101 protein-coding genes, 3 tRNA genes and 3 pseudogenes (1 of these 107 running past the window's edge) are annotated in these 115,343 nt (G+C 40.7%); 47 read left to right on the top strand and 60 right to left on the bottom strand.

What is annotated here, in order from left to right; all coding sequences use genetic code 11:
• Positions 1–512, top strand: partial view of a zinc ABC transporter permease subunit ZnuB gene (gene znuB, locus FTU16_RS10825; protein WP_078191483.1) — the 3' portion only. It extends 289 nt beyond the left edge of the window; the window shows 512 of its 801 coding nt (coding positions 290–801); its start codon lies off the left edge, out of view; the stop codon is at positions 510–512.
• A gap of 105 nt (positions 513–617) precedes the next feature.
• Here znuB and FTU16_RS10820 read toward each other — a convergent pair whose 3' ends face one another.
• Positions 618–1,238 carry a LysE family transporter gene (locus FTU16_RS10820; protein ID WP_180163232.1) on the bottom strand — a complete coding sequence of 207 codons (621 nt, stop codon included), beginning with the start codon at positions 1,236–1,238 and terminating at the stop codon, positions 618–620.
• A 159-nt stretch (positions 1,239–1,397) separates the two neighbouring features.
• Between FTU16_RS10820 and FTU16_RS10815 the strand changes: the two genes are divergently transcribed.
• Positions 1,398–2,318, top strand: a complete 921-nt coding sequence (locus tag FTU16_RS10815) for a Dyp-type peroxidase (protein ID WP_180163231.1) — start codon at positions 1,398–1,400, stop codon at positions 2,316–2,318.
• A 43-nt stretch (positions 2,319–2,361) separates the two neighbouring features.
• On the opposite strand, the gene FTU16_RS10810 is transcribed toward FTU16_RS10815, so the two are convergent.
• From FTU16_RS10810 to FTU16_RS10795, 4 genes are read right to left on the bottom strand one after another with little or no spacing between them, the layout of a single operon-like run.
• On the bottom strand, positions 2,362–2,895 hold the full coding sequence (locus tag FTU16_RS10810) for a hypothetical protein (protein ID WP_180009574.1): 534 nt from the start codon (positions 2,893–2,895) through the stop codon (positions 2,362–2,364).
• On the bottom strand, positions 2,895–5,324 hold the full coding sequence (locus FTU16_RS10805) for a hypothetical protein (RefSeq protein ID WP_180163230.1): 2,430 nt from the start codon (positions 5,322–5,324) through the stop codon (positions 2,895–2,897). The genes FTU16_RS10810 and FTU16_RS10805 overlap by 1 nt, the downstream gene beginning before the upstream one ends.
• 5 nt (positions 5,325–5,329) lie before the next feature.
• Positions 5,330–5,842: a hypothetical protein gene (locus FTU16_RS10800; RefSeq protein WP_171262675.1), complete on the bottom strand. Its 513-nt coding sequence runs from the start codon at positions 5,840–5,842 to the stop codon at positions 5,330–5,332.
• A gap of 10 nt (positions 5,843–5,852) precedes the next feature.
• Complete coding sequence (locus FTU16_RS10795) at positions 5,853–9,215, bottom strand: type VI secretion system Vgr family protein (protein ID WP_180163229.1); 3,363 nt, start codon at positions 9,213–9,215, stop codon at positions 5,853–5,855.
• A gap of 229 nt (positions 9,216–9,444) precedes the next feature.
• Between FTU16_RS10795 and FTU16_RS10790 the strand changes: the two genes are divergently transcribed.
• The 4 genes from FTU16_RS10790 to FTU16_RS10775 all read left to right on the top strand — a co-directional run bounded on the left by FTU16_RS10790 (position 9,445) and on the right by FTU16_RS10775 (position 15,455).
• On the top strand, positions 9,445–10,599 hold the full coding sequence (locus FTU16_RS10790; RefSeq protein ID WP_180163228.1) for a methionine aminotransferase: 1,155 nt from the start codon (positions 9,445–9,447) through the stop codon (positions 10,597–10,599).
• A gap of 147 nt (positions 10,600–10,746) precedes the next feature.
• Complete coding sequence (locus tag FTU16_RS10785; RefSeq protein ID WP_180003516.1) at positions 10,747–12,114, top strand: MATE family efflux transporter; 1,368 nt, start codon at positions 10,747–10,749, stop codon at positions 12,112–12,114.
• A gap of 254 nt (positions 12,115–12,368) precedes the next feature.
• Entirely contained in the window at positions 12,369–13,730 is a 1,362-nt protein-coding gene (locus FTU16_RS10780; RefSeq protein ID WP_180163227.1) for an LLM class flavin-dependent oxidoreductase, read from the top strand.
• Between the two features lie 297 nt (positions 13,731–14,027).
• Entirely contained in the window at positions 14,028–15,455 is a 1,428-nt protein-coding gene (locus tag FTU16_RS10775; protein ID WP_180163226.1) for an LLM class flavin-dependent oxidoreductase, read from the top strand.
• 104 nt (positions 15,456–15,559) lie between these two features.
• Here FTU16_RS10775 and FTU16_RS10770 read toward each other — a convergent pair whose 3' ends face one another.
• Complete coding sequence (locus FTU16_RS10770; protein WP_180163225.1) at positions 15,560–16,384, bottom strand: ABC transporter ATP-binding protein; 825 nt, start codon at positions 16,382–16,384, stop codon at positions 15,560–15,562.
• 45 nt (positions 16,385–16,429) lie between these two features.
• On the bottom strand, positions 16,430–16,645 hold the full coding sequence (locus tag FTU16_RS10765) for a molybdopterin-binding protein (protein ID WP_067765474.1): 216 nt from the start codon (positions 16,643–16,645) through the stop codon (positions 16,430–16,432).
• 230 nt (positions 16,646–16,875) lie between these two features.
• Between FTU16_RS10765 and FTU16_RS10760 the strand changes: the two genes are divergently transcribed.
• On the top strand, positions 16,876–17,970 hold the full coding sequence (locus FTU16_RS10760; protein WP_180163224.1) for a sigma-54-dependent Fis family transcriptional regulator: 1,095 nt from the start codon (positions 16,876–16,878) through the stop codon (positions 17,968–17,970).
• A 172-nt stretch (positions 17,971–18,142) separates the two neighbouring features.
• Here the strand turns inward: FTU16_RS10760 and FTU16_RS10755 are convergent, their stop codons facing one another.
• The 10 genes from FTU16_RS10755 to FTU16_RS10715 all read right to left on the bottom strand — a co-directional run bounded on the left by FTU16_RS10755 (position 18,143) and on the right by FTU16_RS10715 (position 28,077).
• Positions 18,143–18,973 (bottom strand): ABC transporter permease, encoded by an 831-nt coding sequence (locus FTU16_RS10755; protein WP_168378818.1) that lies wholly within the window; start codon positions 18,971–18,973, stop codon positions 18,143–18,145.
• 20 nt (positions 18,974–18,993) lie between these two features.
• Positions 18,994–19,827 (bottom strand): ABC transporter ATP-binding protein, encoded by an 834-nt coding sequence (locus FTU16_RS10750; RefSeq protein ID WP_078191496.1) that lies wholly within the window; start codon positions 19,825–19,827, stop codon positions 18,994–18,996.
• Positions 19,828–19,829: 2 nt separating this feature from the next.
• Positions 19,830–20,885: an ABC transporter substrate-binding protein gene (locus FTU16_RS10745; RefSeq protein WP_257227116.1), complete on the bottom strand. Its 1,056-nt coding sequence runs from the start codon at positions 20,883–20,885 to the stop codon at positions 19,830–19,832.
• 12 nt (positions 20,886–20,897) lie between these two features.
• A complete protein-coding gene (locus FTU16_RS10740; protein WP_180105969.1) occupies positions 20,898–21,692 on the bottom strand; it encodes an ABC transporter permease in 795 nt (264 codons plus the stop codon).
• Entirely contained in the window at positions 21,689–21,976 is a 288-nt protein-coding gene (locus FTU16_RS16535; RefSeq protein ID WP_257227115.1) for an ABC transporter permease, read from the bottom strand. Before FTU16_RS16535 ends, FTU16_RS10740 begins: the two co-directional genes overlap by 4 nt.
• A complete protein-coding gene (locus FTU16_RS10735) occupies positions 21,955–22,536 on the bottom strand; it encodes an ABC transporter permease (RefSeq protein WP_257227114.1) in 582 nt (193 codons plus the stop codon). Before FTU16_RS10735 ends, FTU16_RS16535 begins: the two co-directional genes overlap by 22 nt.
• Positions 22,533–23,786 (bottom strand): MFS transporter, encoded by a 1,254-nt coding sequence (locus FTU16_RS10730; RefSeq protein WP_180113243.1) that lies wholly within the window; start codon positions 23,784–23,786, stop codon positions 22,533–22,535. The genes FTU16_RS10735 and FTU16_RS10730 overlap by 4 nt, the downstream gene beginning before the upstream one ends.
• A gap of 9 nt (positions 23,787–23,795) precedes the next feature.
• Positions 23,796–24,851 carry an ABC transporter substrate-binding protein gene (locus tag FTU16_RS10725; RefSeq protein ID WP_180163223.1) on the bottom strand — a complete coding sequence of 352 codons (1,056 nt, stop codon included), beginning with the start codon at positions 24,849–24,851 and terminating at the stop codon, positions 23,796–23,798.
• A gap of 33 nt (positions 24,852–24,884) precedes the next feature.
• On the bottom strand, positions 24,885–26,366 hold the full coding sequence (locus tag FTU16_RS10720; RefSeq protein ID WP_180163222.1) for a carbohydrate porin: 1,482 nt from the start codon (positions 26,364–26,366) through the stop codon (positions 24,885–24,887).
• Positions 26,367–27,246: 880 nt separating this feature from the next.
• A complete protein-coding gene (locus FTU16_RS10715) occupies positions 27,247–28,077 on the bottom strand; it encodes an SDR family oxidoreductase (RefSeq protein ID WP_180163221.1) in 831 nt (276 codons plus the stop codon).
• A 224-nt stretch (positions 28,078–28,301) separates the two neighbouring features.
• Here FTU16_RS10715 and FTU16_RS10710 point away from each other — a divergent pair, with 224 nt between their 5' ends.
• The 3 genes from FTU16_RS10710 to phoR all read left to right on the top strand — a co-directional run bounded on the left by FTU16_RS10710 (position 28,302) and on the right by phoR (position 31,306).
• Positions 28,302–28,985, top strand: coding sequence for a TetR/AcrR family transcriptional regulator (locus FTU16_RS10710; RefSeq protein ID WP_180007972.1), 684 nt, complete (start codon positions 28,302–28,304; stop codon positions 28,983–28,985).
• Positions 28,986–29,213: 228 nt separating this feature from the next.
• Positions 29,214–29,924, top strand: a complete 711-nt coding sequence (gene phoB / locus FTU16_RS10705; protein WP_078194048.1) for a phosphate regulon transcriptional regulator PhoB — start codon at positions 29,214–29,216, stop codon at positions 29,922–29,924.
• Positions 29,925–29,947: 23 nt separating this feature from the next.
• Complete coding sequence (gene phoR, locus FTU16_RS10700; protein ID WP_078191505.1) at positions 29,948–31,306, top strand: phosphate regulon sensor histidine kinase PhoR; 1,359 nt, start codon at positions 29,948–29,950, stop codon at positions 31,304–31,306.
• Here phoR and FTU16_RS10695 read toward each other — a convergent pair.
• The 3 genes from FTU16_RS10695 to FTU16_RS10685 all read right to left on the bottom strand — a co-directional run bounded on the left by FTU16_RS10695 (position 31,303) and on the right by FTU16_RS10685 (position 33,546).
• Positions 31,303–31,980 carry a glutathione S-transferase gene (locus tag FTU16_RS10695; protein ID WP_180163220.1) on the bottom strand — a complete coding sequence of 226 codons (678 nt, stop codon included), beginning with the start codon at positions 31,978–31,980 and terminating at the stop codon, positions 31,303–31,305. The two genes, phoR and FTU16_RS10695, sit on opposite strands and share 4 nt — an antisense overlap.
• Positions 31,981–32,131: 151 nt before the next feature.
• Positions 32,132–32,530 (bottom strand): OsmC family protein, encoded by a 399-nt coding sequence (locus tag FTU16_RS10690; protein WP_180118177.1) that lies wholly within the window; start codon positions 32,528–32,530, stop codon positions 32,132–32,134.
• A 68-nt stretch (positions 32,531–32,598) separates the two neighbouring features.
• A complete protein-coding gene (locus tag FTU16_RS10685) occupies positions 32,599–33,546 on the bottom strand; it encodes a pirin family protein (RefSeq protein ID WP_180039790.1) in 948 nt (315 codons plus the stop codon).
• Positions 33,547–33,938: 392 nt separating this feature from the next.
• Here FTU16_RS10685 and FTU16_RS10680 point away from each other — a divergent pair, with 392 nt between their 5' ends.
• Positions 33,939–35,114, top strand: coding sequence for a diguanylate cyclase (locus tag FTU16_RS10680; RefSeq protein WP_180163219.1), 1,176 nt, complete (start codon positions 33,939–33,941; stop codon positions 35,112–35,114).
• 144 nt (positions 35,115–35,258) lie between these two features.
• Positions 35,259–36,593, top strand: a complete 1,335-nt coding sequence (locus FTU16_RS10675) for a GGDEF domain-containing protein (protein ID WP_180026233.1) — start codon at positions 35,259–35,261, stop codon at positions 36,591–36,593.
• Between the two features lie 47 nt (positions 36,594–36,640).
• Here the strand turns inward: FTU16_RS10675 and FTU16_RS10670 are convergent, their stop codons facing one another.
• The 3 genes from FTU16_RS10670 to FTU16_RS10660 form a co-directional block, all read right to left on the bottom strand.
• Entirely contained in the window at positions 36,641–37,576 is a 936-nt protein-coding gene (locus FTU16_RS10670; protein ID WP_180007975.1) for a restriction endonuclease, read from the bottom strand.
• Between the two features lie 226 nt (positions 37,577–37,802).
• A complete protein-coding gene (gene guaA / locus FTU16_RS10665) occupies positions 37,803–39,371 on the bottom strand; it encodes a glutamine-hydrolyzing GMP synthase (RefSeq protein ID WP_180085648.1) in 1,569 nt (522 codons plus the stop codon).
• A 212-nt stretch (positions 39,372–39,583) separates the two neighbouring features.
• Positions 39,584–40,006 carry a DoxX family protein gene (locus tag FTU16_RS10660; RefSeq protein WP_180163218.1) on the bottom strand — a complete coding sequence of 141 codons (423 nt, stop codon included), beginning with the start codon at positions 40,004–40,006 and terminating at the stop codon, positions 39,584–39,586.
• Positions 40,007–40,200: 194 nt separating this feature from the next.
• On the opposite strand from FTU16_RS10660, the gene FTU16_RS10655 reads away from it, so the two are divergent.
• Positions 40,201–40,827: a DedA family protein gene (locus FTU16_RS10655; RefSeq protein WP_180003550.1), complete on the top strand. Its 627-nt coding sequence runs from the start codon at positions 40,201–40,203 to the stop codon at positions 40,825–40,827.
• Between the two features lie 19 nt (positions 40,828–40,846).
• Here the strand turns inward: FTU16_RS10655 and FTU16_RS10650 are convergent, their stop codons facing one another.
• The 5 genes from FTU16_RS10650 to FTU16_RS10630 form a co-directional block, all read right to left on the bottom strand.
• Positions 40,847–41,440 (bottom strand): LysE family translocator, encoded by a 594-nt coding sequence (locus FTU16_RS10650; protein WP_168378830.1) that lies wholly within the window; start codon positions 41,438–41,440, stop codon positions 40,847–40,849.
• A gap of 307 nt (positions 41,441–41,747) precedes the next feature.
• Positions 41,748–42,152: a hypothetical protein gene (locus tag FTU16_RS10645; protein WP_180163217.1), complete on the bottom strand. Its 405-nt coding sequence runs from the start codon at positions 42,150–42,152 to the stop codon at positions 41,748–41,750.
• A gap of 13 nt (positions 42,153–42,165) precedes the next feature.
• A complete protein-coding gene (locus tag FTU16_RS10640; RefSeq protein ID WP_180003554.1) occupies positions 42,166–43,002 on the bottom strand; it encodes a ParA family protein in 837 nt (278 codons plus the stop codon).
• A gap of 63 nt (positions 43,003–43,065) precedes the next feature.
• Positions 43,066–43,458 carry a SirB2 family protein gene (locus FTU16_RS10635; protein WP_180163216.1) on the bottom strand — a complete coding sequence of 131 codons (393 nt, stop codon included), beginning with the start codon at positions 43,456–43,458 and terminating at the stop codon, positions 43,066–43,068.
• Positions 43,459–43,466: 8 nt separating this feature from the next.
• Complete coding sequence (locus tag FTU16_RS10630; protein WP_078191519.1) at positions 43,467–43,778, bottom strand: BolA family transcriptional regulator; 312 nt, start codon at positions 43,776–43,778, stop codon at positions 43,467–43,469.
• Positions 43,779–44,020: 242 nt separating this feature from the next.
• On the opposite strand from FTU16_RS10630, the gene FTU16_RS10625 reads away from it, so the two are divergent.
• The 3 genes from FTU16_RS10625 to FTU16_RS10615 all read left to right on the top strand — a co-directional run bounded on the left by FTU16_RS10625 (position 44,021) and on the right by FTU16_RS10615 (position 44,338).
• A tRNA-Gly gene (locus FTU16_RS10625) sits at positions 44,021–44,093 on the top strand.
• A 47-nt stretch (positions 44,094–44,140) separates the two neighbouring features.
• Positions 44,141–44,216, top strand: a tRNA-Gly gene (locus FTU16_RS10620).
• A 46-nt stretch (positions 44,217–44,262) separates the two neighbouring features.
• A tRNA-Gly gene (locus FTU16_RS10615) sits at positions 44,263–44,338 on the top strand.
• Between the two features lie 138 nt (positions 44,339–44,476).
• On the opposite strand, the gene FTU16_RS10610 is transcribed toward FTU16_RS10615, so the two are convergent.
• On the bottom strand, positions 44,477–46,177 hold the full coding sequence (locus FTU16_RS10610) for an NAD-dependent malic enzyme (RefSeq protein WP_180109293.1): 1,701 nt from the start codon (positions 46,175–46,177) through the stop codon (positions 44,477–44,479).
• A gap of 422 nt (positions 46,178–46,599) precedes the next feature.
• Between FTU16_RS10610 and FTU16_RS10605 the strand changes: the two genes are divergently transcribed.
• On the top strand, positions 46,600–47,811 hold the full coding sequence (locus FTU16_RS10605) for an iron-containing alcohol dehydrogenase (protein ID WP_078191526.1): 1,212 nt from the start codon (positions 46,600–46,602) through the stop codon (positions 47,809–47,811).
• A gap of 246 nt (positions 47,812–48,057) precedes the next feature.
• Positions 48,058–49,020, top strand: a complete 963-nt coding sequence (locus tag FTU16_RS10600) for an alpha/beta hydrolase (RefSeq protein WP_180163215.1) — start codon at positions 48,058–48,060, stop codon at positions 49,018–49,020.
• A 21-nt stretch (positions 49,021–49,041) separates the two neighbouring features.
• On the opposite strand, the gene FTU16_RS10595 is transcribed toward FTU16_RS10600, so the two are convergent.
• Positions 49,042–50,223: a transcriptional regulator gene (locus FTU16_RS10595; RefSeq protein ID WP_180041639.1), complete on the bottom strand. Its 1,182-nt coding sequence runs from the start codon at positions 50,221–50,223 to the stop codon at positions 49,042–49,044.
• A 221-nt stretch (positions 50,224–50,444) separates the two neighbouring features.
• Between FTU16_RS10595 and FTU16_RS10590 the strand changes: the two genes are divergently transcribed.
• Together FTU16_RS10590 and FTU16_RS10585 are read left to right on the top strand one after the other, a co-directional pair.
• Positions 50,445–51,956, top strand: coding sequence for an aldehyde dehydrogenase family protein (locus FTU16_RS10590; protein WP_078194071.1), 1,512 nt, complete (start codon positions 50,445–50,447; stop codon positions 51,954–51,956).
• A gap of 158 nt (positions 51,957–52,114) precedes the next feature.
• Positions 52,115–52,690 (top strand): hypothetical protein, encoded by a 576-nt coding sequence (locus FTU16_RS10585; protein ID WP_180022197.1) that lies wholly within the window; start codon positions 52,115–52,117, stop codon positions 52,688–52,690.
• A gap of 191 nt (positions 52,691–52,881) precedes the next feature.
• Here the strand turns inward: FTU16_RS10585 and FTU16_RS10580 are convergent, their stop codons facing one another.
• Together FTU16_RS10580 and FTU16_RS10575 are read right to left on the bottom strand one after the other, a co-directional pair.
• Positions 52,882–53,487, bottom strand: coding sequence for a 2-hydroxychromene-2-carboxylate isomerase (locus FTU16_RS10580; protein ID WP_180055693.1), 606 nt, complete (start codon positions 53,485–53,487; stop codon positions 52,882–52,884).
• Between the two features lie 314 nt (positions 53,488–53,801).
• Positions 53,802–54,545 carry an SDR family oxidoreductase gene (locus FTU16_RS10575; protein ID WP_180163214.1) on the bottom strand — a complete coding sequence of 248 codons (744 nt, stop codon included), beginning with the start codon at positions 54,543–54,545 and terminating at the stop codon, positions 53,802–53,804.
• A 153-nt stretch (positions 54,546–54,698) separates the two neighbouring features.
• On the opposite strand from FTU16_RS10575, the gene FTU16_RS10570 reads away from it, so the two are divergent.
• The 9 genes and pseudogenes from FTU16_RS10570 to FTU16_RS10530 all read left to right on the top strand — a co-directional run bounded on the left by FTU16_RS10570 (position 54,699) and on the right by FTU16_RS10530 (position 63,745).
• On the top strand, positions 54,699–55,277 hold the full coding sequence (locus tag FTU16_RS10570) for a TetR/AcrR family transcriptional regulator (RefSeq protein WP_180163213.1): 579 nt from the start codon (positions 54,699–54,701) through the stop codon (positions 55,275–55,277).
• Positions 55,278–55,586: 309 nt separating this feature from the next.
• A complete protein-coding gene (ribBA, locus tag FTU16_RS10565; protein WP_078191533.1) occupies positions 55,587–56,708 on the top strand; it encodes a bifunctional 3,4-dihydroxy-2-butanone-4-phosphate synthase/GTP cyclohydrolase II in 1,122 nt (373 codons plus the stop codon).
• A gap of 11 nt (positions 56,709–56,719) precedes the next feature.
• A complete protein-coding gene (gene ribE, locus FTU16_RS10560) occupies positions 56,720–57,190 on the top strand; it encodes a 6,7-dimethyl-8-ribityllumazine synthase (protein WP_067765591.1) in 471 nt (156 codons plus the stop codon).
• 4 nt (positions 57,191–57,194) lie between these two features.
• Entirely contained in the window at positions 57,195–57,644 is a 450-nt protein-coding gene (gene nusB, locus FTU16_RS10555; protein WP_078191534.1) for a transcription antitermination factor NusB, read from the top strand.
• A 20-nt stretch (positions 57,645–57,664) separates the two neighbouring features.
• On the top strand, positions 57,665–58,582 hold the full coding sequence (gene thiL, locus FTU16_RS10550) for a thiamine-phosphate kinase (protein WP_168378858.1): 918 nt from the start codon (positions 57,665–57,667) through the stop codon (positions 58,580–58,582).
• Positions 58,583–58,604: 22 nt separating this feature from the next.
• Positions 58,605–59,081 (top strand): phosphatidylglycerophosphatase A, encoded by a 477-nt coding sequence (locus FTU16_RS10545; protein ID WP_180003656.1) that lies wholly within the window; start codon positions 58,605–58,607, stop codon positions 59,079–59,081.
• 21 nt (positions 59,082–59,102) lie between these two features.
• Positions 59,103–60,467 carry a bifunctional UDP-N-acetylglucosamine diphosphorylase/glucosamine-1-phosphate N-acetyltransferase GlmU gene (glmU, locus tag FTU16_RS10540; protein ID WP_180163212.1) on the top strand — a complete coding sequence of 455 codons (1,365 nt, stop codon included), beginning with the start codon at positions 59,103–59,105 and terminating at the stop codon, positions 60,465–60,467.
• A 12-nt stretch (positions 60,468–60,479) separates the two neighbouring features.
• A complete protein-coding gene (gene glmS / locus FTU16_RS10535; protein ID WP_180163211.1) occupies positions 60,480–62,318 on the top strand; it encodes a glutamine--fructose-6-phosphate transaminase (isomerizing) in 1,839 nt (612 codons plus the stop codon).
• Between the two features lie 56 nt (positions 62,319–62,374).
• Positions 62,375–63,745, top strand: a pseudogene (locus FTU16_RS10530) (phosphomannomutase CpsG).
• Positions 63,746–63,850: 105 nt separating this feature from the next.
• Here the strand turns inward: FTU16_RS10530 and FTU16_RS10525 are convergent.
• From FTU16_RS10525 to tviB, 16 genes and pseudogenes are all read right to left on the bottom strand, one after another.
• Positions 63,851–65,293 carry a capsule assembly Wzi family protein gene (locus FTU16_RS10525; protein ID WP_180157293.1) on the bottom strand — a complete coding sequence of 481 codons (1,443 nt, stop codon included), beginning with the start codon at positions 65,291–65,293 and terminating at the stop codon, positions 63,851–63,853.
• 295 nt (positions 65,294–65,588) lie between these two features.
• A complete protein-coding gene (gene galE / locus FTU16_RS10520; protein WP_180157296.1) occupies positions 65,589–66,605 on the bottom strand; it encodes a UDP-glucose 4-epimerase GalE in 1,017 nt (338 codons plus the stop codon).
• Positions 66,598–66,981 (bottom strand): annotated as a pseudogene (locus FTU16_RS10515) (glucose-6-phosphate isomerase); the annotation flags it as partial. The pseudogene FTU16_RS10515 and the gene galE, both read right to left, overlap by 8 nt.
• Before the next feature lie 445 nt (positions 66,982–67,426).
• Positions 67,427–68,307: pseudogene (locus FTU16_RS10510) on the bottom strand (UTP--glucose-1-phosphate uridylyltransferase).
• 156 nt (positions 68,308–68,463) lie between these two features.
• Positions 68,464–70,338, bottom strand: coding sequence for a nucleoside-diphosphate sugar epimerase/dehydratase (locus tag FTU16_RS10505; protein ID WP_180157298.1), 1,875 nt, complete (start codon positions 70,336–70,338; stop codon positions 68,464–68,466).
• A 45-nt stretch (positions 70,339–70,383) separates the two neighbouring features.
• Positions 70,384–70,911: an acetyltransferase gene (locus FTU16_RS10500; RefSeq protein ID WP_180157300.1), complete on the bottom strand. Its 528-nt coding sequence runs from the start codon at positions 70,909–70,911 to the stop codon at positions 70,384–70,386.
• Positions 70,904–71,917 carry a glycosyltransferase family 4 protein gene (locus tag FTU16_RS10495; protein WP_180107684.1) on the bottom strand — a complete coding sequence of 338 codons (1,014 nt, stop codon included), beginning with the start codon at positions 71,915–71,917 and terminating at the stop codon, positions 70,904–70,906. The genes FTU16_RS10500 and FTU16_RS10495 overlap by 8 nt, the downstream gene beginning before the upstream one ends.
• Positions 71,918–71,924: 7 nt before the next feature.
• Complete coding sequence (locus FTU16_RS10490) at positions 71,925–72,863, bottom strand: NAD-dependent epimerase/dehydratase family protein (protein ID WP_180157304.1); 939 nt, start codon at positions 72,861–72,863, stop codon at positions 71,925–71,927.
• Positions 72,863–73,984: a glycosyltransferase family 4 protein gene (locus FTU16_RS10485; protein ID WP_180157306.1), complete on the bottom strand. Its 1,122-nt coding sequence runs from the start codon at positions 73,982–73,984 to the stop codon at positions 72,863–72,865. Before FTU16_RS10485 ends, FTU16_RS10490 begins: the two co-directional genes overlap by 1 nt.
• Positions 73,985–73,997: 13 nt before the next feature.
• Complete coding sequence (locus FTU16_RS10480; protein WP_180157309.1) at positions 73,998–74,852, bottom strand: glycosyltransferase family 2 protein; 855 nt, start codon at positions 74,850–74,852, stop codon at positions 73,998–74,000.
• A gap of 1 nt (position 74,853) precedes the next feature.
• Positions 74,854–76,014 (bottom strand): glycosyltransferase family 4 protein, encoded by a 1,161-nt coding sequence (locus tag FTU16_RS10475; RefSeq protein WP_180157311.1) that lies wholly within the window; start codon positions 76,012–76,014, stop codon positions 74,854–74,856.
• Between the two features lie 5 nt (positions 76,015–76,019).
• Positions 76,020–77,375, bottom strand: coding sequence for an O-antigen polymerase (locus FTU16_RS10470; RefSeq protein WP_180157313.1), 1,356 nt, complete (start codon positions 77,373–77,375; stop codon positions 76,020–76,022).
• Positions 77,376–77,423: 48 nt separating this feature from the next.
• Complete coding sequence (locus FTU16_RS10465) at positions 77,424–78,437, bottom strand: RimK family alpha-L-glutamate ligase (protein ID WP_180157315.1); 1,014 nt, start codon at positions 78,435–78,437, stop codon at positions 77,424–77,426.
• Positions 78,434–79,705 (bottom strand): flippase, encoded by a 1,272-nt coding sequence (locus FTU16_RS10460; protein WP_257227113.1) that lies wholly within the window; start codon positions 79,703–79,705, stop codon positions 78,434–78,436. Before FTU16_RS10460 ends, FTU16_RS10465 begins: the two co-directional genes overlap by 4 nt.
• Positions 79,706–80,728 carry an NAD-dependent epimerase/dehydratase family protein gene (locus FTU16_RS10455; RefSeq protein WP_180163210.1) on the bottom strand — a complete coding sequence of 341 codons (1,023 nt, stop codon included), beginning with the start codon at positions 80,726–80,728 and terminating at the stop codon, positions 79,706–79,708.
• Between the two features lie 17 nt (positions 80,729–80,745).
• The gene (gene tviB, locus FTU16_RS10450; RefSeq protein WP_180163209.1) at positions 80,746–82,023 is read right to left on the bottom strand and encodes a Vi polysaccharide biosynthesis UDP-N-acetylglucosamine C-6 dehydrogenase TviB; all 1,278 of its coding nucleotides are present in this window, start codon (positions 82,021–82,023) and stop codon (positions 80,746–80,748) included.
• 415 nt (positions 82,024–82,438) lie between these two features.
• On the opposite strand from tviB, the gene FTU16_RS10445 reads away from it, so the two are divergent.
• The 12 genes from FTU16_RS10445 (at position 82,439) to FTU16_RS10390 (ending at position 92,876) form a co-directional block, all read left to right on the top strand.
• The gene (locus FTU16_RS10445; protein WP_180157354.1) at positions 82,439–83,494 is read left to right on the top strand and encodes a polysaccharide biosynthesis/export family protein; all 1,056 of its coding nucleotides are present in this window, start codon (positions 82,439–82,441) and stop codon (positions 83,492–83,494) included.
• Entirely contained in the window at positions 83,494–83,922 is a 429-nt protein-coding gene (locus FTU16_RS10440; RefSeq protein WP_180107694.1) for a low molecular weight protein-tyrosine-phosphatase, read from the top strand. The genes FTU16_RS10445 and FTU16_RS10440 overlap by 1 nt, the downstream gene beginning before the upstream one ends.
• A gap of 16 nt (positions 83,923–83,938) precedes the next feature.
• Positions 83,939–86,131: a polysaccharide biosynthesis tyrosine autokinase gene (locus FTU16_RS10435; protein WP_180163208.1), complete on the top strand. Its 2,193-nt coding sequence runs from the start codon at positions 83,939–83,941 to the stop codon at positions 86,129–86,131.
• 246 nt (positions 86,132–86,377) lie between these two features.
• Positions 86,378–87,091 carry an FKBP-type peptidyl-prolyl cis-trans isomerase gene (locus tag FTU16_RS10430; RefSeq protein ID WP_180163207.1) on the top strand — a complete coding sequence of 238 codons (714 nt, stop codon included), beginning with the start codon at positions 86,378–86,380 and terminating at the stop codon, positions 87,089–87,091.
• Positions 87,092–87,145: 54 nt separating this feature from the next.
• A complete protein-coding gene (locus FTU16_RS10425; RefSeq protein WP_180063337.1) occupies positions 87,146–87,838 on the top strand; it encodes an FKBP-type peptidyl-prolyl cis-trans isomerase in 693 nt (230 codons plus the stop codon).
• A 193-nt stretch (positions 87,839–88,031) separates the two neighbouring features.
• Entirely contained in the window at positions 88,032–88,772 is a 741-nt protein-coding gene (locus tag FTU16_RS10420; RefSeq protein WP_180157322.1) for a dienelactone hydrolase family protein, read from the top strand.
• 51 nt (positions 88,773–88,823) lie between these two features.
• Complete coding sequence (locus FTU16_RS10415) at positions 88,824–89,183, top strand: HIT family protein (RefSeq protein WP_078191628.1); 360 nt, start codon at positions 88,824–88,826, stop codon at positions 89,181–89,183.
• A gap of 153 nt (positions 89,184–89,336) precedes the next feature.
• A complete protein-coding gene (gene mutY, locus FTU16_RS10410) occupies positions 89,337–90,383 on the top strand; it encodes an A/G-specific adenine glycosylase (RefSeq protein WP_180042050.1) in 1,047 nt (348 codons plus the stop codon).
• A gap of 67 nt (positions 90,384–90,450) precedes the next feature.
• The gene (locus tag FTU16_RS10405; protein WP_218955638.1) at positions 90,451–90,978 is read left to right on the top strand and encodes a M23 family metallopeptidase; all 528 of its coding nucleotides are present in this window, start codon (positions 90,451–90,453) and stop codon (positions 90,976–90,978) included.
• Positions 90,979–90,993: 15 nt separating this feature from the next.
• Entirely contained in the window at positions 90,994–91,239 is a 246-nt protein-coding gene (locus FTU16_RS10400; RefSeq protein ID WP_180003637.1) for a hypothetical protein, read from the top strand.
• Positions 91,240–91,259: 20 nt separating this feature from the next.
• Positions 91,260–91,829 carry a DNA-3-methyladenine glycosylase I gene (locus FTU16_RS10395; protein ID WP_180157326.1) on the top strand — a complete coding sequence of 190 codons (570 nt, stop codon included), beginning with the start codon at positions 91,260–91,262 and terminating at the stop codon, positions 91,827–91,829.
• 24 nt (positions 91,830–91,853) lie between these two features.
• Positions 91,854–92,876 (top strand): NAD(P)-dependent alcohol dehydrogenase, encoded by a 1,023-nt coding sequence (locus FTU16_RS10390; RefSeq protein ID WP_180022938.1) that lies wholly within the window; start codon positions 91,854–91,856, stop codon positions 92,874–92,876.
• Between the two features lie 71 nt (positions 92,877–92,947).
• Here FTU16_RS10390 and FTU16_RS10385 read toward each other — a convergent pair whose 3' ends face one another.
• Positions 92,948–94,384: a PLP-dependent aminotransferase family protein gene (locus FTU16_RS10385; protein WP_180163206.1), complete on the bottom strand. Its 1,437-nt coding sequence runs from the start codon at positions 94,382–94,384 to the stop codon at positions 92,948–92,950.
• A 107-nt stretch (positions 94,385–94,491) separates the two neighbouring features.
• Between FTU16_RS10385 and FTU16_RS10380 the strand changes: the two genes are divergently transcribed.
• Positions 94,492–94,908 (top strand): hypothetical protein, encoded by a 417-nt coding sequence (locus FTU16_RS10380; protein WP_257227112.1) that lies wholly within the window; start codon positions 94,492–94,494, stop codon positions 94,906–94,908.
• A 44-nt stretch (positions 94,909–94,952) separates the two neighbouring features.
• Here the strand turns inward: FTU16_RS10380 and FTU16_RS10375 are convergent, their stop codons facing one another.
• Both FTU16_RS10375 and dapB read right to left on the bottom strand, forming a co-directional pair.
• Positions 94,953–95,597 (bottom strand): START domain-containing protein, encoded by a 645-nt coding sequence (locus FTU16_RS10375; protein WP_180042057.1) that lies wholly within the window; start codon positions 95,595–95,597, stop codon positions 94,953–94,955.
• Positions 95,598–95,655: 58 nt separating this feature from the next.
• Entirely contained in the window at positions 95,656–96,477 is an 822-nt protein-coding gene (gene dapB / locus FTU16_RS10370; RefSeq protein ID WP_078194102.1) for a 4-hydroxy-tetrahydrodipicolinate reductase, read from the bottom strand.
• 198 nt (positions 96,478–96,675) lie between these two features.
• On the opposite strand from dapB, the gene FTU16_RS10365 reads away from it, so the two are divergent.
• Positions 96,676–98,319: a PglL family O-oligosaccharyltransferase gene (locus FTU16_RS10365; protein WP_180163205.1), complete on the top strand. Its 1,644-nt coding sequence runs from the start codon at positions 96,676–96,678 to the stop codon at positions 98,317–98,319.
• A gap of 84 nt (positions 98,320–98,403) precedes the next feature.
• Here the strand turns inward: FTU16_RS10365 and dnaJ are convergent, their stop codons facing one another.
• The 4 genes from dnaJ to FTU16_RS10345 form a co-directional block, all read right to left on the bottom strand.
• Positions 98,404–99,522: a molecular chaperone DnaJ gene (dnaJ, locus tag FTU16_RS10360; RefSeq protein ID WP_111885156.1), complete on the bottom strand. Its 1,119-nt coding sequence runs from the start codon at positions 99,520–99,522 to the stop codon at positions 98,404–98,406.
• A gap of 106 nt (positions 99,523–99,628) precedes the next feature.
• Complete coding sequence (locus FTU16_RS10355) at positions 99,629–100,006, bottom strand: hypothetical protein (protein ID WP_180163204.1); 378 nt, start codon at positions 100,004–100,006, stop codon at positions 99,629–99,631.
• A gap of 133 nt (positions 100,007–100,139) precedes the next feature.
• A complete protein-coding gene (locus tag FTU16_RS10350; RefSeq protein ID WP_180163203.1) occupies positions 100,140–103,277 on the bottom strand; it encodes an efflux RND transporter permease subunit in 3,138 nt (1,045 codons plus the stop codon).
• Positions 103,277–104,383, bottom strand: coding sequence for an efflux RND transporter periplasmic adaptor subunit (locus FTU16_RS10345; RefSeq protein WP_180163202.1), 1,107 nt, complete (start codon positions 104,381–104,383; stop codon positions 103,277–103,279). Before FTU16_RS10345 ends, FTU16_RS10350 begins: the two co-directional genes overlap by 1 nt.
• A 151-nt stretch (positions 104,384–104,534) precedes the next feature.
• Here FTU16_RS10345 and FTU16_RS10340 point away from each other — a divergent pair, with 151 nt between their 5' ends.
• The 4 genes from FTU16_RS10340 to FTU16_RS10325 all read left to right on the top strand — a co-directional run bounded on the left by FTU16_RS10340 (position 104,535) and on the right by FTU16_RS10325 (position 110,622).
• A complete protein-coding gene (locus tag FTU16_RS10340; protein ID WP_111885152.1) occupies positions 104,535–105,158 on the top strand; it encodes a TetR/AcrR family transcriptional regulator in 624 nt (207 codons plus the stop codon).
• A gap of 152 nt (positions 105,159–105,310) precedes the next feature.
• Entirely contained in the window at positions 105,311–107,995 is a 2,685-nt protein-coding gene (ppc, locus tag FTU16_RS10335; RefSeq protein ID WP_180163201.1) for a phosphoenolpyruvate carboxylase, read from the top strand.
• Positions 107,996–108,292: 297 nt separating this feature from the next.
• Positions 108,293–109,597 carry a solute carrier family 23 protein gene (locus FTU16_RS10330; protein ID WP_180090300.1) on the top strand — a complete coding sequence of 435 codons (1,305 nt, stop codon included), beginning with the start codon at positions 108,293–108,295 and terminating at the stop codon, positions 109,595–109,597.
• 116 nt (positions 109,598–109,713) lie between these two features.
• Positions 109,714–110,622, top strand: coding sequence for a LysR substrate-binding domain-containing protein (locus tag FTU16_RS10325; protein WP_180060171.1), 909 nt, complete (start codon positions 109,714–109,716; stop codon positions 110,620–110,622).
• A gap of 3 nt (positions 110,623–110,625) precedes the next feature.
• Here the strand turns inward: FTU16_RS10325 and FTU16_RS10320 are convergent, their stop codons facing one another.
• The 5 genes from FTU16_RS10320 to FTU16_RS10300 form a co-directional block, all read right to left on the bottom strand.
• Positions 110,626–111,363: a sulfite exporter TauE/SafE family protein gene (locus FTU16_RS10320; protein WP_180009544.1), complete on the bottom strand. Its 738-nt coding sequence runs from the start codon at positions 111,361–111,363 to the stop codon at positions 110,626–110,628.
• Between the two features lie 619 nt (positions 111,364–111,982).
• Positions 111,983–113,044, bottom strand: a complete 1,062-nt coding sequence (locus tag FTU16_RS10315; RefSeq protein WP_020846547.1) for an ArsO family NAD(P)H-dependent flavin-containing monooxygenase — start codon at positions 113,042–113,044, stop codon at positions 111,983–111,985.
• Between the two features lie 86 nt (positions 113,045–113,130).
• The gene (locus FTU16_RS10310) at positions 113,131–113,370 is read right to left on the bottom strand and encodes a thioredoxin family protein (RefSeq protein ID WP_180056121.1); all 240 of its coding nucleotides are present in this window, start codon (positions 113,368–113,370) and stop codon (positions 113,131–113,133) included.
• A gap of 24 nt (positions 113,371–113,394) precedes the next feature.
• Entirely contained in the window at positions 113,395–114,414 is a 1,020-nt protein-coding gene (locus FTU16_RS10305; protein WP_180056120.1) for a permease, read from the bottom strand.
• A gap of 10 nt (positions 114,415–114,424) precedes the next feature.
• Positions 114,425–114,703 carry a metalloregulator ArsR/SmtB family transcription factor gene (locus FTU16_RS10300; protein ID WP_004871185.1) on the bottom strand — a complete coding sequence of 93 codons (279 nt, stop codon included), beginning with the start codon at positions 114,701–114,703 and terminating at the stop codon, positions 114,425–114,427.
• Between the last annotated feature and the right edge of the window lie 640 nt (positions 114,704–115,343).

The following is a 115,343-nucleotide window of genomic DNA, read 5'->3' as shown; positions in this document are numbered from 1 at the left end:
GCTCAGGCTTACTCTTCATACAACATTTGCCAAGCTTAAGACCTGAATTACTCAGCTATTTATTTGGTGATTTACTCACCATTTCTTGGTCAGATTTGCCTGTCTTTGCAGTGGTGATCATTGTGGCACTGACCGTGCTGTATAAAAGTTGGCAATCTCAGATTCAGATTGCCATTGACCCCGATATTGCGGTCAGTGAAGGTGTCAGCGCTAAATGGCAACGTCTGATTTTTATGTTATTACTGGCATTATTTACTGTATTGGCTTTACGTGCTGTCGGCTCATTGCTGATGGGTGCATTGTTAGTGATTCCTGCATTAACCGCTCGTTTATTGGCAAATTCCCCGAAGCAAATGGTACTGTGGTCTTTCATCATTGCCCAAGTCGGTGTAACTGTAGGTTTATGGTCAAGTGCTGGTTTAAACACCTCTACAGGACTGACCATTGTATTAACTATGGCGCTGCTCTTTGCCCTAATTTTTATTATGCAAAAATTTAAGAAAGTGGCTTAAGTAGCAACGTTCATTGTTCAATTCGCGACATATCAAAAAAAAGCCATGCAGTTGCATGGCTTTTTTTGCACGTCAAATACGATACTCAGAATCATCTAACTGGATTTATTGATGCACCAAACTCAATAAGCTCGCCGCACAAGCAAATAATACCGCAAAAGCTCGATTCAAATATTTTTGTTGTTTGGGTGATTTTAATAACCGCAGCACTTTTGCAGCGAGACCGGTATACCCCGCCATGACAATCAAATCGATGCTAATCATTGTTGCAGCCATGATGACATATTGAATCCATTGGGGTTTGGATAAATCTAAAAACTGCGGCAAAACTGCCAACAAAAATACAATCGCTTTAGGATTGCTCATATTGACCAAAAAGCCATGTAAAATTAATTTTGAACGTGATTTATTGGGCAAATCTTGTTGGATTTCAATTGACTCTGTTGGCGCTGTCCACTGTAAATAAGCCAAATACAATAAATAGCCCACACCAAACCATTTCACGATCAGAAAAGCCCATGGTGTCGTCGCAAATAAGACCACTGCCCCAGCTGCAACAATGGCGATCTGAACCAAAAGTGCCAATTGCAGGCCGATTGCATTCCAATACCCATGCTTAAACCCATAATTCAAACCACTCGACATAGACGCAATTGCACCTGCACCTGGGGAAACACTAATCACCCAACATGCCAACATATATGCAATCCAGATTTGATAGGACATCATTAGCTCAAGTTTGAAATGGGTCTGTATTATATGACATTTACTCTATTTTCATGACAATAATGCACGCTAAAAGGCCAAATGAAGGCTACACTCTCAGCGCTGCTTAAGGCACAATACACACAGCCACTCAGAAATTATAATTTTTAGGAGCCATGAATGTCTGCTCAATCTGTAATTTTGCCATTACCCTCAGATCATGCTCGTTTTATTGTTTTACGTTTAAAAGATTTAACGATTAGCGAATTAAAAGAACAACTTGAAGACTTATTTAACACTCGTGATCGTCTGATTACCCAACATCCTAATGCACAGATTAAAACGGCTGTGGCTTTTGGACCAGAACTTTGGGCGCAACTTTACAGTCAAGCTCCGGCAGGCTTTAAACAACTTGATCCAATTCAAGGTTCATTTAACATGCCTGTAGTGCCAGCAGATGTGCTGATTCACATTGCGGCACAGCGTACAGATATTTGCTTTGCTTTAAGCCAAGCTTTCTTTGATGGCATTCAAGATAAAGTTGAGGTTTTAGATGAGCGTGTTTGCTTCCGTAATTTCGATGGCCGTGACTTAACTGGTTTTATTGATGGTACTGAAAACCCTCAATTTCCAGATGACCGTGCTGAAACAGCATTATTAGCAGAAGATGCGGGTATTTTTGCTGATGGTTCTTTTGTCTTTGCACAGCGTTATGCACATAACTTAGATAAATGGAAAAAGTTAAAGGTAGATGCTCAGGAACATGTCATTGGGCGCACCAAACTTGAGTCAATTGAGTTGGATGAAGACGAACAACCTGAAAACTCACATGTATCACGTACCGTTGTTGAAAATGGCGAAGGTGAAGAACTAGCAATTTTGCGTCATTCATTGCCTTATGGCGATGGCCGCGGTGACCAAGGTTTGTTTTTTATTGCTTATACCAAAGATCTCAGCATTATCGACAGCATGCTGGTTCGCATGTTCGGTACTAGCGGTGACGGCATTCACGACCGCTTACTTCACTTTGTTACGCCAATGGACGGAGCGTATTACTTTGCACCGAGTGAAGAGTTATTGGAAGAAGTGCTGGAAGATTGAATAAATAAAGCCGACGAGAGTCGGCTTTATTTTTTAAAAATGCTTAAGCACAACCTTCCATTAAAGTTAGGTTAGTATCACCTACTTTTATACCTATAATTTTTTTGCTTTCGATATCATACCGTGTACCCTTTGTTTTATCATGATTCCAAATAATAATTGAATAATCATTTTGAGATTCACCATATGGATTTATTTTTTTATCAATCACTGAATTCTTATATTTTTCATAAATTTTACTTTCTTCATCCCCTACTTTAATTCCTAGATTCGTAGAAACTCCGAGTTGATTTGAAGAAATTACAGAAATTTTATTATTAAAAACTTGAAAATCCACATCGGATTTTATTTTTCTATTTTTAGCAAAAAAACAATTATCTACTCTACTATTTTCAATTTCAATAAATTCATCGTTAATTCTTTGATTTACTTCAACTCCACCAAAACCATTTTCTGTAAATATAGCATTTACATTATCATTTCGTATAACTTCAACTTCACTCTTTGATTGTTCTGTGCATGCTATTAATAAAAAGTATATTAAAAAACTAATAGTAAAAACTGATTTCTTTTTCATTATAAATCTTCCACTTTTGGAGAAAAGTTATGTAGATGAATATGATGATTATGATCTTTCCATGACTGCGAATGAGGCAATAATGCATTTTTTTTAATTTTCACTGGATGTGAGCCAAACAATTTATAGCCAAATTTAAATAACTCTTCAACAAAAGCGACATTTTTATTCCAATCAAAATGATCATGAGAAGTATATGTTACTTCTGTCATATGTCTATTATTAATAGCTATATATCTAAAATCACCATTTATACCATTCAAATGACTTACACTTTCACCTGGGGAACCATCCCTACAACTAAATCCAGATCCAATATATTCGGCATAACCCAAATTACACATAGCACCAAGAACTGCAGACATTGATAATCCTGATAAATAATACCGACCATCACCACTAATAATATTCCACTTATAACCTAAAGATCCACTTTTGTAATATTTATGTTTACGTTGATCAATCAAATATGTATTACCACCTGCCTTAACACCTTTTGATTGCCATTTATCAGCCACTACAAATTGAGACTTACCTAAATTATAAAATCTTCCCGCCGAATCATAGTAAATAAATTCTGCATAACCAGTAGCAGCCTTATTTTCACGCTTAATCTTACCATCATGGTAAATATGATAACGTGTTGTATCACTTGTAGGTGGAGATTGATTACTAACAGTTGTTAGTGGCTCACCGCCATTTTCCGTGTATGTATTATCTTGAATAGGCTGATTTTTTTCAGCCTCTGATTTTGCTCTTTCTGCCTGTTCTTTTGCTTCTTTTTCCTGAGCTTCTAGTTGCTTTTTTCGCTGCATTTGGTCAGATTTTTTCTTGAGTTCATCTGCTTCCTTACGCTTTTGATCGGCAATTTCATATAGCTTTGAAGCTTTTACAAATCCCTCATTAACTTTAAAATGCCTAATTGGTATTCCTTTCAGAACACGGACCTTCTCCAGCTCTTTATTTTTTATTCCAAAGCCAAAAACAAAACCCAATAGCATTTTAACACTAATATCTCCATTACTATCTGTTCTTTTCGCAATTTGCTTATTTCTATAAAAAATACTTACTAGAGTATTTGTTACATTTTCATTATTTTCTTTAACATTAATTTTAAAAAAACATACAGGTAATTTAATTTTAACAGTCTGATTAGATAAAGACTGTTCAACTTTAAAATGATGTATCTTTTGACGTTGTCCAGCTCCAGATACTGAAACCTCGATATCTTCGCCTACTTCAGCCACTACACCTTTTTTAGTCCCTGATGAATCTGCTGTATGCTTTTTTATATTCCCTTTATAAGTTAAGTAAAAACCCATATTAGAAATAGCTTTCTTTGTATCCTCTTCTATAATTTGAATATTAAAACTCACATCTTTTATATTACCAGTAACTACTTCTTTTTTTTCTTCAGATGTATTCTGTTCATTTCTTACTTCTTGAGGTGTTTTATTAGACTGAGGCTTTGATTGAGGCGTATTATTTTCTTCTAAATTCGCTTGAAATATTGAAACATCAAAATCTTTTAAGGTTGCAATTTGTTTTTGATCAGCTTTTTGAATAATAGGATTAGATTCTTTACCATCAGCTACAATTTTAATCTCAGTTGATGGGTGTCTAACAATGACAGGGAGACTGCCATTTTCATCACTTTTAACCCGAACCTTCGTCTCTGCAGAAAAGGATTTTCCTGAATATATTGAAACAACTGTAACTTCTTTATTTATTAATGCCTTTTCATTTTTATCTTTTAGATTTATATATATTTTTCGATTACAACACTGCTCTAAATCAAATCCACCAAAGTCTTGAATATATTTTTTAATATGTGTTCCATTACCATCTGTTTGTTTATGACTAGAAAATTTTGAAACACCTAGAAAAGCCCCCAAACCTCCTATACCAACCAAATGCATGCCAGCGATAACGCCAGACTCATTAATCTCTACACCTTGAATCACCCGACCAAAATGCTCATTTAAATTATTATTTCTAATCTGCTTACATAAATAATTAATCCATTCTTTTATTACTTCATATTGAATTTGAGGATTATTCAAAAATTCAAATTTCGAATTTATATTTTTTTTACCTGACCAATGTCCTGACCAATTATTAGAGTCAAATTGATTCTTCCAATTTTCATGCAAAGCAGATCCTTTCTTTGCCTTTTTAATATCTTCATAAGAGATCCCTTTATCACCTAAATAATATCCTAACTCATAAAGTGCAGACTCCCCCCATTGAAATAAACCCAAATATCCAGCATCATTAATTTTTTTTGCACACCATAGATTTATTGGATGATTTAATGACAAAGATAAATCTGATGAGGATTCTTTAAAGCTAACCGCTTCAATAAAACCCGATAAATTAGTTTCAAAATTTCTAGTAGTACCATCCTTAAAAGTGATTGTTTTTTTCATTATTATTACTCTTTGTACCAATCATTAGCTTTATATTTTTCCATACTTACAGATGTATTATTTTTTAAATAGCTGTTAAGTATAAATTTTAATTCTTGATCCTTACCAACCTGATTGCAACTTAAAACTACTGACTGATCTTTACTATTTATTTTTCTAAAATATGCAAAAGCATTTTTTTCATCATAAATTAACCAAACATTGTGCCCATATTCTTTGTATTCGGCATTATAAATATTATATATTTTTTTATTATATGATATTTTTTGACACTGTCCTGTTGATAACCATTGTGATTTATTTGTTTTTAAATTCAAATCATTAATTACTTGCAAGCGATTTAAGCTACTTTTATCTCTACCAAAATTCCAAATATGTTCACATTCAACTTCCTCAAGCACCTGTATCTTTTTAATTGGCTGATTCCAATAACTCATACAGTCTTTCGAACTTTCTGCATATAACGTTGAGCTATTTAAAAATACAACTATAGCTATTATTTCTTTTAATTTTTTCATAAACTCACCCTTAAATTCCAAAACTCTTAAAATCATCTTCTAAATTATTATCGTCATCAATTTCCTCAGCATCGTGATTATGATCATCTTCATGACTGCCACAGCATGCTTCACCTAAATTATCCTGAGAAACATCTTCCTCCATAAGAAATAATTTATCCGAATCAATCTCAGATTTGCCTAACAGTCTTATTTCTACATTGTCAGGATTATCACTAAAGATTCTTTGAGTACGTGCATCTTTGTCAAGCAGGCCTATAAATTCCGTATTTTTATTTTTATTTATAACTTTATATTTAAATCCATCTTCCAATAATTCTTTAGAAATTAGATCTTTAAATTCAAATCTCCGACTAAAAACCCCACTCTCAGGCAGCTTAGGCAATTGTGCATTTACAGTCGCTCCTCCCACAAAACTATGCTGCCCTGCCTTACTCTCAAACTTGCCACCTGTCGTGGTAAATATTCCACTGCCATTAATTTTCAGCTGTGAACCTCCTGCAGTCAGCACAATTTCTTTAGGACTGGTAATTTCAATTTTATCTTCTGTTGAAATGAGCTTAATCACCTTTCGTGCAATTGCTTCAATAGCATCATCTTGGGCTTGTAATTCAACTTTCCCTTTTGCGGCATAAGCACTCAGGCCCTTTTGAGCCGCAAACAGACTGATTTTGTCTTGTGCATGACCGACAATATTCTTTTGAGCACTGAAATTAATCGAACCTTGCGCACTTTCTGCAATATCCTGCGAGGCTTGTAAAACAATATCTTCCGGTGTGGTGAGTGCAATACCATTAGGTGATGCAAGCAACATCAACGCTTGGCGGAATAATTTGCCTTGTTCTTGTTTTGCCGCTGTATTGGATTTTTCTAAACCTTGCGCATAGCCTTCCATAAAGCCTTGTACTTTTTCTAATGCTTTTATGGGTGTCATCGCTGGTGGCAAACCAAAACCACCATTATTCAACAAATCATCAGGGTTAAATTTGATGTCTTCGATCAATTTACCCACATCTTTTAATGCTTTTAATGGATCTTCTTTGAGGTTACTTTTCAGACTTGCAACCCGCCCTTGAATCACATCCTTACCATTTTCTTCAATATGATCTATGACAGACTTTAAGTTATCAAAGGCATCTTCGGCATCATTAAAGAATGCTTTAAATTCTTTTACTGTACTTTTGACATCATGTGCGATTGAACCCATTTCTTTGACAAAACTTTTGCAGTTTTTTAACGCTGCCAATGGGTCTCGACTTAGCTCCTCCTTGAACAAATTTAAAGTCGCTTTGACACCTTCGGCAGTACTTTTGATTTCTAAAGAGTTTATTAACTTCGGCAAACGATTAATCACATTTAATGCATCGGTCTGCTGCTTTACGGCTAAATCGCTCAGCATATTCATGCTCTGATGCCCTTGATTTAAAAGAGACTGAGCTTCAGCAGCAGCAAGATGATCGGCAACGGCTTTATCCTGCGCATAGGTACTAATAAGTAAACCTTTACCTGCACGCATTGCCCCCCAAGCATCCGTTCGCAGCTCAAAACCCTCTCCTCGACCATGGCTACTGTCTTGTTCTTTAGGATGGCTGAGATTACCTAAATTCAGCTGTGTCGCTGCATGACTACTTTGTAATTGGGTACTGATCTGCCCCGTCGTGTCATCAAAGCGCAGTTGGTTAAAGCCTGCTCCCGCAACTTCTTGCGAGCGGATACCACTGAGTTTTTTGGTTTCAGGAAGCTGACCTTTGAGGTCAAACATTGTCTGAGATCGTTCAGCTTCATGTATTCGTCCTACTACAAAGGGACGATCGACATCTCCCTCAAAAAAGTCGATAACCACAATCTCGCCAATACGAGGATGAAAACGTGCGCCATAACCTTCACCTGCCCATGGGGTCAGCACATCAACCCAAGCTGAGTCACTGTCATTATCATTACTCCCTGCTCCACCATCATGACTATGGTCATCGCTGCGGGTGAACGTAAACCGAACTTTGATACGCCCCCAAGCATCGACATAAATACTTTCACCTTCTGGACCGACCACTTTAGCCCGCTGTGGAAACGCAGGTGGCCGGTGTAATAAAGGATCATATTCAGGAACAACAGAAATTTGCCGACGGACCACATACAGCTCGTTGGCCTGCCGTTCATCCCCTAAAGATAGCCAACGGCTTACGGCAAGTAACTTTTCTAATTGAACCAAAATATCTTTGGGTAAATTATTTTGGTTATAAAATGCTTTGCCCAATATGAGAAATTCACGATCTGTCGTTTGATGTTGATCGATTTCAGGATGATTTTCTAATTCAAACCAATACCCAACTTGTGCATCCCTTACGCTACTGCTGGCGGTAAAATATTTGGCTTGTAATTCCTGATATTGATTGAGTTGCCGATTCAACTGATCCAATTGCTGTGTATTTGAAGTGGTCGCCTGATCTGCACCTTTAAGGTCAGTTGTCCAAGCCGAACTTACGGTCCAAGCCTGCTCTAAACTTAAGGTTTCATTGTGCTGTTGCTCACTCTGTGCATGGGCGCTTAAGAGCGGATTACTTTGGTCTTGTGCCAAATGTTGAGCTTGCCAACGCTGCGTTTGAATGGTGGTCGATTGTAAAAAGCGTTCTGCCACAAAACTGGTGATCGTGTCTAAACGTTCCGTGGCATGACTCCGATGAAAGCGAATCTTTTTCCGCTCTAAAGCACTATAAGCCTGATTGGTATCAATTAAACGCAGCTGCTGTGCTTGCATCGGTGCAGCCGAAAATGCGACAAATAACTCAGCTTCATCAATTAACCAATTGATCCCTTCACTGCGCCAAAGGCGAGTCAAAAATGCATAATCACTTTCATTCGCCTGCATGGTGAATGGACGTACATCATAAGTACGTGCCAGCCCCTCTAAGTTCAAGCTTAAACTGGCAGCAAACAACGCACTTTTTTTCTGCCATTCACTAAAAATAATCTCGGTCATCTCCCCTACCGACTTATTCATAAAGACACGGCTATTACGACGCTTATGCCAGAGTGCTGTGGCATCCTCAATCACCAGTTTATAAACGGTCAATGCACCATCACTTTGACCTTGGCTTGCACCTGTAATCACACCAGTCAGGCGACTGAGTTGTCCCAAATCTGTCACTTGATCGACAGCCACTCGGCCACCGATAAACTGCTTTAAAGCCAAATGAGCATTGGTCGATAGACAAATAATTTCCGCACGAAAGCCTTGATTGATACGGTGTTGACCTTCAATCCGTTGAATAAAAACTTCTGTGTTTAATGATTCATTTGAAAAATGAATGTGTAGCGCACGTTTCTGTACGCTAAAGCCAAAGTTTTCCACCATGGCGTGAATATTTTTAAGCATTGTTATTATGTATTTAATTTTTTAATGACGGCATTTTAGGAAATGATTATTTTTTCGTCTACCCCATTTTGCAAATAATTTGTTGAATTCTTCTTTTTGGCTTTCACATCACTTTAGTATTCAAGTGAATAGGAACATCAATACTGGATCAATTTTACGGATCTAACTTTTCGCAGCCGCTGAGATGCTGCTACACTCAAAATGCAATCTATAAAAAATTTTAAGCTCCATGATCACAATTGAATCCAAACTGCCTGCCCAAGGTGTGACTATTTTTAGCGTTATGAGTGCAATGGCGCAGCGTCTAAATGCACTGAACTTATCTCAAGGTTTTCCTGATTTTCCTGCACCTCCAGCACTGTTAAATGCGCTAAATGATGCGACGCAACAGGGTTTTAACCAATATGCACCCGGCGATGGACTGATGCATTTGCGTGAGCAATTGGTCCAACTGTTTGCTCATCGAGACCAATTAAATATTGACCCTCACACCGAAGTCACCATTACCCCGGGTGCAACCATCGGTATTTTTAGTGCCATTCAAGCTGTGGTTCATGCGGGTGACGAAGTGATTATTTTTGATCCGAGCTATGACAGTTATGCGCCCAGTGTAAAATTGGTTGGGGCTCATCCCATTCACATTGCCTTAGAGACGCCCCATTTTACTGTGGATTGGAATCGTGTTGCCGCTGCGATTAACGATAAAACCCGGATGATTATTGTCAATACACCGCATAATCCAACAGGTGCTGTTTGGGGGCGTGAGGACTGGCTCAACTTGATCGAACTGATTCGAGATAAAAATATTATTGTGCTGTCGGATGAGGTCTATGAGCATTTAATTTTTAATGGTCGTCAGCATCTATCTGCTTTGTCATTTCCTGAGCTGCGTGAACGCAGTTTTGTCGTGGGTTCATTTGGTAAAACCTTTCACGTCACAGGTTGGAAAACCGGTTATTGCATTGCAGCGCCAGCCTTGATGCAAGTGTTTCGCCAAATCTATCAATTTGCCAATTTCTGCGGTGTTACGCCCGTACAAATGGCATTGGCTAACTTTATGGCAGAACATCCGGAGCACATTACTGAGTTGGGCGATTTTTACCAAGCCAAACGTGACCGTTTCAATGCCGGCTTAAGCCACTCTAGATTTGAGTTGATTCCATCGGCAGGTACCTATTTCCAAAACCTTGATTACAGTGCCATACGCCCAGATTTAAATGATGTGGAAATGTGTCAGTTGTTGGCAGAACAACATAAAATCGTGGCGATTCCTGTCTCGGTATTCTATCAAAAACCGCCGGAAAATTTACGATTATTACGTTTCTGTTTTGCCAAACAAGATGCCACCTTAGATCAAGCTGCAGAGATTCTCTCCGCGGTTTAAAGCAATATCTGCCCAAACGTTTTTTTAAAACAGACATGTAGAAATAATGAAGCCTTGGTTACTCAAAAACTAAGGCTTTTTTGAATGCCAACATGATAGTGTTATCAGTGACTTAAAATCATAAAAAGCCGCGTCTAGGACCTGAGCATGTCAAAACAACAGTCCCTCGTTACTCAGCAAAATTTATGGAAAACGTTTTTAGTTTTTCTGGTGCCTTTGATCGCCACCAATATTTTGCAGAATTTATCTGGGACCATTAACACCGTTTTTGTCGGTCAGATGCTTGGGGTGCATGCCATTGCAGCCGTTGCGGTATTTTTTCCAATTTTGTTCTGTTTAATGGCTTTTGTGATTGGACTCTCGGCAGGTGCAACCGTGTTGGTGGGTCAAGCTTGGGGCGCGCAGAATCTTGAAAAAGTTCGTACCGTCGTGGGTTCAACGCTGTTTATGACCTTGATTGGTGGCAGTATTATTGCCTTTTTAGGGGTGATATTTGCCAAGCCCATTTTATTGGCCTTAGGCACAGCCCCTGACGTGATGCATTTATCTTTGCCTTATGTGCAATGGATGCTTGCCGGTAGCCCACTACTCTTTATTTATATTATTTACACCTCGATTTTGCGTGGTGTCGGTGACAGTACCACTCCGCTGATCGCATCGGGTATGACCATTGGTTCAGGGCTGATCATTACACCCGTGCTGATTGCCGGAAAATTTGGATTTCCAAGTTTAGGCATTATTGCCCCTGCCATTGCCAGTCATATCGGCTTTTTAATTGCTTTGGTGTTTTTATATTTCTATTTAAAAAAGAAAGATCACCCACTCAAACTCGACTTCGAGTTGATTCGTCATATTCGCCATCAACATGATCTCAGCAAAATTATCTTAAAACTAGGCATTCCTACAGGTATTCAGATGGTCACGACCTCTGTGGCCGGTCTCGTGATTGTCGGTTTAGTTAACCGCCACGGTGCTGATGCTACTGCTGCATATGGCGCGGTCAATCAGGTTTTGAACTATATCCAATTCCCAGCCTTGTCCATCGCGATTGCGGCTTCCATTTTTGCAGCACAAGCCATCGGTTCAGGTCATTCTGAATTAATTAATCGCGTGAAACGTACGGCCATCGGGATGAATTTCATTATTACTGGCATTTTGGTGGCATTGGGCTATTTGTTCTCTAAATATTTAATGGCGCTGTTTATTACAGATCCTGAAGTTGTGGTTCTCGGTCAAGAATTACTGTTCATTGTGCTTTGGTCGATTTTATTTTTTGGTGCCAGTGCGATTTTTGCTTCCATTATGCGGGCCAGTGGAACGGTGACCGTGCCGATGATTATTAATATTATGGCGATTATTTGCATTGAAGTGCCGTGTGCCTACCTATTCAGTGAATGGTGGGGCTTAAAAGGCATTTGGTATGCCTATGCCTTGGCCTTTGTCAGCTTATGTATTTTACAAGGGCTGTATTACCAACTGGTATGGAGACGAAAAGCCATCAAAGTATTGCTATAAGGTTCGCTAATAGCGTTCAATGCCAATCCGCAGCTTTGCATCTCAATATGGAAAATCTTGTACACATCCATGCATAAAGTTTGCCGTTAAACTGCTGTTTATTTTTCAACATTTGGTTTTATATCCTGTTGATTTATCTACACCTAGAACCAATTAAAATTAAAAATTTCATATTTTCAAACAATTACGGTTTGGCATAGATTTTGTTCTTATCCCTTTTATCTTTTAAGAATAATTGGGATGAGAAATTTTTTATGTCTAAACGTCAAATAAAGCTTGGGGCTTTTATTCCAACCACCTCACAGCATGTCGCGGGTTGGCGCCACCCTGAATCTCGCCCACAAGATCATCTCAATATTGATTATGCAATTGAACTGGCAAAAACCGCAGAACGTGGTCTATTTGATGCCTACTTTCTTGCCGATGGTCTGTCTGTCCGTTGGAGTTCTGCTGTCGAAGGTGAGAAAGGTTTGGACGATAAAGGCGTCGGCTTTGAACCCGTCACATTGTTTGCAGCCCTATCTGCTGTGACGCAAAATATTGGCTTTATTGCCACAGCGTCCACGACTTATGAAGACCCCTACATTTTGGCGCGTAAATTCGCTTCTTTAGATCATATTTCTAAAGGTCGTGCTGCGTGGAATGTGGTAACAACAGCGTCTGCCGATGCCGCAAAAAACTTTAACATTCAGCAGCACCCTGAACCCAAAGAGCGTTACGAACGTGCCGATGAATTTATTGAAGTCACTCAAAAACTTTGGGGCTCATGGGAGGATGATACCTTCCATTACAACAAAGAAACTGGGCAATTTTTTGATGCCCGAAAACAACATCAGCCCAATCATCAAGGTCAATATTATCAAGTACTGGGTGCACTCAACGTCTCTCGCCCACCGCAAGGCTATCCGGTGATTGTTCAAGCAGGACAATCTGAAGACGGTCGTGAACTAGCCGGTAAATATGCCGAAGTGATCTTTACAGCACAGCAGAATTTAGCAGATGCGCAAGCCTTTTATCGTGATGTCAAAAACCGCTTAGTAAAGTATGGCCGCCATGTGGATGACCTGAAAATTATGCCAGGGGTTTCAATTTTTGTTGCCAAGACTGCGCAAGAAGCCCAAGAAAAATATGACTTTTTAAATAGCTTAATTCACCCAGAAGTGGGTTTAAGTTTATTGTCTGCTTTAGCCGGTGGCATTAATTTGGCCAAGTTTGATCTAGATGCCCCTTTCCCCAAAATCGAAGATGCAGACATTAATTTTTCGAGTCGTCAGCAGATGATGATTGATATTGCCCGTAAGCACAATTTTAGTATTCGTCAGCTCTATCAATATATCGCTTCAGCCCGTGGACATTGGACCTTAATTGGCACGCCTGAACAAGTCGTAGATCAATTGCAAGAATGGTTTGAGAATGACGCTGCCGATGGTTTTAATGTGTTGCCACCAACAACACCTGCAGGGTTAAATGACTTTGTCAATCTCATCGTCCCTGAACTGCAACGTCGCGGTCTATTCCGAACGGTCTACGAAGGCACGACTTTACGTGAAAACCTCGGTCTAAAACGCCCTGAAAATCAATATGTGCTGAAGAATCAACAGGTGCAGGCCTCTTAGTAAATTTTTAATCCGTGATTTTATTCCCCATCTCTAAAATGCCTCTTTCGAGGCATTTTTTCTATCTGAGTTAGGCCATCTGCACAAAATCCCTTAATTTTATTATGTGTTTATATATAAACAGATAAGTTCTGCAAGATTTTGGATGATGCATCCACAACAAGCGATTAATTTCTCTGTTGATTTTAAAACAGTAAAAACTTCACAATAAAATAATATCTTGTTTTATAACAATATTTTTATTGGCATAAACATTGTAATACTCCTAGTGAACAATAACATTTACAGAGTTTATTTATGTCAAAACGTCAAATTCGCTTAGGGGCATTCGTACCAGGGACTTCGCAACATGTGGCAGGTTGGCGCCATCCGCAGGCTCGCCCACAGGATAGTCACAATTTAAAATACTTTATTGAACTGGCAAAGACCGCAGAGCGTGGCTTATTTGATGCCTATTTCCTTGCGGATGTTCCCGTCACCGTCGATCCTGATACAACACCTGATTTGGGTCTCAATGGCACCTTCTCTGCCGGGCTCGAACCGGTATCCCTATTTTCTGCACTTGCAGCGGTAACCGAACATATAGGCTTTATTGCCACAGCGTCGACCACCTATGAAGCACCTTATAATTTAGCGCGAAAATTTGCCTCTTTAGATCATCTGTCTGAAGGTCGGGCGGCATGGAATGTGGTGACCACTTCTGGCAGTGTGGTTTCAAAAAACTATGGCATCAATGATGCGCTGCTCCCCAAAGAACGCTATGAACGTGCGGATGAATTTATAGAAGTGGCACAAAAGCTTTGGGACTCTTGGGAAGATGATGCCTTTGAATACAATAAACAGACTGGGCAATTTTTTACGGGCGATAAACTGCATCCACCTCGCTTTAAGGGTAAACATCTTGCGGTACATGGTGCATTAAATATTGCTCGTCCACCACAGGGCTATCCCGTGATTGTACAAGCGGGACAGTCTGAAGATGGTCGTGAACTGGCCGCCAAATATGCCGAAGTCATTTTCACCGCACAGCAAAAATTAGAAGATGCCCAAGCCTTTTATCGTGATGTGAAGTCGCGTCTTATCAAATATGGTCGCCATGCCGATGACTTAAAAATCATGCCGGGTGTATCGATCTTTGTTGCACTAACTGAAGCCGAAGCTCGGGCAAAATACGATGAATTAAATGCATATATTCATCCGACTTTGGGACTGAACTTACTCAAACAATTGGGTGGTTTTACTGAAGACCTGTCGCAATTTGACCTCGACCAAACGCTACCAGAACATTTAACACAGGCGCAAAATGGCGCAAGCCGTCAACAACTGATTTTAGAGATTGCGCGTAAAAATAATTTTACCATTCGACAACTTTACCAATGGGTTGCAAGCGCACGTGGGCACTGGACGCTGATTGGAACACCCGAACAAATAGTCGATCAACTACAAGCTTGGTTTGAAAATGAAGCGGCGGATGGTTTCAATATTTTGCCACCAACCACACCTGCAAGCTTAGATGATTTTGTAGATTTGGTTGTCCCTGAACTGCAACGTCGTGGTCTATTCCGCACGGCTTATGAAGGCAAGACCTTACGGGAAAACTTAGGTTTAAAACGACCTGAAAACCAATATGTTTTTAGAAAAAAGACATACCTCCCAAGCCTCATAAACCAACGCTTGATAAAACTTAAAAACAAATGCCCCAACTGGGGCATTTTTATGGACTGATATTGATCCAACTTAAGCGATGATCATACTGACCTATATTTGATAAGCCAAAAAAGCCCTGAATTCAGGGCTTTTACATTGTCTAGGAGATGGTCAATCCAGACTTACCATGCAAATTTATAATCGGCAAATCGGTGAGATAAAGGTTCAAGCAACTGATCTTTTACTGGATCACTAAAGTCAGTCAAAATGTCATTTTTAATATTGGACAGACGGACATCTTCGCGTTTACGCGGATGGGCTAAATGAATATCTACAATTCGTTTAATTCGTCCCGGATGTGGCTGCATGACCACAACCCGATCACCCCAAAATACCGCCTCTTCGACATCATGGGTGACAATGATCATGGTGATTTTTTCACTTTGCCAGATTCGCTGCAATTCATCCTGTAAATTTTGACGTGTCAATGCATCAAGTGCACCAAAGGGTTCATCGAGTAATAAAATCTGAGGCCGATTCACCAAACTCCGGGCAATCGCCACACGTTGATTCATCCCACCAGACAACTGCGAAGGATAAGCATCTTTAAATTGGGTTAATTTGACCAACTCTAAATGTTCATCAATCAATACATCTTCTTCTGCACGGCTAAACTGACTTTTATGTAATGCAATCCGTACATTTTCCCGTACCGTCAACCATGGAAACAGGCGATGATCTTGAAACACGATGCCGCGTTCCAAACTCGTGCCCTGTATAGGCTGACCATCAACCAAAATTTGGCCCTGAAACTGACGCTCTAGACCAACCAATAACCGTAATAGTGTGGATTTTCCGCAGCCACTACTTCCCACAATACTGATGAACTCACCCGGCTGAATATTCAGATTAATGTCCTCAAGTACGGTTAGGTCTTCTTGCTTTTGTGTGGGATAATGTTTCGTTAGCTGCTGAATAGAAACCGAACCAGCTTGTTCTAAGCTCATATCATTATTCTCTATTTGTGCTGACAAACTTTGCTGGACTAAACCTTAGAGTTTAGCCAGTGACACTTCCGTCGATTTAATTAACACCACCACCTCTGAACCTACTTTTAAGTCTAAATCCTTCACCGAACGCGTCGTGATCACGGACGTAAAAAAGCCTGCTTTGGTTTCCACATCAATTTCTGAAACCACTGGACCTTCTACGATTTCATTAATCACGCCTTTGAATTGGTTTCGCACATTTACTGAAGTAATCGCCATTTTAATTATGCCTTTTGTTATTAAGAGAGCTTTACTATAAAACAGTTCAATCACTTGCTATATCTTGATTTATCCTTTAGTTATCCCGATTTTATTTATCTTAAAATCAGATAAATAATCCATACATGAATTTATCGGTGAAACTGATATTTAAATATCGAATTATTATTTATCTTTTATTTTTAAATCTTTCATCATGATCTGCATTTTCAACAACTATAAGAAACGATATGTCTATTTTGACCCACCCTGCGGTGCCCTCTGCACTGAAACATAAACGGGCAACAGCGACGGTCTTTGCAGACCCGTTATCGCAAGCGTTGTTGTCTCGAATTGAACAAATTGCACCAAGTGAGGCCAATGCACTCATCATTGGTGATACGGGCACAGGTAAAGAGTTGGTTGCACGCCAAATTCATCAATTGAGCCATCGTGCCAAAGGTCCTTTTATCGCGGTGAACTGTGGCGCCTTTACCGAATCCTTGGTCGAAAGCGAACTATTTGGACATGAAAAAGGAGCGTTTACAGGGGCTATTAACAACCGTGTCGGTTGGTTTGAAGCAGCCCATAATGGCACCTTATTTTTAGATGAAATTGGTGATCTGTCCTTGCCGATGCAAGTCAAATTACTCCGTGTTTTACAAGAAAGAGAGATCGTTCGAGTCGGCTCCCTCAAATCCATTCCGATTAATGTTCGGATCATAGCCGCAACCAATGTCGATTTAGAGCATGCCGTACAAGACGGGCGTTTCAGGGAAGATTTATTCTACCGCTTACATGTGGCTTTGCTGCGCATTCCACGTCTCGCAGAGCGTCGTGGCGACATTTTGCCTTTGGTCAAACACTTCATTCAGGTCTATCAAACCAACCCACATGACACACCATTACGCCTCAGCCAACTGGCTCTCAAAAAACTCAGTTTACATAGTTGGCCGGGCAATATTCGCGAATTAGAAAATACCATTCAACATGCGATTTTAGTCAGTGAAAAAGGTGTGATTGAACCGGAAGATATTAGTTTTTCGAGTATTCAAAGCGCATCGTCATTTTCACGTGCAGAACCTTTTAACTTACAAAATGCCACCTCGGCTGTAGCCAATATCAAGGATATTCAAGATGCTGGACAGTTACTTGAGCAGACCTTTTTACAAATTTTTCAAGCCGCAAATCAACTTAAGCAAGACAATATTAATGAGCTGATTGAAGAAAAATTTATCCGAAGTGCATATCAGCACTGTCAATACAATCAAGTGCATACGGCTCGTTTGCTTGGAGTGACACGCAACGTGATTCGTACTCGCCTGATTAAATATGGCTTATTATAAATAAGTCATATTTTTATTTTCTCCACATTAAAATAATAATCCATACAAAAATGATAAATAAATATTCATCCACATTATTTTTTATTCATTGCATTATTTTAAATATAAAAAATCAGCAATAAAAAAACCTCGGTATATCCCGAGGTTTTTTTATTTTTCTATTTCGTCTAGATTATTCCACGGGGTTACGTTTCCACGCTGTGAAGTATTTCTCTAGACCAATCAAGAAGTAGTTAAAGGATAAGCCTACAAGAGTAATGACTAAAATCCCCACAAACATTTGTGGAATTTCAAAGCTGAACTGCGAATAAATAATCAGATACCCCAGACCTGCTTTGGCACCAAACATTTCTACTGCCACTAAGGCCAAAATCGAAATCGCCCCTGCTAGACGGATACCGACAAAAATCGTGGGTACGGATGCAGGTAGAATCACTTTTCGGAACAATTGATAGGGTTTTAGGCCCATGGTTCGTGCCGATTTAATCAGTAAAGGATCGACTGTTTGTACGCCTGTAATGGTGTTCAATAAAATCGGCCATGTGCATGCATACACCAACAAACTGATTTTTGAGGTTTCACCAATGCCTAAAAATAAGATGAACAACGGCATTAACGCCAGTGCTGTGGTATTACGAAACAGTTCTAACAATGGATTTAAGGTTTCAGCCACGAGCTTGTACCAACCAATGATGAGACCCAAAGGAATGGCGATCGCTAGGGCCAAAATGAAACCAATAATGGAACGCTTTATACTGGCCAAGAAATGGATGCCTAATTGCCCGCTTTGATATAGCTGCCATGTGGTTTCCAACACCACAGATAACGGCGGTAAAAAGGCTGGATTGACCACACCACTACGCGGCAGAATCTCCCACAGCAGGAAAAAAGCCACGATGGCAATGGTGCGTTTAAATACCGTGTTTAACCAAGTGAACTGTAGTCGGGGTTTAATGTCGTTATAGGTTTGCGTATAACTGATGGCTTGTTTAGTCGATGACATAAATAAATCCTCTGAATATTTTAGTTATGTGCAAGCTGTTTATGTTTTTCGAGGGCTTGCGCTTTAATCACTTCTTCACTGAGCAATGACCAAATTTTGTGGCGAATTCGGCCATATTCAGGCAATGAACGGACATCTTCACTCGAGCTGCGCAGGCTTTGTGGAATTTCAATCACTTCCTTAATCCGCCCCGGTCTTGAGGTCATAATCGCCACGCGCTGACTCAGATAAATCGCTTCATCAATACTGTGAGTAATAAAAACGATGGTTTTTTTCGAGCTTTTCCAGATATTGATCAACTCGGCCTGTAAGGTTTCTCGGGTTTGCGCATCCAAGGCAGCAAAGGGCTCATCCATCAATAAAATTTCTGGTTCATAAGCCAAACTTCGGGCAATCGCAACCCGCTGCTTCATCCCACCTGAAAGCTCATTTGGATAATGCTTTTCAAAGCCACTTAAGCCTACAAGCTGCAAATAGTATTCGGCTTTTTCACGGCGTTCTTTTTTTGCTACGCCTTTGGCTTCTAGGCCAAATTCGATATTTTCCAGTGCGGTTAACCATGGATAGAGCGCATATTGCTGAAACACAATGCCACGGTCTAAACCCGGTTGAGTAATCTGCTTGCCACTCAGTAAAATCTGCCCGGCCGACGGTTTGGTTAAACCTGCAATTAAGTCTAATAATGTAGATTTTCCGCAGCCACTTGGCCCTACGATTGAAACAAATTCACCCGGTTGAATATCCAAAGTGACATTTTCTACAGCAACAAATTCAGGCTTATAGTTTTTACTGCCGACATGGTTTTGTGCAGGAAATACCTTACGTACGTGATCTAAATGTAATGCACTGGTCATTGTTATATTCCTTTTGATTTTTGGTCTTTCGCATAGGGATTAAATTCATTGCTATAGATGCGACTGACCTCAATTTGATTCGGTTTTAATTTGTGTTCTTTTTCTAAGGCACTCACCCATGGGGCAAAGTCTTGATCTTTTTGCACGCCACCGACTTCGTGGACACCTGTGCCTGTGTAATATGGAATAAGTGCTGTATTTTCATTGCGTTGACGTTTTTCAATAATGCTTTCCATACGGGCAATGATTTGCTCTTTCGGCGTGTTGTGTAGCCATTCCTGAGCTTTGGCCACGCCACTGACAAAAGTACGAGCCAACTCAGGATGCGCTTGAATAAACTCTCCACGCATCGAAAAACTGCCTGCGGTAAAGGGCCCGTATAAATCAATATCTTTAAAGATGCTACGTACACCACCATGTTTTAAGGCCCGTTTTTCCAAAATGCCTGAGAACACCGCAATATCAATTTGACCATTCCGTAGAGCTTGTTCTGAGCTCACTGGTGGCAACATAATCAGCTCAACTTGTCGGATTTCATCGTCAGTTAAGCCATGACGAGCCAAATAGTCTTTCACCACAAAGTCATAATGTGCCCCGTAGGCATTCACTGCGACTTTCTTGCTAATAAAGTCTCGTGGGCCACGTATAGGACTATTTTCTAGCACATAGAAACCCACGTTTTGTTCAGCATCACTGCCATAAGATGCGACGACTGGGACCACATCTAGACCCGCGGCAATAACTTTCACCACAGCGCCATTAAAGGCTCCAGCGAAATCAACATCTCCTGCCACCAAGGTGAGTAAATCTTGTGGCCCACCTTGTACTGTGCCGACATAACTGAGTTTAATGTCGCCTAAATAGCCCAAGTCTTGTGCCAACTCAGGCAAAGACACCAGTCCCGGATAGCTTTGATAGCGTAGTTCTTTTAAAGCCATTTGCTGAGGTTCATCCACTTGCTGCGTGCTGCAACCAACCAAGGCTGTGCCACCGACCAAGGCAGCTAAAAATAGGCTACGCCAGAGTTGAGGAATGTTATGGATTGTCATTTTTTTCATTGTTATGTTCTCCTATCCAACCTGCTGCCAAGCTAAAACTTTACGTTCAACCCAAGTCAGTACCGTATTGAGCAACACGCCCACAGCACCAATCAGCAACATGCCAAAAATAATCAGTTCGACATCAAAAGCCTGACGCCCTTGAATCACGATATTGCCCAGACCATTGCCATAGTTCGCCAATAAAAATTCAGAGCCAATAGTGGCAAGCCATGCGAAAATCAGCCCAAGTTGTAAACCGACAAAAATCTGAGCCGAAGCGCCGGGCAAAATCAATTTACGAAACGCGTAGGCCTTGGGAAATTGATAGACTTCGGCCACTTCACGATATTTATGCGAAATACTGCTCACACCTTCAAAGGTGTGTAGCGCCACGGGATAAAACACCGATAAGGTAATAAACAGCACTTTGGCGCCGTGTCCCTCACCTAAAAAGGTCGAAATTAGTGGCAACCATGCAAACAGCGAAATTTGACGCAATACATGAAAGCTCGGTGCAAATAACCAATTCGAAAGGCGTGAACTCGCGATCAAGATCCCAAACAACACACCTGCTATCGCACCTATGCCATAGCCAATAAAATTACGTGCCAAACTTTCGGCAAAGCCTGTCAAAAAGCTCGGTTGTTGAAGCACGATCACAGCTTTTTGCAGCACGAGCCATGGACTAGGAATCAACTTTGGATCGACCCAGTTTTGCTGTGAAGCCACAGCCCACAGTGCGATAAATGCCACAGGTAGAACGAGTGCTTTTGCTGTTTTAACTAAGACTTGGCGCGCTGCCGCGTTTAATGAAAGGATGCTCATGGGTTGCCTCCTACTCGGGTTGCGTGAAAGCGTGCCGTTTTTTCTAACCAAGCCAGCAAGGTATCTAAGACATAGCCCGTAATACCAATCATGATGATCGCCATGAAGATCAAGTCCATCTGCATTAGCTGACGTCCCCACACCATGAGATAACCAATTCCTTCACTACTTGCTAATAACTCGACAAAAACCAATGCCAACCACGCCTGCATAATGCCTTGACGTAAACCACTGATCACACTAGGTAGTGCAGCTGGGAAAATCACCTCTTTGAGTTTTGCCAATTGCTGTATTGGTAAACCTCTGCCACTTCCATCAAACTATTCGGCACATGAGTAATGCCCTTATAGGTTGCAATCAACAGCGGTGGTAACACAGCCAATGAAATAGCGGCTATCTTCAAAGCCTCATCGATGCCTAAGAAAATCATCAATAATGGAATCCAGCCAACTATGGGAAATTGCGCAACAAGATTCACCGTCGGAAAAATAAAGTCCCGACTACGCTTTGCTAATCCCAACACAGTACCAAGCAAAATCCCGACACTGGCACCAAGCAAGACACTCCATAAAATACGTTTGGCACTGATGGCAAAATGAAAACTCAATTCACCGCTTTGCCATAATTCGACTGTGCTTTGCCACACCAGACTCGGTGCAGGTAAAATCTGCTCAGGCAACCACTGTTTAAGTGTTGCCACATACCATAGACCGAACAACAAAACTGGCATCAGAAGTCCACACGCCACTTGCAAAGTTAGTTTTAAATAGGTCTTAAAAAAATCCAACGCACTTCGGTCACTTTGCAAGGGAACCGAATGTGCAGATACATCCGTAAGGCTCATAATTCTTGTCCTTTTACGCTCTGTTCTGAGACATCAGGTTTTAAAAATTGAATAAATTCCTGATCTTTGCTGATCAAAATAATCAGACCAATAAACACCAGCCCGATCGGTAAAAATAAATTTTGTAGTCCAACCTGTGCGCCAAATACGGCGCCTATCAAGCCACCCAACAGCCCACCCGAAGGTCCGACGAGGGCTAAAATTGGAGAAATCTTAGCCATCGCAGTTTGCTCACCGACTCGGGCGAAAGACATAAAATTGGCGATATGCAACATACCGAGTCCAAGTCCAAACATGACCGAAGCAGGCCACATCAACAGCGTGATTTTGGTTAAGGCTAAAATCAGTAATGCCGTTGCCATCAGGCTTAGGCCAATCAAATAAAACTTTTGATAACCCATCAGCTCAGCCAAACCGCCCATGCTAAATAGCGATCCCACAAAGACGATGCCTTGTACGGTCAGCAGCATCACCGCCATTGGCTCCGAAAGTGCAAAACTTTGGATAGCAATCACCACAATGAAAAAGCCAAAGTAGTTATTTGCCACGCTGCTCAAAAATTCCAATATGCAGACAATCCGCAGCGAGGCATGGGTTTTGATGAGTGCCAAAGGCGCCACAATATCTCGCCATTGAAAATGCGGGCGATTCGTCGCTTGCGGAGTACTACGTTGAAAGCACCACGGAGCCAACAGCAAGGTGCCTAAAAAAAGCAAAGACACCACATAAAAACTTCCGCCATAGCCGAAATGCTCGATCAACAACACGCTCAATGCAGGTGCAATCAGGAAATATCCCATCATGTGCGAACCGCGAAACCAACCCGCACGGGCTGGACCTAAACGCTTTAAATTGCTCAGAAAAACGGTATTGATCGAAACAAAACGCATGGGTAAGACAAAACTCACCAAGGCTGTCACCGCAAAGAGATACCATGCACCAGCTTTGAGTGGCGTTAAGCTATAGACCACAGCGCCCAACACACTGCCGATGCAGAATATTTTCAAAGACCCAAAGCGCTGTACCAACACGCCAATCGGCAATGCCATGATCAAAATGCCAAAATTTTGCGCTGCAGAAATTAGCCCCAATTGCAATTCGGTGGCTTCTAAATGCACGGCATACAAGGAAATTAATACCCGTGCGACACCCACACCCAGTCCAGCCAAAATCGTGAGCAGCACAAAACTGCTCATAAATTTGGTGGTTAATGGACTGGCAATTACATTGCTTTCAATCGGACGACTCATGGCTGCGACTTACTTCGGTTGACCTTGAGCATTAAATTGGCGCCAGTAACCCTCTAACTTCAGCTCTTTCAAGGCATTATTTAGATACTTCGGCTCATACCATGTTTTGGTATCTACATCACGACGGATTAAGCGAGCGTCTTTGGCAATTTTTAAAGCACTATCAATTTGTGAACGATGGAATTCATCGAGCAGCGGTGTAGTACGGTCTTTTAAATTCCAGCCATCCCAAGTTTTTTGATAATCCACCAATGGAATGCCACTTTGAGCCCAAAGTTTATATTGCGCACTACGATTAGCTTCTTGAGAACTCCACTGCGCCTGTTTAATCAGTGTCGTCACGACACGTTGCACCACCTCTGGATATTGTTTTTCAAAACTTTCTGTCACCCAAAAGTGCGCAATCGGTGCAACTTTGGGATCTTTAATTTCAACTAAAGTTTTCGCCACTCCACGCGCTTGCAAACTAAATGGTGAAGTAATCGTGGCATCAATATCACCTGTCGCTAACGCAGTACGTGCCGAATAGGCATCTTGCGAAATCACTCGTAAATCACGCTCTGTTAAATTGTATTTTGCTAACACACGGTTAAATACGATCTGACTATTTGTGCCTTTGAAGACGGAGAATTTTTTGCCTTTTAGATCTGCAAAGGATTTGGCATTAGAGCCGGCAGGCACCACCACATAAGTTGGGCCAAAACGCCCTGTCGAGAACAACACTTTGGTTTTTAATCCCGTCGAACGTCCAACCAATGAGGGCAAATCGCCATGCAATGCAAAGTCCACTTTGCCATTGGCTAAAGCTTCATTGGTTGCAGGGCCTGCTCCTGGGAAAAAGAGCCAATTCACCTTAATGCCATCTTTTTTAAATTCTTGTTCGAGCACACCTCGTAAATGTGCTGTAGCTACAAAACTACCGCCCACTTTGGGTTTACCCCCCTCACCCGCAGCTGATACTGAAATGCGAATTTCTTTGGGATTGGCAGCATGCAATTGAACGCTTAAACCAAGTGCTGAAAGTGCCAAGAATGTGGCTGCGATTTTTTTAGAGATAATTTTCATTTTAAATGTTCCTTAATAGTTTAAATATTTGAATTAAAAGGTGTACTGAACCTGAGCTTGCAGCTCATTGGTGTCTTTTTGATTTGCCGTTTCGACATCAAACAGATAGTGATTCAGCTGTAATTGGAATTTTGTGGTTTGCGCAAAAAATAGGTTTAAACCCAAGGAGTGAATGTCATATTCACCAATACGACCGCTCGCGGTATCGAGATAGCTTGCGTTGTTTTTATTCGGGTTATAGCGGTCAAAACGGTAATAGCCTTGGACTGACTTCGGCCAGAAATCATCAAATTTGGCGTTGGATTTAATACTGTTGTAGAACTGATCGCCCAAGGTGTAGAAGGCAGTAAATGTATGCCCTTCCGCTTTGGCTTCTTTGATGTCTTGGGCTATGGTGTCGACATAATCGGTTTTGCCTTGCAGATATTCATAGGTCACACCAAATGGTGCGTGGTTATAATAAATATCGAAACCCAAACGATCACGTTTCGCAGCACTATCAGTGATTCCGCCGGCTGAAATTTTCGATTCACCTTTGATATAAGAGGCCCCAAACTTTAACTCACGGAAAATGCTGGCGTAGTCCACTGGCAATGTAAAAGCCACACGACCGATATAATCTTTGCCGTTGTTGTCATCCGCCTTATTACTGGCATTCCCATTGGTTACCCCTAAGGCATACTCAAACAGCGGTGCACGGTAGTTCGATGCAAAGTCGACAAAAGGTTGGGCATCCCCACGGACGATAAATCCATTTTGACGATTAAACAGTCCTAAAAAGGTCGAAGCTGCAGCGGTACTAATGGTTGGACGCAAATCTTCAGGAGACTGCACATCTAGACCAAAGGGCAATAACTGCTGACCGAGCGTAAAGTTCAGTTTGGCTGTTTCGGGGCCCGCATTGGTGGCAAAAGCGTTATAGCGAACAAAGGCATCCAGTAAGTTAAAGTTACTGTTATTGGTGCCATCATTGCGTTTGCCATAACCAAAGGACAATTGATAATCGAGGTTTTTGCCTTCGTTATAATCCCGGAATAAATTCCCGCGTACACCGATCAGCGCAGTCCCAATATCAAATGTTGATTTGGTTGCACCCAACACACCCGTTTCATCGAGCGCACTGGCACGTAGTTGAACCGTGCCATACAGGGTTGTGTCACGGGTCGATTTGGTGGTTTGACGTTCATATTGACGTGACTGATCGTACTTATAGTTTTCAATATCTGCACGTAAGCCGTCGATATCTTCGGATGTTGCTGTGGTTACTTCTGCAACCTGCGTTTCACCTTCAATATCAGCGGCGTTGCTCGTATCGTCTGTCGTCACAGCGGCCGTTTCGACGACTTGGCTTTTCGTCGCACCAGATTCCACGGCATTTAAGCGTTTTTGCAAACTCTCAATTTGTTGTTTTAAGCTGCTCAGTTCTTGCTGAAGTGCTTCATCCGATGCAAAACTCAGCTGACTGGTTGCGGATAAAATCAGTCCGACCGCAACGGTTAATGTGGTTTTTTTCATGATTTGGTTTCACTAACATTTTTCCCAAAGCGCAAAATCCCCCAACCCCATGCAAGGTGCATGAAGTGAATGTACTGCGTGGGTTTTTTAAAAATTAATCTGAGTGGTCGTAGGTTTTATTCAACTTATGCACGACCGAAACTCGAAGACAGCTTTTAGAATTTAAGCGCGCATCATCGCGAGTGTCATAGCACAACAACATGCCTGTTGTAGGACACGAAAAGCAGAAAGATATCGATGCGTAAAAGTACTCATAAATGTTCCATACAGTGGTGAGTTTTGTTCACTCTAATATGGCAACAACTGTGCCAATATTTTAAGTATTTATTTTTTAAAGTTTTATTATTTAAATCTGATAAATTCTGTTGGTTTAAACGCCAAAAAACTGTTGGTTATTCAACAGTTGCTTATTTCAAATCATCAGTTATTTCCATTTTTATATCTCATTTTATGAAATAAGAAATACGCTTTGAGCTTTTAATAACTGATGTTACGCCTGTAAAAGTAATTTCGGATTTTTAAAATGATTTTTAAATCTATTCGATGGAGTCTTACATCTAGGGATTGAATAACGGGATTAGCCTTCGGCTGGAGGTACTCTTACGAAACGTTGTTTCTCATTCGACAAAATGAGAAGCGTGCTTCGCAAGGAAACCATCTTGCGGTGCAATACACCTCACCGACAAAACTCGTTCAATACCATCAAATGATTCAAAGGATCGCAAAAACATTTTTGATTAAAAGTCGTCTTGTCTCAAACAATTGCGGATGACACTACCGGGTATCGTTCTTTTATTTGGATCAAATTGCGCTTCTGATATTACTAGAGCATAAAAAAACCCACTGACGTGGGCTCTTTTCAATTGATTTTAATTACCGCTTATTGACCAAATTTAGTCGCCATGGCAGTTAATTTTTGATAACCCGTCGGTAGCAAACGTTGAATTAAATCAATCGCTTTTGCATCATTACCAATCAATAAACGGCGCTTATCTTTTTGTACTGCTTCAATGATTTGACGAGCCGCTTCTTCAGGTGGACAACGCAAGAATTTATTAAAGGACTGTGCCGATTTTTGCGGGTTCATACCTAAACTTTTCAAGCTGTCATTCATTTTTGCGGCATTGGCAATATTGGTACGAATACCGCCCGGATGTACACATAGCGCACTCACGCCACAATTTTCAATATCCAATTCTTGGCGTAAAGATTCGGTAAAACCACGTACTGCAAATTTAGTGGCATTATATGCCGACTGTGTTGGCTGTGCTGTTAAGCCAAACAAGCTGGAAATATTGATGATATGACCTTCACCACTTTGCTTGATATACGGTAAAAATTCTTTGGTGCCATAAATCACACCCCAGAAGTTAATATTGACAATCCACTCCAGCTCTTCATAGCTTGCGCCTTCAACGGTCGTACCCAATGCCACACCCGCATTGTTAAAAATCATATTCACCGAACCATGATCTTTAACGGTCTGTGCTGCCCATGCTTTCATTGCCGCAAGGTCTGACACATCGAGTTTTTGCGTGGTTACACGTACATTGCTGGCTTTAACCAATTCAACGGTTGCCGCTAGACCCTGTTCATTCACATCGCTTAAAGACAGATGGCAGCCTTGTTTAGCCAAAAGCACAGCCAATTGCTGACCAATACCTGAACCTGCACCTGTAATGGCAGCCACTTTATTTTTGAAGTTTTTCATTGTGATTCCTTATTCCTTTATGCTGCCGCTTGGCTTTATCACAGCGTGATCTCATTTGCCAATGTGTGCAGTTCGTCAACTTAATATAGTTTTGACAATACATATTGTCAATGTCATCTTAGGACGTGCTAAGCTGTTGAAATCGCCAATGCTTAAACATAGGTTTAAACTGAAATTATTGCTAAAATAAGACAAAATTCTGCTTTAGTTCAGCGTATATTTTCATGACAGATGCAACAAATCACACAGAACAACAACAGGCAAAAAATGTGAAGGAACGTCAATTTAAAGGGCTTTCTCTCAGTGAACGTAAGCAAGCGCGACGTGAAAAACTGATTGAAGCCGGTATAGAAGCCTATGGAACACATGGCTTTTTTTCAGTGACTGTGAAAGATATTTGTTTGGAAGCCAAGCTGACCGAACGCTATTTTTATGAATCATTTAAGAAAAGTGAGCAACTGTTCCAGACCATCTTTTTAAAATTAATCGATGAACTGCAACAAAACGTGATGCAAGCCATCATGCAAGCATCTACCGATTCTAAAAAAATGATTGAAGCGGGTTTAACCGCCCTACTGTTAACTTTAAAAAATAATCCCCGTATGGCGCGCATCATTTATATCGATGCCATGTTGGTACAAGAGCTACATAACCAAGCCACGATTCATGAAACCATGATGCGCTTTGACCGTATGATTCATGCCTTTGTCATGCTCATGATGCCAAATATTGATCGTTCAGAACGCGAAATTTCAATGGTCGCAACAGGTCTCAATGGTTATGTCACCCAAATCGCGATTCGCTGGGTCATGAGTGATTATAAACAACCGATGGACGAAGTTTTATCGTCATGTAGCGTGGTCTTTTTGGCCTTGTTGGATGCTTTTTCTGAAAAACCCAGGAAATAAATTTTGGCCTCAACACTGATCTTTACAATTTTTTGAATGATTTTTTGTGACAACAACATGATGCAAAGCCCATGTTGTTGAATATTTCAGGATTTAAATTGTCACAATTTCTTTCTAAACCCCAATGAAAGATCATTTTTGCAATGATACTGTCATAATTAATCTTTGTAATAAGCCTGTCATAAATATAAAACGGTCTACCGTTTACATAAAATAGGGTATTGCGCTGTGAAAGATGACTATATTTTAATCGTCGACGACGAACTCCCGATTCGGGAAATGATCCATACTTCACTGGATATGGCTGGTTTTCAATGTCAGCAAGCTGAAGATGCCAAACAAGCGCACCAAATGATTGTGGATCAGCGTCCTGCACTGATTTTATTAGATTGGATGATGCCTGGCGGCGTGAGTGGTGTAGACCTATGTCGTCGTTTAAAACGCGATGAAAATTTGTCAGAAATTCCAGTCATCATGCTCACTGCGCGCGGCGAAGAAGACCATAAAGTCCAAGGTCTGGACGCGGGTGCAGATGACTACATGACCAAACCCTTTTCCACCCGTGAGTTGGTGTCACGCATTAAAGCGGTGCTGCGTCGCTCAAATGCCTTGGGTGGTGAAAAAACCATTGATGCCAATGGCTTAATCCTCGATCCAGTCAGCCAACGTGTCAGCTTTGGCAACACCATTTTAGATATGGGACCGACTGAATATCGTCTATTGGCCTTTTTCATGACTCATCCTGAACGTGCCTATACCCGTGCTCAATTATTAGATCAGGTTTGGGGTGGAAACGTGTATATTGAGGACCGTACCATTGACGTTCATATTCGTCGTTTGCGTAAAGTTCTTGAACCTTTCCAAGCCGATCGTTATGTGCAAACTGTTCGTGGTACAGGTTACCGTTTCTCTACCCGTGCAGACGCTGTGATGGGTTAGTCATTTTAGGTCTTTAATTTTCTATGTACGAACCGTATCCCGTCCCTGAACTTGCCAGTGAACATAAAAAATTCCGTTACAGCAGTTTATGGACTTTTGCCAAGCAGGATTTGAGACTTCTGGCATTTTTCCTACTCATTGCTGCACTCATCGGCTTTGGTATCGGGTACTTATGGATCTGCATCTTAATCGCCTTTGCAGTGTTCTTTGCATTGCAAATGCGTTCGCTGTACTTAGTCAACGAATGGATTTCAAATCGTCCCTATGATGTCCCGCCAAATTTAGACGGTATTTGGGGGGCTTTACTCTTTAATGTATACCGTGCCCAGCGTCAAGAACGCATTGTACAAGCTGAAATGGTTGGTCTGATCGACCGCGCTCAATCTTCCTTGGTGGCACTTGCTGAAGCTGTGGTATTGATTGATGAATTACACCAAATCGAATGGTGGAACCCTGCCGCAGAAAAGCTTTTGGGGATTCAACAGCTCGATCAAGGGCGCAATATTTTAAGTATTTTAAGACAGCCTAGTTTTATCGAATACTTTACCAATATCGATTTAGCCCCCGATGGTTTGAAAATGAAATCATCAGTGCTCGAAGACCATTATGTGCAAGTCAAATTGACCCGTTTTGGTCGCGAAAGTCGTTTATTGGTGGCTTATGACGTCACGCGCATGCATAACCTTGAGCAAATGCGTAAAGACTTTGTCGATAATATTTCACATGAGCTACGCACACCGCTCACGGTTTTAAGTGGTTATATCGAAACCTTTACCGATCAGGAAGATTTAAATCCACGCTGGAAACGCGCATTCGATCAAATGCAGTCTCAAACCCGCCGTATGAATGCTTTGGTTAATGACTTGTTATTATTATCTCGTCTGGAAAATGATAAAAAAGTTGCTAAAAATCAAATCATTGAAATGCCCAGCCTAATGAACCAACTATATGACGATGCACATGCTTACAATGTGGATTATGGACATACACTGAATCTCGAGATTGATAGTCACTGTGACCTAATCGGATCAGATATGGAATTGGCGAGTGCCTTTAGTAACCTCATCACCAATGCAATTAAATACACCCCCAAAGGCGGTACTGTGACCATTGGATGGCATGATGATGGTACGCATGGTTATTTTACCGTTGAAGATACGGGTATCGGGATTGACCCGAAACACTTACCCCGTTTAACGGAACGGTTTTACCGTGTGGACAGCGCACGTAGTCGCCAAACGGGAGGAACTGGTTTAGGTCTTGCCATCGTGAAACACGTTTTGATGCAACATCAGGCACACCTTGAAATTGAGTCCAAAGAAAACCGTGGTTCGCTGTTTAAAGTAGTCTTCCCTAAAGAACGCTTGTATCATGTGAGCTAAGCAGAATCATCCCGCCGGTCTTGCTGTGCTTCCAACTGTTGTTCTTGTTGTTTGGCACGGCGATATGCAGGACGCTGTTGCATCCGTTGTAAGAAAGCCTGAATTTGTGGATATCGCCCTTGCGTTCGGGTCATGACGGCTTCTAATGGAAACGTCATCTGAATATCCGCAAAGCTAAACGGTCCCGCAAAATATTCATTTTCCGCTAAATGGTTTTCTAAAAACTCGATATGTTCTTTTAAGCGAGGTCGTACAAAACCTTTTTTGACCCCATCACAAATGCGATTAGCTACGGGTTTGATGGCCCAAGGTACATGGCGTGGCACATTGCTCATGACCAACTGCATCACCAATAACGGCATCAGAGAACCTTCGGCATAATGCATCCAAAAGCGATATTGTTGTTTTGAATGTTCCGCCTTGGCTGCAAAAAAATCATGCCGATCGTACTTCTCTTGTAAATACTCCAAGATCGCTGCAGATTCTACCAAGACCAGTCCATCATCCTGCAATATGGGCGACTTTCCTAAAGGATGGATGACTTTAAGCTCAGGGGGAGCAGACAAATTTGGCTGGCGCAGATAAAACTGAACCTGATAATTCAGTCCTAATTCCTGCATTGCCCATAAAATACGAAATGAACGAGATTTTTCTAGATGATGTAGCACCCGCATGGGTTCATCTCCTATATGAAGTCTAAAATTTTCTTATTTCTGGCAAGCCATTATTATTTTGAAGTACTTAAATCATAAAAAGTGTCAGATCACTGCTTAGGGCTATATCAAAACTAAATTTTGCACAGTACAGCAGCGACCTGCTTTTAAATTAAACTAGAGTGGTTTTAATGTCTACACTGCGCAATAAAGTTTTTGTCACTGGGGTTTTTTCACAAATGGACAAGATTTTTTGCTCTAATTCTGCATCCAAGGGCGTTTGAAAATGTAGACGTCGCTCAACCCATTCAGCACCTTCACGGTTCGCACAAAAGTCTGCCTCAACACGAAACTCACCCAATTGAATTTGTTTATGTGCTGCATACATGCGCAAGGTAATCATGGTGCATGAAATTAAGGAGGCACACAGTAAATCATACGGTGCTAAACCTAAATCCCCGCCACCAAATGATTCGGGCTTATCGGTAATAAGTTGATGTTTTGCACTCTGAACTTCACCTGACCACGGTGCTTCTAAGGTGTTTACTGTTGCCGTTGCGACGATACCCATAATGACTCCCTCATGGTTATGCCGCACCATTTTTACCACAGGTACGGCTGTTCATTTTTATTTTTAAGTTAACGTGATGGACGCATTTTATCAGGGAAAGCCGGTGCTTCTAGTCGTGGACCATCATAGTCAGGAATAGAGCCAAAGCGTTCGTCCTGATTAATCCACTGCTCACGGGCAATATTCAATTCTTCTTGTGTACGCCCCACAAAATTCCACCACAGCAGAATCGGTGATTCAAAAGGTTCACCCCCTAATAATAAAACACGGCCACCTGCATGTAGGTCAATTTTGACTTGGGTTAAGCCCGGCTCAAGTACCACCATATTGTCTTCATTGAGCTCGTGACCGTTGACACTGGCAGTCCCTTCGAGCGCCATAAAGCCATATTCAAATTTTGGATTGAGCGGCAAGACGGTACTTTGGCTTTCCGAACTACGCAGATCGACACCCAATAATTCACTATGTACTTTTACCGGTGATTTAGTCTGTAAAAATTCACCGACCAAGACCGTCAATTCAATCCCGTCTTGTGTCACCACTGGCAACTCTGGGTAATGGTCAAACTGGGGCGCCATATTGATTTTGTCATCTGGCAATGCAATCCAAAGTTGCGCAGCATGCATTTGCGTTTCAGATTCTGGAGCAACCTCAGTATGCGAAATACCATAACCCGCCGTCATGAGATTGACTTGTTTGGGCTGAATTAACTGATGTGTGCCCAAACTGTCGGTATGCATCATGGTGCCATCAATCATCCATGTAAATGTTTGCAAACCAATATGTGGATGCGGCCCAACATCTAAGCCATCACCTTGCGGAAAATGCACTGGACCGGCATGGTCAAGGAAACACCATGCCCCAATCATCCGTTTATGCCGACTCGGTAAAGCACGTTTTATCACTGTGCCTTGACCAATTTCAGCACGGCGCAGTGGAAATTCTTGAATGAACTGATTGACGTATTTTTCACAATCGTCGGAATGAGATATTTCTGTGTAATTGGTATTGGTCATATTCTTACCCTAAATTTGGCTAAGCCGATGCAAGGACTATCGGCTAGAGCTATGCATTTTTTCCATTATATCTGCATTAACTCAATCTTCTTCAGCTGTCATTAATACGCTGAATCACAGAGATAGGACAATCGTTTTTTTGTTGCCTAATATGACATACAGCATAACAGTTATTGATGCTTATTTAGACAATATCCAATGCGAAATTACTTGTTCAAATCACGTGAAATGTAAATTTAAGTAACATAAGTTAACACTCACTTTTGACCAAACAATACCAAATAATTCACAAATCATTGAAATAACGTGTTTAATTTTAAATAAAAATGATATAAATTATTTGAGTTACATAAAATTACATACAAGCCATGCTCACCCGTCGGTAATCTTGCATGATCAATGAGTATAAGAAAGAATCACGTGCACTGATCCAAAAAGCCTTGAAAGGAACCTTTGTTCGTGTTCCTGCTCAATTTCGTCAAGAATTTTTCCACTACCATCGTCGTCAACTTTTTAAATTCTTTTTCCAAGTCAACATCGTTGCACAATTGGCCTATCTCTCTTATGCCATAGCGGATTGGTTTATGTTGCCCGATGTGGGCTTGCTCGCGATAGGCTTAAAAATGGCCTATACCTTACTGATGATGGGCATCACATGGGGCATTTATACATATAGCAAGAGCATTTTACTCTTTGACTTGATGCTTCCCCTATCGATCGTTGGTGCTTCTGCGCTGTGGTTTAGCCTACTCAATTTATCCAATAGCCCCGATGTGCCGATCTATTTATATGCATCTTTGGTTTTTATTGTGTTAGCCAATTTATGTGTGCAAATCCGCTTTAAGGCTGCTGTGCTCATTTCTCTATGTATCAGTCTAATTTTACTGATTGGGGTGTATTTCGCCATTTCTGGCAATATCCATCAACTGCAACTGTTTATATTGATCTATTCGCCCGTATTGTTATTTAGTTTGTATATCAGTTGGAATTCAACGCAAAAATCCAGAATTGTGTTTTTACACAGTAAACTCGATCAGTTGAACCGTGAAGCGCTCAATATTATGGCGCATACCGATGTGCTGACTGGCTTAAACAATCGACGTCAATTTATTCAACTTGCCAATTATCATATTCATCATCAGTCCAAACCGTTACAGCCACTTTCATTACTGATTTTTGATGTCGACAAATTTAAAAATATTAATGATCAGTTTGGGCACTATATTGGTGATCATGTTTTACAACAAATTGCCGAAACGTGCCGACATACTTTACGTAGCCAAGACATCATTGCCCGCTTCGGTGGTGAAGAATTTATTATCCTTTTACCGCAGACACACCTGCGTCAGGCTCAAGATATTGCCGAACGTCTGCGACGGGCAATAGCCGATGATTATTTAGAACTTGATACACTACAAAAACTTAAATTTACCGTTTCAATTGGTGTTGCCGAATTTGGTCAAAAAAACCGAGATTTACAAAGTGTAATTCGCATGGCCGATCAGGCACTTTACCAAGCAAAATCTGCAGGAAGAAATCAAATTTCAACTTATAAAACAGCAAGTTAATAATATATTTTGTAACATTCATCAGACGATTTTTTATCATTCATTCGAAAAATCCCTAGTTTCAGGTAGATATTTTTGTGTGTTTTTTGTTCATAATTTGTCCTAAGCCATTTATGGAGAAGGGACATGTCTGTTGATGTACGAATGAGTTCTCGGACTAATTCGTCTGCTCAGGAAGTTCGTAAAAATCATACTCATACTTTGAAACTTTCTGAGTGTGATCTTGCCAATCGTGCCGAGATTGAACAAGCCATTGCAGATCCTTTTGCACGTATTCCTACGCAGTTTAGAAACTATTTTCTACAACATCAGTATGCCCATCAGTTACCTTATTTGCGTCAAGTGAACTACATGGCGCAGATTACGTTTCTTCTTTATTTTTTTGCTGACATTTTTATTATTCCAGACATGTTCTTTTGGTCAGGCCTTTCTCGAGTTGCCCTGATTATTGTGGCTTTATTGGTTAGCTTTTATTTATTTAAATACAAAAAAGACATTCGTGTACTCGACATGATCTTACCGATCGGGACGGTCTGTAGCACCGCGATTTGGATTGGCTTATTACTGGCTTCAAATAGCCCAATGGTCTCGTCCTATATCTATGGTGCGGCGATCTTTATTTTAATTGCCAATGTCTGCGTACAAACACAATTTAAGCCTGCCTTGTATTGTTCGGGTCTCATTTCGCTATTGGTATATTTTGCGGTGAGTCAGCTTTTATCATGGCAAGAAGCGCTGATTTTTGTGGTCGTGTCTATTCCCGTTTGGATGATCAGCCTGCATATGAGCTGGAACAATACGCTCAATGCACGACGTCATTTTTTACGCACCCTGCTTGACGATTGGAATATGCATACGCTGAAAAATCTAGCGCATACAGATGAGCTCACCCAGTTATATAACCGTCGTCAGTTTGTTCAACTGGCTGAACATCGCATCCATGAATGGCCAACACCCGCAAGCACCTGCTTACTGATGTTTGATGTCGATCATTTTAAACATATTAATGATAATTACGGGCATGATGTTGGTGATCAGGTGCTGCAATGTATCGCTGAAACCACCCGCAAAGAAATGCGCCAAAAAGATGTTTTGGCTCGCTTTGGTGGCGAAGAATTTATTGTGCTTTTGTCGGAAACGCAAATACAGGATGCAATGTTGATCGCGGAACGTATTCGTTTAACGCTTCAAAATCAATCTTTGCTGAATGTCGCAAATCACCCGATCCAATTTACCGTTTCCATTGGTGTTTCACAGCTTAAATCACATAAACAAAATTTAACTGAACTGATTAAGCAAGCTGATATTGCGCTGTATCAGGCAAAAGAAAATGGCCGTAACCGTGTCGAACGCTATGACCCAAGCATGAAGCCCGAACGTAAATCGACGAAGTCTTGGCAAAGCTTTACCCATAAAGCGAAGTCCAAAGCTGAACCGAATAATGAGAGCGATCGTAGTTGGTCAATTGTTTATAAATAGAATGTTGAGATATAAAAAAAGGACGCTGAAGCGTCCTTTAAGTTTATTTAAAAACTATCTTCATCAAAACGGTCTTGATCTATTTTATAAATATGGAAACTTCTTTCAATTTGAATACCCAAGCCAAATTCAATCATGAGAGATGTAAGCTTGTCACCATCAATTAAAACAATGCCTGATTTCTTTGCTGACTCAATTGCTTCTTTACTAAAACAAGAAGTAGTAATAAATACGCCCTTTTTCGCCACTTGATCAGCCAAAGCTCCCTTAAACTGTTGAATGTCAGGGCGCCCCACCGTATTTTCCCAACGTTTAGCTTGAATATATATTTTATCTAAACCTAAACGATCTTCACTGATAATACCGTCAATGCCACCATCACTGGTTTTACCTATTGCTTGGGCTGCGTCTTGATGTGAACCGCCATAACCCATTATTACCAACAAATCGACAACTAATTGCTCAAAGAATTTGGGTGAATTACTTTTAATTTTATTTAATAGCTCATCTTTAATTGTTTGATTAAGCTCCTTTGATGATTGTTCGATTATTTCTGCAGGCGTCAAATATTCTGTTTGAATAGATGTAGCATGCTCTTCTATTAGAACTAGATTTTGAATATTTTTATTATGGTTAGAACCAATTTTATAATCAGAAAACCCTTCAAACTGCATCAAATACTGATTAGTTATATTGGATAAGCTGGACAACTCAATAGACCAACCTAACGTACTTAATTCGCAAAGACCACGTGATGGTTGTTGTATCAAACCTGCTTTAACCAAATATGTTTTCGCCCAGCCAACACGATCATAAAATACTGTTTTTGTACCACTAGATAGCCTTAAATTTAAATCAGCTTCAGATAACCCAGATCTTTCAGCTAAAATTTTTGTGGCAGAACTTAATTTTATTGCCTCTTTTTGTTCTGCTAAAAGTTTCATTAATGGAAGCATCAACTGATCGTATGTAGGCAATGACATTTAACTTGCTCTTTTTAAAATAGTATTTTTCATAATTATAAATAAAAAAAGGACGCCGAGGCGTCCTTTTTTATTAGTAGAATTATCTAGGTTTCCCTAAATAGCCTCAAGCATAGCTCTTGGCGTAATTTAGGCAAGAAATGTTGTTTCTTGAAATCCAAAACTGCCGCGAGCATAGCTCTTGGCGTAAAACTGGCACGAAGCAGTGCTTCGTGAAACCCCAGTTTTACTCCCATTCAATAGTTGCAGGTGGTTTAGACGATACGTCATAAACAACACGAGAAACTTCAGCAATCTCGTTCATGATACGTGTAGAAATCTTGTCTACAAGATCATAAGGAAGGTGTGCAAAACGTGCAGTCATAAAGTCCACAGTTTCTACAGCACGAAGCGCGATCACCCATGCATAACGGCGGCCATCACCCACCACACCAACCGATTTCACGGGTTGGAATACAGCAAATGCTTGCGCAGTTTTGTCATACCAGCCGCTTGCGCGAAGTTCTTGCATGAAGATGTCATCTGCTAGACGAAGGATATCTGCATATTCTTTTTTCACTTCACCAAGAATACGTACACCTAGACCTGGGCCTGGGAATGGATGACGGTAAAGCATTTCAAATGGAAGACCAAGAGTTGTACCTAAACGGCGTACTTCGTCTTTGAACAAATCACGGATTGGCTCAACCAATTCGAATGCTAAATCTTCTGGTAAACCACCTACGTTGTGGTGTGATTTAATCACGTGTGCTTTACCTTGTTTGCTTGCTGCAGATTCAATTACGTCTGGGTAAATGGTACCTTGAGCAAGGAAGTTCACACCGTCAAGCTTACGTGCTTCTTCAGCAAACACTTCAATGAATTCACGACCGATGATTTTACGTTTTTTCTCTGGATCAACTTCACCAGCAAGAGCTGTTAAGAAGCGATTTTCAGCGTCGGCACGAATCACGCGGATACCCATGTTTTTCGCAAACATGTCCATCACTTGTTCGCCTTCGTTCAAACGAAGTAAACCGTTATCTACGAATACACAAGTCAATTGGTCGCCAATCGCACGGTGTAAAAGTGCAGCTACAACAGATGAATCGACGCCGCCTGAAAGACCCAATAGAACTTTTTGATCACCAATTTGCTCACGAAGTTGTTCTACGCGAAGATCGATGATGTTTTCTGAGTTCCACAAGTTACGGCAACCACATACGCCATGTACGAAGTTAGACAATAACTCAGCACCTTTCGCAGTATGAGTTACTTCTGGGTGGAATTGGATACCGTAGAAACGACGTTTTTCATCAGAAACCATCGCCACTGGGCAGCTTGGTGTGCTTGCAGTGACTTGGAAACCTTCAGGAATTTGAGTCACTTTATCGCCATGACTCATCCATACTTTTAATTGGTCTTTGGTATCTTCAAGATCACCAATTAAAGCATCACGGACTTTAATATCAACTTCTGCATAACCAAATTCATGCACAGTACCTGGCTCAACTTTACCGCCAAGCTGTTCTGACATGGTTTGTAGACCATAGCAAATACCTAAAACAGGTACACCAAGTTCAAATACAACTTGTGGTGCGCGCGGACTACCTTCTTCATGAACACTTTCTGGACCACCTGAAAGAATGATCCCGTTTGGGTTAAATGCACGAATGTCTTCTTCAGACATATCAAATGCGTACATTTCTGAATAAACACCAGCTTCACGTACACGACGTGCAATAAGCTGACTGTATTGAGAACCGAAATCCAAAATCAGGATACGGTCTTCAGTAATTTGGGTATTGGTAGTCATGGCAAACAACTATGCAGGCAACGAATATAAGCGCCGTATTCTAACATTTTTCTTGGACTTTCGCACACTATTCGGACAGGGGCAAAAATCCCAAGCCAAACGGTGTTTTTTACAACACATTTCAGGAGTTTACCCATCCGCTTTCAATCAGCGATAGACATGAAAAAAGCGGCAGAACGCCGCTTTGATGGATGCTCGGACTCATGACAACTTTATTTTGATTTTTCAATCCAATGATCAAAACTGAATTTACCAGCACCATGCAGCATGAGAAATAATAAGCCGCCAGACATCGCCAAGTTTTTCATAAAGTTAATGCCATCTTCAGCACCACCATGGAATAAAAATGCAGTGATTAAACTAAATACGGTTAGACCCAATGCCGCAAAACGTGCTTGAAAACCAAACAATAAAGCTAAGCCACCACCCAACTCAACTAAAATGGTGATCAGAAGTAGCCCTGCCGGTACACCCATTGACTCCATATAACCTGCGGTTGCAGTGTAAGCCGTAATTTTGCCCCAACCTGCCACAATAAAAATATAAGCCATTAATATACGTGCAACGAGACTGATCACTGCATTGATTTGAGGCTGTTGACTAAGATTTTTCACCATCAAATTTGGGTTAAGCATACTGAAACCTATTCTTAATACTGTTCAAAAGATGTGCTTAGATTAGGTCGTTTCTTATTCTCTTTAAATATGCTTTTATAATACTCATCATTCCATGTATAGAACGATTTTACTGATAATTAATTACGTTTTAATACTGACTTTACTGCCCCAGACTGATAGCATCAGACCACTATTTTACGCATATAAGCCCCATGGAACTGATTGATTTTATACTACATGTTGATGACCATTTACTCGAGTTCATTACCAATTATGGCGTATGGATTTATGCAATTCTGTTCCTGATTATTTTTGTTGAAACCGGTTTAGTGGTCATGCCCTTTTTACCGGGTGACAGTCTTCTGTTTGCAGCAGGCGCGCTCGCTGCGTCAACAGGTGCCATGGATCCGTGGGTTTTGGTGATTTTGCTATTTATCGCGGCAGTCTTGGGCGATACGCTGAACTACCATATTGGTAAATATATTGGCCCACGTGTCTTTGAAATTGAATCACGCTTCATTAACCGTCAACATTTGGTGAATACGCAAAAATTCTTTGAAAAACATGGTGGTAAAACCATTATTTTTGCCCGCTTTATTCCTTTTGCACGCACCTTCGCGCCTTTTGTCGCAGGTGCAGGCAGCATGAACTACAAGTACTTCCTGACTTTTAACATGATTGGTGCGATTTGCTGGGTTGGCTCATTTATCACTTTGGGTTATTTATTTGGCAATATGCCAATCGTGAAAGATAACTTCACCCATCTGATCTTTGGCATCATTATTATTAGTATTTTACCGGGTGTGATTGGTTTTATTCGAGCAAAATTAAAGAAATAAACCGATATGGTGAACGCCTTTAAGCAAAAAAGCGCAAAACCACGGGAAACATACATAAAATCAGCATCAGGGCCGATCCTTTATACAGAAGATCGGCCTTAATTTTTTGAGTCTTACCCGCCAAAATTGTCCGTCCAAATGACATCCAAAACAACGCAACAGGCAGCAAAACCACACTAAATACAGCAAAAACCAAAATAAAATTTAATGGGCTTGCCCAAGTTTCTATCGGGAAAATACCTGCAGCAAAAAGCAAGGCTTTCGGATTTTTTAACGAGGAAATGAATAATTCACGTGGTTGAATTGAAGGATGTTTTTGATTGTACTGATGTAAATGCGTCGATTTCCACAAATGAAAAGCCAACCATAAAACATAGGCAATACTGAGAAAATGTAGCAAGTGAATTAAATTCGGCCACACTGGAGCGCTTAAATGAATAATCAACGCCCACAAATTAATGGCATAGAAATAGCCCAATAATTCTGCAGGAATCAGCATGCACGTCTTTGCAATGCCTTGTTGATGTGCAGAGCTTGCCATTAGTGCATTGCTAGGTCCCGGCGTCATCATCACCGCAATCATTGCCAATACAAAAAGCCAACTCTCAATCATAAATACCCAGACAATGTTTCAAAGCGCACACCTTAGCCGAAATGAATTTAAAAAAACAAGTACGCGCTAGGTCAGTTTTATCCTTGTACAAGTCAATGCACTCATGCTGAATGTTCAAGACCAGAAGGAGGTATTGAAATCCACAAATAATATTTAATTTAATTTTTTCATATATTTAAATATTTTATTGGCTCTAAATAGTGCAGTTTATTTGGCTCAAAAAAAATGCCAGTAGACGCCTCGCCTACTGACAAATTTTATTACACTTTTCTCATAGCACAGGCCTAAGCCTCTGCTCATGATCCGTTTATAATTTTGCTGCGGTAGCCGAATTTGCGCGAACGATAATCGGACAACCCTTAAATTTTGCTGCCTGTACAATCGCTTCTTGCTCACCTAGAACGCGTGAAAGTTCGGTACGTTTGGTATTTGAAGATTGTCCCATATTGACCGAAATACTCGGACCAATGCCCCAACCTCCACGGCTGCCCCAGCCACCACCGAGGCCAACACCCACACCGACACCTGTGCGCTTCGGTGTTTCTACACCATTTTGAATATAGTCGTGGATTCGGTTGTATTCGCTTTGCAATTGTTGGCAACTCAAAGACTGATACTGTGTAGGTGAAACATAGCTTGGTTTAGGCGTACTTGCACATGCACCCAATACAACAGCAGTGAAAGCAACTAGACCACATTTAAGTGCATTCATACTTTTCTCGATACTACTTTTGCTCAATTTCATTGAACAATGATTGATAGGCTTGCGTCAATTTATGATCTGCAGCCAAATGGATTAAAGGTTGATTTTTATGATGAGATTCTTTCATCAGCACTGAAGGCGGTAACATGCTGTCCAATACAGGCAGACCTTCATCTTTGAGTTGTTGTACAACTTCGCGCGGCAACTTCGCCTGTGCCTGAAATTGATTGACCACAATGCCTTCAATTTCTAAATGATCATTATGATCATCCTGCGTTTCCAACACATTTTCGATCAGGGTCTGTAAAGCTCGTTTTGAAAACACGTCACAGTCAAATGGAATCAGCACGCGATCTGCGGCAATCAGCGCAGATAAAGTAAAAAAGTTAAAGGCCGGCGGTGTATCAATAAATACTCGATCATATTGACCACTCATCTGCTGTAAAGCATCACGCAGTTTGTAGATTTTATGCTTAGATTCTAGGGCATGTGCCAACGCGCCTAAATTTGGACTGGCTGGAATCACATCTAAACGTGGATAAGGCGATGCATGCACATAACTTTCCAAACCTTTGGCACGACCCTTCAAAATCGAACCGATGGCATTTCCCAACAAACCTTTACTTTGTTGCGTCCCCAAGACTTCTTCAAAATAATTTTCAATATTGGGTTCAAGAGCAGGCTTATCTGCCGAGTACGTCGCATCATCCCCCAACAAATATTGACTTGAATTGGCTTGAGGGTCGAGGTCAATCACCAAAGTTTTTAAACCTTGGTGCGCGCTTATCGCAGCTAAATTGACCGTAATACTCGATTTCCCCACACCACCTTTTTGGTTAAATACCACACGCGTACGCATTCAAAACCCTCTAATCTTTGTTTTTCTACTCAAGCCTTGAAATCGGCCATGTGGATAAGCCATTTATCCAAAAACTGGTTTGATTATAACCAATGTAATGATGAAAATAAGTGCAATAGCTGCAATAAATAAGCCTGCACGGCGCTGAACCAATAAAACACTGTCATCTTTCTTATACGCTTTAGATAAAGAAGACAGAAGCGCCAAAAACAGTACAACTTTGGCATAGAACCATGGCTGCACATCAAAGTTTTTCATAAACAATAAGATAATTCCTGTTACGGCAATTAATGTCATTGAGCCATGTTGCAAAGCAACAAAAAACTTCCGGCCTGCTGGATTGGGTAAATTGCCCTGCGTCCCTTTAAACAGCGTAAAAGCACGAATGAAAATGGCAGCACAGCCTAAAGCCACGCCACACATATGAATGATTTTAATGATTAATTGCGTTTCCATGGCTCACCTTAAGATGACTTTGGTGCATGCGCACATTCAGGGCTAGTGGTGTCTTGACCTTTCCATTCTTCGGGTAAAAACGCATGAATGGCCAAGGCATGAATTTGCCCCGGACTAAGTAAATCACCTGCTGCGGCATAGACTTTTTGATGACGTTGCACCAAACGCAAACCTGCAAATGCCTCACTCACGATCACTGCTTTAAAATGCGACTCTTTACCTGGGAAATAACCTCCATGACCTGCGGACTCATTCACCACTTCAAGATGTGTAGGCGCTAATGTCTGTAGACGCTCAATTAATTGCTGTTCTAAACTCAAAACGGCTCTCCCAAATTCAAAAAAAGGTTCAACTGGTCTTAGTATAGCCTGTATTTGTTCAAGTTCTTGTGTCGCAAAGTTGCTGAAACCATCTGAATTGCATGATTTCATCAAAATGGAAGCCTTCGACCTGCAAAAATCTTCCGAATTTCAAACAAATTGTTTTTATTTTATGCAAACGATGCACAGTTTTTCATAAAGTTATTGACCTGAAAAATCCTTAATGTATTATACGTGGCTATGCGGGAATAGCTCAGTTGGTAGAGCATAACCTTGCCAAGGTTGGGGTCGGGAGTTCGAGTCTCCTTTCCCGCTCAAAATTTTTTCATTCGGTTTTTTATTTAAAAAATTGGATAGACTCCGCGGGAATAGCTCAGTTGGTAGAGCATAACCTTGCCAAGGTTGGGGTCGGGAGTTCGAGTCTCCTTTCCCGCTCCAAATTTTTTTCGATTCAGTTTTTTAGTAAAAAAACAGGATAGACTCCGCGGGAATAGCTCAGTTGGTAGAGCATAACCTTGCCAAGGTTGGGGTCGGGAGTTCGAGTCTCCTTTCCCGCTCCAAATTCAAAAAGCCCTCATCGAAAGATGGGGGCTTTTTTATCTATCGCTTACACCAATCAAAATCAATCTATATTTATTCAGTATGTGGAACATGGTTTGAGTCAGGTTCCACAAATATGAATAAAAATTAAAATTGCGTTAATAGGTCACACGGACATAATCACGATATTCCGGTTTCCAGAAATTCGCTTCAATCGCATGTTCGAGCACTTCAACGCTGACATTTGGCGCAACACCATCAGCAATCGCAGCCAACGCGACTTTCAATGCAATTTTCTTCGAAATATCCTGTAAATAATCCAAACTTGGCAATAAATCAGCATTTGGATCTGCCAATTTTGGTGAACAGTCCGCCAATGCCGTACTAGATGCCATCAGCATATTTTCCGTCACACGTTTCGCCCCAGATGCAATCACACCGAGACCAATCCCCGGGAAAATATAGGAGTTATTACACTGTGAAATCTGATGAATCTTGCCATGATAATTCACTGGTGCAAATGGACTGCCAGTCGCAATCAGGGCCTTACCTTTGGTCCACTCAATAATATCTGCAGGCACCGCTTCGACACGCGATGTTGGATTAGACAGTGGCAACACAATAGGCTGTTCACAATTCGCAGCCATCGTTTCAATGACCTCTTGGCTAAACAGTCCCGGTTGTCCCGAAACGCCAATCAGTACAGTCGGTTTGGCATTTTTCACCACATCCAACAGTGAAATCATAGATTCGGCATCAGCCCAATGTGCAACATTGTCTGTAGATTGGGCAAGTTTACGTTGGAAATCTAAAAGATTCGGCTGATTTTCAGTAATTAAACCAAAGCGATCGACCATAAACACCCGCGCACGCGCTTGAGCATCGGTTAAACCTTCCGCCACCATTTGCTTGATGATCTGCTCTGCAATCCCGCAACCTGCTGAACCTGCCCCTAAGAATGTGACGATTTGATCTTTGAGCTGCTTGCCTGCTGCACGTGATGCCGCAATTAAACTTCCGACAGACACCGCTGCTGTTCCTTGAATATCATCATTAAAGCAGCAAATTTTATCGCGATATTTTTCCAATAAAGGCATCGCATTTTTTTGTGCAAAGTCTTCAAATTGAATCAGCGCTTTTGGCCAACGTTGTTGAATGGCTTTAATCACGTCATCGACAAATTGATAATATTCTTCACCGCTGATACGAGGCTGACTCCATCCCATATAAATCGGGTCATTCAACAGCTGTTGGTTATTGGTTCCGACATCTAAAGTAATCGGCAATGTATAAGCTGGACTGATCCCACCACATGCGGTGTACAGCGACAACTTACCAATTGGAATCCCCATCCCGCCAATGCCTTGGTCACCAAGTCCAAGAATACGTTCACCGTCCGTAATAACGATCACTTTCACGTTCTTTTTATTCACGTTATGAATAATTTGGTCAATATGATCACGGTCAGGATATGAAATAAAAATCCCACGATGACGACGGTAAATATCTGAAAAGCGCTGACAAGCTTCACCCACTGTTGGTGTATAGATGATCGGCATCATCTCACTAAGGTGGTTTTCAATTAAGTGATAGAACAATGTTTCATTGGTGTCTTGAATATTGCGCAGGTAAATATGCTTATTGATATCACTATTAAATGCACAATATTGCTGATAAGAACGCTGACTTTGCTCTTCAATGCTTTCTGTGACATGTGGAATTAAACCGTGCAAATTAAAGCTCTTACGTTCATCTTCATTAAACGCAGAACCCTTATTTAAAAGTGGGAGTTCTAAAAGTGTATTTCCGGCATAAGGAATATATAAAGGTCGTTTCGTTTTCAAATTTTCACTGGGCATTATTTAACTCGTTTAATTAATCTTTTGTTTTGCACTGCAAAAAGCGAAATGCACAAAAGTGACTATCTCGTTATTTGTTATAGCCTATCCTGATTCGAGCGCTTTGGGGCATTTAGTAAATTGATACTACTTTAAGCAAGATTTTATAATCTGATAAGACCAAAGCGATTCATACCAATTTCAAACACATTTATTTTAATCTTTTGATTCAAATGACGCAGAATGACTACGACTTTTAGCGAATATCGTTCAATATTATTTTTATAAATAAAATATAAAATCAAAAACTTACTAGGTATTAATACAAATCCATAAATTTGGTAGGTCTTTGGTAGGTGTCATTCTTTGTGTGCCCTCGCAATACTCATTTCAGGTGAGTATCACCCATAACAACTCAAAATGATGGTAGAAGGAATCGCACCATGGCTTTTAAAAATATTGCAGATCAAACAAACGGTTTTTACATCCCTTGTGTTTCACTTTTTGGCCCCGGCTGTGCTAAAGAAATTGGTGCAAAGGCGCAAAATCTTGGCGCAAAGAAAGCGCTTATCGTGACCGATGCCGGTCTATACAAATTTGGTGTGGCAGACACCATTGCCGCATATTTAACTGAAGCTGGCGTAGAAAGTCATATATTCCCAGGCGCAGAACCCAACCCAACTGACACCAACGTACATAGCGGTGTAGATGCCTACAATGACAATGGCTGTGATTTTATTGTCTCTCTCGGCGGCGGCTCTTCTCATGACTGTGCCAAAGGCATTGGCTTAGTGACTGCCGGTGGTGGCCATATTCGTGACTATGAAGGCATCGATAAAAGCACAGTTCCAATGACTCCACTCATTGCGATTAATACCACCGCAGGTACGGCATCAGAAATGACCCGTTTCTGTATCATTACCAATACTGACACCCACGTTAAAATGGCGATTGTCGATTGGCGTTGTACCCCTCTTATCGCCATTGATGACCCGAAACTAATGATTGCAAAACCTGCGGCGCTCACTGCAGCAACCGGTATGGATGCATTAACACATGCGGTCGAAGCTTATGTATCAACTGCTGCAAACCCAATTACCGATGCTTGTGCTGAAAAGGCCATTGCAATGATCAGTGAATGGCTCAGCCCTGCCGTCGCCAATGGCGAAAACCTAGAAGCACGTGATGCGATGAGCTATGCACAGTACTTAGCAGGAATGGCTTTTAACAATGCCTCTTTAGGTTATGTCCACGCGATGGCGCACCAACTTGGCGGCTTCTACAACTTGCCACATGGCGTATGTAATGCCGTGCTGCTACCACACGTTTGCGAATTTAACCTGATCGCCTGCCCTGACCGCTATGCACGTATCGCACAGCTCATGGGTGTGCCAACCGACGGTTTAACGGTGACTGAAGCGGCTTATGCAGCGATTGCAGCAATCCGTGAACTCTCTGCTTCGATTGGCATTCCATCGAGCCTTTCTGAACTCGGTGTGAAAGAACAAGACCTCAGCATCATGTCTGAAAATGCGCAAAAAGATGCCTGCATGCTAACCAATCCACGTAAAGCGAATCATGCTCAAGTGGTTGATATTTTCAAGGCAGCGCTTAAAGCCAATGCTTCTGTGGTCGACTTCAAAGCGGCCGTTTAAGTTAAGTCCTTAAAGGTCTTCATGTTTAAGTGACCTAAGTGCCTACATTACCCTTTGAGTCTGGTGATGTAGGCTCAACTGAATCCATTTCACTTTTTATTTCAGGGAAGCGACTCTAGATTGGTCGTTTTCATACTGAGGTCACTCTTTTTTAGTTCGCATAACAGCATCGATTATTCATTTGACAAAAGCTTATGGCTCATCAAGGATAAAGCATAATGTCCAATAATATTGATGAGTATAATAATGAGCCATTCACATATTCAGTATCAGCCTGACATTTTGGGCGCAGGCTATGAACAAGCCACGCTGACCTTCCCGGATGATTATGAAGGCCCTGTGGTTGCCACACTGGTTCGCAAAAAAGCAGCGGCCCCCACCTCCAAAGCGGTGCTCTATATCCATGGCTTTATCGATTATTTTTTCCAAACCGAAATGGCGGAACGCTTTAATCAGCACGGTTTCGACTTTTATGCCTTGGATTTAAGAAAATATGGCCGCTCCATCCGCCCGCATCAAAAATACTATAATGTGCATGAACTATCTGAATACGATGCCGAAATAGATCAAGCCCTAATGATCATTGCAGATGAAGGTCACGATGCCTTACTGCTTTGTGGTCATTCAACGGGTGGATTAACCACCACCTTGTATGCGGCGCATCATCAAAATCATCCTTTAATTCAAGCCCTTTGGGTCAATAGCCCATTTTATGATTTCAACATGAATCCAGTGAAACGCGCACTGGGTATTCCACAGCTGAGTAAATTGGCAAAAACCTTTCCCAATTTAAAATTTCCAAGTGAACTGAATAAGTGGTACACCGCCAGCTTACACCGCGAACTCAAGGGTGAATGGGACTTCAATTTAGACTGGAAAAAGACCCGCTATCCAATGGTGTATTTAAGTTTCGTGCGGACAATTTATGAGGCTCAAAAAGAGATTCATCGAGGTATCAGCCTAGATGTACCGGTCTTGGTCATGCACTCGCATCAAACTAAAAATCCCAAAAAATGGGGTAAAGCAGCGCAGACCAGTGATGTGATTTTAGGTGTAAAAGACATCCAAAAATATGCCAAGAAAATTCAGGGCGATGTCACCATTCAAAGCATACACAATGGCTTGCATGATTTAGTGCTTTCGGAAAAAACCGCGCGTGAACAAGTCTATACCCAGCTCTTTGAATGGCTGGCCAATAAAGGTTTTTAACAGCCCGAATGACATTGCAACTTACTGTTTTAATTTCAACAAGGTCTGATGTACGGGATGCGATCTCGGCATCAGCTCAATCAGGCGTTCAACCGCATCGATAGCTTCAGGGAAACGCGCGACATGTTTGAGTAGAACATCTGTTTCTTTGGCATTAAAAATCGCTTGGCTTAATCGTGACTCAAGACAATCGCGCCATGCCCCTAAAAAAGGACTTTCGGTTTTGGCCAAGAAAACCCCTGAACATAGTTTCAACGCCGAATCGAGATAACCAGCATCTAAGGCTTGCTCGGCTTGCAAAAAATCGGCTTCGACTTGTGCCAATAGACGGTAAGGACGTGAGCCTAACATGCCGCCCAAAATATCGCGTAGCTGAGACATTTCTGCTTTTAAAGTCCCAACGCTCACCTTACGTTCACCATATAAGGCTTGATGCAAAGTATCTAAGGTCATGCCTTGCGGACATAGCGCCAAGATGGTCAAAATTTCAATTTGCCGTGGGGTCAGCACCATCACTTTGCCATTAAATAACACTTGCGGCACAGCAAAGGCCCGAATGTACAAATGCTGTTTTTGAAAATCAAGTAAAGCCGATTGAATAATCGAAGCGCAGCGTTCAGCCGCAAGTAGCCCTAAACTATTGTGGTTTTTCCACACGGTGGATAAATCAACCACACCTAAAATTTGCTGTGTGTGTGGATCGATAATCGGTGCTGCATAGCAGACCCATTCATGTACAGACGGCATATAATGTTCATTTGAAAACACACAACTCGACTGTTGGGTTTTTAGAGACAACGCTAAAGCATTGGTTCCGACCAATTCTTCGCGCCATTGCCCACCTGCAATAAAATGCACACTTTCCGCAGCACTTTGCATTTGCCGACTCGACGCACTCCAAATAATCGTGCTCCCCACATCGCCTACGGCAAGTACCATCGACGATTGTTCGGCAATGTGTTTTAAATCTTCGGCACAATGTTGCAAGGCATGATGCAATGCCGACTGCTGTTGACTCTGAGGACTTAAATTCACCAAAGGCGCAGCACTCCGGTTTTCCGGAATTTCCGCCTGCGCCGATCGCTGCCAAGAACTCGCAATGCTCTCATTCAATTGCGAGCTTTGCTGCTTTGACAGACTCATGCCCTGCCTTAACCGTTCGACATTCTGTCGTTTTTCAGATAAATCCTTCTGTATCATCATTCATTATTCTCACAACAATTCATGACTAAAAATCCGTTTCCCAGCTTTTGTTTTTAAGACTGAAAAAAAATATTGTAAACCTTCTTGTCTCCAACCTTTTTCCAACCTTATACAGGCTATGCTAATCAAATAATGTACAAAAGTACCTTATACCAAAGCTGTAGATTGCCACAGATGGGCAGCCCAACAAGATCATAATAAACAAGCAAAGGAAAATTCATATGCGTTATGTCGATCCTAATCAACCCGGTTCAAAAGTTCAGTTTAAAGCTCAGTATGAAAACCTGATTGGTGGCCAATGGGTCGCGCCAGTGAAAGGTGAATACTTTGAAAATATCTCCCCTGTAGACGGTAAAGTTTTTACCAAAGTGCCACGTTCTTCTGCTGAAGATATCGAATTGGCTTTGGATGCAGCGCATAAAGCCAAAGCCCAATGGAACGCCTCTTCCCCAACGACACGCTCAAATATTTTATTAAAAATTGCCGATCGACTTGAAGAAAACCTAGAGCTCCTTGCAGTTGCAGAAACATGGGACAACGGTAAACCGATTCGTGAAACCTTAGCCGCTGATATTCCACTTTGTATCGATCACTTCCGTTATTTTGCCGGCTGTATCCGTGCCCAAGAAGGCGGCATTTCTGAAATTGATGAAAATACTATTGCTTACCATTTCCATGAACCACTTGGTGTGGTCGGTCAAATTATTCCGTGGAATTTCCCAATCTTGATGGCGGCTTGGAAACTTGCTCCAGCATTGGCTGCGGGTAACTGCATCGTGTTGAAACCTGCGGAGCAAACGCCTGTCAGCATCTTGGTCTTGGCTGAACTCATTCAAGATCTACTCCCACCGGGCGTGCTGAATATTGTGAATGGTTATGGTGTTGAAGTCGGTCGTCCATTGGCGACCAATCCACGCATCTCAAAAATCGCCTTCACCGGTTCAACCGCTGTGGGTCAAATGATCATGCAATATGCGACTGAAAATATCATTCCTGTGACTTTAGAACTTGGTGGAAAATCACCAAATATCTTCTTTGAAGACATCATGGACAAAGATGATGAGTTCTTAGATAAAACACTCGAAGGTTTTGCCATGTTTGCGCTCAACCAAGGTGAAATTTGTACATGTCCTTCACGTGCATTGGTACAAGAAAGCATTGCAGATCGATTCTTGGAAATGGCTGTCGAACGTGTCAAACGTATTAAGACGGGTCATCCACTCGATACCGATACCATGATTGGTGCACAGGCATCGCAAGAGCAGCAAGACAAAATTTTAGGCTGTATCGCGACAGGTAAAAATGAAGGTGCACAGCTCATTACTGGTGGTGACCCACGAAATGAAGTCGGTACAGGTTTCTATATTGAGCCAACGATTTTTAAAGGCACCAATGACATGAAGATTTTCCAAGAGGAAATCTTCGGCCCTGTGCTTTCAGTAGCAACCTTTAAAGACTTTGATGATGCCATTAAAATTGCCAATGACACGATTTATGGTCTAGGTGCAGGGGTTTGGTCGCGTTCAGCGCATACTTCTTACCGTGCAGGCCGTGCGATTCAGGCAGGTCGTGTATGGACCAACTGTTATCATATCTACCCTGCACACGCAGCATTCGGTGGCTACAAAAAATCAGGGATCGGCCGGGAAAACCACAAAATGATGCTTGATCATTATCAACAAACCAAAAACTTGTTGGTGAGCTATGACACCAAACCAATGGGCTTCTTCTAAGCAGCGTTGAACAATACATGAGATAAAAAGCGAACTTCGGTTCGCTTTTTTGTTAGAAGCCTCTTCAATGAATTCATTAAAATTTCTTTTAAAAAGCTGCAAATTTTCTTATGCTTGCTAAACAAATAACTTTATTAATTAAAAATATTTAAATAGCTATGAAATATTGTGTCTCCTGTGGAGAAAAAGCATTAGTACAACATCACTTTTGTAGTGCCTGTGGTCATTCATTTGGTGATCAAGTGTCAGACAAACCTAAGCAAGCACGTTATCCCGCATTTGTGCCCAACCAAGATGATATTTCGACCTATGAACATCATCTCAAATACTTAAACAAATTAAGCTCTTTCCAAAGCAAAGTATTCTATCTTTTCTTCTTTGGTGCTTTCGCGGTCATGTTTTTTACTTTCACAAGTGTATTTTCAGGTTGGGCGTCTGTTTCCAAAGCATTTGAATCTATATGGCTATTTCCTTTTTGTATCATCAGTTGTATTGCCATAAAATTTACAAGTTTGGACTATTGGCTTGCTAAACAAATTTATGGTCGAAATTATCGTTATAAAGACAATGGATTAAGACTCGTTTACCAAGAGCTACCAAGCGCTAAAAATCATAAAGATGAATTTATCTGTATCTTTTGCGGCAATAAACGATTCTTTCGTAAAGGTATTTATGCAAGCGATTCATGCACCGTAAATTGCACCAAATGTCAGCATTATTTATATACGGAATAAAGCTTAAGTTTTTTAAGTTAGTACCCCAAAAATAAGACTCAATACAAATGAAAGCTGAGTAAAAGTAGATGTAAGTAAGACAATCAGCCATGATCCATTCTATAATTTTACTTACATCTACAATAACTTCTGCATTCCCGTCCTAAAACTGGTGCTCATATTCAGTAGCATTCACTCAAGTATTCGTCCAATTAGGCTGATCGTGATGAAGCCTGTAAAGCCGCCTCAACAAAATGTAAATGATCAACACCCCAATATAACTCATCATCGACAAACCAACTTGGCGCCCCAAACACACCTCGTGCAATGGCTTCTTCGGTAATAACTTTAAGCTCAGACTTTACTTTTTCATCTTCAAGCCATGATTTAACTTGCTCTACATCCAATCCAAGCTCTTGCATCAATTGAATTAATTTATTGAGATCATTTAAATTGCGTGGCTGACCAAACATCGCGTTAAAAATACCCGTCAGTACATTGAGAAATACTTCAGGCTGAAATAATTGGACTGCGGTAATCAAACGCATCAACTGCAAAGTATTGATTGGAAAATACGGATTCATTTGCACGGGAATCTGCCATAGATCTGACCAGCGCTTAAGATCCCGCATGGAATAGCGTGCCTTGGCAGGCACAGCCATCGGACTACTGTTGCCAGTAGCTTTAAACACTCCACCAAGAAGCATCGGCTTCCAGATCAGCTCGGCTTGATACTGCTGTGCAATCTGTTGAATGCGATGAAAACCGATATAACTATATGGGCTGCCGACATCAAAATAAAATTCAATGACTTTCATGTTTTTCGTCCTTTTTTTGCTTATTTTCCTAACTGATGTTACGCACGTAAAAGTAACATCGTATTTTTTAAATGATTTTTAAGCCGATTTGACGGAGTCTTACATCCAGGGTTTAAATAAAGGGATTAGCCTTCGGCTGGAGGTACTTTTGTTTCGGCAAAAGTACCCAAAACCATTGTCATCCGCAAAACTCGTTCACTAGCGTCTAATTATTCAAAGTATCGCAAAAACATTTTTGAATAGATGTAGTCCTGTCTCAAACACTTGCGGATGACATTACCGCGTATCGTTCTTTCATTTGAATCAAATTACGCTTACCAGCGTTCCATCCACGGTCGCAGATCTAATTCATGCGTCCATGCATCTCGTGGTTGCTGTGAGAGATGCCAATAATTTTCTGCAATATGTACGGGATTTAAAATACCATCTTGCGCTTTTTTTGCGTACAAATCGGGAAAAGTCTCTTTAATAAAGTCGGTATCAATCGCCCCATCAACCACCACATGCGCCACATGAATATTTCTAGGCCCAAGTTCACGCGCCATGCTTTGTGCCAAGGCACGAAGCGCATGTTTTGCGCCAGCAAAAGCGGCAAAGCCTGCGGCACCACGAACCCCAGCTGTTGCTCCTGTGAAAATAATCGTGCCTCGTTCACGTGTCACCATGCGTTTTGCCACTTCCCGACCAGTTAAAAAAGCCGAGAAACATGCCATCTCCCATATTTTGAAATATTTACGTGCGGTTTCTTCCAAAATACTACAAGGGACGTTGGCACCGATATTAAAGACCATGACCTCAATCGGGCCAATGTTTGATTCAATGTGCTCGATGAGTTCAATCACTTGCTCTTCTTTTCGAGCATCCGAACCAAAGCCAAAAGCAGTCCCTCCCTGCGCTTGAATTTCAGCAATTAAAGGCTTTAATTTGTCTGCATTCCGACGTGTCATACAGGCAATATAACCCTCTCGCGCAAAACGCTTGGCAATTTCACCGCCGGTTGCATCACCTGCACCAATCACTAAAGCGACTTTTGCTGAAGTCTTGTTGATTTGTTGCATAGTCTCACTCCATTGCTGTTTTATTTTTATTCCACGCTCATTTTATTTACGCGTCGGTTTTAAACCACACCTTATTAAATAACGATCGTTACTATACCGAATACTATGTTATGATTAATTTATCGTCAATCATAATTTTTTAGGGTCATGCACATGCGCTATAAACCCGAATACAAACAACAAAAACGACAAGAATTGCTCAACATTACGGGGCAAATTGCGAAAAAAGACGGCTTTGCCGCAACAGGTGTGGATGGATTTATGAAAGCCGCCGGCGTCACCAGTGGCGCCTTTTACTCACATTTTTCGTCTAAACAAGAGCTACTTAAAGCCTTAATTGAACATGAGTTACAACACAGTTTTGATATGTGGCAAAACAATCCACATGATAATGCGCAAGATTGGATTGAATTTGAGCTTGACCGCTATTTAACCCCTGCACATGTTCAGCATCCCGAGCAAGGTTGTTCACTCCCCACGCTTGCGAGTGAAATAGCGCGTGCAGATCAGGACACCAAGTTGGTATATGAAACTGAATTACTGCGTGGTCACGCTTTATTTAGTCAGCATCTCGGTAGCGAAGAACTCGCTTGGGCCATAATCTGCCAACTTGCCGGTGCCATTTTAATTGCGCGTGCAGCCGCAGATCCACATTTGCAAAAAACTATTTTAAACGCCAATAAGATGATGATTCGGCAATATTTAGAGAGCCATGTGGCTGCATCAACGTGATTGATTTTTATGTGACAGTTCATGGAGTTAAAGACCGACAGTTTTCCGGCAAACTGTTCATCTCTTTCATTTGAATTATTTAAAATCTGTATAAGCTTACCCATTTTTATGCTTTTCAATCGCTTAAAGATTGGGCATAAATGGCACAATTCAAATAAAGTCCTCTTTTCAAGGTTCTGACGACTGTGTATAACAATGAGCCATTAAAGGAAAATGATAAGCATAGGCAAAGAACGCAAAAAAACGTTAGACTATGCAACAATCAATGCAAGTAAATGTCATTCGAGACAAACAAAAAGGTGAAGATTGATGCCGCTCAATACTGTTGAAGAGCTCGTAGCTGATATTCGTGCAGGAAAAATGGTCATCCTGATGGATGATGAAGATCGTGAAAATGAAGGCGACCTTGTTATCGCTGCGACCCACGTACGCCCTGAAGATATCAACTTCATGATTACGCATGCGCGTGGTCTTGTGTGCTTAACGCTCAGCAAAGAGCGTTGCCAACAGTTAAATCTACCACTCATGGTAGATGCCAATGGTGCACAGCACGGTACCAACTTTACCTTGTCGATTGAAGCAGCAAATGGCATTTCAACAGGCATCTCACCTGCAGAACGTGCACACACCATTCAAACAGCGGTGGCTGCACATGCTAAACCGGCTGATATCGTACAGCCAGGCCATATTTTCCCGCTGATGGCGCAGCCTGGTGGTGTCCTTCACCGTGCAGGTCATACTGAAGCCGGTTGTGATTTATCGCGTTTAGCAGGTCTTGAACCAGCTTCAGTGATTTGTGAAATCATCAATGAAGACGGCACTATGGCACGTCGCCCTGATCTTGAAGTGTTTGCTGAAAAACATGGCTTAAAAATGGGGACGATTGCGGACTTAATTCACTACCGCATGACCAATGAGCAAACCGTTGAGCGCATTGATCAACAAACTTTAGATACTGAATATGGTACTTTTGAATTGTTCCGTTACCGTGAAATTGGTAATCCAGACATTCATTTGGCACTGGTTAAAGGCGAACCGAAACAAGGCGTAACCACGGTCCGTGTACATGGTTTCAGCCCGGTTCGTGACTTATTAAAACTCAATAAACAAGATGGTGCTCCGGCGTGGAATCTCGATAAAGCACTCAAAGAAATCGCATCCAGCGATCGTGGTGTTTTAGTGTGGATCGGTCAGCGTCATTTACAGGACTTAGGCCCTGCTTTAGAAAATTTAACTGCACCGAAAAATGTTAAATCCAATGCGGCACTGTCTCAGCAGTATCAAACCATTGGTGTGGGTGCACAAATTTTACGTGATTTAGGCGTGGAAAAAATGAAGCTACTCAGCTCTCCACTACGCTTTAATGCACTATCAGGTTTTAACTTAGAAGTGGTGGAATACATCACCGCAAATCAAACATCAGAGAAATAATCGAGGTTGCTATGGCAGTTCGCCGTATTGAAGGTATGTTACATCTCGCGAACGAAGACCGTTATGCGATTTTAGTTGGTCGTTTTAATAGCTTTGTTGTTGAACATTTGCTAGAAGGTGCCGTTGATACATTGAAACGTCATGGCGTATCAGAGGATAATATCACTGTTGTTCATGCACCGGGTGCCTGGGAACTTCCTGTGGTTGCAAAAAAACTTGCAGCTTCAGATCGTTTCGATGCCATCATCGCGCTTGGCGCAGTGATTCGTGGTAGCACGCCTCACTTCGATTTTGTTGCTGGCGAATGTGCCAAAGGTTTAGGCGTTGTTGGTCTAGACACTGGCTTACCAGTAATTAATGGTGTATTGACTACGGATAGTATTGAACAAGCGATTGAACGCTCAGGTACAAAAGCAGGCAATAAAGGTAGTGAAGCTGCCTTGACTGCTATTGAAATGGTTAACTTGTTAAAGGCTATTTAACGCTATGTCGCAAACACTTCAAGCAACTTATGCAGCAAAACGTAAAGCACGTCGCTTTGCTGTACAAGGAATTTATGAATGGCAAATGAGCCGCAATCCTGTCCATGAGATTGAAGCACGTACACGTGTGGATAATGCCATGCACAAGGTCGACCTCGGCTATTACCACGAGTTATTGACCGAAGTTGTTGCCAATCATGAAGCATTGGATGCGCTTTTAATCCCTGTGCTCGATCGTGAAGTAGACGCTTTAGATGGTGTTGAACTTGCAACACTTCGTCTTGGTGCATATGAACTCAAAGAACATCTTGAGATTCCATATCGCGTCGTGTTAGATGAAGCGATCGAGTTAGCTAAACATTTTGGCGGTGCAGACAGCCACAAATACATCAATGGTGTATTGGATCGTTTAGCGACTACATTGCGTGCAGCAGAAAAACAACAAGCTAATTAATTTTTTAAGTAGTACGTTGTATGGCTGAGTTCTCGATCATTGATACCTATTTTAATCGTCAGAATATTAATTCTGTCGATTTAGGGGTCGGTGATGACTCAGCCTTGCTCACCCCTCCTCCACAGCAACAATTGGTCATCTGTGCCGATACACTGGTTGCTGGGCGTCACTTCCCTCTCGACACAAACCCACATGCCATCGGCTGGAAATCTGTTGCCGTCAATCTCTCTGATATTGCTGCAATGGGCGCCAAACCGCACAGTATTTTATTGGCATTGAGCCTACCCCAAATTGATCATGACTGGCTCAAAGGCTTTAGTCAGGGTTTATATGATTGTTGCGATCAATTTGGTGTGAGTTTAATTGGTGGTGATACCACACAAAGTCCTCATCTGACGATTTCAGTTACAGCCCTCGGCTGGGTAGAATCAGGACAAGCTGTCCCACGTTCAGGTGCCCAAGTCGGTGATTATATCTGCGTCAGCGGACAAGTCGGTGACGCAGCATTTGGCTTAAACCATTTAGGTCATCGCTTACAGCGCCGTTTAGATTATCCCACACCACGTTGCTTATTGGGCCAACAGCTTAAAGGCTTAGCCAACAGCATGATTGATGTCTCTGATGGGCTCGCACAAGATTTAGGACATATCCTCGCCGCTTCACACGTCGGTGCAGAAATTGAATTAGATCAACTTCCTATCGATCCCGATGTAAAACAATTACAACAAGAAAAGCAGTGGCAATACGCCCTCGCGGGTGGAGATGACTATGAGTTATGCTTTACAATAAGTCCGCAGAATTATAAAAAACTTCTGCAACTAAAATTAGATGTAAACATTAGTAAAATCGGTCAAATCACCCCTAATTTGGGAATCCGTTATAACAACCACGGTGTTGACCAAGTTATAAAATTTAAGGGATACCAGCATTTTGCATAAGCCAGCGATTAACTTTAAATCCATGTCTTGGTTTAACCGAGTCATCGCCTTTTGTGGCGTGGGATTTGGCTCGGGTCTTGCACCCAAAGCACCGGGGACCTTTGGCTCTGCCTTTGCTTTGTTGTTTATTCCAGGTTGGCTTGCAATCGGTTTTTTCAACTCCATTATAGTCATGATCCTCATGTCGATTATTGGGATCTATATTTGCGGTCAAACCGCCAAAGTCATGGGTGTTCATGATGATGGCCGCATCGTATGGGATGAATTTGCCGGTCAGTCCATTACCTTCCTCCCAATTTTATATCTTGGGCAAATGAGCTGGACTTGGGCATTGATTGGTTTTGCTTTATTCCGTTTATTTGATGTCTGGAAACCGTGGCCTATTCGTGTCATTGACCGTCAAGTCGGTGGTGGCTTTGGCATCATGTTTGACGACATTATTGCAGGTCTTTGGGCCGCGCTTTGCATCTGTATTTATTTTTATATTTTGTCTATGTAATAGAAACACCTAGGATTAAACATGTCTACTAGCGTTATTATTCTTGCTGCAGGTAAAGGGACACGTATGCGTTCTCGTTTACCCAAAGTATTACAACCACTCGCAGGACAACCTTTACTCGGCCATGTCATCAACACTGCGAAAAAATTAAATGCAGAAGAAATAATTACCATCTATGGGCATGGCGGTGAATTGGTTCAAAACGCGTTTGCACATGAAAATGTCAAATGGGTTGAACAAGCAGAACAATTGGGTACAGGCCATGCAGTCAAAGTGACTCTCCCTGTCCTAGCAAAAACTGGGATTTCTTTGATTCTCTCAGGTGATGTGCCTTGTATCACTGAAGCAACATTACAAAAACTATTAGATGCATCTACTCAAACAGGTATTGGCTTAGTAACTTTAACGGTTAATGATGCGACAGGTTATGGTCGTATTGTACGTGAAAATGGCAAAATTCAAGCCATTGTTGAACACAAAGATGCCTCTGAAGAACAACGTAAAATCAAAGAATTTAATACCGGTATTTATGCCGTAAGTAATGCTAAATTGCACGAATGGTTGCCAAAATTAAGCAATAATAATGCACAAGGTGAATATTACCTGACCGATATCGTTGCCATGGCAATTGCTGACGGTCTCGAAGTGGCATCTGTTGAACCAGAACGTGCTTTTGAAGTGGAAGGTGTGAATGACCGCGTACAATTGGCTGCATTAGAGCGTGAATTTCAAAGTTTCCAAGCAAAACAACTGATGCAACAAGGCGTTCACCTGATTGATCCTGCTCGTTTTGATTTACGTGGCACACTGACTGTCGGTCAAGATGTCCGTATCGATATTAACGTGATTATTGAAGGTGATGTTGAACTCGGTGATAACGTTGAAATTGGTGCAGGTTGTGTGATTAAAAATACCAAGATTGCAGCAGGCACTAAAGTTCAACCATATAGCGTTTTTGACAGTGCCATTGTTGGTGAAGACGCTCAAATCGGTCCATTTGCACGTTTACGCCCAGGCGCAAACTTGGCCAATGAAGTACATATTGGAAACTTTGTTGAAGTCAAAAATTCAAGCATTGGCGTCGGCTCTAAAGCCAACCATTTTACCTATTTAGGCGATGCCGAAGTCGGTGCAGGTTCAAACATTGGTGCAGGCACCATTACCTGCAACTATGATGGCGCCAACAAATTTAAAACCATTATCGGTGACTCAGCCTTTATCGGCTCAAATAGCTCATTAGTCGCTCCTGTCACCATTGGTCATGGTGCAACAGTGGGTGCTGGCTCAACCATTACACGTGACGTGGCAGACAATAGCCTTGCGGTAGAACGGTCGAAGCAATTTGCCAAAGAAAACTATCAACGTCCCCAAAAATTGAAGGAATAAGAGGATTAAATTATGTGCGGTATTGTCGGTGGCGTTGCAGAACGTAGTATTACCAATATTTTAATTGAAGGCTTAAAGCGTCTTGAATATCGTGGCTATGACTCTGCGGGTTTAGCGCTGATTAATAAAGGCCATGTTCTACGTGAACGTCGCGTAGGTAAAGTTGCAAATCTTGAACAAGCCGTTGAAGAAGCAGATATCGCAGGTTCGGTCGGTATTGCACATACGCGCTGGGCAACCCATGGTAAACCGACTGAAAATAATGCCCATCCGCATATTTCAGGCAATGTTGCTGTTGTTCACAATGGTATTATTGAAAACTATCAAGAGCTTAAAGATGATCTTGAAGCGCTTGGTTATGTCTTTACATCACAAACAGATACAGAAGTTGTTGCACATTTAGTCAATGACGCTTTAAAAAGCACCCCGAGTCTTTTAGAAGCGGTTAAAAGTGTCGCACCTCAACTCAAAGGTGCTTATGCACTGGGTATCGTACATACCGACCATCCTGATGAATTAATCACAGTACGTGAAGGTTCACCACTTGTGATTGGTGTAGGTATTGGTGAAAACTTTATTAGCTCGGATCAATTGGCACTTTTACCAATTACCAACCGTTTTATCTACCTTGAAGAAGGTGATATTGCGCGTTTAACTCGTAATACCATTGAAGTATTTGTTGATGGTCAACTCGTGAACCGCCCAATTAAAGAACTCGATGCAACGGTAAGTAACGCATCGAAAGGTGAATACAAGCATTACATGCTCAAAGAAATTTATGAGCAACCTGAAGCGATTAAGCAAACGATCTCTCAGGCATTAAATGGCAATGCACTACGTGATGATTTCTTAATCAATGCGACTGATGCTTTTACTAAAATTCAGCAAGTGCAAATCATTGCCTGCGGTACCAGCTACCATGCCGGCATGATTGCCAAATATTGGTTTGAACAACTGATTGATGTGCCTTGCCAAGTCGAAATTGCCAGTGAATTCCGTTATCGCTCGCCTGTGATTGTGAATAACACACTGTATGTTTGTATTTCTCAATCAGGTGAAACAGCCGATACTTTAGCTGCACTGCGTGATACGCAAAAGCGTGCAGCAGCGAAAAGCTTGAATATCACCACCATGACCATTTGCAACGTGGCAACCTCGTCGATGGTACGTGAAACCAACTACAGTTTGTTGACGCTCGCAGGCCCTGAAATTGGTGTTGCTTCGACTAAAGCCTTTACCACACAGCTTGCGGCATTGATGCTATTGGTATTGAAAATTGGTCAAATTAAGCAAAGCATTTCAACTGACCGTATCTCTGAAATTATTGCAGCGCTTTGGCATACACCGAAAGTGATTTTAGATACTTTACAAAATAATGCTGAGATTCTACGTCTATCAGAATTATTTGTTGAAAAAAATCACTGTCTATTCTTGGGTCGTGGAACTGAGTTCCCTATCGCACTTGAAGGTGCTTTAAAACTTAAAGAGATTTCATACATCCATGCAGAAGGCTACGCGGCTGGTGAATTAAAACACGGTCCATTGGCACTGGTTGATAATGATATGCCTGTGGTGATTCTAGCTCCACAAGATGACATGTTGGATAAACTCAAATCGAATATGGAAGAAGTTCAAGCTCGTGGTGGTGAGTTATTTGTCTTTGCAGATGAAAATAGCGGGATCAAAGCGAAAGATCGTCAACACGTGGTTTATGTGCCAAGTGTGAATGAAATCTTGGCACCAATTGTGTATAGCATTCCAGTACAACTGCTCTCTTATCATGTTGCAGTGCTACGTGGAACAGATGTCGATCAGCCACGTAACTTGGCGAAGTCTGTGACGGTGGAATAAAATTTTTTGATCAAGGGCTGGAATTTCCAGCCCTTTTTTCTATAGTTGGAAATAACATGACAATGCTAACTTGTTTTAAAGCCTATGATATCCGTGGCAAACTCGGTACAGAACTCAATGAAGAGATTGCTTATAAAATCGGTCGTGCGTATGGGCAAATTTATCAATCAAACAAGATTGTGGTGGGCTGTGACATCCGTCTCAGCAGTGAAGATTTAAAACAAGCCACCATCAAAGGTCTGAATGATGCGGGTGTTGATGTATTAGATTGAGATATGACGGGGACTGAAGAAGTCTATTTCGGTGCCTTTCATCTAGATGTTCAAGGTGGGATCGAAATCACGGCAAGCCACAACCCGATAGACTATAACGGCATGAAATTGGTCCGCGAAAATGCACGCCCCATTGGAGCAGATTCAAGTCTAAAAGAAATTCGCTTACTGGCTGAATCAGGCAACTTTAATGAAGTTCCAACCAAAGGCAAAACTGAAAAGCACGATATTCTGCCCGAATATATCGATCATTTAATGTCGTATATCGATCCTGTCAAAATTCGCCCACTTAAATTGGTCATGAATGCGGGCAATGGCGCGGCTGGTCATGTGGTTGATGCCATTGAAGCAAAATTTAAACAGCTCAATATGCCTGTTGAATTTGTCAAAATTCACAACGATGCCGATGGCACCTTCCCGAATGGTATTCCCAACCCGATTTTAGTTGAAAACCGTGACAGCACCCGTAATGCGGTGATTGACCATCATGCAGATATGGGTATCGCGTGGGATGGTGACTTTGACCGCTGCTTCTTATTTGATGAAAAAGGTCAATTCATTGAAGGCTATTATATTGTCGGTCTATTGGCACAAGCGTTCTTACTGAAACAATCTGGTGAGAAAATTGTGCATGACCCTCGTCTGGTTTGGAATACCTTTGATGTGATTGAACAATACCAAGGTGAAGCGATTCAGTCTAAATCAGGGCATTCATACATTAAAGAAAAAATGCGTGAGCACAATGCAGTGTATGGCGGTGAAATGTCAGCACATCATTACTTCCGTGATTTCTCTTATTGTGATAGCGGTATGATTCCTTGGTTATTGGCAATTTCTGTACTCTCAGAAACCCAGCAAACATTGTCTTCACTGGTTGAAGAAATGATTGAAAAGTTCCCTTGTTCGGGTGAAATCAATTTTAAAGTTGCGGATACTCAAGCCACCATTCAAAAGATTTTTGATCACTTTGCCGATCAAAATCCTGCGATTGATGAAACAGATGGTGTCAGCCTAAATTTTGGTGCATGGCGTCTAAATGTACGTGCTTCCAATACTGAACCTTTATTACGTCTCAACATTGAAAGCCGTAAAGACCAAAATTCAAAACCAGTGCAAGATTATGTCGATGAATTAACACAGTTGATTCAAGGATAAATTTTTCTACATGCTAATACAAAACCATTCAACTTATCATGTAGGTTGAATGGTTTTATTTTTTTAGCTGAATTCCCAATGGGTGCTCTAAAAAATTACAGCGTATTAAAATAATGAGCGATCCAATGGAATTTCGACTCCGATAGACACTCCCGCATCTTGACCATAGACATCAGAATCACTCACCCATCCATTCAGTTTCAATGGCGCATTTGGTTTTAAGTAATGTGTCCAAGTAAGATCTAAAGCTTTAATTTCATCTTTTTGAGTAAATGCCTGATTATTTATCGAATTTGATTGATTAACTTTTGCCACCATTACTCGACCATTTAAGCGATTCATAACATCAAAGCGAATATCTCCACCAAGACTTACCATTTGACCATCCCCGCCCATGGCATGCCCTAACGGGAAGCCGTGTTGATAATAGCCATCTTGATAAATATAGTGATTATAGGAAATACCTTGTACGTCGCCATTGGTTCGAGTATCAGCCCATTCCGCATACACCTGCAAAGGTAAATTATTCAATTGTGAAGAATAATCGACACCTGCTAAATACATTTTTTTTGAAGGAAGAAGCCCAGCTTCATCTTCACCGACATATTGCCCATAAAGGCTAATCGGTACACCACTCCAGTGGTTTAAATTAAGGCGTGCATCAAAACCTGCAATTTGATTAGACTTATCTAGATCGCCATCATAAAAGTTGTCATTACCTTTAATTGCATTCCATAATGAGTCAAAACTTTCTGAGCGCCCCTCACCTCCCCATTGAAGAATTCGAGAAGCGCCTAGCTCCAAGTAAGGCAATGGCTGTGCAGTTAGACGCAGCCCTAATAGTTTGGCATCTGGAATCGCACTGTAGTCATCTAATTGACCTGCAAAAGCTTGATATTGCCAAGGTCCAATCCAAGACAACCACTTTGTTTCAAAGGCCTGTTGTTCCGCTCTTTGCATAGTAAAACCATAAACAGGGCGACTCGCATCACCACGGATTAGGCTTCCTTCATGTCCAGGTCCCCAATAGGTTGGGATTTGTCCCGCAATCAACCATTGATTCCACAATTTTCCTGCAATATAAGAACCTTCTAAATTGACATCATGTCCATGGTCAATGATTGGATCTTTTTCAGCATTGACTCGCAGTCTTGCATCCCACTGCGTTCCACCTGCATTCAATTCAAGGGCCGCTTGATATTGCGATTTTTGCTCATCTGCAAATTTTTGCGGGATGTTTTGTGGATCTGTTTCAGCAAATAAAGCGAGCTTAATAGAGGTATTTTCTGCTTCTAAATTTGCCATAACCGAATTGACAACTTTCTGCTGAGCAGTGTTTTCAATTTTCGCAGTGGATAATGCACGCTGAATTTCTTCACCACTCAATGGCCAAGTCGAAGTGCTAATTTGGATCACACCTTGCTGATTCAGCCAATTTAAATCTGTACGTAGATCATCATTATTCAAAATGATCCCTTGAGCGTAAACTGGCAGAGCTAGAGAAGAAAAAATGGCAAATGATAAAACCCTAAGAGTTTGATATTTCATATATTATTTCAGTCAATTTATCTTTCACATATGATAACGATTTTTTTCAAACAAAAGATAAGATCTATCATCATTTTTGCACAATCAATACATGATTCAATACTTAAGTTAGATAGTTAGATAGTTAGATAGTTAGATAGTTAGATAGTTAGATAGTTAGATAGTTAGATAGTTAGATAGTTAGATAGTTAGATAGTTAGATAGTTAGATAGTTAGATAGTTAGATAGTTAGAAGTATGGCAAATACAAAATTTGCCATACTGTCTTTAATGAATTTACACACTAAATTTTAATCTTAGTTATAACCATTCGGATTTTGTTTTTGCCAGTTCCAACTATCCTTCAACATATCTTCTAAACCATATTGAGGCTGCCAATCTAACTCTGCCACAGCACGGGCATTATCAGCAAATGAAGTTGCAACATCACCTTCTCGACGAGGTACGTATTCAAATGGAATCTCAACTCCATTCACTTTTTCAAAAGTATCTCGAATCTGTTTTACTGAAATCCCATTGCCTGTACCAATATTCCAAGCGCGGCATCCTTGCGTTTTTAAACGATGATTCAAAGCGCATAAATGTGCATTGGCCAAATCGACCACATGAATATAATCACGCACACCTGTACCATCTACCGTGTCATAATCATTGCCAAAAATTGACAACTTATCACGACGGCCGACTGCCACCTGTGTGACATAAGGCATCAAATTATTGGGTATCCCTTGTGGGTCTTCACCAATTTGACCACTTTGATGTGCCCCTACTGGGTTAAAATAACGCAGCAAAGCGATTGACCAACGCTCATCTGCAGCTGCTAATTTTTCTAGTAATTGCTCAACAATCAGTTTGGTATAGCCATAGTTATTGCTTGGCATACCTGTAGGCATAGTTTCATTCAAGGGTGAAATATTGGCTTCATCATAAACTGTTGCAGATGAACTAAAGACCAACTTAAAAACTTGAGCACGCTCCATCGCTTTAACTAAGCTAATAGAACCCGAGATATTATTTTCAAAATATTTTAGTGGCTCTTTTTGGCTTTCACCCACAGCTTTTAAGCCTGCAAAGTGAATCACTGCATTAATAGAATGATGCTGAAAAATTTGATCTAAAATTTGCTGATCGAGAATATCACCTTCAACAAAATCTAATTTTTTAGCTGCCAACGCTTGAACACGTGCTAAAGATTCGACAGAACTGTTGGACAAATTATCCAGTACAACAACCTCATGCCCTGCGCTCAAAAGTTGAATACAAGTATGTGAACCAATATAACCTGCACCACCTGTTACTAAAATTTTAGCCATTTGTTTTTCCTAATAATATGTGTAGTAAGCCTTGCGTTGAGCCATCTAAATCCGAAATATCCTTTCGATCACCATTTAATATTGGAAGTAGCTGATTGGCAATTTCTTTGCCTTTCTCTACACCCCATTGATCAAACGGGTTAATGTTCCAAAGCACGGACTGTACAAAAACTTTATGTTCATACATTGCGATCAACATGCCCAAACTATATGGATTTAGCTCTTGCAATAAAATGGTTGAACTTGGTTGATTACCTTCATATTGTTTATATTCCGGCAAATCTTGTACTTCTTGTTGATTTAAAGCTTGATTACCAAATGCCAGTAAGCGCGATTGAGCCAAACAATTGGATAAGGCCAAATGATGCTGTTCCAGTGGATGAGCAGCATCTAGAAAGATGTTACACCAATACACTTGATGCCCACATTCCGCCAAGAGTGCAGACATCACGCCTGCATAGAGGGTTTTTCCAAGGACTGCGACTTTCAAAATGTATTCCTGTTGTATAGGTTGATGCTGTTTATTTCATGGGGTTACTCTCTTTATTCAAGAGATTAGGAAAGATTTTTACATTTTATCCTTTCTTACATTAGATATCTTTCATAAATCAAGAAATCATCGTTATATTCATATTTAAATGGATATTGAAATTTCCTTCTCTTGCGCCATATATGGCTCACCTTTCTCAAAAGGGGAAGTTCGCACAAGCAAGGGCTTTGTTATGAACGTTCCTCCCTGAGCAAGAATTTAAGCACTGCTTTAAATTCTTGCGTAAGAAGGCAGGCGAGGAGGGATTTTCTACTTTTCCCCTTAATCACCTTTAAGATTCAATCTTTAACTCTTGAATCAAGGCTTTAAAATCATCGCTTAATTTTGGATGATCAAGTCCATAATGCAACACTGCTTTTAAGTAACCCAACTTGCTGCCACAGTCAAAAGTCTGACCTTGCATACGGTAAGCTTCCACCACACTATTTTGCTGCAACATGGCAATGGCATCGGTCAATTGAATTTCATTGCCTGCCCCTTTAGAGGTTTTTTCCAGCAAAGTCATAATTTCTGCAGGCAAGACATAACGCCCCACTACCGATAAATTAGAAGGTGCCGTGCCTATTGCAGGTTTTTCAACAATGTCCTGCATCACGATACTTTCACCTTCTGCTGGTGCTGCGGCTACATTGAAAATACCGTATTGATCGACCAGATGATCTGGCACTGCTTCAACCATAATCTGTGCGGCATGGCTTTGCTCAAAACGCTGAATCATACACGCCAAGTCATTTTGTGCAGCATCATCTTTAACCAATACATCGGGTAACAGCACTGCAAAGGCGTCATTCCCCACTACAGATTTAGCACATAAAACTGCATACCCTAAGCCTAAAGGTGTGGCTGACGTACACTCACGACACTGACATGCGCAGGTAAAATTTCGGTAATTTCTTTGAGCAAATCCAGTTTTTGTTTTTGTGCTAATGTAGTTTCTAGCTCAAAGTTACGGTCAAAGTAGTTTTCAATGGAGGCTTTAGAAGAATGGGGCACCAAAATAATTTGCTCAATCCCTGCTGCAACTGCCTCACGTACTACATATTCAATGGCAGGACGATCGACCACGGTGACCATTTCTTTGAGAATGGCTTTACTGGCAGGCAGAAAACGGGTGCCTAAACCTGCAACGGGTAAAATAGCTTTTTTAATTATGATCTACTTCACACCTTTCCTATTTCTTTGCGCCCGAAAGCATCTTTACCCTCATCCCAGCCTTCTCCCAAAGGGAGAAGGAGTTTTTCAATATTAATTTAATAAGTTGATATCGATTATTTTTCATTCATGGATAAAGTCTATTGCTACTTGAGTCTAGTTCACCTTAATTTCTGTACCACTGATATAACCATCCACATAGTGTTCAAGCTGCGCCAAAGCCCAGTCAATATCGCTTTGAATTGCAGTTAAGTCATGCATACGCTCAAATACCAACAGCAATTCATCCAACGGATACATCTTTTCAAAAGAACGTAAAATACGACTGTGCTGGGTAATTTCGGTATTGTCTGAATCAATCAACAATTCTTCGTAGAGTTTTTCGCCTGGGCGTAAGCCTGAATATTGAATTTCAATATCACCTTCCTGACTGCCTGATTCTCGTACTTTTAAACCACTCAGTGCAATCATTTGACGGGCCAAGTCCTGAATGCGTACAGGTTCCCCCATATCTAACAGGAATACATCGCCCCCCTGACCCAAAGCGCCCGCCTGAATTACCAATTGTGAGGCTTCTGGAATGGTCATAAAGTAACGGGTTACTTCAGGATGAGTTACGGTAATTGGCCCACCTTTGGCAATTTGCTGTTTAAACAACGGCACCACCGAACCCGAAGAACCCAAAACATTCCCAAAGCGGACAATGCTGATTTGGGTCTGATCTTGCGCTTCCGCCATGGCTTGACAATACAACTCTGCCATACGTTTAGACGCCCCCATGACATTGGTCGGACGCACGGCTTTATCGGTAGAAATAAGCACAAAGGTTTCTACTCCTGTTTTGACTGCTGCATTTAAGCTAAATGCCGTCCCAATCGCGTTATTTTTCAAACCTGCCAATGGGTTACATTCTACCAAGGGCACGTGTTTGTAGGCAGCCGCATGGTACACGGTTTGAATTGCATACTGTTCCATCACCCTTTCTAGTTTGGCCTGATCAAGCACTGACCCTAAAATCGGGATAATCGTGACATCGCTATTTAAGCGTAATTCTTTGTCAATGCTATACAACGCAAATTCGGTCAGTTCATAAATCACCAAGGCTTTGGGTTTATTTTTGACAATTTGGCGACACAGTTCAGAACCAATGGAACCACCCGCGCCTGTGACCAAGACTATTTTGTTTTGAATATTTTTAGCCAACAGTTCGGGTACTGGCGGCACAGGGTCACGCCCGAGCAAGTCAATAATATCGACTTCCTGAATATCCGATACGCGAATTTCACCATCGACCAGTTTGGTCAGTCCTGGAATTTCGGTAATTTTAATATGTGCAGGTTCTAAAAATTTGACGATCTCGCTTTTACGCATGCGCCCGACAGAAGGCAACGCAATCAAAATTTCATCAATATGCTTTTTCGGCATGACTTTTAATGCTGTTTCTGCATCATAGACTTTTAAACGCCCCAATTGCTGCCCAGTGAGTGATGGATCATCATCAATAAACAACACAGGTAAGTGTTCATCTGAACTACATAAAGCCGCCGCAATTTGCTGCCCTGCATTGCCCGCGCCATAAATCGCGATGCGTTTTTTTTGTACATCGGCCTGTAAATAAGAACGCACGATAAAGCGAATAAAACCACGGCTAAACCAGACCCAAGCGAACATGAGAAAGCCAAACATGAGTGGAATAGACGTGGGAATAAAGGCATCGGTAAAATATGCCAACGCATACAACCCTGCCACAGTCAAAGCAGTACCCAACCCCAGCTTGAACATAAACAGTTCGCTATAGGTGCGCACAATAAAACGATACACCCCAAAAACAAACAACGATGCAACTGCAATCACACTTGCCCATACCGAACCAAAAGCCAAGTTGGGCACCACTTCTGCGCCTAAATCAAACTGGCGGATGGCATAACATAGCCAAAGCAAGACAGGAAATACACAAAAGTCCAGCACCATTAAAAATGCAAGTTTGACTAAGCGGGGGGATTCTACAGCAGGTTCGATAATGGATTTCATAAATATACAATTATTAATATTTGAATTTTAAAACACCGTATTACTTTAATGCAGAATACAGGTTCCAACCTCTAAAAATGAATGTGCGGCGATAGTTTGACCACCTGCAACTTTTACCCCCACGCTTAAATGGGCAAATTGCTCAATGACCACATCATGATCTAATAATGTACCAATATTTAAAATTACACCATCGTTGATCACAGTTTTACGACTAATTACACACCCTGCCATCACACTCACCCCTAGACCGATGTTAGCTGTTGGACTCACAACTGTTTTAGGATGAATCACCGAAGTCAATTCTATACCCAAGGCTCGCAAGGTCTGTTGCCATTGCTGCCGTAATGTATTATTGCCTACCGCCACAATCGCTTGAAGCTGAGTATTCTGCAACTGATTTAAATTGGCAATATTTGTCACAATGTTATATTCCGCCACATGCTGTGTTGCAGGCCAACGGTCATCGGCAAACATAATCTCTTGCCATTGTCCACTCAGTTCTGCAGCGTCTGCAACAGCTAAACCGTATCCACCTGCACCTAGAATTAACAAGCTGGGTTTATTAAGCATCGGGATGACCTGCCTTGAATTTTATAGCCACAATTAACAATGGTATATAGGCAATCAGTACTGCCAATTCAGGGTACGCCCATGCTTGTGTAACCGTTATATAAGCGATAGGAAATAACCACAATAGGTTAATCGCAGCAACCGCCAACGTCACGAGGGTATGACTCTCGCATTTACGCGATAAAATTTGATAGCTATGGCTTCGATGTGCATCATACATTTTATAGCCACTCAACACGCGTTTAATGAGGGTATATGTTGCATCGACCACAAATACACCTAGACAAATGATCCACGCACAAAACAGGGCTAAATTTTCTTTGAGGGCGATGAGCGCCAAAATACCCAAAGTGAGGCCGAGAAATCCGCTACAGGCATCGCCCATGAAAATTTTAGCCTTGGGAAAGTTCCACAGTAAAAAGCCAAATACACAGGCTGCCAATAACCAAAGTATGTCTGAGTTTAATGTGGTATTGAGTACATAATACAAAATGGCCATACTAACGACAGTAGTAATGGCTTCGACACTGGCAATGCCGTTAATTCCATCCATAAAGTTGTATAGATTGAGCAACCATACCAAAAATAACACTGCAATAATATTGGCGAGAAAGCCAAGTTGCAGACCATTAAAAGCTGTAACTTCGCTAAAGCCACCCAAGCTGATCACCACGCCAATGGCCACCAAGAAATGTACGGCTAAACGCAGCATGGAGTTAATATGTCCATGGTCATCTAAAAAACCAAGTAAAGCGATAACAAAACCTGCAGCCATAAGGGTTAAACCTATATGTACTGTCAGCTGCTGGCTATACATTAAAATAATCAAAGCCAATAAGTAGCTACATACGACCGCAACACCGCCACCTCGCGGCGTAGGTACACTGTGAGAACTACGTTCATTGGGATTGTCTATAATATTTTTCTTTAGGGCGTAATGCCGCATATAACCTGTGAATAGTAATGTCAGTATAAAAAATACGATGCTCAGTGCAAAAATTGACATACGTGAATTACTCTTTCATTTTTAAATAGTTTCGGCCTGCTTGTAGCATGGCTTGCTGGGTAGTAAGAGGGGCTGTCCAACCCAACAACTTCTGAGCTTTGGTCGTATCGACTTCTAGTGACTCAAATAACTGCTCATAGAGTTTAGATTTGCCAATACATGCTGCTCCTAATTTTATAAGCGGTTGTGGGAGATAAATAAAACGTGCTGGTTTTCCCACGCCCTGCTTTAAGTATTGCACCAGCTCACGTGTAGAAATACGACTTTGATCTGCTACTAGAAATGTTTGATTGGCTGCATTTGGATGTTCAATACAGGTTTGAATAAAGTCTACCAAATTTTCAAGTGCAACAAAGCTACGTTTATTTTTTGTGCCTGCAAAAGGCAAAGGCAGATTGGTTGCAACCAATTTAAGCAGTCGAGCAAAGTTACCCGGAGCATGGGCTGCATAAACCAAGGGTGGGCGAATAATAACTAATTCTGTGTCTGACCCGGCAAATAGTTTTTTAAGTTCTTGTTCGGCTTCGAGTTTAGAAACCGCATAATCTGCATGAGGTTGGGGCAGGGCATCTTCTGTAAATGGCTGCTGCAATGTCACTGCACCATTTACACCAATAGAACTCATAAATATGAAGCGTTTAACTTTTTTGTCTAAAGCCTGACGCGCTAATTGCAAAGTGCCTTCCACATTTACTTTACGGAATTCGCTCAATGGGTCTGTTGTTTGTTCATTTAGAATATGAGCGCGACCTGCTAAATGAATAATGACGTCTATATTGGCAGGTAAGTCTGCTGCAAAAATATTAGCAGCAACAAGTTGTTGGATATTTGCAGAAAGTACATGATTCTGAGTGCGGACTAAAGCAATCGTGTCATACACACTACTCACTCGTTCAGTCAGAGCTGTACCTACAAATCCTGTTGCACCTGTGATTAAAACTCTCATTATTTTAAAGACCGCTTTGATAATACTTGAGTATAGACATCCAATGTTTTATGCAACATTGTGTTAAAATTAAATTGTGTTTCATACAAATGACGACTGTTATCACCTAATTGTAGACGCAAATTTTTATCCACAATTAGTTCTTGAAGTGACTGAACTAAAATATCAATATCCCCTTTAGGAATAAGATATCCATTTTTAGAACTAACACTTTCCTTTACCCCTCCCACATCAGAAGCAATAATAGGTAAAGATGTACTCATTGCCTCCAATATAGTCAAAGGAAAGCCTTCATAATTTGAAATTAATACAAAAATGTCAGCCAGATTCAGAAACTCTTTTACTTTAAAACTTTGACCATGAAAAATGATTTTTGAATTAAGATTTTCATGGGTAGCCAATTCTTGACATTTTTTAAGATTTGGCCCATCACCTAAAAAATCAATTTTCCAATCTAAATTTTTTGGCAATTTAGATAAAGCTTCTATAAGGAAATATTGATCTTTAGGATCTTCAAATCTAGCAACCATAATCAAATTAACAACAGAGTTATTTTCTTTATGTACAAATATTCGATCTGAATTCGCGATATCTGGCACCCCATTATGAATAGTTGTAACTAGATCTGGTGTACCAACCTTATATTTAAAACCATGTTGTCTATCATATTCTGAAACAGTAATAATATGATCTGAAAATTTAGTTAGGAAATTTTCTAATTTAGAATATATTTTTTGTCTTCTAGGGCTAACACCATCTGTAAAAGCCCACCCATGAGCTGTAAAAACCACAGGCAAACCTAATGTCTTAGCAGCTAAACGTCCTAACAAACCAGCTTTGCTTGAATGACAATGCACAATATCAGGCTTTATTTTGCTCAAATACTTTCTTATTTCTAAAAAGCCCAATAAGTCATGGGTAGGAGAAATTTCTCTTTTTAAATGCTTTAAAGAACTAAATTTTATATTGTTTTTTTCTAATTCTGTAGTAAAAGCACCCTTACCACCAACTAAAATATGTACATTATGCTTTTTTTGAACAATCCCTTTTGCTAAATCTAAAAGATGTACACTCGCACCTCCTAATACATCTGATCTAGTAATAATATAAACAATATTCATAGTATATTAACCTTTAGACTAATTTAAGTTTATCTAAATTAGAATAGAACTCAGAAGACAAGTCATTATTGACAGCAATAGATCTAGATTTCAAAATATAATCAAAGCCAAAAAAATTAACTAAAATAATCAATCTCAGAATTTTAATATATTCTAAAGAAGCATTAAATATAGATAAAAATGGATTAACTTTAATAAATTTTAAATAACTTTTAGCACTAAATTGATAGCTACTTAAAATTTTACTATAATTGTTTGATATATACTCATCATAAACATATCCAACAAAATCAAGTTGAGCGTATTTACGTCCTAACATAATTCTGCGCAGAAAATCTGTGTCCTGACCTAATTTAAAATTAACATCATAAACATTATTACCAACAATATTAGCTCTAAACATACTACTAGCATGAGGTATTGGTACTTTGCGAGGTTTATCAAAGCTATATATCTTATTATTACCTATTCCTCTAACAGCAACACAATCATTATCCTTTTGGATGATCATCCCACAAGAGACGATATCAACATCTATATTTTTTTTAAAAAAATCGACCTGTTTTTCTAATTTATCATGATAATACCAGTCATCTGCATCTAGCATAGCATATAACTCACCATTGCATTTTTGCATTGCAAACTTTCGTGCTAAGCCTCGACCTTTATTAGTTTCAAATGAATACAATTTTATTCGGCTATCTTTAAAACCTTTAATAATTTCTACCGTATTATCAGTAGAACCATCATTAATAATAATACACTCCCAATTAGTGTAAGTTTGATATAATAAAGATCTGATTGCTTTAGCAATTGTCATTTCTGCGTTATAGGCAGGAATCATAATCGAAACAAGAGGATTTTTCATATTATACCTTATTTAAGACTTGAATCATTCCTTGAGTATTTTTCTCAGGATGAAAATAGTTTTCACTGAATAAAAATGCATTAGATACAATATTTTGGTACAAATCTTCATCTTCTATTAATTTTTTTAAGTTACCAAAAAGTTGCTCTGAATCATCTATATCAAATAACATGCCTGTTTTATTATGCGTAATAGCTTCAGGAATACCACCTACAGGAGTAGCACAGACAGGAACCTTATGTATCATTGCTTCTATTACTGACCGAGGAAAACCTTCCGTATGACTAGGTAAAACAACAATATGACATTGAACAATATCTTCAATTAGATTATCACGCCATCCTATAAAATGAACATTATTTTCCAATTGATATTTAGTAATTAAATCATTTAAATATTTTAAATAGCTATCATCAAATCCCGTAGCAATTACACCTGGGATTAATAAATCTACTTCTATATTTTGCTGCTTTAACTTATTAACAGCTTCAATAGCTATATGTTGGCCCTTTTCTTCTGTCAATCGAGCAGCAGCTAAAATAAGTTTAATCTTTTTATATTTTGCTAAACTAGTACTTTTATTAGGCAATGAGAATCTTTCCAACTCGATGCAGTTGGGTATGAAACTTAAATGCTGATGTGGTACACCAGCATTTTTTAAATTTTCTATAGCTACCTTCGAATGAGCTACAACGTGGGATGTATCATTTACAAGAGAATTGACAAATCTTTTTGGCAATTGTTCTGGTATACCTTCTCCACGAAAATAGAGAATAATTTTGAAATTTATGATTTTTTGTATAATTTTCAGAAAAAATAAAGATTTCTCATTATTAACAATGATAATTTTCGGTTTTTTCTTACTTATAATTTTTCTTAAATTTACTAAAATATTAATATATGTAAAAGATTGAGAAAGTATAGATAATATTCTTCGGATGGGTTTTCCATTATATCCAATCGTCATTTTTTTATATTTTTTTAATAGAATATGATGATCTAAATTATATTCTTTAGCTTTATTTGAATATTCTGTGCAGTTACCATATACATCAATAACTCCTACTTGATATCCAGCATCTTTTAAACGTGACATTAGGTATAAACTACCTTGAGGTGCACCTCCAAAATTTACAGTAAAGTCAAAAAAATATACTCGCATATTACCTACCTAAAACTTATTTTCTTTTTATCAAAAAAGTAAATAAGTGTTAATGGAAAAAAGATGAATAAAATATTATTAAAAAAACTACTATAGAAGCTACCTAAATTCAACATAAAAACCAATGAAAGATTTATAGATAGATAGGTAAAAACATATTTATACCCAATAAACCTTACACTTTTACTTAGCCTCTCAAAATAAAGAGCAATTGCCATAAAGATAGGAGAATATAAAAAAAGTCCAATATAACCAAAATGAAACAATCCACTTATGCTCAACGGAACAATCTGATCAGCCCAAGACTTATGCCCATAAATCATCTCATTGAATTTAACATTTGTTTTATAATCTTCTAATGCAAATTTAGATAAAACAGGGATATTCTGTATAGTATCGTTCACTATATATAGTACATTATTATTAATATATAGATAATCGTATGCATCTAAACCAATAGCAATATTACCAAATCCTGAAAAGTAAGCATTAATTGATCTAGCTGTCAATACAGCATCACTAGTCGCTTCATTTCCATATCTTGAAAACTTTGCTAGAGTAGCAGTTAAAAGAATAAAAAATACTACAGGTAATGAAAAATATATAACTTTATTTACTTCTTTTTTATCCATGAAAGAGCTGAGCATTGCAAACATAACAGCCATATTTAGCAAAATACTAAAACGGCTAACACCCAATATAAATAAACCAGAAAAAATAATTAATATTCCATAAAGCCATTTTTTCAAATCATAACTTATTATTTTTGAATTAAAAATCTTACTAAAACAATAAAGCAACAATAAAACCTTAAAAAGATTGAATAATAAAATTCCGACAATATTGTAAGACAACTCCTCCCCTTCCGTTATATACTTATCAACAAAACTATCTAAATTCCATATAGCATTAACCTTAACCAATGCTCCACTTAAATAAATAAAAGAAAAAATTAACACCAATAAAATTGGAATAAAATATAAACCTTTAAAAAAATATGGTTTAAAATCTGATGTTGAATTAATATTTTTTTGAAAAGAAAAAAATAAAAAAATAAGATAAACAAAAAATAATTCAAAAATCATAATAAATATAGCTATATTTATTTTTTTAGATTGAATCCCTATAATATCGGGATCTACTAAAAATAGAACAGGTAAAATTAAGTATCTAACAACCCCTTGAGCTAAAAAAATCTTAAAAACAAAACTATCACTAAATTTTCTATTCAAATTTAAAAATATTAAATTCAAAAATAAAAAAGATATAGGCAGTAACTCTAAGTAATATTCAGAAGGATAAAATAGTGTAAATGATATTGATACTATACTTAGTACTAACAATATAACTGTCATTTTCATTAACTATTAAACCCCTAAAACATTAAATATAAAAAATGATAGAAAAACCTAAGATTTTTCTATCATTTGAGAAATAGTCCATGCTTGTGCATCAAACTTTTCATTATGCCAATTTAAATTATCATCCCAATAGCCTGGGCATTTATCATATGCTTCCATAGCATATCCATAACTTATTTCTACAACTAATGGTGAACCATCTTTGTCAATTACAAAATCAAAAGCTACAGAACTACATTGAAGTTTTTTATTAATGTGAAAAGCGAGCTCAACAATATTTACATCTATCTGTAAATGATCATATACTATATTACCACTCCCAGATGCTCTAAAATCATTATCTCTGACCATTCGTTTAATTGCAAAAGCTTTATCACCTACAACAATTACACGAATATCACTATTATTATTTGGAATAAATTCTTGAAAATAAATATAACCACGTTCTAGATATTGCTCATTTCCAAATTTAGTACCGATAAATAATCTAATTAAACCTTTAATAATCCCGAATAAGCCTTCTTGACCTGATTTAAATTTTCTAAACTTTTCTTTTAAATTTTCATATCGGTCAAATTGAGCAAAGCCTTTACCAAAAGCTTTATTAATTAGTCTTATAGCTTCATTTTTATTCTTAGCTAGTCTTACATTTGATGACCCAGCACCTCCTTTAAGTTTAAAAACTTTAGGATAATCTGTATTATTTGCCCATTCTAAAGCTTTCTCTTTATCATAAAATACATAGCTTGGTACTAAAGGGGCGTTAATTGCTTCTAATAAATACTTTTGCGCAACTTTATCATCGAAGTGCCATCCGGTTCTGAAGTCTGGAAAAACTTTAATTCCAGCATGTTCTAGAGCAAATAATATTCTTTTAGCCGTTAGCACATCTTTATATTGCGCATGATGATGATGCCACAAAAAAGCATCACAATCTGCAAGCTGCTCAATAATATTATTATCAAAAGCATTTACAAGTTTAAATTCTATAGCATTTTTTTCACAATAATTTATCCAACGTTCAGAAAAACTACCTGATCTATGATGTATGGCAATTTTCATTTACTTAAATCTCTCCGTTGAATACATTTAGCTTTATACATAATAGACAAACCTAAAATAGCTCTAGTTAATGTAATTGTAATAGCTGCACCTAAAAACCCATAGAAATAGATTAATGGAAAACAAGCTAGAAAACCGATAATCGAACTGCTTATAGTAATATTTCTTAATAGTCTTTCATAACCATGAATAATTAAATAATTAAGACCATATGTATTACTCAGAGTAAGAAATATTAAAGAGCAGGCCATAATTTGTAAAACCAATATTGATTCATAAAATTCTGGTGTAAAGAAAAACTTGATAATATATGGCGCTAATATAATTAAAAAAACAGTGCTAAAAACTGTCACTATAATATTTATTTTTTCATATACATGATGTTGATTTGATTTTCGAGATAATAGAGGAAAAAAAACACGAGAAATGATCCCAATGAATTGTTGGACAATTCCTGCAAACTTAGTTCCCGCATCTAACAATCCATTAGCTACACTTCCACCCCAAAAACCAAGTAATATGGAAGAAAAACTATTATAAAAATTTGGCACAATATTATTAATAAAAACATCTTTACTATTTTTAATAGTCTGAAACACTTTATTAAAATTAGGTTTTAAAACCTTAACTTTAAATTTAAAAACAATTAAATAGAAAGAAATAACACCAACTAAAATAGATCCTAAACTTAAAAATAGAGGCTGTAAAATAAAATCAGATTTTTCTTTAACAAAGATAAAAATACAAAATGTAAATACTAATTTAGAGATTAAATCAAAAATTGTAATAAACTTCATTCTTTCAATTGCTTGAAAGAACCAATCTGCAAATAAAATTTTTGCCGGTACGAGCATAAATGTTATAAATAATAATATTTGATTTTCTTTTAAATAAGGAATAAACTCAGTAAGAATAAAAAGTATAATAAAAGAAACTAATGCAAGTAAGCTTTTAGCCCATAATACATTAGAAAAAATTTCTGAAACTTTTTCTAAACTATCTCTATTACGAGCTACATCACGGGTCGCAGTATAACTAAATCCCCAATCAGTAATAGTCTGAAACCAGACTACTACTGCCGCTGCAAAAGCAATCTTCCCAAAACCATCCACACCAATGACTTTTGCTAAATAAGGAATAGTAAGCAATGGAAAAATGTAACCTGTTATTTGCATTATCATTAGATAACCAAAGTTACGGGCTAAAGCTTTACTATCTTTATTGGCACTGAAACGATTTTTAAGTGCCTTAATTTTACCTAACATCATTTACTTACTAAAATTAATATACCAAGGCATTGCTTGGTCTATCCCTTGTGCAATGACAAATTTTGGCGCATAACCTAGTAAACTTTTGATTTTTTCTACACTTGCTTGTGAATGGCGTACATCACCCGCACGGAAATCACGATAAACTGGCTGCTTTTCATAAATCACACCATTTTCATTTAATGCAGCTTTAATGGCATTAAATAAATCATTTAAAGTGGTACGGTCACCTACTGCAACATTATAAACCTGATTTTTAGCTTCATCTTGTGCTGTTGCAGCTAAAATATTGGCTTGTACCGTATTTTCAATAAAACAGAAATCACGACTGGTTTCACCGTCTCCATTAATAAAGACATCATCACCCGCAATCATGGCTGCGGTCCATTTTGGAATGACTGCAGCATAGGCACCATTTGGGTCCTGACGCTTGCCGAAGACATTGAAGTAACGCAAACCAATGGTTTTAAAGCCATAAGTACGAGCAAAAACATCGGCATACAGCTCATTGACATATTTGGTCACAGCATATGGTGACAATGGATTGCCAATATTTTCTTCGACTTTTGGCAATGCCGGATGGTCACCATACGTTGAACTACTGGCTGCATAAGTAAAGCTTGCAACTTTCGCATCACGCGCAGCGGTGAGCATATTTAAAAAACCGCTAATATTAGCTGCATTGGTGGTAATCGGGTCAGCAATGGAACGAGGTACAGAACCTAAAGCAGCTTGGTGCAATACATAATCCACGCCTGCACATGCCATCTGGCAGTCTTCAAAATTACGGATATCCCCTTCATGAAACTTGAAGTTTACCCATTGTTCAGGTGTCACCAAACTCTGCACTTCATCCAGATTATATTGATGACCTGTAGCAAAATTATCTAATCCCACAACTTTTTGATCGAGTTTCAATAAGGTTTCTAATAGGTTTGAGCCAATAAAGCCAGCCACTCCCGTCACCAGCCATGTTTTTGGCTGAGTCTTAAGTTGTTCACAAATATTCTTATATTGGCTCATCATTATTACTCTATTAATTAAAGGCGGATATCAGATTCAGATTGGTCAAGTACGTATTTTAGGTCATAAAGTACATGTGCAGACTTACCAAGTGCGCGAATTGCATCTACCCCCATAACTTTAAACTGCTCATGTGCTACAGCTAAAATTACCGCATCATATTGGCCATTTTTTAGACGAGAAACAGGTGTAATGCCATATTCATGTTCAGCTTCTGCACTGTCCACCCAAGGGTCATAAACATCAGTTTGTATATGATATTCTTGCAACTCATGCACGATATCGATAATTTTGGTATTTCGAATATCAGGGCAATTTTCTTTAAAACTCAAGCCAAGTACCAAAACTTTTGCACCTTCAACCTGAATTTTTTTCTTGATCATACCTTTAACAAGCTGAGTCACGACATAAGCGCCCATAGAATCGTTTAAACGACGACCTGCTAAAATAATTTCAGGGTGATAACCAATTGCTTGAGCCTTATGTGTCAAATAGTACGGATCAACACCAATACAATGACCACCTACTAAACCAGGACGGAAAGGTAAGAAGTTCCACTTTGTTCCAGCTGCCTGAAGTACAGCCTCAGTGTCAATTCCCATTTTATTGAAAATTACAGCCAACTCATTAATAAGAGCAATATTGACATCACGTTGGGTATTTTCAATCACTTTTGCCGCTTCTGCGACTTTAATGCTGGATGCTTTATGTGTGCCTGCTTCAATAATCAGGTTATAGACTTCATCAACATAATCAGCAACTTCAGGTGTTGAACCCGAAGTGATTTTTAGAATATTAGTCACACGGTGAAGCTTATCACCTGGGTTAATTCGCTCTGGACTATAACCTGCAAAAAAATCCTGATTAAATTTCAGATCAGATACCTGTTCTAAAACAGGAATACAAGTTTCCTCAGTTGCACCAGGATACACTGTGGACTCATATACAACCACATCACCTTTTTTGAGTACTTTACCAATACTGGTCGATGCTTTAACTAATGGTGTTAAATCTGGTTGCTTATAATCATCAATCGGAGTTGGCACAGTAACAATAAAAAAGTTACAAGATTTAAGATCGTCTAAATTTGCACTATATGTTAAATGCGTAGATTGTACTAATTCTTCTGGAGATACTTCGAGCGTATGATCCTGCCCTGAACGCAGCTCGTCAATTCGTTTTTGGTGAATATCAAAACCCACTACAGGTACTTTTTTACCAAATTCAACAGCTAGTGGTAAACCCACATAGCCCAACCCAATTACAGCAATTTTTAGTTCCGAGAGTTGCAACATTCCAGAGCCTTATAATTTATGATTTAATCATGTGAAAAACGCCTCATAATATAGCAGAAATCGCCCTTATATTTTTCGGGAATTATTATTTTTCGTAATCGAAAATTATAACTGCAAAATTAAACGTTTATTTTTTAACCAATATATTAATATTTGATTTTTAACACCAATTACTTAAATGAATTTATTATGTATTCATTAACATATATGTGTTTTATTTCACACAATAATCATTACACTGTAGCAACACATTTTGACAGCAAATCCTAGGATGTTGACTTTACATAGTATAAAATGCTGCGTTATATATTTTAAAAATCAGGCGATTGCCTTTTTTACAATTCAATTATTTTTATAAGTAGGATTTCGAGTGAGTTACTATCGTTATAGCTTCTTGTTAGCACTCAGTTTAGGTATGACGGGTTGTGCAATCACATCAGGTCTTCAAACATATGATTTACCAAAAGAAGGTATTTTCCAAACAGATCTAGGTTCAACTGTAAATGTCATCAAATTATCACAAGACAATTTAGCAGCCGTTCAACCCGCACAGATTAATCAACAAAATTTTGCTCACCTTTTCAATCAACAACAACAACAATATCGATTAAATTCTGGTGATATTTTATCTATTTATTTATGGGCGTACCCTGAAATTACACCACCCACAAATACAATAAGCAATGAGGAAGCGATTAAATCAAACGGTTACCAAATCGACCAAAATGGTTATATTCAATTCCCGATTATTGGCCGATATAAAGCTGCCGGAAAATCCCTAACAAAAGTCAATCAGGAGTTACGTAGCCAACTTGCCCGCTATTTAAAAACTCCAGATGTGATTGTTCGCGTTCTTTCCTACCAAGGCCAGCGTTATTCTGTCCAAGGTAATGTAATGAAAGGTGGTCAATTTAATCTCACCGACCAACCTACCAGCGTATATACTGCACTTGGTCTTGCTGGCGGTGTGAATACGCAATTTGGCGATAATACGTCTATTACCTTGGTACGCCAAGGACAAACTTACAACTTAAATAGCATTCAGTTAGAAAAGGCTGGCTATTCACTACATAATCTACTCATACAGCCTAACGATACAATTTATGTCAATTCACGCGAAAATCAGAAAATTTATGTAATGGGTGAATCTGGTAAAAATCAATCCCTACCAATGCGTGATCAAGGAATGAGTTTAAGTGACGTCTTGGGCGAAAGTCTTGGGGTAAACTCGCTTTCTGCAAGTCGAGGTAAAATCTACGTAGTACGTAGTGATATGAATAGTCCGATGACCGAAATTTATCATTTGGATTTAACCAGTATTGGTGACTTTGGACTCGCAAACCAGTTCAGAATGCGTAGCAATGATATTGTATATGTTGATGCATCTGGTTTAGCTCGTTGGCAGCGTGTGATCAATCAGGTGATTCCTTTCTCAAATATGATCTATAACATCGACAGAATGGGTCAATAATGTTATTTAAAAATATTCTGGTGGTGTGTGTAGGTAATATTTGCCGAAGTCCTATGGCAGAATATCTTCTGAAAAAGAATCATCCCGATCTGAATATTTATTCAGCGGGAATCTCAGGCATGGTTGGACATGCAGCAGATGAAAAAGCTCAATACTGTATGCAAAAAATTGGCATCGATATGAGTGGACATATTGCCCAAAAATTGAATGCTGAACTGATCAAGAAATCAGATTTAATTTTAGTCATGAGTTCAAATCAACAAAAGCATATTGAACAAACGTGGCCATTTGCAAAGGGCAAGACCTTTCGTTTAGGACATTGGCAAGGTAAAAATGTGCCTGACCCATACCAGCACGATCAAGCCTTTTTTGACCAGACCTCAGAACTGATCCAATCTTGCGTTGCAGATTGGACTAAACAAATTTAACTTTTGATGTACGATTATGAGCCAAAATACCAATACAGAAGATACAATTGATTTAAAAGAATTATTTTTCTCTCTGATTGCACAGTGGAAGTTAATTGCTCTATGTGTAATTTTAAGTCTTGTTTGCGCCTTACTTTATCTTAGAACCACCCCCGACACTTATGCAGTCAATGCTTTAGTACAGGTCGAAGAGAATAAAGGGGCTTCTGCTGCGTTGTTAGGTGATCTTTCTAATATGATTGATCAAAAACAACCCGCCCAAGCAGAAATTGAGATTCTTAAATCACGCTTAGTTCTAGGTACCGTGATTCAAAACTTACATCTCGATCTAAAAATTTCAGGTACTGAAAATTCTTTCACTGATCGCTTATTTTCACCGCATGAATATGCCACCGAATATAAAAATAAATCAGTCGTTTTCAAAGATAATGAAAAAAGTTTTGAAATCCGCCAATTTGATATCCCTGCGCAATATCGTGACAAAAACCTTAGTGTACAGTTTCAAGAAAATAAATTTTCTTTAATTGATCTTCAGACTGAGCAAACAATTTTAACAGCACCATTGAACCAAAAAAGCTCTTTGCGTACAGCAGAAGGCCTTTGGGAAATCTCAATTTATAGCAAAGATCAATTCAAAGATGACTATTTAATTCAAAAACAGTCTTTACCTGCCGCAGTTGACAGTATTTTGGCAAATTATTCTGTTGCTGAAAAAGGTAAAATGACGGGCGTGCTTGGCCTTAACTATCAAGGCCAAGATAAAGAACATATTACAAAAGTTTTAAATGCCATTTTAGCAGCCTACAGCCATCAAAATATTGAAAGACGTTCGGCTGAAAGTGCACAAACTTTAAAATTTTTGGATGAACAACTCCCTGAACTGAAACAACAACTTGATGTCGCAGAACGTGAATTTAACAAATTCCGTCAAGAGTTTAATACCGTCGATGTAACCAAAGAATCTGAACTATATTTAACTCAAAGCGTCACTCTTGAAACTCAAAAAGCTGAATTAGAGCAAAAAGTTGCTGAAGCTTCTGCGAAGTACACTAGTGAACATCCAGTGATGCAGCAAATGAATGCCCAATTAGGTGCAATCAATAGCAAAATTGGTGAACTGAATACTACCTTAAAAAAATTACCAGACTTACAGCGTCGTTATTTACAGCTCTATCGTGAAGTTGAAGTCAAGCAACAACTGTACACTGCTCTACTTAACTCTTATCAACAATTAAGTATTGCCAAAGCTGGTGAAATTGGCAATGTCCGTATTGTGGATACTGCTGTAGAGCCGATTAAACCGATTGCGCCGAAAAAACTACAAATCTTGATACTTTCAATTTTCCTCGGTGGTTTCCTCGGTACATTACTTGCACTACTACGTAACATGCTTCGCTCAGGAATTAAAGATTCTTCAGAAATTGAAAATAATCTGGATCTTCCTGTTTATGCCACTGTGCCACGTTCCCCTGTTCAAGAAAGTCGCATCAAGTTACTGAAGAAGAAAAAGACCATTCCTGTACTTGCGGTTAAAAATAGCGATGATATTGCAATTGAAAGCCTGCGCAGTATGCGTACTGCCATTCACTTTGCACTGACATCTGCAAAAAATAACCTGATTATGATTTCGGGGCCAGCACCAGAAGTTGGTAAATCGTTTATTTCAACCAATTTAGCTACGATTCTTGCGCAAAGCGATAAACGTGTTTTAATTATTGATGCCGATTTACGTCGTGGTTATTTGAACAAATACTTCAATCATGACAACCAACCAGGTCTTTCTGAGTATTTAAATGGCCAGCGTGATCTAGACAGCATCATTAAAACCACTGAAATTCCAAATTTGAGTGTGATTACTCGTGGTAAAAGCCCTTCTAATCCATCTGAGCTTTTAAGTTCTGGTAAATTCAAAGAATTCTTAGATTTGATTTCACCAATGTTTGATCATGTGATCATTGATACCCCTCCTGTACTTGCGGTGACAGACGGTATCATTATTTCGCAATATGCTGGTGTAAATTTGGTGATTGCTCGTTATGCGAAAACTCAGTTGAAAGAACTAGAGTTAACCGTGAACCGCTTTGAACAAGTGGGTGTGAAGGTCAATGGTATTATTCTAAACGACATTCAACGTAGCTCAGCTGGTTATGGTTATGGTTATGGCTATAACTATTCTTATGGTTATAAAGCTTCAAAAGACCAAGACTAATTCAAGCCTATTCAAAAAAGCCACCGAATACGGTGGCTTTTTTTATGTGCGAAATTTATGTTGCATGCATCATTCTGTATAAAAAATGTTTTATATATTCATACCGTTATAGTATAAAAATAAGAACATGACTATGATGATCTTTCCTGCACCTTACCTGATCGTAGAGATAGGTAAGCGCTGAACAGGAAAAGTCTGCTAGAATTTCAGCAACTTTTTACATATAAAATAATTGTGGGAAAATATATGAGTAAGGCCCTACCTATCGCTGTCGCTGTATTACTCGGCGGTGCCGCACTTGTTCCTGTTTACTATGCAACTAAAACGCCTGCTACGCAATCAGCAACATCAACTCAACCAGCTGCAAATGCTTCTGCTGTCGCTAAAATCAGTTATGCACTTGGTTATGAAGTTGCCCATCAAACGCCTCCAGAATTAGATATTGATAGCTTTGTCACTGGCGTTCGTGCAGGCCATGCTCGTGCAAAACCTGCATATACTGAAGAAGAATTACAAAAAGCATATGCTGAGTTCCAGCAAGAAATGCAAAACAAACAACTTGAAAGCAATAAGCAAGCACAAAGTAGCAGCGATAATTTCTTAACAGAAAACAAAAGCAAAGCTGGGGTTAAAACTACAGCTACTGGTTTACAGTACCTAACAACGAAAGAAGGTACAGGTAAACAACCGCAAGCCACATCAGTTGTTAAAGTTCACTACACAGGTAAGTTAGTGGATGGCACTGTATTTGATAGTTCAGTACAGCGCGGCGAGCCAATTGAATTCCCACTGAATCAAGTGATTCCGGGTTGGACTGAAGGTCTACAGTTAATGAAGGAAGGCGGCAAAGCCACTTTATATATTCCTTCAAACCTAGGTTATGGTGCTCAAGGTGTTCCAGGAACGATTCCACCGAACAGTACTTTAATTTTTGATGTAGAACTCATTGAAGTTAAATAATAAAACCGGTACAGGAGAGCTTTTCGCTCTCCTGCTTTATTTTGAGACTCGGTCATGAAATTACAGATCAGTATGTTATGTTTGGCACTCTGCTCAAGCACTGTATTTGCCAAAGATGTCAGTAATAAAAGTAGTGCTGCAGAACAAGTGGGTTATAGTTTTGGTTATTTAATGGGACGCAGTAATGCTGAATCCATTAAGGATTTGGATATTGATGCATTTGTTGCAGGTTTAAAGGCAGCTTCTAAAGGTCAAGCTTCGTCATTAACAGATGAAGAAATGACCCGTGCCTTAACCCAATATAAAAAGCAAACCGAAGCGAAACAACTGATTGAACTGAAGCAAAAAGCGGATGCGAATGCCACCATTGGTGCCGCTTTCCTTGCTGAAAATGCCAAAAAACCGGGCATTCAGGTCACGAAATCTGGCCTGCAGTATCAAGTCATTCAAGCTGGCAAAGGTAAGTCACCCAAAGCAAATTCAACAGTGAAAGTTCACTATGAAGGTCGCTTAATTGATGGTACTGTTTTTGATAGTTCAATTGCACGCAACCAACCTGCGATGTTCCAAGTGAGTCAAGTCATTCAGGGTTGGACAGAAGGTCTACAGTTGATGAAAGAAGGTGCAAAATATCGCTTCTTCATTCCTGCCAATTTGGGCTATGGTCAAATTGGTTCAGCAGACGTCATTGAGCCAAATAGCACGCTGATTTTTGATGTAGAGCTCATTGAAGTTCTCCCGAAATAACAATACTCTCTTTAGGAGCATCGACAAATCTCGGTGCTCCTCAATATTTCTTCTTTCCATTATTTTCTTTTACAATTTTTTTGATTGATTTGACTTAAAATTCACATTGATATCTTATATTTATTTCACAAAAACCAATTTCCCTTTATCTTAAGTCTTCATTAACTGCGTAGCCGCACATAAGGATTTGACCATGACCGTTAAAATTAAGACGCGCGAAATTCAATATACAGCAGCGGATGGAACTCAACTTTTTGGCTATTTTGCCGCACCAGAGTCAGACACTGCGATCGCAGGTGTATTAGTTGCCCCTGAATGGTGGGGACGCAATGAATATACCGAACAACGTGCGCGTGAATTGGCAGAACAAGGCTATGCTGCTTTCGCTTTGGATATGTATGGTGACAAAAAAGTCACCACAGATGCCAAGCAAGCTTATGAATGGATGATGCAGACTTTTGATCATGCCAACACCATTGTGACCCGCGCGTCTGCTGCATTAAACACTTTGGCACAGCAAAAAGAAGTAAATGCAGATAAACTCGCAGCTATAGGCTTTTGCTATGGCGGAAAAGTCGTGCTGGATTTAGCTCGTTCAGGTGCTGCATTAAAAGCTGTGGTGACCTTCCATGCAACACTTGCTACAGCGACTCCTGCACAAACAGGACAAGTCCAAGCAGAGATTTTAGTGCAACATGGTGAGCTCGACTCGATGGTGAGCTTAGATGATGTTGCGACCTTTAGAAATGAAATGGATGCTGCCCAAGTGCAGTATCAAATCAATATTTTTGAAGGCGCAAAACACGGCTTTAGCAACCCGATGGCGGATGAACGTGCCAAAGCCAACGGCGTAGATTTAGCTTATAACGCTGCTGCAGAACAACAAAGCTTAGCGGCCATGTATGCCTTGTTAGCACGCCAGCTTAGTTCTTAAAGCGCTAAGAACCAATACCAATATTTAATTTATAAAAATGAGGAGAGCACAATGACAGAACTCAATTGTCCATATTGCAATTTTGACGAATATGACGTTATTGCAAAAAATGATTTTGGTGTTGTACTTCCTGAACCACATACACTGTCTAAAGGGCATGCTGTCATTGTCCCGCTACGTCATGTTGGTTCATTTTTTGAAATTACTGATAAAGAACGTAAAAGTTTAATGTCCTTACTTGAACAAGCGCGTAATGAATTAAATTTACGCTATCAACCCACTGGCTTTCATATTGGGTTTAATGATGGACAAGTTTTTGGCGAAGCCACTGAACATGTGCATATTCACATTATTCCACGTTATGAAAACCAAACATTGGCGCTCGATACCCGCTGGGGCTTTAAAAGCTAAACTTTAAATTTACACTCACTAAGGAGCCTCGGCTCCTTTTTTGATGGCCACTATTTTTGCATTTCCCCTGATATACAGTTTTCGTTTTGAACAAAAAGAATGACTATTGAAAGATGTATACTAGGCAGGTTTTTTCAATTTTGACTGTATTGCATGTTTAACTTTTCTGATGCCCTTCTTGACTGGTTTGATGTCCATGGTCGTCATGACTTACCGTGGCAAGTGAAGGATGACCCTTACAAAGTATGGGTTTCAGAAATTATGCTACAACAGACTCAAGTCAAAACCGTCTTACAATATTTTGATCGATTTATTCAACGGTTTCCGACTGTTGAAGATTTAGGCCATGCCTCTTGGGATGATGTGGCGCCCTATTGGGCTGGCTTAGGCTACTATGCACGGGCTCGGAACTTACACAAAGCCGCGGGTATTGTTGCACGTCAGGGACATTTTCCAAGCAATCTTGAGCAGTGGATGGAACTACCGGGCATCGGCCCGTCTACCGCGGGTGCGCTGATGTCTTTAGGTTTAAGACAATATGGCGTGATTATGGACGGCAACGTCAAGCGTGTATTGTCTCGTTTCTTTGCTATTGAAGATGATTTATCGAAACCTGTACATGAACGGGCCATGTGGCAACTGGCGACAGAGCTCTGCCCCACTGAACGCAACCACGATTATACCCAAGCGATTATGGATCTGGGTGCAACCGTTTGCACGCCGAAAAAACCGCTCTGTTTATATTGTCCCATGCAACAGCACTGCAAAGCACATGCACAAGGTTTAGAGACTGAATTACCTTATAAAAAGCCTAAAAAGCCTGTTCCAGTGAGAGAGGCTCAAGTCATGCTGATTCAATCTGCAGGAGAATGGCTGTGGATACAACGTCCGAATAGCGGTCTATGGGGCGGTCTGTGGTGTTTACCTATTTTTGATCAACCCCATGAGTTTCAATCCCACACTCAGCAACTTGGACTGAAACCTACCACCACTCAAGTGCAGATATCACATAGCTTTACCCACTTCACTTGGCTTTTAGAAGCTACTGTATTTACCGTTGCTGCCGATCAAAAAGAACATTTGGCCATTGAATGCAACGCACAGTGGTTTACACCGATACAAGCCACTGCACTCGGTATTCCAACCGCCATGAAAAAACTCATTTCTACGCTAGAACTCGAAAGCCATTCTATGCCATAGTTTTGAACTGCTCATCAATTGAATAGGGACAAATGTGACTCAAGGATTTTTTCAGCTTCGCAAAGGGTTGTTCGGCAGTATTGGTTTTATTTTGCTTTTACTCAGCGCCTGTACGTCAACTCCACCCAAACCATCTGGTAGTACATTGCCTGCACATGAAGTGAAAAAATTACAAAACATGCGTTTATCCAATCAATTGCCTGTTCCTGTTCATCAAGTCAAACGAAGTGCGCTTAAGGATACTTGGGGCGCAGCGCGTAGCCAAGGACGAAGCCACGAAGGCATTGATATTATTGTTCCACGTGGAACAAAAGTCCTCAGTGCTACAGAAGGTTTAGTTGCTGACTTACGTAATAACAATTTGGGTGGTAAAGTGATATGGATTATGGGGCCCGCAGGTTCTTGGCATTATTATGCGCATCTTGATGGTCATAAACGTGGCTTAAACGTCGGCGACTATGTCAAAAAAGGTGATGTCATTGGCTATGTAGGTAATACTGGCAATGCTCGACATACTGCACCACATTTGCATTATGGCATTTACTTGGGTGGTAAAGGTCGCAATGCCGTTAACCCCTATCCGTATTTACGTTAATTTTAGGAAACATACATGTCAGAAGCGTTGATCAATCGTCTGGTGGAATTTGCAGAATCTGGTAATCAACAAAAAATCAGCCTCAATGGACAGTCTTATCAGGGCTGGATCATGGAGATCACTGAAGAAGCATTACTCATCAGCACCGGCTACGCAGACAAATCTGGTAAAGATGTATGGATTCAATTTGCCGATCTCGATCAAGCGGAACTGTTGTATTGGGACAATAAAAACGACCAATGGACAGCTTTTAAAATTTAAGTCAAAAAGGAGCATTCAACATGACGATACAACGCTGTGCTTGGTGCTCCGAAGATCCTTTGTATATTGCCTACCACGACACTGAGTGGGCTAAACCCAGTTTTGATGAGCAGCATCTCTTTGAAATGCTGTGTCTTGAAGGACAACAAGCGGGGCTGTCTTGGATTACTGTGCTGAAAAAACGGGCCTGTTATCAGCAGCATTTTTTTCAACATCCCATTGCCGAAATCGCAGCGTTGAGTGACCTACAATTACAAGAAAAATTACAAGATTCAGGTTTGATTCGCCATATCGGCAAACTCACTGCCATTCGTGATAATGCCAAAGCATGGCAACAGTTAAAAGCCCAAGGGATTCATCCTGTGGAATTTCTTTGGAATTTTGTCGAAGGACAAATTGCCAATAATGATGTAGTTGAATATCGTAGCGCCCCTGCACAAACCGCTCAAAGTCAGGCCATGTCCAAAGCATTAAAAAAGCATGGTTTTAAATTTGTAGGCCCAACGACTTGCTATGCTCTGATGCAAGCTATCGGCATGGTCAATGATCATGAAAATCACTGTGACTTTAAATACACGCACGAAGAATGACCTCAAAACATAAAGGATAGAATAATGAGTGACAATACAATCCACGCCTATGCAGCAATGAACAGTGGTGAAGCCCTTGTTCCCTATCAATTTGATGCAGGTGAATTACAAGCCCATCAGGTTGAAGTCAAAGTCGAGTATTGCGGTCTTTGTCACTCAGATATTTCTATTATCCAAAATGATTGGAAATCTTCGGTTTATCCTGTGGTCCCAGGGCATGAAGTAATTGGAACCATTACCCAACTCGGCAGCGAAGCCAAAGGACTGAAAATCGGACAGCGTGTAGGCATTGGCTGGACAGCAGAAAGTTGTCAACACTGTGACCCGTGTATCGATGGTCGCCAAGTGCAATGTACCGGAACCAAGACAGCGACGATCGTCGGTCATGCAGGTGGCTTTGCCGACAAAGTCCGTGCTGGCTGGCAATGGGTTATTCCGCTTCCAGATGATCTCGACCCAACCAGTGCTGGTCCTCTACTCTGCGGCGGGATTACGGTATTTGATCCCATTTTACAGCACCAAATTCAGGCCATTCACCATGTTGCCGTGATCGGCATTGGTGGATTAGGTCATATGGCGATTAAATTGCTGAAAGCTTGGGGCTGTGAAATTACTGCGTTCAGTTCAAACTTAGATAAAACCGATGAACTTAAAGCTATGGGGGCTGACCATGTGGTGAATAGTCGTGATCTTGCTGCAATTAAAGCACAGCGTGGGAAGTTCAATTTGATTTTAAGCACGGTCAATGTGACGTTGGATTGGCAAGCCTATCTTTCGACTTTGGCACCGAATGGAAGCGTTCACATGCTCGGCCTAGCACTTGAGCCAATGCAAATTCCCGCAGGTATGCTGATCAGTGGTGCTAAATCTGTCACAGGCTCATCAACAGGTTCTCCTGCGGCACTGCGTGAATTACTTCGATTCGCCGCACGTCAAAATATTGCACCACAAATTGAAATGTATCCAATGTCTCAGGTGAATGAAGCGATTGAACGTTTGCATTCAGGAAACGTGCGTTATCGTATCGTGTTGAAAGCTGATTTTTAACGGCAAAAATCTAAGCCCAAAAAGCCTGCTGCATGCAGGCTTTTTTTTGTATGCTTTATGGACTCATTAATCTAGATGACATTTGTGTTTCTGCATTCCTTACGCACCCAATCTGCAAGCAATAAAATGGCCTGCTGAATATCTACAGACAACTCATGCCCGGCATTTAGACGAATACAGTTGTTATAACGATTGTCCTCACCAAAAATTAAACCTGGCACAATATTGATGCCATGTTTTTGCGCATGGTAATACAGCGCCAAACTGTCTATTTGTTCAGGCATCTGCAACCACAGTGCATAACTGCCTTGAGGCCGATTTAGACGGATATCAACCCCTTGAAAAGCATCGTAAATATACTGACGATACTGCTCGACTTGCACCATTAATTTAGGACGCAATTCAGCAAGATGTTGGCGATAAGCAAGACTAAAAATCAAATCTGCAAGTCCTAACTGCAAAGGCGTATTCACCGAATCATTTTGCAAAAGTAATTTGGGACGCAAATGTTGCAAATGTGGTGGAAGACAAAACCACCCCACCCGATAAGAAGGCGATAAAGATTTTGAAATCGACGCACAATAGATCACATAGCCCGCCCGATCCCAATATTTGATAGGCAATGGTCGCTTTGCATTGAAACTACACTCAGCATAAATATCATCTTCAATCACATAACATTGATATTTTTCAGCCAGTTGTGCAATTCGTTCCTTATCTTCATTACTTAAACAAAAACCCAAAGGATTTTGAAAATTTGCAGTCAATAAGCATACTTTCGCGCCTGAATCCCGCATCGCCTGCTCTAAACGATCTAAATCAAAACCTTCCGTATTGGCAGGAATTTCAACAATTTTCCGCTTCAATAAAGCCAATAATTGCAATTGCCCGTTATAGTTCGGCGTCGGAACAATGACACTCTCCCCTTCCGCACTTAGATTTTGCAACATCACTGACAAAGCAGGCATACAACCATTGCTGATGTAAATATCATCCTTAGGCATGTAAAAACCATCTTCAGCCCAATGTGCCGACAAAGCTTCACGCAATTGTGGATGACCTTGCCGATTGTTATATAAAAAATCTTCTGGTTTACAATGCTTTAATGCCCTTTGGATTGAACGTCTGATAGCTTCAACAGGAACAAAATTGGGGGACAACTGAATTGAACCCAAATGAATCAGGCGACTATTTGCAGATGCTTCATGGATCTGAATTTGCAATTCTAAATTCGAAATTTCACGAGGTCGGGAATCAAAATCAGGATGATTCGGCACGGCAATTTGCTGGGCTTTCTGTGAGGATTGTACAAAATAACCAGACTTTTCTTTGACATAAATGAGGCCTTTGGCTTCAAGTAATTCATAGCAGCGTTTCGCGGTATTTAAACTGATCTGATGCTGCTGTGAAAATTGACGTAGCGCATACAGACGCTGCCCTGCGGCCAATTCACCACTATAAATTTTCTGTGCCAACTGCTGCGCAAGCTGCTGATATTGAAAAGCCATCTGTACCCTTTTTTTAATCATTCTTGTATCTGTACCCATTAAGTTAACAGATTTAAGCTGATGGCATCAGGTTGATATCTCAAAAATAACGATAGGGGGAAAATTAAATGAATGACTTCACGCAGCTTCGAGCGGGTCTAATCATCATCAGTACACTCACGCTTATGGCGTGCCAACCCGAACAGCACACTCAAGCTCAAAGCCAGCAAAATTTTATCTGTAAATCTTTAATTCAAGGTTTTTTGAGTGCCCAAAAACTGACGCAATATGAGCTTGAGCAGATCCAACCGATCACCAGCGGCGGGTTACATCAGACGCTATATATTTATAAAGCCAAATCTGAAAACGGTATGAATATGATGCCGCAGCAAGCCAAACTTCGCTTTGCCTGTGAACAAATGACCGCGCGGCAATTTCAAATCAAGTTACATCCGCATCCATTTCCAGAACAAACCTTACTCAGTATCGAACTTCCAGAAGCACAGCACATGCAGCAGTTGACTGCATTTCGCCTGCCTGAGTAGCGAAGTCATTGATCGTTCATATTGAACTGAATCATTACTGGTGCTTATTTTAAAATTTCGGGAAAGGTCTCAACAGTTTTGCTTTTACCCAGCTGCACTTTCATTTTTTGTAGCATTTGATATGGCTGTTGCTGCACGAACATATTCACGAAACTGAGCGGAATGGAACCTTCCGGATTGGCGTAGCCATAGGTCGACACTTTGACCTTTTGATTGCCTAAACGCTGGAAGGTCCAATCGCCCTCATAGTCGGTTAGGCGTACATAATTGGGATTGATCGGATAACCTTTTTTCACCGCTTTATTTTGGATGCTAATAATGCCTTGTGCATCTTTACGCATTTTGCCTTGTACCACCAAATCACGGTCTTTCAAGGGAAAAGGAAAATCCAACACCATATATAAACTGAATTCACCTTTCTGGTCATCGCGGGATAATACTTTGACACTGCCCATATAAGGGACCCAATTCACTGCATTTTCCACATCTAAAATCAGGGAAACCGCTTTTTCAATGGGTACATCAAAACTGGTTTCAGCTTTGTATTGAAAGACAGGATTTTGAGCATTTTGGTAGGTCCAAACCTTAATATTATTTTTATTAATCGTGAGTTTGGCATTATCCATAGTTTTCGCTTGTACTGCCGCAGTGAATGCGACAGCACAGGCCATAAAGATGACTTTTTTCATTCCATTGATCGTCTTATTTTAATTTTATGCTGTTGTTATAACGGATTTTAACGCGCTTTTATACGTCAATATCGTTAAAACCCAGTACATCTTTCATATCGTACTTACGTGCTTCACGGCCAACTACCCATGCAGCTGCACGTACTGCACCAGAGGCAAAGTTCATACGGTTGGTCGCTTTATGGGTAATTTCAACACGTTCGCCATCCGCAATAAACATCGCAGTATGTTCACCGACAATGTCACCACCACGAATCGTTTGGAAGCCAATAGTTTGACGTTCACGTGGACCCGTATGCCCTTCACGGCAATACACAGCATCTTGTTTTAAGTCACGTCCTAAAGCACCGGCAATGGCTTCGCCCCACATTAGCGCTGTACCTGATGGTGCATCAACTTTATGACGATGATGGGCTTCAATCACTTCAATATCTACAGTATCGCCAAATACTTTTGATGCCAATTCAAGAAGTTTGATTGAAACGTTTACACCGACAGAATAGTTCGCTGCATAGACTACTGGGGTTTCTGTTGCTGTTTCATCGAGATAAGCTTTTTGCTCATCATTCATACCTGTGGTACCAATGACAATCGCAACGCCTGCTTCACGGCAAAGTTTAAGATGCTGTGCCGTTGCTGCAGGTGCAGTAAAATCGATCACGACATCACAATCTTTTAAAACCTCAGCTAGGTTACCGACAACCTTTACGCCAACCGCGCCAATCCCTGCAAGTTCACCGGCATCTGCACCGACCAAGCTACTTTCAGGACGTTCTACCGCAGCAGCCAATTGATAACCAGCTTGCTGAACCGCCTGAATTAAGATGCGTCCCATACGACCGCCTGCGCCCAAGATACCAATACGTGGAGCTGCTGACATAACATTTTCCTAATGTTGATTCGAAATTGGTCTTACTATATCAAAACTCCATGCGCAGGCTAAGTTACAAACAAAAAAATCCTGCATTTTCCTAAGGACTTTTGCAAATCAAGCTCTTCGACAGACGCTGACTATTCCCTCACCAAGTTTAGGCATTTTCACGGTATGATAGGCGCGTTCTATTGATCTTGAATATTCATGAAAACCCTATTGTATCTTTGTGCGGCAGTCTGTATTGCACTGGCATGGCTGATTCCGATTCATTACCGACCTTGGGCCACGTATACCGGTGAGCTTTATACCTTCTTTGCTCTGTTTGCCTTAGCGGCAACCTTCTTTAAAGAAAAGCTCATGGTGGCAAAAATTTCCTTGCCCCTGTTGCTCTTAGCGCTGATCCCCTTCATCCAACTGGCTTTTGGGCAGGTATATTATTTTAGTATCGCCTTGCTCTGTATGCTGTTTGTGTTCAGCTTCTGGCTGTGTATCAATCTAGGTTTTAGTCTCTCGCAAGGTACGGAAAAACGCGAAAAAACCTTCCTATACCTAAGCTATACCTTTGTTGCTTCTGGGGTCATGACCGGACTCATCGCAATATGTCAGTGGTTAGATTTCGACTCGTTTCTTCCTTTTGTGATGAAAATTAGTGGAACTACGCGCCCATTTGCAAACTTTGCTCAGCCAAATAACATGGCCACGTTTCTGCTCATGTCCTTGTTAGCCTGCTTATATGTTTATGAACAGCAAAAAGTTAAAACCCGCTATTTGGTCACTTGTGCAATTCCTATTTTAATTGGGGTCGCACTCAGCCAATCTCGCACCTCTTGGGTGGCAAGTATCTGTGTCCTAGTCTATTTGGCTTATGCACAGTACAAAGATTATATCCGTCTTCGCTGGTTTTACAGCTTGGCCTGGTTTATCGGCTTTGTGGCACTGATTGTATTGATGCCAAAATTAAGTCAAATCATGAGCCAAATATCCGACATGAATATTCAAGAAAGTCGTGACGTAGCCGAACGTGCTGGTGGCGATATGTCACGTTTAGCCATTTGGCAACAAATGGCGCATGCCGTGGCTGCACAGCCTTGGTTTGGCTATGGTTGGCATCAAACCAGTAGCGCTTTTGTCTCGATCTCTGACACGGTACAAGGGCCTGTATGGATTCGTAGCTCACACAATTTTATTTTGGATTTCTTATTGTGGAATGGCGCCATTATTGGTGTGCCGTTCTTGGCCTATTTCGCTTATTGGGGCATCCAATTACAGAAGTTAGCCAAGTCTGCATTATCTGTGATTGGCCTATTGATGGTCGGTGTCTTCGTTATTCATGCCATGTTGGAGTTTCCGCAAAACTACGCATATTTCTTACTGCCTGCGGGTTTTATTATTGGGATTCTTCAAGGAGCGAAGCCACAGACGGCTACTTTGAGCCTGTCTCCGTGGTTTATCCGCATTGTTTTCGTGATTGGCGCCGTGCTGATTACGGTGATTTATCGTGATTATGCCAATGCAGCGATTCAGCTGGGTCAGGCATCAAAATATGAAAAAACACCGGAGAAAATCACCAACCATGAGCCGATCTATTTGCTCACGGAATTTAGACATCGGGTGGCGATTATTCGTTTAAATCCGTACTCCATCGTTTCTGAACAAACCATTCAGGATACTGAAAAATTGGTTCGCAGCTACCCAGCGAAATACCACATCATTAAATATGCACGTTTATTGGCCTTTAATGGTCGTGAGGCTGAAGCACGTCATCAGCTACAGCGTCTTAAAAATATCTATAGGCTCGACATGAGCTATGAGAGTTTATTACTACCTATAGCACAGCCGAAACCTTAAAACGCTCATTAAAAAAGCCTGCAATTTTGCAGGCTTTTTTATAGCTAAGTTCAAATCACAGCGAACTCAAGCAAATCATATCAATTAATCAAATAAACGGTCGAAGAATGATTTTTTCTTCGGAGATGATTTATTGTCATCGCCATCCATCGTGTCTTGTAACTCTTTTAACAATTCACGTTGACGAGCCGTTAAATTCACTGGCGTTTCCACCACGATACGGCAGAGTAAGTCACCAGTCATGCTGGTACGTACAGGTTTCACACCTTTACCACGTAAGCGGAACAATTTGCCAGTTTGAGTTCCTTCAGGTACTTTCAAGCTCACACGACCATCGAGTGTCGGAATTTGAATTTCTTTACCCAATGCAGCATCTGCAATACTTACAGGCACATCCATATATAGGTCAGCGCCATCACGTTGGAAGATTTCGTGTTCACGTACCACCACTTCTACATATAAGTCGCCTGCTTGGCCATCACGGATCGCCTCGCCTTTGCCACTTAAACGTACGCGGTCGCCATTATCCACACCTGCAGGAATGGTCACTTCTAAAGTTTGCTGACGGTCAGAAACCCCTGAACCATGACATTTATTACATGGGTTCTTAATAATTTTACCTTGACCACGACATGTGCTACAGGTTTGCTGCACAGAGAAGAAGCCCTGTTGCATACGCACTTGACCTGCACCATGACAAGTTTTACAGGTTTCGACGTCGTTTGGATTTTTAGATCCTTTACCATCACAGGCATCACATGGCGCTGGCGCAGTAAAGGTAATGGTTTTTTTCACGCCTTTTACAGCTTCCTCAAGGGTAAGCTCCATAACATAGCGTAAGTCTGAACCACGGCGTGCACGTTGCTGACCACCACGGCCACCACCGCCAAATGCGCCACCGAATATGTCACCAAACTGACTAAAGATATCTTCTGCGCTAAAACCGCCACCGAAGCCACCGCCGCCGCCCATGCCGCCTTCAAAAGCTTGATGTCCCATACGGTCATACATACTACGTTTTTCGCTGTCCGATAAAACTTCATATGCTTCTGCAGCTTCTTTGAATTTTTCTTCAGCTTCTGGGTTATCTGGATTACGGTCAGGGTGATACTTCATCGCCAACTTACGGTAGGCTTTTTTAATTTCATCATCACTTGCGGTTTTAGATACACCTAAAACCTCATAATAATCACGTTTAGCCATGTCTGGCGATGCTCCTCACGGAATTTAATTTAATACTTAACTGTGGTCTGAAATTGGGGAATCAAACCATTTTTTCAAGGGGTAGGCAGGAAAAAAATAAATCGACTTAGAAAACAGCCTTATTTTTAACGAATTTGGATAGACCTTGGATCCATGCATTTAATAGATACAAAAAGGCAATCGCAGCAAAGATCACACCAATTACCGTGCATGCAGTCACCCAAAGATAGGTGTCCCAATAATAGAAAAATAAAGGAATAAACCACAGTGCGGCAAAAATGGCCATCATGGAATAAATCACGACGGTGCGCATGACCCAAAGCGCTTGGGCTTGTAGCCAAACTTCTGCAGAATCGATTTGAGTCACTTTGCGTGCAAAGCCGTAGGCAAATACACCACTAATCAGGGTAAATAAAGCGAAAAACATGAAGACATAAGAAATCGCAACATAACGGCGATACTTAGCTAAACTCTCTGCTGTCATCTGTGATTCAACCCCGTACACCACAATATGCCGCGCTGCACTTGTGGTAGTTTTACTTTTTAAAAATGTCTTTGTAGATCAGGTGTTACTATAGAGAAAAATTCAATATTTCGCACCCAATATTATGACACTTTTAAGGATTCTGCTGAGTTTTTTTCACTTTAAACCACTGTGCATACAACGCAGGTAAAAAGAACAAGGTCAGCAGGGTCGCCACGATCAATCCGCCCATAATCGCCACGGCCATTGGACCGAAGAAAATACTGCGAGAAAGTGGAATCATCGCCAATACAGCGGCCAATGCAGTCAGCACAATTGGACGGCAACGACGTACAGTCGCATTGATAATCGCATCCCAAGCCGACTCCCCAGACTGAATATCTTGTTCAATCTGATCAATCAATATTAAGGAGTTGCGCATGATCATGCCTGACAGTGCAATCGTGCCGAGCATTGCCACAAAACCAAAGGGTTTATTGAACAATAACAGGAATAACACCACGCCAATAATGCCCAAAGGTGCAGTTAAAAATACGATCATCGCCCGTGACATGCTGCGTAGTTGAATCATCAACAAAGTCATGACAACTGCGAGAAATAATGGCATGCCCGCATTTACAGAAGTTTGACCTCGTGCTGACTCTTCCACAGTGCCGCCTACTTCGAGTAGATAACCATTCGGCATCTCTGCACGTAACTGATCAAATGAATCTTTTAACTCACCCACCACCGTTGCAGGTTGCAATTTACTGCGAATATCCGCGCGCACAGTAATGGTCGGTAAACGGTTACGATGCCAAATCAAACCTTCTTCAAAGCTATACTCAATTTTCGCAATCTGCGCCAATGGTACTGAACCACCATTGCTGGTCGGTACAGCCAAACTGCTGAGCGAACCGACATCCAATCGCTCCGCTTGATCACCACGCATCCGAATTTCAATCAGCTCTCGTTTCTCACGATACTGATTAATCACTGCACCACTGATTGAACTATTCAGGAAGTTCGACAGATCTAGACTGGAAACCCCCATTTGACGTGCGCGATCTTGGTCGATGTCCAGTTTAATGACTTTGCTTGGCTCACCCCAATCCAAATGCACATTGGTGGTGTTCGGATTTTCACTGACTTTTGCAGACACCCGTTGTGCCCACTCACGCACTAAGCTTAGATCTTCACCCGACACGCGGAACTGCAATGGATAACCCACAGGTGGCCCATTTTCTAAAAGTGAAACCCGAGTACGTACTTCAGGTAAGAGCTTACGAATTTCTTCTGCTAATGACTGGCGGATCTCATTGCGATCATCTAAAGATGAAGCCAATACCACAAACTGAGCAAAACTGGCTTGGGGTAACTGCTGATCTAGAGGTAAATAAAACCGCGGCGAACCTGTCCCCACATAAGCCACAAAATTATCAATGCCTTGTTTTTTCGACAAGAACGCTTCGACTTTTTTTACGGCCGCTTCTGTGGCCTTCAGTGAGGCGCCTTCCTCAAGCTTTAAATCCACTAAAATTTCAGCACGGTTTGACGGTGGGAAGAACTGCTGTGGTACGGTTTTAAACATTAAAATCGATAACACAAAAATGCCAACCGTCGCGGCAATCACCGTCTTGCGATAGGTCACACAAGTGTCGACCCAACCACGGAAACGTTGATAAAACGGAGACTGATAAGGATCATGATGTTCGCCGGCATGATGCACCATCGGCTGAGGTTCGGGCTGCTTACGTAAACGTGCCCACAGGCGCTGATACCACGGGGTTTTTTGTACTAAGTCTTTGTTGAAATCGGGTAGTAATTTATCCCCCAGATAGGGAACAAACAGTACTGCTGCAAACCATGACACCACCAATGCAATGGTGACCACTTGGAAAATCGAGCGGGTATATTCGCCTGTGCTCGATGCGGCTGTGGCAATCGGCAAAAAGCCGGCCGCAGTAATCAATGTTCCTGTCAGCATTGGAAATGCAGTGGTCCGCCATGCATGTCCAGCGGCTTGTAACCGGCTATAGCCCTGCTCCATTTTGATCGCCATCATTTCGACGGCAATAATCGCATCATCCACCAATAAACCGAGTGCGAGAATTAACGCCCCCAAAGAAATCTTGTGCAACCCGACATCAAACATCTGCATGCCAGCAAAAGTCATGGCCAAGACCAATGGAATGGAAAATGCCACAACCAATCCCGTACGGAAACCCAAGGAGAAGAAGCTCACCAATAGGACGATAATCACGGCCTCAGCGAGGACTTTCATAAACTCATTGACGCTGCGCTTCACGGCTACAGGCTGATCCGACACTTTCTTCAGTTCCATGCCCAAGGGCAAGGTTTTTTGCAGGCGGGCAAATTCTGTTTCTAGGTTTTTACCCAAAGCCAGAATGTCACCACCTTTACGCATCGACACGGCAATGCCTAAACCATTTTCGCCCATAAAACGCATACGCGGCTGTGGTGGATCACTAAAGCCGCGATGTACATCAGCCACATCACCCAATTGAATGGTTTGACCATTCACCAATAAGGGCATCTGACGCAGTTCATCAATGTTTTGTAAATTGCCGCTGACACGCACTTGAATACGGTCTGAATTGGTTTCAAAAAATCCGGCACTGGCAACCGTATTTTGCTGCTGCAAGGCTTGTTGAATCGCCGTCACAGGTATGCCCATTTGCGTGGCTTTGGTGTTGGAAATTTCAATCCAAACTTTTTGATCTTGCAGACCAATCAAATCCACTTTCGCAACATCTTTGACCCGTTGTAACTGGAGCTGTAAACGGTCAGCATATTCCTTCATGGTGGCATAGTCAAAGTCTTTGCCGGTCAGCACATAGATATTACCGAAGGTGTCACCAAACTCATCATTAAAGAAAGGACCTTGCACCCCAGATGGCAATTGATGGCGAATATCATTGACCTTTTTACGCACGGTGTACCAAACATCGGGGACTTGCTGCGAACGTAAACTGTCCTTGGCCACAAAGGTCACCATGGATTCACCCGGACGTGAATACGCCATAATGCGTTCATACTGCCCCGTGGTCATCAGTTCTTTTTCAATCCGATCGGTGACCTGTAGTGAAACTTCTTTTGCCGTTGCACCAGGCCAATAGGTTTGAATGACCATGACTTTAAAGGTAAATGGCGGGTCTTCACTCTGCGACAATTTGGAATAAGAAAATATCCCAACGATGCCCAGTAGAATCATAAAATAAAGGATTAAGCCTTTATTTTTCAGTGCCCACTCAGACAAGTTAAAATTCATTATTTAACTCCTGTCTGAATGTGTACCGCACGATTTTCACGATCAACGGGTTGTATTTTTTGTTTTTCGCGGAGCAAATGCACGCCGCCAACCACCACAAAATCCCCTGCTTGCAAACCACTGAGTACGGGCACGCTGTCACGTCCGTATTCGCCTAAACTTACTGGAACTTTACGTACCGTATTATCTGCATTGACCACCATCACATACGCCTGCTGACCACTCGCAGACACACTCGATAACGGCACATGCAAAACATTCTGCTGTGCTTTGGTTAAAAATACCCGTGCACTTTGCCCCAGTTGAATGGCGCTATTGCCTTCACGCAATGCCACCTTGACACTATATGTACGAGACTGATCGGCAGCAGGACTAATTTCACGTACATAGCCTGCAAATTTTTCCTGTGGTTTAGACCACAAGGTGACCCATGCATCCTGCCCTGTTTTAATTTCAGTAACCGCTTGTTCAGGCACACCAATGACCACTTCACGTTCACCAGCTATCGCCAATTGAAATGCCGGTTGTCCTGCTGCAATCACTTGACCAATCTCAATATTGCGCTCAGTAATAACCCCTGTTTTATTGGCAATTAATTGGTTATAACCGGTCTGATTACGACTCACATCATAATTTGATTGGGCTTGCTTTAAGTTCGACTGTGCCGCTTTATATTGGTTTTCCACCGCATCGTACTGCGAGCGACTCACAGCATTGACTGGCAATAATTGCTTAAAGCGTTTTAGTTCATCTTCAGCAATCTGTGCAGCGGAACGCGCACTTTCAAGCTGTGCTTGTGCTGCATTCAGTTGCAACTGTGCATCTTTGACGTCTAATTTTGCCAAAACTTGCCCGACTCGGACTTGGTCTCCAACATCGACATAGCGCTCAGTGATTTGACCGCCAACCCGAAAAGCTAAAGCTGTTTGCTGGCGGGCTTGTACATCACCCGCATAACTTTTTTGTTCAAAATGTGTGGCGCCCGGCTGAGTCACCATCACAAATGGCACTTCCTGTTCCGTTTGGGCTTTATCCTTGCTGCATCCCCATAAGGTCACACTGCAAACGATAATCATGCTGACAACTGTGGTCTTAATCGTACTCATGAAGTTCGCTCTTAATAAAAAGTCTTTTTTAGGGCAGAATATTATTCAATTAATTTGGTTATTTTTTAATTAATAAACCATGCGGTACATTAATTAGATTAATTATCCGAAATCAATGACCTTTTCGCCTTTTTTGGAATTTTTTCAGCAAATGAATGTCGGCCGCCCAAAAGACTTAGAAAAACGACAACGGATTTTAGAGTCTGCAAAACAATTATTTTTAGAAATGGGCTATCACGGTTGCAGCATGAATCAGATAGCGCAACATGCAGGGGTCACCAAACTGACGGTCTATAACCATTTTCAGGACAAAGCCACCTTATTTACCAGTGCGATTGAAGATACCTGTGAATATATTTTGAACACCCGCCCGCGACACCTGCACAGCGAAAGTCATTTTATGCAGGCTTTCATTGAAATTTGTGAGTTGGGGCTGAACATCATGAATTTGCCAGAAGCCATTAAACTGGATTTATTACTCTTGGAATTAGCTGCCGAACACAGTCCCTTGGTGGAACAGTTTTTCCGTGCCTCACATTTGAAAATGCGCCAAGTCTGGGAGAATTTCTTTCAAGACGCAGCGGCTTTAAATTTCATTCAGCAGGATAATCCTGCCAGACAAACTGAACTGATTGTGTCGCTACTGATGGGACTACGCCATCAAGAAGTCTTATTGGGCATGCGCCCAGTACCTGAAACAGCAGAGCGACAGGCCATTATTCACTCTGCCATCGACATCTTTATGCTGAAATATCAACTCGGCACACAGAGCTAAGCATTTTCTGAAATATTTCAAGGCTAAACTGAAACAAATGGCATAGCTATTGATCATTTACCTAGAAAAATCATCCGACTTTTGTCTGTACCCCCTTTTGCCACGGCACTTTCGGGGTATAGTCGAGACAGGAATACGCGGAGAAATAACAAATGATTCAACAAATTGATGCTCCATTACGTGAAGACGTGCGCTTACTGGGCAATTTATTGGGTGAAACCCTAAAGCAGCATGCAGGACAAGATTTGTTTAATCAGGTAGAGCAAATTCGTGCTTTGTCTAAAGGCGCGCGCGATGGACAAGTTGAAGCCGAAAAACAGTTAGAACAATTATTTTTAAATTTAAAAGATGAAGAAATTCTGCCACTGACCCGTGCATTTACGCACTTTCTCAACTTTGCCAATATTGCCGAACAATACAATGTGGTGCGCAGCCGTCGCCAAAGTGAGTTTGATAAGCAGGCACCCTCACCGAATCCACTCGATCATTTATTTGAAAAATTTAAAAGCAATAACATCAGTGCGGACCAACTGTTCCAACAAATTTGTGAATTAAAAATTGAATTGGTACTGACTGCACATCCAACTGAAGTCAGCCGCCGTACCTTGATCCAGAAATATGATGGGATTAATGATTGCCTGTTTAAAATGGATCAACAAAAACTTACGCCACGCGAACGCAAAGCCGTACTGGATGATTTAAAACAACTGATTTGCTCGGCATGGCAAACGGATGAAATTCGTCAACATCGCCCGACGCCTGTCGACGAAGCTAAATGGGGCTTCACGACCATTGAACAGACCTTGTGGAATGCTGTACCCAAATTCATGCGTGAATTGGATGGCATGGTTCAAGATCATTGTGGCAAGACCTTGCCTTTACATGTTGCCCCTGTGCGCTTTGCGTCATGGATGGGCGGTGACCGTGATGGTAACCCAAACGTCACCCATAATATTACTCAAGAGGTGCTGTGGCTTTCACGTTGGAAAGCTGCCGACCTGTATTTACGCGACATCGAAGACCTGCGTTGGGAACTTTCGATTCAAGAATGCAGTAAAGAACTCAGTGATGCTTTGGGCCATTTCCACCCTGAACCGTATCGTGAATACCTGCGTGATGCACGTGAACGCCTCAAAGCCACTCGTCACTGGTTGGCACTAAAACTCCGTGGTGAAGATGCGGACGATAGCCAAGTCATTAAAAGCCGCCATGAACTGCTCGATCCACTATTGGTTTGCTACCGTTCACTGATTGACAGCGGTTTACCTGAAATTGCCAATGGTCAGTTACTCGACTTTATTCATCGGGTGAATTGTTTCGGTATCGAATTACTCAAACTCGATATTCGTCAGGAATCCACACGTCATCGCCAAGCGATTTCTGCCATTACTGAATATTTAGGTTTAGGCAATTTTGAAACATGGACGGAGCAAGCCCGTCAAAACTTCTTGATTCAGGAACTCCAAAGCAAACGACCTCTGCTACCGAAGTTTTTAAATGAACCGAAACAAAGCCTGATTGAACATCCGGATGTACAAGAAGTCTTTGCAACCATGCGCACTTTGGCAGAGCAACCACCTGAAAGTTTAGGGGCTTATATTATTTCCATGGCCGAACATCCGAGTGATGTCTTGGCCGTATTGTTATTGCAAAAAGAAGCCGGCATCAAACAAGCGCTACGTGTCGTGCCACTGTTTGAAACTCTAAAAGATTTGGATGGTGCCGCCCGTACCATGAATACCCTATTCAATATGCATTGGTATAAGCAGCATATTCAGGGTAAACATGAGGTGATGATTGGCTATTCAGACTCTGCCAAAGATGCGGGCTTTATGTCGGCAAACTGGGCACAGTATCGTGCGCAGGAAGAATTAACCGCGGTTGCGAAAAAACATGATGTACAACTGACATTATTCCATGGCCGTGGCGGTTCAATCAGCCGTGGTGGTGCGCCGACACAGCAAGCGCTGTTTTCACAGCCACCAGGTTCGATTTCAGGAGCGATTCGTGTCACAGAACAAGGGGAAATGATTCGCTTCAAGTTTGGATTAGAAGGTATTGCCTTACAAAACTTAGAAATTTACACCGCTGCGACCTTAGAAGCGACCTTATTGCCACCGCCTGAACCGAAACAGGAATGGCGTCAGCTCATGCACAGCATGACGGATCTGTCGGTACAGGTGTATCGTCAAACCGTGCGTGAAAATCCGCATTTTGTAAAATACCTACGGACTGTAACGCCAGAACTGGAACTACAAATGTTACCGCTCGGCTCACGCCCAGCCAAACGTAAAGTCAGCGGTGGAATTGAGTCATTGCGTGCGATTCCGTGGGTATTCGCATGGACTCAAATTCGTTTAATGCTACCTGCTTGGCTCGGTACAGGTGCTGCGATTAATCAGGTGATTGATCAGGGTCAAAAAGCAACCTTAGAAGAAATGCTACAACAGTGGCCTTATTTCCAAACGTTAATTGATATGTTGGAAATGGTCTTGTCTAAGGCTGATGGCCATGTGGCACTATATTATGAGTCTCATCTGACAGATGACGCAGACCTCAAACAGTTGGGCGAAGAGTTACGTCAGCGTTTACGTGATGCGGTACAAACGCTATTAGCACTCAAAGGTGAATCGAAATTACTCAGCAGTAACGATGTGCTCGACCAATCCATGAAGGTGCGTAAGCCTTATTTATTGCCGCTACATTTACTACAAGCCGAGCTAATGAAACGCCGCCGTGCATACCTTGCCGAGCGTCAAGCTGAAAATACCCCAGTCGACCATGCGTTGATGGTCAGCATCGCGGGTATTGCGGCAGGTTTGCGTAACACTGGCTAAATCTTCCAAGTTTTCAAAAAGCACACAGAACTGTGTGCTTTTTTTTTGACCAGTCATATTGGTTTTAATTTATTTTGGAATATATAAAATAAGAAAAATTTATGAAGAATTGGCTCCAAGCCTATTTGATTAATTGCATGATTTAATGCCTTTTTTACACCCTTAAAACTTTTACCATTTGGTAAATTTACATGTAAAGTCATGTAATTAGTTTGAACAAAATATTTTTAAAAGAGATTAAATCTTCTAAAAAACAAGAGTATGATGTGCACAATTTATCTATTGAGTGCTCATTTTATGTCCAATTGGTTTCCCAAATGGCGCCCGTACGAAGGCAATATTGATGCACGTCCTGTAGGTACAAATGAGTACCTACCTCCGGTGCAAAGTGTTGTATTGGGGATACAACATGCCTTTGCAATGTTTGGTGCAACTGTCCTTGCGCCATTTTTGATGGGCTTTGATGCCAACCTTGCGATTTTAATGTCGGGGATCTGTACCATCCTGTTCTTCTTTATGACAGGTGGTCGTGTACCAAGTTATTTAGGCTCTAGTTTTGCCTTTATTGGTGTGGTGATCGCGGCAACCGGTTATGCAGCGTCAGGTACTGGCGCAGCAAATGCCAATATCGCATTGGCTGCTGGCGGGATTATGGCCTGCGGTATTTTATATGCCATTTTTGGTTTTATCGTGATGGCAACGGGTACCCGTTGGATTGAAAAACTCATGCCACCTGTCGTTACAGGTGCAGTGGTGATGATTATTGGTCTGAACCTAGCCCCAGTGACCATTAAAGGGGTTGCCGGTAATAACTTTAATATGTGGATGGCTTTAGTAACCGTACTATGTATGGGTTCAATTGCAGTGTTTACGAAGGGCTTGTTACAACGCTTATTACTGTTGGTCGGTCTATTACTGGCATATTTGGTGTATTACATCATTTCCAATGTCATGGGTCATGGCACGCCAATCAATTTCGTTCCCGTACAAGAAGCCGCTTGGTTTGGTGTTCCGCACTTCCATTCACCTGTTTTTGATTTCAATGCCATGCTGATCATTGCACCGATTGCGTTGATTTTGGTTGCAGAAAACCTTGGTCATATCAAAGCTGTGGGCGCGATGACAGGTGAAAACCTCGATCCGCACATTGGTAAAGCCTTCGTTGCAGATGGTGTTGCAACCACACTTTCAGGCGGTGTCGGCGGTCCGGGTATGACCACCTATGGCGAAAATATTGGTGTGATGGCAGTAACGCGTGTTTACTCGACCATCGTGTTTGTATTTGCAGGTGTATTCGCCATCTTCCTTGGTCTTTCTCCAAAGTTTGGTGCAATTATTCATACCATTCCGCAAGCCATTTTGACAGGTGCATCGATTGTTGTATTTGGTCTAATCACCATTGCTGGTGCGAAAATTTGGATTGAAAACAAAGTTGATTTCTCTAAAAACAAGAACCTGATGGTGGCTGCAGTGACCATTATTTTAGGTACGGGTGACTTTGCATTACAATTCGGTAACTTCAATCTAGGTGGTATTGGTACCGCAACCTTTGCAGCCTTGATTTTGAACTGGTTCTTTAGCTTAGGCGATAAATCAGAATAAGCCTCCAAAGCATTAAAAAAAAGAATACAATATTCATTTGAAAAGCGGCCGAAAGGTCGCTTTTTTTTATAGCTACACTTTCGGTAAGATAAGGCATTAGCCAAGGAATACACCCTATGCGACTGGATTTGTTCGACCTTCAATTGGTGCTGCACATTGTAGACAGCGGCAGTCTGACCAAAGGCGCTGCTCGTTCTGCCATCTCGCTACAAGCAGCCAGTGAACGGATTAAAAAACTCGAACAGCAATACCGCACAGCCCTGTTCACTCGCCAAGCCAAAGGGGTCAAACTGACTCTTGCCGGTCAAACCTTGGTTGAACATGCACAGCGCATCTTAGGTGAGGGGCAACAATTAGAACACGCGATGCTGCCCTTTGCCCATGGGTTAAGTTCCAATATGACCTTATGGTGTAATTCATCTGCACAAAGTGAATATTTACCGGTCTTGTTACCACGTTATTTGCTTGAAAATCCCAACACACAAATTGAGCTGCATGAAGCCGAGTCTAAAGACATCATTGCAGCGATTGAACAAGGCAATGCACAACTAGGTCTAATTTCGGGTTTCTTTAAATCCGAAAAGTTACAAACACTTGAGTTTGCAAATGATCCTTTGGTACTGATTTGTCCTATAACTCATGAATTGGCCTCGATATCTAGCGTCAAACCCGCAGAGATTTTAAATTATTCCTTTGTCGGTTTGATGCAATATCATTCCTTGCAACAATCGATCGAGGCTCAAGCCAAATTATTCGGCTGTGAAATTCAGTATCGGCTACGTTTGCCGAACTTTGCCGCGATCGCGCAAGTGGTGGCGAATGGTGTGGGCATTGCCATCATGCCAAAACGTGCGGCCCAACGATTAATCAGTTTATATGCCTTTGCCCAAGTTGAGCTCAGCGGCGACTGGGCCAATCGGAAACTGCTCCTCACCGCACGTAATTTTGATGATTTACCCTTAAATTATCAGCATTTCAGTCAGTTTCTACTGTCACAAAAATCTACTTTAGATGGCCAAGTCTAGGCTTTAAATCACGCCAAACTGGTGCAGCATCATATAGCCACCGAGGGCAATCAACCCGATAAAAAACACCTTACGGAATTTTTGTTCTGGAATGCGGTAACGGATTTTTTTCCCTGCCCACATGCCAATGAGCGCAGGAACCAGTGCCATGGCTGACATGGCATAATCAATCGGAAGATCTTCCACAGGATTTTGCTGTAAGAACACTGCCAAACAAATAGTCGACGTGGTAAAGGCCAAACCGAGTGACTGTACGAGATCATCGCGTTTCAGTTGCAAACCTTGCAAATATGGCACCACAGGGATCACCACCACACCTGTCGCAACAGTCAGCGCTCCACCAAGATAACCGATCATTGGAGATAGCCATTTTTCATGTGGTGCAAAGTTCGGCAAGCTTTTGGCACAAAGCCCATACAGTCCGTATAGTGCCAACATGCCCCCCAGTAAAGCTTCACTTTTAAATTCACCATGTCCTAAAGTTGGAAAAATACTCCAAATTGAACCGACGATAATCCCAAGTAACAAGGGCCAAAAGCGTTGAATTAGGCGCAATACCTGCCCTTCAGCAAATAGTTGCCAAAAGTTGGTGACCATAGATGGAATGATTAATAATGTGGCTGCCTGAAATGGACTGATCACAATGGTAAGTAAGCCCATCGATACCGCAGGCAGGCCTAACCCAATCGTGCCTTTAATCAGACCTGCAATTGCAAAAACTGTGATGACGAACCAAATCATGGCGAAACTCGCTGAAGAATTGGTTCTATGCTATGCAATTCAGGCGCTTTGAAAAATCAGTGTTTTTGGAATAGAGCCTCAATAAAAAGTTGAGGCTAGGTTATAGCGTCTAAAGCAGATAGCGTAGATGGGCTAAACAAACTCTTCTGATTTTGAATAAGTTATAAGCGTATTGGTTGAATAGTAATATAAAAACCGTTCCAATATGCTGTTTACTGGAACGGTTTTCAATAAGATATTGATACTTATAGTAAAATTTCAAGAATTTCGTATAACGTGTATTATGTTAATTTTAGTAGAACTTTAAAAATGAAAAAATTAGAAATTATCTTTTTCGTAATTTTAATTCTAATTATTTTATGGGGCATACAATGGATGTTTCATGGCTTTCCAACAGGAAATTAAAATCATACTTCGCATCAAAATAAATAGTGTTATATTTCAAAAGGTTATGTTATAAAAAATCGGTGGCGAAAACCCAAAAAACCGACTTGTTTCCAAGCCGGGTTTCTACTGATTTTTTAACTTTTTATTTTGCCCACAAAAATAGCACCCAAATAACGAGTTTTATTTGCCATTTGTTGTGCTATTTCTTGCTCAAGACAAATAGGTCAAAATTTTAATCCAGAAATTCGGAAATTTCCTCAGCAGTTGTTCTCGCGGTCCTTGAAACACCCACCAGCGTTGCTGAACCAGGTCCAGTCCATTCACCATATCCTACTAACCATAGGTTGGGTTGTTTTACTGATCTTGTTCCTTCAACCAGTATCGTATTATTTTCCTCTACTATTCCAAGTGGCTTTAAATGGTCTAAAGTCGCTTTAAATCCAGTACACCAAATCACTGCATCAACCTGTTGAAAAGATCCATCTTCCCAAATCACGCCATCTTCTGTAAAAGCCGAAAACGGGCGCTCACTATGTAAAACTCCTCGTGAACGTGCATCTTTGACTGAATCAATCATGACAATATCACCTAGACCGCCAACAGGCTGATCTATTGTGCCGCCTTCTAATTTTGCCTTTAAACGCTCTGTCGCACGTAAAAATAGTATACGGCCATCAACATCATCTGCTAAAAATTGAGGAGGTGTTGGCGTGATCCAAAGAGTGTCTGCCACTTGGGAAACTTCAGCCAAAATTTGTGCTCCGGAATTTCCACCACCGATAATCATGACGTGCTTATCTTTAAACGGTTCTGCATTTTGATAATGGGCGGAGTGTAATTTCAGCCCTTTAAAATTTTCTTGGCCCGGGTAAGATGGGATATAAGGATGACTCCAGGTGCCCGTTGCACTGACTACAGCCTTGGCTTTCCATAACTGTTCACCTGCATGCACACTCAATGCCTCTCCTTCGCTTTTGACGTGATCAACATATATAGGACGAATAATCGGAAAGTGGTAACGCTGCTCATATTGCTGCAAGTATTCAATAACTTCTTTCTTGGTCGGATACGTTTGTTCTGTATTCGGCATAACCCAACCTGGTAAGGAACTCCAGCTATTCGGTGAAAATAGACGCAAAGAATTCCAGGCATGTAACCAGGCTCCACCTGCTTGATTTTGATCATCTAAAATAATGAATGGTATTTTTTTTCGCTTTAAAAAATAAGCCGTAGATAAAGCAGCCTGCCCACCACCGATAATGATCACATCCGTTTCATTCTGTTTATGATTCAAAGCCCTTTCCCCTTTCATTTTTCTTTAATATAAAAAACCAGTTGCCGGAGCAACTGGTTTTTTATATTAAATTTCAATAACTCAATTTACTTATTTTTTTCAATTAACTCAGCTATTGCTGGAGCTTCTAATACTTTACCGCTTGAGACAATTTTATCATTAATGACTAGACCAGGCGTACTCATCAAACCTGTTTCAGCAATCTTAATTATGTCCGTGACATACTCAATTTCAGCTTGTACCCCACTGCTTTTCACTGCTTTTTCTGTCGCTGCTAGTAAAGCCTTACATTTATGACAACCTGTACCCATAACTTTAATCTGCATTTCTAATCTCCTGAGACTGCTTTTTTATATAAAGAACTGACCAACTAAATTTAGACTATATCCAATGATTAAAACACCAACAAAAACAATCGCGACAAAAAGGCTGAGCAATTGTTTCTTCACGACCTGTTTTAACAAAATTAACGATGGCAGAGAAAGCGCTGTCACCGCCATCATAAAGGCCAAAACTGTACCTAAGCCCACACCTTTAGCTACCAATGCTTCTGCGATAGGTAAAGATCCAAATATATCTGCGTACATCGGCATGCCGACCACAGTCGCAACAAGCACTGAATACCAATGGTCTTGCCCTAATAAGGCAGTAATCCACTGCGTTGGAATCCAGTTATGAATCGCAGCACCAATACCGACACCGATCAAGACATAGATCCAAACTTTCCGGAAGATTTCGACCACCTGCTCCCAGGCAAATTCGCGACGCTCTTTCGCGGACATTTTAAAATTTTCATCATCTTGCACCGCATTATTGTGCGTTACAAATTCAGCGACATACCTTTCCATTTTGAAAAAGCTGATGAGTGAACCACCTAGGACTGCCAGAATCAGACCAAGTACCACGTAGATCATGGCAATTTTCCAGTTGAAGATACTCGCGAGTAAAATAATGGAAGCTAAATCGACCAAAGGAGAGGAAATCAAAAAAGAGAATGTTACGCCGACAGGTAAACCGGCCCGAGTAAAACCAATAAAGATAGGAATAGATGAACATGAACAAAATGGGGTAATGGTTCCCAGTAAGGCACCCATGATATTGGCTTTAATCCCTTTCATGCGTCCCAGAATTTGTCGGGTTCGTTCTGGAGGGAAATAGCTCTGGATATACGACAGTGAATAGATCAGGACACTTAAAAGTATAAAAATTTTAATGACATCATAGATAAAAAAATGCACGCTGCCACCGACTTGCGTGGCAATCGATAAACCTAAGATATTTTCAACGAACCAGGCAACTCCATCTGATAGCCATGTCATTTTCAACAGGACGCTATTTAACCATGCAAAGATTGCAATAATACTGTCCATTTAAATCCCCCTAACCTTGGCCGACTAAAAGTGTTTTAGTGAATGAATAGAGCTGTTCGGTACAAGGGATATTTAGTGAATAACGCATCCAGCGTCCATCTTTTCTTCCCTTGACTAGACCTAATTCAGTCAGACACTTCATATGATGGGAGAGCGTAGATTGCGTAATTGATAAATTTTTCAATAGTTCACAGGCACAACATTCACCTGAATGCAGTGTTTGTAAAATTTTAACCCGCGTTTCATCGGTTAAAGCTTTATATAAATTACAGGCCTGAAGATTGTTCAATCTACACTATCCTTAAATGGCTCTAATGTAACCAGTATGTAAATCATATTGATTATTGTCAATGTGACATGGGAAATAAAAAAAACCATTTTTCAGGGCCTTCACAATAAATTATGTTTTTATTTTAAATACTTACCATTTTCCCCAATAATGAATTTTCCATCTTCTTTAAAAAAAGTACCTAACTGTGCCAAAGGAATATCTAAAACCACTTAGGATGGACGATACAAAATATAGGGTTTCTTCACGTACTACTAAATGTCAGATGTCTATGAAACATGATATTTATGGTTCATCTCACAATGTTCAGCATAATCGATTGATTCTAGCTGTACAGTCACATGATTGAGATCAAAATGATGATGCAAAAATTCGGTAATTTCTGCGATCACGGCATCTGACGTGTGCTGAAATAAAAGTGATTTTCTCACTTAAGATTTACACACCACTTATAAGCATGAATATTCAACTAAAGAGGATTCTATTTAACATAATAGAGGTTATACGAAATGCTTTTGTAAGCCCAAAGTAGAAATGTCCGGTTTCTCCAAAGTAAAAATGTCCGCTTTTAGAATATGCGCTTTTGCGATTATCGAAGCGGACGGTTTGATATGTTGGTGTCTATGTCGGATAAAGAACT

The organism is Acinetobacter sp. YH12069, from assembly GCF_013419675.1.
In the GTDB taxonomy this organism is placed as follows: Bacteria; Pseudomonadota; Gammaproteobacteria; order Pseudomonadales; family Moraxellaceae; genus Acinetobacter; species Acinetobacter amyesii.
Note: the sequence above shows the minus strand (reverse complement) of the source record. Positions and strands in the feature narration are given on the sequence as shown.

Bases quoted from the DNA above. Each gene is read 5' to 3' on its own strand.
- FTU16_RS10820 (WP_180163232.1), bottom strand. From the start codon at position 1,238: ATGTCCTATCAAATCTGGATTGCATATATGTTGGCATGTTGGGTGATT.
- FTU16_RS10815 (WP_180163231.1), top strand. From the start codon at position 1,398: ATGTCTGCTCAATCTGTAATTTTGCCATTACCCTCAGATCATGCTCGT.
- FTU16_RS10810 (WP_180009574.1), bottom strand. From the start codon at position 2,895: ATGAAAAAGAAATCAGTTTTTACTATTAGTTTTTTAATATACTTTTTA.
- FTU16_RS10805 (WP_180163230.1), bottom strand. From the start codon at position 5,324: ATGAAAAAAACAATCACTTTTAAGGATGGTACTACTAGAAATTTTGAA.
- FTU16_RS10800 (WP_171262675.1), bottom strand. From the start codon at position 5,842: ATGAAAAAATTAAAAGAAATAATAGCTATAGTTGTATTTTTAAATAGC.
- FTU16_RS10795 (WP_180163229.1), bottom strand. From the start codon at position 9,215: ATGCTTAAAAATATTCACGCCATGGTGGAAAACTTTGGCTTTAGCGTA.
- FTU16_RS10790 (WP_180163228.1), top strand. From the start codon at position 9,445: ATGATCACAATTGAATCCAAACTGCCTGCCCAAGGTGTGACTATTTTT.
- FTU16_RS10785 (WP_180003516.1), top strand. From the start codon at position 10,747: ATGTCAAAACAACAGTCCCTCGTTACTCAGCAAAATTTATGGAAAACG.
- FTU16_RS10780 (WP_180163227.1), top strand. From the start codon at position 12,369: ATGTCTAAACGTCAAATAAAGCTTGGGGCTTTTATTCCAACCACCTCA.
- FTU16_RS10775 (WP_180163226.1), top strand. From the start codon at position 14,028: ATGTCAAAACGTCAAATTCGCTTAGGGGCATTCGTACCAGGGACTTCG.
- FTU16_RS10770 (WP_180163225.1), bottom strand. From the start codon at position 16,384: ATGAGCTTAGAACAAGCTGGTTCGGTTTCTATTCAGCAGCTAACGAAA.
- FTU16_RS10765 (WP_067765474.1), bottom strand. From the start codon at position 16,645: ATGGCGATTACTTCAGTAAATGTGCGAAACCAATTCAAAGGCGTGATT.
- FTU16_RS10760 (WP_180163224.1), top strand. From the start codon at position 16,876: ATGTCTATTTTGACCCACCCTGCGGTGCCCTCTGCACTGAAACATAAA.
- FTU16_RS10755 (WP_168378818.1), bottom strand. From the start codon at position 18,973: ATGTCATCGACTAAACAAGCCATCAGTTATACGCAAACCTATAACGAC.
- FTU16_RS10750 (WP_078191496.1), bottom strand. From the start codon at position 19,827: ATGACCAGTGCATTACATTTAGATCACGTACGTAAGGTATTTCCTGCA.
- FTU16_RS10745 (WP_257227116.1), bottom strand. From the start codon at position 20,885: ATGAAAAAAATGACAATCCATAACATTCCTCAACTCTGGCGTAGCCTA.
- FTU16_RS10740 (WP_180105969.1), bottom strand. From the start codon at position 21,692: ATGAGCATCCTTTCATTAAACGCGGCAGCGCGCCAAGTCTTAGTTAAA.
- FTU16_RS10735 (WP_257227114.1), bottom strand. From the start codon at position 22,536: ATGAGCCTTACGGATGTATCTGCACATTCGGTTCCCTTGCAAAGTGAC.
- FTU16_RS10730 (WP_180113243.1), bottom strand. From the start codon at position 23,786: ATGAGTCGTCCGATTGAAAGCAATGTAATTGCCAGTCCATTAACCACC.
- FTU16_RS10725 (WP_180163223.1), bottom strand. From the start codon at position 24,851: ATGAAAATTATCTCTAAAAAAATCGCAGCCACATTCTTGGCACTTTCA.
- FTU16_RS10720 (WP_180163222.1), bottom strand. From the start codon at position 26,366: ATGAAAAAAACCACATTAACCGTTGCGGTCGGACTGATTTTATCCGCA.
- FTU16_RS10715 (WP_180163221.1), bottom strand. From the start codon at position 28,077: ATGAAAAACTTCAAAAATAAAGTGGCTGCCATTACAGGTGCAGGTTCA.
- FTU16_RS10710 (WP_180007972.1), top strand. From the start codon at position 28,302: ATGACAGATGCAACAAATCACACAGAACAACAACAGGCAAAAAATGTG.
- phoR (WP_078191505.1), top strand. From the start codon at position 29,948: ATGTACGAACCGTATCCCGTCCCTGAACTTGCCAGTGAACATAAAAAA.
- FTU16_RS10695 (WP_180163220.1), bottom strand. From the start codon at position 31,980: ATGCGGGTGCTACATCATCTAGAAAAATCTCGTTCATTTCGTATTTTA.
- FTU16_RS10690 (WP_180118177.1), bottom strand. From the start codon at position 32,530: ATGGGTATCGTCGCAACGGCAACAGTAAACACCTTAGAAGCACCGTGG.
- FTU16_RS10685 (WP_180039790.1), bottom strand. From the start codon at position 33,546: ATGACCAATACCAATTACACAGAAATATCTCATTCCGACGATTGTGAA.
- FTU16_RS10680 (WP_180163219.1), top strand. From the start codon at position 33,939: ATGATCAATGAGTATAAGAAAGAATCACGTGCACTGATCCAAAAAGCC.
- FTU16_RS10675 (WP_180026233.1), top strand. From the start codon at position 35,259: ATGAGTTCTCGGACTAATTCGTCTGCTCAGGAAGTTCGTAAAAATCAT.
- FTU16_RS10670 (WP_180007975.1), bottom strand. From the start codon at position 37,576: ATGTCATTGCCTACATACGATCAGTTGATGCTTCCATTAATGAAACTT.
- guaA (WP_180085648.1), bottom strand. From the start codon at position 39,371: ATGACTACCAATACCCAAATTACTGAAGACCGTATCCTGATTTTGGAT.
- FTU16_RS10660 (WP_180163218.1), bottom strand. From the start codon at position 40,006: ATGCTTAACCCAAATTTGATGGTGAAAAATCTTAGTCAACAGCCTCAA.
- FTU16_RS10655 (WP_180003550.1), top strand. From the start codon at position 40,201: ATGGAACTGATTGATTTTATACTACATGTTGATGACCATTTACTCGAG.
- FTU16_RS10650 (WP_168378830.1), bottom strand. From the start codon at position 41,440: ATGATTGAGAGTTGGCTTTTTGTATTGGCAATGATTGCGGTGATGATG.
- FTU16_RS10645 (WP_180163217.1), bottom strand. From the start codon at position 42,152: ATGAATGCACTTAAATGTGGTCTAGTTGCTTTCACTGCTGTTGTATTG.
- FTU16_RS10640 (WP_180003554.1), bottom strand. From the start codon at position 43,002: ATGCGTACGCGTGTGGTATTTAACCAAAAAGGTGGTGTGGGGAAATCG.
- FTU16_RS10635 (WP_180163216.1), bottom strand. From the start codon at position 43,458: ATGGAAACGCAATTAATCATTAAAATCATTCATATGTGTGGCGTGGCT.
- FTU16_RS10610 (WP_180109293.1), bottom strand. From the start codon at position 46,177: ATGCCCAGTGAAAATTTGAAAACGAAACGACCTTTATATATTCCTTAT.
- FTU16_RS10605 (WP_078191526.1), top strand. From the start codon at position 46,600: ATGGCTTTTAAAAATATTGCAGATCAAACAAACGGTTTTTACATCCCT.
- FTU16_RS10600 (WP_180163215.1), top strand. From the start codon at position 48,058: ATGAGCCATTCACATATTCAGTATCAGCCTGACATTTTGGGCGCAGGC.
- FTU16_RS10595 (WP_180041639.1), bottom strand. From the start codon at position 50,223: ATGATGATACAGAAGGATTTATCTGAAAAACGACAGAATGTCGAACGG.
- FTU16_RS10590 (WP_078194071.1), top strand. From the start codon at position 50,445: ATGCGTTATGTCGATCCTAATCAACCCGGTTCAAAAGTTCAGTTTAAA.
- FTU16_RS10585 (WP_180022197.1), top strand. From the start codon at position 52,115: ATGAAATATTGTGTCTCCTGTGGAGAAAAAGCATTAGTACAACATCAC.
- FTU16_RS10580 (WP_180055693.1), bottom strand. From the start codon at position 53,487: ATGAAAGTCATTGAATTTTATTTTGATGTCGGCAGCCCATATAGTTAT.
- FTU16_RS10575 (WP_180163214.1), bottom strand. From the start codon at position 54,545: ATGCAACAAATCAACAAGACTTCAGCAAAAGTCGCTTTAGTGATTGGT.
- FTU16_RS10570 (WP_180163213.1), top strand. From the start codon at position 54,699: ATGCGCTATAAACCCGAATACAAACAACAAAAACGACAAGAATTGCTC.
- ribBA (WP_078191533.1), top strand. From the start codon at position 55,587: ATGCCGCTCAATACTGTTGAAGAGCTCGTAGCTGATATTCGTGCAGGA.
- ribE (WP_067765591.1), top strand. From the start codon at position 56,720: ATGGCAGTTCGCCGTATTGAAGGTATGTTACATCTCGCGAACGAAGAC.
- nusB (WP_078191534.1), top strand. From the start codon at position 57,195: ATGTCGCAAACACTTCAAGCAACTTATGCAGCAAAACGTAAAGCACGT.
- thiL (WP_168378858.1), top strand. From the start codon at position 57,665: ATGGCTGAGTTCTCGATCATTGATACCTATTTTAATCGTCAGAATATT.
- FTU16_RS10545 (WP_180003656.1), top strand. From the start codon at position 58,605: ATGTCTTGGTTTAACCGAGTCATCGCCTTTTGTGGCGTGGGATTTGGC.
- glmU (WP_180163212.1), top strand. From the start codon at position 59,103: ATGTCTACTAGCGTTATTATTCTTGCTGCAGGTAAAGGGACACGTATG.
- glmS (WP_180163211.1), top strand. From the start codon at position 60,480: ATGTGCGGTATTGTCGGTGGCGTTGCAGAACGTAGTATTACCAATATT.
- FTU16_RS10525 (WP_180157293.1), bottom strand. From the start codon at position 65,293: ATGAAATATCAAACTCTTAGGGTTTTATCATTTGCCATTTTTTCTTCT.
- galE (WP_180157296.1), bottom strand. From the start codon at position 66,605: ATGGCTAAAATTTTAGTAACAGGTGGTGCAGGTTATATTGGTTCACAT.
- FTU16_RS10505 (WP_180157298.1), bottom strand. From the start codon at position 70,338: ATGAAATCCATTATCGAACCTGCTGTAGAATCCCCCCGCTTAGTCAAA.
- FTU16_RS10500 (WP_180157300.1), bottom strand. From the start codon at position 70,911: ATGCTTAATAAACCCAGCTTGTTAATTCTAGGTGCAGGTGGATACGGT.
- FTU16_RS10495 (WP_180107684.1), bottom strand. From the start codon at position 71,917: ATGTCAATTTTTGCACTGAGCATCGTATTTTTTATACTGACATTACTA.
- FTU16_RS10490 (WP_180157304.1), bottom strand. From the start codon at position 72,863: ATGAGAGTTTTAATCACAGGTGCAACAGGATTTGTAGGTACAGCTCTG.
- FTU16_RS10485 (WP_180157306.1), bottom strand. From the start codon at position 73,984: ATGAATATTGTTTATATTATTACTAGATCAGATGTATTAGGAGGTGCG.
- FTU16_RS10480 (WP_180157309.1), bottom strand. From the start codon at position 74,852: ATGAAAAATCCTCTTGTTTCGATTATGATTCCTGCCTATAACGCAGAA.
- FTU16_RS10475 (WP_180157311.1), bottom strand. From the start codon at position 76,014: ATGCGAGTATATTTTTTTGACTTTACTGTAAATTTTGGAGGTGCACCT.
- FTU16_RS10470 (WP_180157313.1), bottom strand. From the start codon at position 77,375: ATGAAAATGACAGTTATATTGTTAGTACTAAGTATAGTATCAATATCA.
- FTU16_RS10465 (WP_180157315.1), bottom strand. From the start codon at position 78,437: ATGAAAATTGCCATACATCATAGATCAGGTAGTTTTTCTGAACGTTGG.
- FTU16_RS10460 (WP_257227113.1), bottom strand. From the start codon at position 79,705: ATGATGTTAGGTAAAATTAAGGCACTTAAAAATCGTTTCAGTGCCAAT.
- FTU16_RS10455 (WP_180163210.1), bottom strand. From the start codon at position 80,728: ATGAGCCAATATAAGAATATTTGTGAACAACTTAAGACTCAGCCAAAA.
- tviB (WP_180163209.1), bottom strand. From the start codon at position 82,023: ATGTTGCAACTCTCGGAACTAAAAATTGCTGTAATTGGGTTGGGCTAT.
- FTU16_RS10445 (WP_180157354.1), top strand. From the start codon at position 82,439: ATGACGGGTTGTGCAATCACATCAGGTCTTCAAACATATGATTTACCA.
- FTU16_RS10440 (WP_180107694.1), top strand. From the start codon at position 83,494: ATGTTATTTAAAAATATTCTGGTGGTGTGTGTAGGTAATATTTGCCGA.
- FTU16_RS10435 (WP_180163208.1), top strand. From the start codon at position 83,939: ATGAGCCAAAATACCAATACAGAAGATACAATTGATTTAAAAGAATTA.
- FTU16_RS10430 (WP_180163207.1), top strand. From the start codon at position 86,378: ATGAGTAAGGCCCTACCTATCGCTGTCGCTGTATTACTCGGCGGTGCC.
- FTU16_RS10425 (WP_180063337.1), top strand. From the start codon at position 87,146: ATGAAATTACAGATCAGTATGTTATGTTTGGCACTCTGCTCAAGCACT.
- FTU16_RS10420 (WP_180157322.1), top strand. From the start codon at position 88,032: ATGACCGTTAAAATTAAGACGCGCGAAATTCAATATACAGCAGCGGAT.
- FTU16_RS10415 (WP_078191628.1), top strand. From the start codon at position 88,824: ATGACAGAACTCAATTGTCCATATTGCAATTTTGACGAATATGACGTT.
- mutY (WP_180042050.1), top strand. From the start codon at position 89,337: ATGTTTAACTTTTCTGATGCCCTTCTTGACTGGTTTGATGTCCATGGT.
- FTU16_RS10400 (WP_180003637.1), top strand. From the start codon at position 90,994: ATGTCAGAAGCGTTGATCAATCGTCTGGTGGAATTTGCAGAATCTGGT.
- FTU16_RS10395 (WP_180157326.1), top strand. From the start codon at position 91,260: ATGACGATACAACGCTGTGCTTGGTGCTCCGAAGATCCTTTGTATATT.
- FTU16_RS10390 (WP_180022938.1), top strand. From the start codon at position 91,854: ATGAGTGACAATACAATCCACGCCTATGCAGCAATGAACAGTGGTGAA.
- FTU16_RS10385 (WP_180163206.1), bottom strand. From the start codon at position 94,384: ATGGCTTTTCAATATCAGCAGCTTGCGCAGCAGTTGGCACAGAAAATT.
- FTU16_RS10380 (WP_257227112.1), top strand. From the start codon at position 94,492: ATGAATGACTTCACGCAGCTTCGAGCGGGTCTAATCATCATCAGTACA.
- FTU16_RS10375 (WP_180042057.1), bottom strand. From the start codon at position 95,597: ATGAAAAAAGTCATCTTTATGGCCTGTGCTGTCGCATTCACTGCGGCA.
- dapB (WP_078194102.1), bottom strand. From the start codon at position 96,477: ATGTCAGCAGCTCCACGTATTGGTATCTTGGGCGCAGGCGGTCGTATG.
- FTU16_RS10365 (WP_180163205.1), top strand. From the start codon at position 96,676: ATGAAAACCCTATTGTATCTTTGTGCGGCAGTCTGTATTGCACTGGCA.
- dnaJ (WP_111885156.1), bottom strand. From the start codon at position 99,522: ATGGCTAAACGTGATTATTATGAGGTTTTAGGTGTATCTAAAACCGCA.
- FTU16_RS10355 (WP_180163204.1), bottom strand. From the start codon at position 100,006: ATGACAGCAGAGAGTTTAGCTAAGTATCGCCGTTATGTTGCGATTTCT.
- FTU16_RS10350 (WP_180163203.1), bottom strand. From the start codon at position 103,277: ATGAATTTTAACTTGTCTGAGTGGGCACTGAAAAATAAAGGCTTAATC.
- FTU16_RS10345 (WP_180163202.1), bottom strand. From the start codon at position 104,383: ATGAGTACGATTAAGACCACAGTTGTCAGCATGATTATCGTTTGCAGT.
- FTU16_RS10340 (WP_111885152.1), top strand. From the start codon at position 104,535: ATGAATGTCGGCCGCCCAAAAGACTTAGAAAAACGACAACGGATTTTA.
- ppc (WP_180163201.1), top strand. From the start codon at position 105,311: ATGATTCAACAAATTGATGCTCCATTACGTGAAGACGTGCGCTTACTG.
- FTU16_RS10330 (WP_180090300.1), top strand. From the start codon at position 108,293: ATGTCCAATTGGTTTCCCAAATGGCGCCCGTACGAAGGCAATATTGAT.
- FTU16_RS10325 (WP_180060171.1), top strand. From the start codon at position 109,714: ATGCGACTGGATTTGTTCGACCTTCAATTGGTGCTGCACATTGTAGAC.
- FTU16_RS10320 (WP_180009544.1), bottom strand. From the start codon at position 111,363: ATGATTTGGTTCGTCATCACAGTTTTTGCAATTGCAGGTCTGATTAAA.
- FTU16_RS10310 (WP_180056121.1), bottom strand. From the start codon at position 113,370: ATGCAGATTAAAGTTATGGGTACAGGTTGTCATAAATGTAAGGCTTTA.
- FTU16_RS10305 (WP_180056120.1), bottom strand. From the start codon at position 114,414: ATGGACAGTATTATTGCAATCTTTGCATGGTTAAATAGCGTCCTGTTG.